Origin of the sequence: Xanthomonas arboricola pv. juglandis, from assembly GCF_001013475.1 — a bacterium.
In the GTDB taxonomy this organism is placed as follows: Bacteria; Pseudomonadota; Gammaproteobacteria; order Xanthomonadales; family Xanthomonadaceae; genus Xanthomonas; species Xanthomonas arboricola.
In genome coordinates this window covers 869,458-984,800 of record NZ_JZEF01000001.1, presented here as the reverse complement: position 1 = coordinate 984,800, position 115,343 = coordinate 869,458, and the positions used below count along the sequence as shown (strand labels likewise).

Here is a 115,343-nt window from a genome sequence, read left to right as displayed (position 1 = left end):
GTCTACCAAGCCGAGACCGACGATCTGGACACCATGGCCGCGCTTGCCCGCGATGCCGGCTTGCACATCCTGCGCGTGGACCTGGCCAGTTGCAGCGACAAGCACAGGTTGCTGATGCGTCTGGCCACCCAACTGGACTTCCCGGCCGGCTTCGGCCGCAACTGGGACGCGCTCTCCGATGCCTTGCGCGATCTGGCGTGGCTGCCGGCGTCGCATGGCTATGCGCTGCTGATCGACGGCGCCGATGCGCTGGCCCGCACTGCGCCGAACGACCGCGACACCTTGCTGGACATCCTCGACGAAGCGGCTACCGCCTGGGCCGCGCGCGGGCTCACGTTTGCGGCATTCGTGGCGCCTGCGAGCGCCTCCGACTAAGCGCTGCCTGCCAGACGCATCCCGCAATCACGGGACACAGCACGATCAACACAGCGTGTTGGTGATCGGTTATCACCGGTGCGTATCCAGCGCGTGTTTTACGCGACGCGCTGCCCCACGGCTGCCACCCCTGTAGTGGGAGGCGTGGTGCCAGTTATCGCTCCACACATCCACAAGGCCGGCACGCAGTCGCGCACCGGCCCGACCGTCAACTATCCAGTTCGCTCCAGCGCGCGAACGCTGCATCCAGCCGAGCCTGCGCATCGCCCAATGCGGCGGTATGCGCGGCCATCGCCGCACTGTCGCGCTGGTAGAAAGCCGGGTCGTTCATCGCCTCGGTCAGTGCCGCAACCTGCTGCTCCAGGGTTTCGATCAAGGCCGGCAATTGCTCCAGCTCACGCGCGTCCTTGTAGCTGAGCTTGCGCTTGGGCGCGGCATCGGCCGGCAGCGCAGCCGCCACCGACGTAGTCGCCGCCGCCGTCGCCGATGCCTTGGCGACCGCCATCGCGTTGGGCGCCGGGGTGCGACGCTGACGCAACGAATCGCTGTACCCGCCGACGTAATCGCCGATCAGGCCCTCGCCCTCCATCACCAGCGTGGAGGTCACCACGTTGTCGAGGAAGTCGCGGTCATGGCTGACCAGCAACAAGGTGCCGGTGTACTCGCCCAGCAGCTCTTCCAGCAGCTCCAGCGTTTCCACGTCCAGATCGTTGGTCGGTTCGTCCATCACCAGCAGGTTGGACGGCTGCGCGAACAGGCGGGCCAGCAGCAGCCGATTGCGCTCGCCACCGGACAGCCGGGTGATCGGCGCACGTGCGCGCTCGGGGGTGAACAAAAAGTCCTGCAGATACGCATGCACATGCTTGCGCTTGCCGTTGATCTCGATGAAGTCGCGGCCTTCGGCCACGTTCTCGATCGCGCTCCAGTCCTCGCGCAGCGTGGAACGGTACTGATCGAAGTAGGCGATCTGCAGATTGGTGCCGATGCGGATTTCGCCCTGCTGCGCCTGCAGATCACCCAGCAGCAACTTCAGCAAGGTGGTCTTGCCGCTGCCATTGGGGCCGATCAGCCCGATGCGGTCGCCGCGCTGGATGATGGTCGAAAAATCCTTGACCATCGTGCGCGCGCCGAATGCGAAACCGACTTCCTTGGCCTCGATCACCTTCTTGCCAGAGGACTCGCCCTGCGAGACTTCCATGCGCACGTTGCCGGTCAGGTCGCGGCGCTGCACGCGCTCGTTGCGCATCGATTCCAGACGCCGTACGCGGCCTTCGTCGCGGGTACGCCGCGCCTTGATGCCCTGACGGATCCAGATTTCTTCCTGCGCCAGCATCTTGTCGAAGCGCGCGTTTTCCTGCGCCTGCGCATTGAGCCGCTCTTCGCGGCGACGCTCGTAATTGGCCCAGTCGCCCGGCCAGCTGGTGACCTGCCCGCGGTCGATCTCGACGATGCGGGTGGCCAACGCACGCAGGAAGCGCCGGTCATGGGTGACGAACAACACGCTGCCATTCCAGTTCTTCAGGAACGACTCCAGCCAGTCGATGGCTTCGATGTCCAGGTGGTTGGTTGGCTCGTCCAGCAGCAGCACATCCGGCGAGGACACCAGCGAGCGCGCCAGCAGCACGCGCCGCTTCATGCCGCCGGACAACCGCGCAAACTCCGCATCGCCATCCAGTTCCAGCTTGGTCAGCGTCTCGCTGACGCGCTGATCCAGCGCCCAGCCGTCGGCCGCGTCGATCTTGGCCTGCACCTTGCCGAACGCGTCGGCATCGAACACCTCGGCATGACTGAGCTGGTGGAATTCGGCCAGCCAATGACCCAGCTCGCCCAGGCCGTCGGCCACCACATCGAACACGCTGCCGCCGGTGCCCTGCGGCACTTCCTGCTCCAGCCGCGCGATGCGCACGCCCTGTTGCACGCGCACTTCGCCATCGTCGGGCTTGAGCTCGCCGGCAATCAGTTTCATCAAGGTCGATTTGCCGGCGCCGTTGCGGCCGATCAGGGCGATACGCTCGCCCGGCTCGATCGTGAGGTCGGTTTTTTCCAGCAACAAGGGGCCGCCGACGCTGTAGTCGACGCTTTGCAGAGTGATTAAAGGCATGGGCTGATTGTACGGGAATCGGGAATGGTGAATCGGGAATGGAAAAAGCCTCGCCGTCGCGAATCCCCAATCCCCACTGCCCAATCCCGGCTAAAATGCGCCATGAACGAATTCTCCGCGCTGCCGCTGTCGCCGGCCCTGGCCCCCGGCATCGACGCCCTTGGCTACACCGTCCTCACTCCCATCCAGGCACAGAGCCTGCCGCCGATCCTGCAGGGGCTGGACATCATCGCCCAGGCGCCGACCGGCAGCGGCAAGACCGCCGCCTTCGGGCTGGGCCTGCTGCAGAAGCTCGACCCGGCGCTGACCCGCGCGCAGGCGCTGGTGCTGTGCCCCACCCGCGAACTGGCCGATCAGGTCGGCAAGCAGTTGCGCAAGCTGGCTACCGGCATCCCCAACATGAAGCTGGTGGTGCTGACCGGCGGCATGCCGCTCGGCCCGCAGCTGGCCTCGCTGGAAGCGCACGACCCGCAAGTGGTGGTCGGCACGCCCGGCCGCATCCAGGAACTGGCCCGCAAGCGCGCCCTGCATCTGGGCGGCGTGCGCACGCTGGTGCTGGACGAGGCCGACCGCATGCTCGACATGGGCTTTGAAGAACCCATCCGCGAGATCGCCAGCCGCTGCGACAAGCACCGCCAGAGCCTGCTGTTCTCGGCCACCTTCCCGGACATCATCCGCACGCTGGCGCGCGAGATCCTCAAGGACCCGGTCGAAATCACCGTCGAAGGCGCCGACAACGCGCCGGAAATCGACCAGCAGTTTTTCGAGGTCGACCCGACCTACCGGCAGAAGGCCGTCGCCGGCCTACTGCTGCGCTTCAATCCCGAATCCAGCGTGGTGTTCTGCAATACCCGCAAGGAAGTGGACGAGGTGGCCGGCTCGCTGCAGGAGTTCGGCTTCTCCGCGCTCGCCCTGCACGGCGACATGGAGCAGCGCGACCGCGACGAAGTGCTGGTGCGCTTCGTCAACCGCAGCTGCAACGTGCTGGTGGCCAGCGATGTGGCCGCACGCGGGCTCGACGTGGAAGACCTGTCGGCAGTGGTCAATTACGAGCTGCCCACCGATACCGAAACCTACCGCCACCGCATCGGCCGCACCGCGCGCGCCGGCAAGCGTGGATTGGCGCTCAGCCTGGTGGCCTCGCGCGAGACCGGCCGCGCGCAGGCGCTGGAAGCCGAACAGGGCCAGCCACTGAAGTGGTCGCGCGCGCCCCTGGCCACCGCCCGCCCGGCGCAGCTGCCGCAGGCGGCCATGACCACGCTACGCATCGACGGCGGCAAGACCGACAAGCTGCGTGCCGGCGACATCCTCGGCGCACTGACCGGCGAAGCCGGACTGTCGGGCGCGGCGATCGGCAAGATCGCGATCTACCCCACCCGCTCCTATGTCGCCATCGCCCGCGCGCAGGTCGCCAAGGCGCTGGCGCATCTGCATGCGGGCAAGATCAAGGGACGCCGGTTCCGGGTCAGCAAGCTGTAATCAACGCGCGGCAGCGACCCTGCCGACCAACCGATCGAGCGGCTGCGATAGCGCCTGCCGCACGATCCACAGGGATGCGCATGCTTGCGCATTCCTGTTGCCAGAAAGCCTGATCGGCAAGTTGCTCGATCGGCAAGCTGCCTGAGTCAGTAGCTCAAGGTAGCCAGCAACGGCACGTCATTGGCCCACTTCTCGCGGCCCTGCAACGCCAGCAACTCGACCAGCACCGCCGCGCCGACCACTTCCAGCTCCAGCTGTGCGGCCAGACTCAGGGCCGCGCGCAGCGTACCGCCGGTGGCAAGCACGTCGTCGACGATCAACACGCGCGCGCCGCGTGGCAACGCGTCCTCGTGCATTTCGATGCGGTCGGTACCGTATTCCAGCGCATATTCCTGAACCAGCGTACGCCCAGGCAGTTTGCCGGGCTTGCGCACCGGCACAAAGCCGGTGCGCAGTTCGCGCGCCAGCGCCGAGCCCAGGATGAAACCGCGCGCCTCGATGCCCAGCACCGCATCCAGCGGCGTGGTGCGCCAGGGCTGCGCCATTTCATCCAGCGCCGAGGCGAAGTCCGGGCCATCGGACAGCAGCGGCGTGATGTCCTTGAAGACGATGCCCGGCTTGGGAAAATCGGCGATGTCGCGGATCCGTTCGGACCATTGATTGGGTCCGGAAGAATTGGTGCCGGCGCAGCGGGTGCAGTCAGTCATGGTGGTGGTGGCGTCTAGGCCGGTGGGGACCACCCTATTCTAGGCTGCGCGGGCTCACGACGCCGCGTTTACGACATACCTGCATCTGAGCGCGTCAGGAACTGCAGGACAGCATCGAGCAGCCGGCGCGGTCGCGCGCCCAGTCTGGTCGCCGTGCGGCAAACGCCTCGCGGCCCGGCTGCTCGTCATACGGGTGCCGCATGACCTCCAGCAACTCTTCTACGCCGGATGGATCGCCCTGCTCGGCCAGGTCGATCGCCTGCTGCGCCAGATAATTGCGCAGCACGTAACGCGGGTTGGCCAGGCGCATGCGTTCGCGCCGCACCTCCGGCGACAGCGTGTCCTGCTGCAGCCGCTCAGCGTAACGCTGCAGCCAGTCCTGCAGCTGCGCGGCATGCGCGAGGCGCTTGTCCTGGTCGTAGAACGCCTCACGCAACAGCTCAGGATCCGGATGCTCTGGCGCAAATGCGATCAGGCCGCGGAAGGTCAGCGTCATGTCCATTTCCGCGTTGTGCATCAACGCGCGCAGCGCATCGATCAGTTGCAGATCCTCGTCGCGGCAGTCGGCCAGACCCAACTTGGCGGCAGTGTCGCGGCGGTCGCAGGCCAGGTAGGTATCGCGGAAGCGGTCCAGCCCCTGCTGCAGCTGCGCCTGGTCGGCGAACAGCGGCGCCAGCGCCTGCGCCAGGCGCCCCAGATTCCAATAGGCGACCTGGGGCTGGGTGCCGAAGCGGTAGCGACGGCCCTGCGCATCGGTGGTGTTCGGCGTCCAGTCCGGGTCGTAGTCGTCGACCCAGCCGTAGGGGCCGTAATCGATGGTCAGCCCCAGGATCGACATGTTGTCGGTGTTCATCACCCCATGCACAAAGCCCACCCGCATCCAGTGCGCCACCATCACCGCGGTGCGCTCGCAGACCTGCGCGAACCATGCTGCGTAAAGCGCCTCGCCAGCACCTTGCAGCTGCGGGAAATCACGCGCGATGGTGAAGTCCACCCATTGCCGCAGCAGCGCCAGATCGCCGCGCGCACTGGGCAACTCGAAGTTGCCGAAGCGGATGAACGAGGGCGCCACCCGGCATACGATCGCGCCCGGCTCGCGCTGCGGCCGGCCGTCGTAAAACATGTCGCGCACCACCGCATCGCCGGTGGTGACCAGACTCAGCGCACGCGTGGTCGGCACACCCAGATGATGCATCGCTTCGCTGCACAGGAATTCGCGGATCGACGAGCGCAAGACCGCCCGGCCATCGGCACCGCGCGAATAAGGGGTCGGGCCTGCGCCCTTGAGCTGCAGCTCGTAGCGACCGCCATCGACCCCGATTGCCTCGCCCAGCGAAATCGCCCGGCCGTCACCCAACTGGCCGGCCCAATGTCCGAACTGGTGCCCGCCATAATTGACCGCCCACGGCTGCATGCCCGGGTACAGCGCATTGCCGGCGAATACCTCGGCAAACTGCGCGCTGTTGATCTCGGCCTCATCCAGCCCCAGCCGTTGGGCGACATCGGCCGAATACGCCAGCAGGCGCGGCGCGGCCACCGGCGTCGGCATCACCGTCGACCATGCAGCGCGTACCTCGCGGCGGCGTGGACCTTGTTCGGAATCACCGGGCAGCTGCTGGCGCAGGCGGTTGTCAAACTGCAGAGTCGTCATGCATGCCAGCGTAGGCCAACGACAGTGAACTTCGCATGGGCAACCACGCATCCGGCGTTGCGCACGTACCGTATCTTCGAGCAGCTGGCCGCCAGCAAATGGACTCGTCCTGCACACGCAGGCAACAGCCGCCGCGTTATTCCTCCCCGCCCCTCAAACGACATCGCCCATGCCCTCGCGCACTTCCCGCTGGTTTCGCCCCGCCCTGCTGCTGCTCGGCTCGCTGACACTGACCGCCTGCAGCAGCGTGTTCTTTGGCGGCATCAACGCCGCCTCCAGCCGCGACGGCATTGTCGAGCGCCGCGACCAGGTGTTCGATCCGGCGCATGGTCTGGCCCTGGACGTCTACCAGCCGCGCGGCGCGGTGGATGCCCCGGTGGTGGTGTTCTTCTATGGCGGCACCTGGAAGCGCGGGACGCGCGCCAACTATCGCTGGGTCGGCCGCACGCTCGCACGTCAGGGCGTGGTGGCAATGGTGGCCGACTACCGCAAGTATCCGCAGGTCGGCCTGCAGGGCTTCATGTCCGACGCTGCCGGCGCCACCGCCTGGGGCTATCGGCATGCGCATGACTACGGTGGCGACCCGACGCGCTTGGCGGTGATGGGCCACTCCGCGGGCGCGCATATGGCCGCGCTGCTGGGTACCGACGCGCGCTGGCTGCAGGCGCAAGGCCTGCAACCCCGGCAACTGTGCGGGGTGGTGGGTCTGGCCGGGCCCTACGACTTCCTGCCGCTGACCGATCCGGAGCTGATCGAGATCTTCGGCAAGGCACCGGCCGCGCAACAGCAATCGCAGCCGGTGCACTACGTCGGCGGCGACGAACCGCCGATGCTGCTACTGCATGGCAATGCCGATCGCGTGGTCGAGCTGCAGAACAGCACTTCGTTGCAGCACGCCCTGCAACGCAAGGGCGGCACGGCCGAATTGAAGGTCTACCCGGGCATGGGCCATCTCGGCATCGTGCTGGCGCTGCGCAAACCGCCCGAGCGCTCGCCCGTGCTGCGCGACACGCTGCAGTTCCTGCGGCAATGTCGGGCGCCTTGATTGGGCGGTACGGGATTGGGGAGTCGGGATTGGGGATTCGCCAAACCCTGGCAGGACACCGTCGAAGCACGGTGACCTGTAGCTTCCTGGGCGTATCCCGCAACGTCACTCGGCGGGCTTGCGCCCCATCAGCTCGAACGGGCCGCCCTTCTTCAGCGCGGCCAGGTACGCCGGACGCGCTTCGATGCGCGCGAGAAACGCGCGCAGACGCGGATAGCTTTCCAGCCCGCCGCCACGTGCAAAAGCGGCCTGCACCGGGAAGCTCATCTGGATGTCGGCTGCAGTAAAGCGCTCACCGGCAAACCATTCGCTTGCCTGCAGCGACTGCTCCATCCAGTCCAGATGCAGTTTGAGCTGCGGACCGACAAAACCGGACATCGCCTTGTCCACGATGGCACGTGCGATCGGCTTGGCGAAGAACGGCATCGGCGCACTGCGAATCCGCCCGAAGATCAGTGTCATCAGCAGCGGCGGCATTGCCGAGCCTTCGGCGTAATGCATCCAGTAACGGAACTTCAGGCGCTCCGGCGACTCCAGCGGACGCGGTGGCGGCGACAGCGCGCATTCGGTGTCGTAGCGTTCGGTCAGAAACTCCAGGATCGCGCCGGACTCGGCCACGGTCAGATCGCCGTCGACAACCACCGGCGACTTGCCGAGCGGATGGATGGCACGCAATGCCGCCGGCGCCAGCATGGTCTTGGGATCGCGCTCATGCCGCACGATCTGGTACGGCAGCGCCAGTTCCTCCAGCAGCCACAGCACGCGCTGGGAACGGGAATTGTTGAGATGGTGGACAGTGATCATGGAAGAGGCTGCACGCGGAAAGCGCACATGCTACCGATTGGCGTGTCGTCGCTGCGCTCACCTGAGCGGGCCGAACCGCCCGCACTCTCTATTGCACTGATCAAACCGCGCCCAATAAAAAACGCCGGTCGCTTGCGCGACCGGCGTTTTTGGCAACCTTACGGTTGCAGACGGATTAGACCGCTTGCACCTGGTCAGCCTGCATGCCCTTCTGGCCCTGCACGGCGACGAAGGTCACTTTCTGGCCTTCCTGCAGCGACTTGAAGCCGGTGCCCTGGATGGCACGGAAGTGCACGAACAGGTCCGGGCCGCTTTCCGGGGTGATGAAGCCGAAGCCCTTGGCATCGTTGAACCACTTCACGGTACCGCTCTGACGATCTGACATTTACAAACTCCTGAACTATAGATGGATAAATCGCAGCGTCCGAAAAGCCGGAGCTGAGACTGAGTTGCAGGCGTTGGTAAAGCGGAACGATGAAGCGAGATCTGTAACGATCCGGCTGCATCAGGCCACGATTCACGGTGACCCTTGCAAACACAGTGCGTGCACAGTACTCGCGTTCCCAGCAAAAAGCGACACCTTGCGTCAAATTTTTTACTGTCAGGCCGAATCCGACCACCTGTCAGGCCCCTTCCCTCTCGATTTCAACACATGAATACGCCTCCCCTGCCGTCCCGCCCGCATATCTGGGTCGACGCCTATGCCTGCCCGGCAGTCATCCGCGACATCCTTTTCCGCGCCGCCGCACGTACCGGCACCGCGGTGACGCTGGTCGCCAATCATTTCCTGCCCACCCCTCGCCTGGCCCACGTGCGTGCGCTGCAGGTACCTGGAGGCGCGGACGCGGCAGACGACGCCATCGCCGCACGGGTGGCCGCAGGCGACCTGGTCGTCACCCAGGACATTCCGCTGGCCGCTCGCGTACTGGAGGCGGAAGCGGCCGCCGTCAGCCCGCGTGGCGAGCCGTTTACCCGCGACAGCATCAACGAGCGCCTGTCGGTCCGCGGCTTTCTGGAGGAACTGCGCGGCGCCGGCGTGGTCACCGGCGGGCCCGCGGCCCTGCACCCGCGTGACCGCCAGGCATTTGCCGCCCAGTTGGACCGTTGGCTGGCCGAGATGGCGCGGCGCTGACCGCAACACGCCGGCATTGCAACGGGGGCGTATCATAAATGCCCTTTGCAACCGGCATCCTGATGGCCCTTACCGCCACCGTCCGCAGGGCGGAACTCCAGATCAGCGACATGGACCGTGGCTACTACGCCAACCATTCGTTGACCCTGGCCCAGCATCCCTCCGAAACCGACGAGCGCCTGATGGTGCGGCTGCTGGCGTTCGCGCTGTTCGCCGACGACCGCCTGGAATTCGGCCGCGGCCTCAGCAACGAGGACGAACCCGACCTGTGGCGGCGCGACTACACCGGCGACCCGGACCTGTGGATCGACCTCGGCCAGCCGGACGAAAGCCGGGTGCGCAAGGCCTGCAATCGGTCGCGCGAAGCGGTGGTGATCGGCTATGGCGGCCAGGCCACCGAAACCTGGTGGAAGAAGCAGGCCAACGCGCTTAGCCGCCAGCGCAACCTGCGCGTGATCGAGCTGGACTCGCAGGCCACCGAAGCGCTGGGCGCGCTGATCCAGCGCGGCATGCGCTTCGACGTGATCATCCAGGACGGCGAGGTGCAGATGCTGGCCGACCACGGCAGCGTCACCCTGACCCCGATGGTGCGGCAAGCCCCGGCCGAATGAGCATGCGTTGCGACGTGCTGGTCATCGGTGCCGGCGCGGCCGGACTGATGAGCGCCTTCACCGCGGGCCGGCGCGGCCGCCAGGTGCTGGTGATCGACCATGCCAACAAAGTCGGCAAGAAGATCCTGATGTCCGGTGGCGGCCGCTGCAACTTCACCAATACCGGCACCACGCCGGGCAACTTCCTCTCGGCCAACCGCCACTTCTGCAAGTCCGCCCTCGCCCGCTACAGCCCGCTGGATTTCGTGGAGATGGTCGAGCGCCACGGCATCGCCTATCACGAGAAAGAGCTGGGCCAGCTGTTCTGCGACATCTCGTCCAAGCAGATCGTGCGCATGCTGCTGGACGAGTGCGAGGCGGCGGGCGTGCAGGTGCGTACCGACTGCAAGGTGCAATCGGTACAACGCGGCAGCGACGGCTTCAGCGTGGAGACCAGCCAGGGACGCGTGCAGGCGCAGTCGCTGATCGTGGCGACCGGCGGGCTGTCGATTCCGAGCATGGGCGCCAGCGGCTTCGGCTATGCGCTGGCCCAGCAGTTCGGCCACACGCTGTTGCCGACGCGTGCCGGGCTGGTGCCGCTGACCCTGAGCGGCAAGCACCAGGAACGGCTGCAGGACCTGTCCGGGCTGGCGCTACCGGTCCAGGCGCAGTGCAACGGGGTCAGCTTCCGCAACTTCATGCTGGTCACCCACCGCGGCGTCAGCGGCCCGGCCATCCTGCAGATCTCCTCGTACTGGCAGCCCGGCGACGACCTGCGCCTGGACCTGCTGCCCGGCCAGGATGCGGCGGCGTGGCTGCGCGACCAGAAAAATCAGCGTGGCGCCACCGAACTGCGCAACGTGCTGGCCGACGTGCTGCCGCGGCGGTTCGCCCAGCGCCTGTGCGAGGTGTGGTTGCCGGACAAGCCGGTCCGCCAGCTCGACCCACCGCAGCTGCAGGCCGCAGCGGATCTGCTGGCTGCCTTCCCGCTGATCGCCAGTGGAACCGAAGGCTATCGCACCGCTGAAGTAACGCTGGGAGGTGTCGATACCAACCAGGTCTCCAGTGCGAGCATGGAGTCGCGGCTGGTGGCCGGCCTGTACTTCGTCGGCGAGGTACTGGATGTGACCGGCTGGTTGGGCGGCTACAACTTTCAGTGGGCATGGGCATCCGGCCATGCCGCCGGGAGCGTGGCCTGATGTCAGCTCCAACACATGGAAACGTGGCCTGAGTCTCACCCCGGATGCGGCCGTGTCCACAGACATGGACGCAGCCGAGTTCCTTCGTGTATTAAAGCCCGTCGCTAGGGAAACGCGCATGCAAAAAGGCAAAGATCTCACCCTCCGCCTGATGATCGTCGACGACAGCGTCGAAAGCGCGGAGGCGATCGTGACCGCGCTGCGCAACGGCGGCATCGCAGTGCGTCCGTCGCGGCCACAGACACCGGAAGAGCTCGCCAGCATGCTGTCGGGGCAGATCGACCTGGCCCTGCACGGGCAGGCGCTGCAGATCCCGATGAGCGCGTTGCAGCAACAGATCGCCGGCAGCGGCAAGGATATTCCGATCATCCTGCTGGCTGAGCGGATCGAGGAAAACGCGCTGGTCGAGGCCGCGGCACATGGCATTCGCGCCATCGTGCTGCGTCATCGCCCCGAACACCTGCTGGCGCTGGTGCGCTCGGAATGGGCCGACCTGCAGGCACGCCGTGGCCTGCGCCGCATCGAGGCACAGATGCGCGAGACCGAACGGCGCTGCGATGCCCTGATCGCCTCCTCGCGCGACCCGATCGCCTACGTGCACGAAGGCATGCACATCCGCGCCAACGAGGCGTATCTGGACATGTTCGGCTTCGAGTCGTTCGACGATGTTGAAGGCGTGTCGCTGCTGGACATGATCGCCGCCCAGTACGTCGACGATTTCAAGCAACTGCTCAAGGCCATGTCCAAGGGCGAGCCGCCGCCGGCGCAGTACAAGGTCGACGCGCGCCGGCTCGAAGGCGACACCTTTCCGGCGACGATGGAGTTCGCCACCGCGACCTACGAAGGCGAGCCGTGCATCCAGGTGGTGTTCCGCCGTCGCGAGGAATTCGACCCGGAGCTGGCGCGCGAGGTCGAGGATCTGCGCCAGCGCGATCAGGTCACTGGCCTGCTCAACCGCCCCACTTTCATGGTGGCGCTGGAACAGGCGGTGGCGCGCGCCGGCCGCAGCGAAGGCCAGTCCGGCTTCCTGTTGATCGAGCCCGACCACTACGCGCGCCTGCTGCCCGAGATCGGCCTGGATTCGGCTGACGCGCTGATCGCCGCCCTGGCTGCGCACGTGGCCAGCGTGAGCGATGACAGCGTGGTCGCCGCACGTTTCGGCGAGCACAGCTTTGCATTGTTGATGGACGGCAATTACGCGCGCACGCATGCACTGGCGGAGCTGGTACGCGACGCCTTCGCGCAGCACGTCTTCAGCATCGGCGCGCGTTCGGCCACGGTGACGGTGAGCATCGGCGGAGTGCAGATCGGCGAGAAGATCGCCAGCATCGGCCACGTGCTCAACCGCGGCACCGAGGCGGTGCGCACCACCGCCGAGCTCGGCGGCAATGCGGTCAGCATCTACGACCCGGCCGCGGCCGACCGGGCCGAAGAGGAACGCATCGAGCGCTGGGTGCAGCAACTGCGCGAGGCGCTGGTCGGCGACGGCTTCCTGCTGCATTACCAACCGGTGCTCAACCTGCAGGGCGAGCCGCTGGAGCTGTACCAGGCCTTCCTGCGGCTGGAGCGCAACGGCGAGATGATGTCGCCGAACGCCTTCATGGCGATCGCCGAAGAACACGATCTGATCACCGAGATCGACCGCTGGGTGGTGGCGCGCGCGATCCGCCAGCTCGGCGAGCGGCAACGTGCAGGACACAGGACGCACCTGCTGGTACGCATCGGGCCCAACTCGTTCTCCGATCCGCAGATGATCGACATCATCCGCGAGCAGTTGGCCGTGTACGGCGTGCCGGGCGAACGGCTGTGGCTGCAGACGCCGGAATCGAAGGTGTTCACCCATCTGCGCAATGCCCAGCAGTTCCTGGCGGCGGTGTCGGCGATGGGCTGCAAGGTCGGGCTGGAACAGTTCGGCTCGGGCCTGGACTCGTTCCAGTTGCTGGCGCATTTCCAGCCGGCCTTCCTCAAGCTCGATCGCGGCATCACCGGCGAAGTGGCCTCGGCGCGCGAAAGCCAGGAGAAGATCCGCGAGATCACCTCGCGCGCGCAGCCGGCCGGCATCCTCACCGTGGCCGAGTTCGTGGCCGATGCGCAGTCGATGAGCACTTTCTTCAGCGCCGGGGTGGACTATGTGCAAGGCGATTTCGTCGCCCCAACCGGGCCGTTGATGAACTACGAGTTCGGCTGAGACCTGCAGCCGTAGCGCATCACTGCCGCCGCGCTCCAGCCAACAAAAAACCCGCAGGACGCGGGTTTTTTGTTGGCTGGCAGGCATCGGTTGGCGCTACCGTCTTACATCGCCGCACCGTTGGCGGCGCGCAGCGCGGCGATACGCTCGGCCAGCGGCGGGTGGCTCAGGAACAGCCGGCGCAGCCCATCGCCACCACCGCCGGAAATGCCGAACGCCTGCACCTGCGAAGGCAGGCTGTTCTGGCCGTGGTTGAGCGACAGGCGCTCCAACGCGGCGATCATCTTGCTGCGGCCCGCCAGTTGCGCGCCACCGGCATCGGCGCGGAATTCGCGGCGCCGCGAGAACCACATCGCGATCATCGTCGCGAACAGGCCGAACACCATCTCCAGCACGAACACGATGATGTAGTAGGCAAAGCCGCGGCCACCGTCGCGATTGCCCGACATGGCGCTGTCGATGACGCCGCCGACCACGCGCGCCAGCACGATCACGAAGGTATTGAGCACGCCCTGCAGCAAGGCCATGGTGACCATGTCGCCATTGGCGACATGCGCAATTTCATGGCCCAGCACCGCCTCGGCCTCGTCCTGGCTCATGTTCTGCAGCAGCCCGGTGGACACCGCCACCAGCGCGTTGTTGCGGTTGGCGCCAGTGGCGAAGGCATTGATCTCCGGGCCGTCGTAGACCGCCACTTCCGGCATGCCGATGCCGGCCGCCTCGGCCTGACGGCGCACCGTCGCCAGCAACCAGCGCTCGGTTGGCGTGCGCGGCTCGGTGATCACCTGCGCGCCGGTGCTGCGCTTGGCCATGAACTTGGACAGCAGCAACGAGATGAACGAGCCACCGAACCCGAACACGGCCGCCATCACCAGCAAGCCGCTCATCTGCGCGGGATTGACGCCCAGCACCGACATCACGATGCCGGCCAGCACCAGCACCGCAAAATTGGTCAGCAGGAACAGGAAAATGCGGTTGAACATGGTGCGACGACTCCACGCGAGCAAGATGAGCTGCAGCAGATCTGCGGTCGTCAGCGCTTGAAATCAAGCGATCACCTGACCGACGATTCAGCCGATCATGCCAGCTCTCCCCTACCGCGGCCGCTTCGCGCCTTCCCCGACCGGCCCGCTGCACTTCGGCTCCCTGCTGGCGGCATTCGGCAGCTGGCTGCTGGCGCGGCACGCCGGCGGTCAGTGGTGCGTGCGCATCGAAGACATCGATCCGCCGCGCGCCGAAGCCGGCGCCAGCGCGCGCCAGTTGCGCACGCTGGCCGCCTTCGGCCTGCACTCGGACCTGCCGGTGCTGTACCAATCCGGGCGCCACGCACAGTACGAGGCTGCCATCGCCACCTTGCTGGAGGCGGGACTGGCATTCGAATGCAGCTGCAGCCGGGCCGACCTTGCCGGCATGGGCGGCATCCACCACGCCTGCGTGGCGCCGCTGGGCGCCCGCCGTGCAGTGCGCCTGCGGGTGCCGCCACAGCCACCGGTCGGCTTCGACGATGCGCTGCAGGGCCACGTGGAGCAGGACGTGCATACCGAGGTCGGCGACGTGGTGCTGCGCCGCGCCGATGGCTACTGGGCGTACCAGCTGGCGGTGGTGGTCGACGATGCTGCGCAGGCCATCACCGATGTCGTGCGCGGCGCCGACCTGCTCGACTCCACCCCGCGCCAGTTGTTGCTGCAGCGCGCGCTGGGCCTGCCGCAACCGCGCTACCTGCACCTGCCGCTGATCCTGGATCAGGCCGGCCGCAAGCTGTCCAAGTCGCACGCTGCACCTGCGCTGGACGACGCCGATCCGCAACCGGCCCTGCACGCCGCCTGGGCTGTGCTGGGACAGCAGCCGGACGCCTTGCCGCGCCGGGCGGCGCTGGACACCTTGCTGCAGCATGCGGTGCAGCATTTTTCGCCACAGCAGTTGCCCCGGCACCTGCATCTGGACGCGAACGGACGCGCATCACAGCCCCGGCGTGACTAGAATTGCGCCCCAGCACCGGCGTCGGGCCAGGCAGCGCGCCTGTGTCCTGCCCGCCCCCAGTCTTACCTGTCCATTGGAGTCGTCATGACATCTCGCGTCGTATTGGTCACCGGCGGCACCGGCGGTATCGGCACCGCCATCTGCAAGCGCCTGGCCGACCAGGGCCACCGGGTGGCCAGCAACTTCCGCAACGCCGAAAAGGCCCAGGCGTGGCAGCAGCGCATGCAGACCCAGGGCTACGACATCGCCCTGTTCCGCGGCGATGTGGCGTCCTCCGAACATGCGCGCAGCCTGGTCGAGGACGTCCAGGCAGCGCTGGGGCCGATCGAAATACTGGTCAACAACGCCGGCATCACCCGCGACACCACCTTCCATCGCATGACCGCCGAACAATGGCATGACGTCATCAACACCAATCTCAATTCGGTGTTCAACGTCACTCGCCCGGTGATCGAAGGCATGCGCCAGCGCGGCTGGGGACGGGTGATCCAGATCAGTTCGATCAATGGCCTGAAGGGCCAGTACGGGCAGGCCAATTACGCGGCTGCCAAGGCCGGCATGCACGGCTTCACCATCTCGCTGGCGCGGGAAAATGCCGCGTTCGGGGTCACCGTCAATACCGTTTCGCCGGGGTATGTGGCCACCGACATGGTGATGGCGGTGCCGGAAGAGGTGCGCGCCAAGATCGTTGCCGACATCCCCACCGGCCGCCTGGGCCGGCCGGAAGAAATCGCCTATGCGGTGGCATTCCTGGTTGCGGAAGAGGCCGCCTGGATCACCGGCTCCAACCTGGATATCAACGGCGGCCACCACATGGGCTGGTGAACTTTGCTGCAACTTTGCGATGCAGCATAAAAACCCTTGAAAATCATGCTGCGCAACATTTTTTAGGTGTCTACTTAAGAAAATAAGGCCTTGTGGCGGTTGCAAGGGCTGCTGCGGTGCGCCATCCTGCGCGCACTATCGTTGTGAGTGAACGTTCCATGGCCGGACTTCGCATCATCAAGAAGTATCCCAATCGCCGTCTCTACGACACGGAAATTTCCAGCTACATCACCATTGAGGATGTGCGTCAGCTCATCATCGACGGCGAAGAATTCGAGGTACGCGACGCCAAGAGTGGCGAAGACCTCAGCCGCGCGGTCTTGCTGCAGATCATTGCCGACCGCGAACAGGACGGCGAGCCGATGCTGTCGACCCAGTTGCTGAGTCAGATCATCCGTTTCTACGGCGACTCGCTGCAGGGCTTCATGGGCAACTACCTGGAACGCAGCATGCAGGTGTTCCTGGATCAGCAGCAGCAGTTCCGCCAACAGATGGGCAACCTGCTCGGGCAGACCCCGTGGGCGATGATGAACCAGCTGACCGAGCGCAACCTGGAGTTGTGGCAGGAATTCCAGCGCAACTTCGGCGCCGGCTTCGGCCGTCCGGGCGGCCCTGGTACGCCGCCGCCGCCGGGTGGCAGCGGCATGGGCAGCGGCCCAATGGGCACCGGCACGCACGGCACGGCCGGTAGCGCCGGCACCACCGGCAAGGCCCGTAACCGCGGGTAAGACAGGCGCAGCGCCTGGAGCGTGAGCCGCTCCACGGCGCAGCCAATCAGCGGCCGGCCTGCTCCGCGCAGGCCGAGCAGATCCGCTCCACGTGGTAGCCACGCGCGCGCAGACGCTCCACCACGCCATCGCTTCCCAGCAGGTGCAGCGCACCGACCACCACCAGCGTGGTCCCGCTGCCCTTGCCCAGCCGCTGCTCCAGCCGCGGCACCCAGCGCGCATTGCGCTCGACATTGATGTCCTGATACAGCGCCGGGTAGTGCTGCCGCATTTCTTCGGCCATCTGCGTGGACAGGGTGCGCACATCGCCACTGCGCCAGGCCGCGTGCAGCTGACGCAGCTGATCGTTGCCGCCGGCATCGTCCAGCGATTCCTCCAGCAGCTGATGCTGTTCGGTCGGCGACATGCCATCGAGCAAGGCAATCTGCTCCTCGGCACGCTCCAGCCCATCGGCCGGTTTGCCGCTCGCCTGTGCCTGCGCCATCAGGTGATGGTCCAGACCGGCGTTCGGGTCCATGCCTTGCCGGCTCATCTCCGCCAGACTGATCGTCAGCGCCACGAACCAGGGTTCCAGGGTCTGCAAGCTGTCCACCGGCATCCCGTGTTTGCGGGCGTAGGTGGTCAGCGCCTGCCAGGTCTTCGGATCCAGTGCGTCCTGCAGGCGACGCCCGTCGCTGCGCCGCGCCGCCTGCAGCATGCGGCCGGCCAGTTCGGGCGACTGCACATCGGAGGGCGGCAGTTCGAACACCAGGCGGTCGGCCTTGGCGAAGGCCTGCATCACATCCGGCGACAACGGGTAATCACTGGGCTTGAGCACATGGAACGAACCCAGCAGATACAGCGTGCCGCCCTTGCCATCGACCTTCCACAACAGCGGCACCGGTGGACCGGCCGGCGCCTCGTTGCTGGCGCGCGCCCAGGTCGGCGCGACCGCCCCGCTCCATAAAGCCAGAGCAATCACCGCACTGCAGCTCCAGGCTGCGAGCCGGGTGCGCATGCTTGCCTTCACCACGTTGGTCTCCACGTCAGTGCGGCACCTTGTAGGTCTTCTCGCCGGCCGACACCGCCAGGTCGATGCGGTTTTCCGGCGGCGGCAGCGGACAGGTTGCAAAGGGAGTGAACGCGCACGGCGGGTTGTAGGCTCGGTTGAAATCGACGACCACATGCCCGGAGGCGTCGGGCACGTCCAGGTCGAGAAAGCGCCCGGCCGGATAACTGCCGTGCCCACTGGTGCGATCGGCGAACACCACGAACATCGGCCGCCCGGGTTCGCCGATGGTCTCCAGCCGATACGCCTTGCCATCGCGCTCGAAGGTGATTGCCCCGGCGTTGGGTTGTTCGCTGCTGATGCCGACGATGTCCACGATCGGAATGGTCTTACCGACATCGTTGGGCACATAGCGCGCGCTGATGCGCCAGGACGGATCGACCGGCCAGTAATCCAGCCCGGCAAAGTGGCTGCGCGATGGCGCGTCGGCATGCTTGACCCGCAGCGCATTGCGGTCGCCACGATGGATCAGGCTCAACACGCCCTTGCCGCCATCGAAATGGATGAAGGTCGGCTGCGGGTCGCAATCGGACTGGAAGCGGATCCGGCCGGTCAGCGGCCTGCCGTCGACGGTCAATGCTGCGCCGCGCTCGGGCACGAACCAGACCGTATCGGCCTCGGTCGCGACCATGCCCATCTTGGATGGCCCGACCGCCAGCCTGATGCCGCTGTCGGCGCTGCTGCCGATGTAATGCGCCTTCAGCGACAGCCAGTGCAGGCCGACCAGGCTGGTCCAGCCATCGGGCGCGCGCAACTCGGTCAGGCGCGCTTCGCGCCAGGCCGCGTTATCGGCCAGGAAGGCCTTGTCGAGTGCAGCCGGCGCTGCCGGGTGCGGTGCATCCTTGCCGCAGCCGGCCAGCGCCGCACACACCAGCATGCCGAGCAGCCAGCGGTTCCCCTTGTGCAATACAGCCATCAGCGTCCCCTCAGGAACCAGCGATCGATTTCGCCCAGCGTAAACCGTGCCCAGGTCGGTCGGCCATGGTTGCACTGCCCCGAGCGCTCGGTAACTTCCATATCGCGCAGCAGTGCGTTCATTTCCGGCACGGTCAGGCGCCGGTTCGCGCGCACCGCGCCGTGGCACGCCATCGTGGAGAGCAATTCGTCGCGCGCACTGGCAATGCGCCGGCTCTGGCCATGCTCGCGCAGATCGCCGAGCACATCGCGCAACAACGCCTCCGGGTCGGCATTGGCAAGCAGCGCGGGAATGCTGCGCACATGCAGCGACTGCGGGCCGGCGCGGTTGATCTCGAAGCCCAGGCTGGACAGCGTGTCGGCTTCGCGCTCGGCGGTGTCGGCCTCGCGCTCGCCCACCGCCAGCGTCATCGGCACCAGTAGCGGCTGTGCGTGCAGGCCGATGCTGTCGTGCGCGTTCTTGAGCCGCTCGTAGCCGATGCGTTCGTGCGCGGCGTGCATGTCCACCACGATCAGGCCTTCGGCGTTCTCGGCCAGGATGTAGATGCCGTGCAACTGCGCGACGGCATACCCCAGCGGCGGCACACCACTGTCCGCGGCAGTCGCCGGCAGGCCCATCCCGGTGCCCTCCGGCAAGGCGGCAGACTGCTGCTGCGTGCCACTGGACGGCGGCGCATACAGCGCGCTGTAGGCCGCACGCGCCTCGTCCACGCGCAAGCCCAGTGGAGTCTGCGATGGCGTCCACTGACCATAGCCGGCACCGCCGCCACCGCCTCCGTAATTTGGTCGGTCGAGCATGCCGCCCGACGCAGCAACCGTATCGCTGGCGCCGTCCGTGCCGATGCTGTTGGGCATCGCGCCGGCACGCGTATGCGCCAGCGCGTCCTGCAAGGTGCGGTAGACGAAGTCGTGGATCAGCCGCGCCTCACGGAAACGCACCTCGTGCTTGGCCGGATGCACGTTGACGTCCACACGCGCCGGATCCAGTTCCAGGAACAGCACGTAGGCCGGCTGGCGACCATGGAACAGCACATCGCCATAGGCCATCTTGACTGCGTGCGCGACGCTGCGATCGCGCACCGAGCGGCCATTGACGTAGAGATACTGCTGATCGGTACTGGCGCGCGAGTAATGCGGCTGCGCAACCCAGCCATGCAGACGCAGGCCGGCGCCACTGTGATCGACGCGCAAGGCCTGCCGCGCGAAATCCTCGCCCAGGGTTTCGCCCAGCCGCGCATCCGAATACAGATCGCCCGGCTTGTAGCGACGCGACGGTTTGCCGTTGTGCGAGACCCGCAATTCCACATCCGGGCGCGCCAACGCCAACGAGCGCAGCCACTCTTCGATATGCCCCAGCTCGGTGCGCTCGGCACGCAGGAACTTGCGCCGCGCCGGCACGTTGAAGAACAGCTCGCGCACTTCGACCGTGGTGCCGGGCGCATGCGCGCGTGGCATCACCTCGCTCAGGCGCCCGCCGTCGATCTCCAGTGCGGAGCCATGTTCGGCATCGTGGCGACGCGAGATCAGCGTGAAACGGCTGACCGAGGCGATCGACGGCAGGGCTTCGCCGCGGAATCCGAGCGTGGCCACGGTTTCCAGATCGTCCAGCGATGCGATCTTGCTGGTGGCATGCCGCGACACCGCCAGCGGCAGTTCGTCGGGGGTGATGCCGCCACCGTTGTCGCGGATACGGATCAGCCGCACGCCGCCCTCTTCCAGCTCGATATCCACGCGGGTAGCACCGGCATCGAGGGCGTTTTCGACCAGTTCCTTGACCACGGACGCAGGCCGCTCGACGACTTCGCCGGCGGCAATCTGGTTGATCAGGATCTCGGGGAGCTGACGGATCGCCATCAGCACAGGCGCTCGCGCTGGACGCAGACTGCGGAGCGCATCGGGGGTGTAACAGGCAAGACAGACGTCGGCACGGCAATCCGGCGGCGCGCAGGCGCCGTCATCAAGGAATCAGTGCGGAATGATAGCCGAGCGGCTCAGCGGCTGCCGCCGGCCACGGTGCCAGCGCTGGCATCGGCTTCGGCCTGTGCGCGCGCGGCAAATAGGGTGCCCGGCGGCGGCTGGCGGGTGAAGAAGGTATCGATGCCATCCAGCACGGCCGAGGCGATCTTGCGCTGGTAGGCCGGGTCGATCAGCCGGCGCTCTTCGTCCGGATTGGAAATGAAGGCGGTTTCCACCAGCATCGCCGGCATGTCGGAGGTGCGCAGCACCGCAAAGTTGGCGCGTTCCAGCTGCGGCTTGTGATTGTTGCCGATCCGCTTGAGGCCGCCGAGCACGTGCCCTGCCGCATCTTCGGAGGCCTTCATGTGGCCGCTCTGCGCCAGATCCAGCAGCACATTGGCCAGCGTGCTTTCGGTCTGCTGCAGACGCACGCCGCCAACCAGGTCAGCGGCATTTTCCTTGTCGGCCAGCCAGCGCGCGCGCTGCGAGGAGGCGCCCTTGGTCGACAGTACATAAACCGAGGAGCCAGTCGCACTACGGTTTTCGGCAGCGTCGGCGTGGATGGAGATGAAGATGTCGGCCTTGGCGGCGCGTGCCTTCTGCGCGCGCATCGGCAGCGGAATGAACACGTCGGTATCGCGCGTCAGGTAGGCCTTCATGCCGGGCGTGGCATTGATCTGGCGCGCCAGTTCGCGGCCGACTGCCAAGGTGACGTCTTTTTCGCGCTTGCCGGTCGGGCCCATGGCGCCGGGATCCTGGCCGCCGTGTCCGGGATCGATGGCGACAATCAGCGGCCGCATACCCGGTGCCATCTTGATCCGAGAGGCCTCGCTGGGCAGCACCGGACGCGGCGGCAAGTCATCGCTGTCCGCCGCGACGACACTGCCGGCAGCCGCATTCGGCGAGGCGGGCATGGCATTAGCGGATGCAGCACCCAGCGGCGCATTGCCGCCATTCAGGATCGCAGCCGGCGACGCGGCGTTGCCTGGCAGCGCCAAGGCCGACGAGGCACCGGCGACGCGATTCGGGGTAGTGCCGGCGGTGCTGGCTGGCGAGGCCGTGCTGGTCGTCACCGCGGTCGTGGCAGTGCCTGGACGCGGTGTCGGCACGCCGGTGGCGACCGTGGTCGGTACCGGTGCCGGAGTCACGCTGGGCATGGCCGACGCAGGCACATACGGTGCGGGCGCCGGAGCAGGCGGCACCACCGAGGCACGCTGCGCAGACGCCGCCAACGCAGCGGTTGCGCGGGCGGCTTCGGATTGTGCATTGGCCGGGCGCGGCGGCGGCGCGGCAGGCGCGGCGGTGGTGGCCACCGTGCCGGCAGCCGGCGGATCGCCTGGCCACTCGATCACCAACGTCGATGCGCTGCCCAGCGTCTGCATCTGCGGCTTCAACGGCGTCACCGGCGTTGCCAGCTCGAATACCACCCGGAAAGTGCCCGGCACCGGTTGACCGGTACGCACCGACGTCACCAGGCCTGCAGCAGGCGGCAGCTTGAGGCCACGCACACCCGAGGAATCAGGAAAATCCACCACCAGCCGATTGGGGTTGGCCAGTGACAGCGTCTTGAATCCGCCGCTACCGGCGAGCTGGATCTCCGCACGCGTGCCGGTGGCACCGGTGCTGACGCCCACGCCCTTGATTTCGCCGGCCCACGCAGCAAAAACCGCCAGGCTGAGGCTGGCGGTCACGGTGGAAACACAGAACTGGCGGAACCCCGGTGTCATGGCGCTGGATTCAATCACCCAAACGTGTGAATTGCAAGGTGATTTCCCTTAATAATCCACAACCTGGCGTTCATTCTTCCTGTGAGCTGACAAAAAGGGGCTGCAACTCAGGCAGCTCCGATAGCCGCGCCAGCCAGTCGCGGCCGGTTTCGCTGCGGCCCAGCAACGTCACGCTGCGCCCCTCGCCGTCGACTGCCAGTTCCACATCCAGATCCACCGGCGGCAATGCACCAGCGCCACGTTCCGGCCATTCGACCAGCCACAGGCCGGCGCTGCCCTCGTCGAGCCCGAGAAAATCCAGTTCCCCGGCCTGCCCGATGCGGTACAGATCCAGATGCCAGGCCTCGTCGCCAGTGCCGAGCGGATAGCGCTCGACCAGCGTGTAGGTGGGGCTGCGAATCGGCCCGGTGACGCCGAGCGCGCGCAGCAAGGCGCGCGCCAGCGTGGACTTGCCGGCGCCGAGATCGCCGTGCAATTGCACCATCGCGCGGGTGGGCCGCACCGCGGCCAGGGCCTGTCCCAGGGTTTCGGTGGCCTGCGCATCGACCAGGTGTGCGCTGAGTTGGCTCATGCAATGGCTCCGGCATTGGCGAGGCGGCGCAGTTCGGGCAGCAGATCGGTCGGCAACAGGCCGCGCTCGCCCGCGCGCGCCGCCGCATCGCCGGCACAGGCATGCAACAAGGCGCCCAAGCTGGCGGCATCGAACGGCGACCAGCCCTGGCCTAGCAAGGCTGCGATCACACCGGTCAGCAGGTCGCCCATGCCGCCGACCGCCATGCCCGGATTGCCGGCATCGATGATGCGCGGCACTGCGTGCGGCGCGGCGATCACGCTGCCGGCGCCCTTGAGCACCACCACTGCATTGAAACGTTTGGCCAACGCGTCTGCGGCAGCCAGCCGATCCTGCTGAACCTGCCTGGTCGAGATCCCCAGCAGCCAGCCGGCCTCGCCGGGATGCGGGGTCAACACGCGCGGGCCGCGCGCCGGCACCGGGTTGGCGGCCAGCAGATTCAGGCCATCGGCATCGATGACCACGGCGCTGTCCGAGGCCAGCACCGCGCGCCACAACTGCTGCGCCCAGTGGTCCTGCCCCAGGCCCGGACCCAACGCGACCACGTCGGCGGCGTCAGCCAACGCGGCGATGTCCTCGTCAGCCTGCACCGCACGCACCATCGCTTCCGGGCAACGCGCCAGCAGCGGCGCGACATGCTCAACGCGGGTGGCGACCTGCACCAGCCCTGCCCCGCTGCGCAGGGCCGCTTCGGCGGTGAGCATGACCGCGCCGCCGCTGCCGAGGTTGCCGCCGACGCACAGCACGCGGCCGGACTCGCCCTTGTGCGTATTGCGTCGCCGCGGGCGCAACTGCGCGGCCAGGGCGTCGATGTCCCAGCTGTGCGCGGCCGGCGCCAGGCCGTCGAATGCGGCATCCGGCACGTCCAGCGACGCGGTTGCGCGCGTGCCGGCATGCTCCAGCGCATCACCGGTATGGAGCCCCAGGTGCGGCACGATGAACTGCAAGGTGGCCTGCGCGCGCACCGCGGCACCGAAGGCCACGCCATGATCGGCATCGATGCCGCTGGGCACATCCAGTGCGAGCACCGGCACACCGGCGGCGTTGATGGCGTCGATCAAGGCGGTGGTCTCGGCGTCGGGCGCGCGGTTGAGGCCGATGCCGAACAGCGCATCGACGATCACGTCGGCCTGCGCCAGCGGCGAGGGAAACAGCTCGATCGCACCGCCCACGCCCAGATAGTCGGTACAGGCGCGCTGCGCCAGCGACGAGGCCGGGCCGTGCTCGGCAAGATGCACCACCTGCACCTGGCGCCCGGCCCGCTGCGCCAGGCGTGCCAGCACATAGCCATCGCCGCCGTTGTTGCCGGTGCCGCAGACCACCACGATGCGGCGCGCCTGCGGCCAGCGTTCCAGCAGATGCTGCCAGGCGGCCTGCCCGGCGCGCTCCATCAAGATGTAGCCGTCGCCGCCAAGCAGCGTGGTGGCCTGCGTGTCCAGCCTGCGCGCGGCGGCGGTGTCGTAAAGATCGAGCGGTGCGTACATGCCGGGAATTCTATACTTGTCGCCATGTCTGCCGTCCTTGCCCGCCCCGACCCCACCGACGCTGCCGCGCGCATCCGTGCGCTCGCGCGCGAGGCCGGCTTTCAACGCTGCGGCATCACCGGCATCGAGCTCGGCGAAGACGAGGCGCATCTGCGCAGCTGGCTGGAAGAAGGCCTCTACGGAACCATGCACTGGATGGCCCAGCACGGCGACAAGCGTTCGCGCCCGCAGGAGCTGGTGCCGGGCACCTTGCGCGTGCTGTCGGTGGGCATGGACTACGGCCGCAAGGACGACACTGAGGCCTGGAACACCTTGCACGACGGCCGCCGCGCCTATGTGGCGCGCTACGCGCTGGGGCGCGATTACCACAAGCTGATGCGCAACCGGCTGCAGAAACTGGCCGAGCGTATCCAGGGCGAAGTCGGCGCGTTCGGCTATCGGGTCTTCGTGGATTCGGCACCGGTGCTGGAGCGCGCACTGGCGCGCAATGCCGGGCTGGGCTGGATCGGCAAACACACCTGCCTGATCGATCGCAATGGCGGCTCGTGGTTCTTCCTGGGCGAGATCTACCTTGACCTGCCCTTGCCCATTGACACCCCGGCCACCGCGCATTGCGGCACCTGCACGCGGTGCATCGACGTTTGCCCGACCCAGGCCATCATCGCCCCGTACCGGCTGGATGCGCGCCGCTGCATCGCCTATCTCACCATCGAACACGAGGGCGCGATTCCCGAGCAGATGCGCAAGCCGATCGGCAACCGCATCTTCGGTTGCGACGACTGCCAGCTGGTCTGCCCCTGGAACAAGTTCGCCCAGCGCACCGACGAAGCCGATTTCCGCGCCCGCAACGAGCTGGATGTGGCGACGCTGCCGCAGCTGTTCGCCTGGGACGAAGACGAGTTCCTGCGCCGCACCGAAGGCAGCCCGATCCGTCGCAGCGGCCATCAACGCTGGCTTCGCAACATCGCGGTCGGCCTGGGCAATGCGCCCGGTACACCGGAGGTGTTGGCGGCACTGGAAGCGCGCCGCCACGACGCCTCGGAGCTGGTACGCGAACACGTGGGCTGGGCGCTGGCGCAACACGGTTTGTGAGTTCCCGCCCGATGCGCTCACGCATGCACATCGCCGCTGCGGGATAATGCGGCGATGGCCGACCGCAACGAACAGATCCTCACCCCCAGCCAGCTCAATACGCTGGCGCGCGACCTGCTGGAAGGCAGCTTTCCGCTGGTCTGGGTGGAGGCAGAGCTGAGCAGCGTCACGCGCCCGTCCTCGGGCCATCTGTACTTCACGCTCAAGGACGCGCGTGCGCAGATCCGTTGCGCGATGTTCAAGCCCAAGAGCACCTGGCTGAAGTTCCAGCCGCGCGAAGGGCTGCGCGTGCTCGCGCGCGGACGTCTTACGCTGTACGAAGCGCGCGGCGACTACCAGCTGGTACTCGACCACATGGAAGAGGCTGGCGAAGGCGCCCTGCGCCGGGCTTTCGACGAACTGCGTGCGCGCCTGGCCGCCGAGGGCCTGTTCGATGCCGAGCGCAAGCAGCCGTTGCCGGCGCATGCGCGGCGGCTGGCAGTGATCACCTCGCCCAGCGGTGCGGCGGTGCGCGACGTACTCAGCGTCCTGGCGCGCCGCTTTCCGTTGCTGGAAGTGGACCTGCTGCCCTCGCTGGTGCAGGGCGACAGCGCCGCGGCGCAGATCACCTCGTTGCTGCAGCGCGCCGATGCCTCCGGGCGCTACGACGTCATTCTGATCACCCGCGGCGGTGGCTCGCTGGAAGACCTGTGGGCCTTCAACGACGAACGCCTGGCCCGCGCGATTGCCGCCGCGCAGACGCCGGTGGTGTCGGCGGTCGGGCACGAGACCGACTTCAGCCTCAGCGATTTCGTGGCCGACGTACGCGCGCCCACGCCCTCGGTAGCGGCCGAACTGCTGGTGCCCGATCAGCGCGAGCTGGTCGCGCGCGTGCGGCGTGCGCATGCCCGCATGGCCCAGCTGCAGCAGCACGCGCTGGGCAATGCGATGCAGCGCGCCGACCGGCTCGCCCTGCGCCTGCGTGCGCACAGCCCGCAGGCGCGGCTGCAATTGCTGCAACGCCGGCAGCAGGACGCCGGCCGCCAGCTGCGCGCGCGCATGACCCAGGTGTTGGAGCGTCTGCAGGCACGCCTGCAACGGACCCAGGCGCGCCTGCACGCGCATAACCCGCAACGCGATCTGGCCAGGCTGCAGCAACGACTGCGCGCACTGCATCCGCAGGCAGCGATGCAGCGGCGCCTGCAGCATGACCAACTGCGGCTGCGCAGCATGGCACGCTCGCTGGAAGCGGTCAGCCCGCTCGCCACCGTCGCGCGTGGCTATGCCATCGTGACCCGCCCCGCCGATGGCAGCGTGGTGCGCAGCGCCGCCGAGGTCAGCGCCGGCGAGCGCCTGCGTGCGCAGCTGGCCGATGGCAGCATCGAAGTGCGGGTCGAACCAGGCAACGACGACTGACGGCGGCAACCACGCTTGCTGCGTGGTTGCCGCGGGCGATCAGCAAGCGCACACGCATCGCTTTGTCGCGATAACGATGAGCTGCAGGGCGGTCGCCCGAGCAGCGCCGTGGATTTGCACAGAGGGCGCGCCTGGGCGGCGCTATCCGCTTCGCCCAGGCGGGCCAAGCCTGGATCACCCCTTCAACCCGCCGCAGACCGCTCCGCGTGCAGATCAGAGGGCATCACCGGCTCTCTAACCATGAACGGGCGTCTGCGCCGCCTGCTGCCAGCCCTGCATCAGCAGCCCGGCCAGCACCACCGGATCGTGGTCGAAGTGATGCCCGCCCGGACGCGCCAGCACCTGCACGCCACGCGCGCGCAACTCCGGGCACAGCGTGTCCTTTTCCTGATCGCCGTAGATGCATTGCAGGCGATGCGCATCCAGCGACTGGATCGCCGGCTCCACATCGCGCTCGGCATCGTTGTGCCAGCCCAGCCAGCCACCGACACGCACCTTGAAATCGGCTTGATGGGCAAGGCCGAGCAGGCTGACAAACTGCACCGATGCGCGCTGCTGCGGCGCCAGCTCGGGATAGGCAAACGGCAGCACATCGGCGCCGAACGAGTAGCCCACCAGCGCGACATGGTGGATATGCCAACGCTGCTGATAGGTCGCAATCACCCGATCCAGGTCCGCCCCGACCTGCTGCGGCGTGCGACTGGCCCAGAAGTAGCGCAGGCTGTTCCAGCCCACCACCGACACGCCCTGCTGCTGCAATTGCGCGGCAATGCCCTTATCCAGTTCGCGCCAGCCGCCGTCGCCGGACAGCATGACCACCATGCGGTCGCTGCCCGGCGCATGCAGCTCGACCAGCGGCAGATCGCCCATGCCCTGCGCCTGGGCCGTCAGGAAATGGCCCCGGGTGGCCGCGGCGATCTGCATGGGGCTGGCAGCGTCGACCAGGTCGTCGAGGAAGCCTTGATTGGCATCGGGCACGTCGCGCGAGCAGGCCAGGCCACCATCGCTGGCGTCGCCATCGGCGACAACCGCGCCACCCAGCACGTCGGGCGCGGCTGAGGCCAGCGCCTGCCGCGCCAGTACCGCGCCATCGCCCTGCCCCACCAGGACCGGCGGCAGGAACGCGTCGACATGCTCGGCGCGCAGCAACTTCTTGCCCAATCGTTCGGCATCGTCGGCCAGGGAGCTGCAGGCTGCGTGATGCGCGCGCACCCGTTCGCGATAGCTGGCGGTATCGACCACCGCGACCAGCGCGCCGTCGTTGCTCAGCATCTCGGCAAGCCGCTGGCCGTCCTGCGCATGGCCGCTGTCGGGCAACAGCACCACCATGGCCTTCGGCGTACCTTCCGGACGCAGCACCTCCACCGAGCGGTAATGCCCGGCGGTATTTCCGTCCTGCAGATGGCGCGCCACGGCGTAGCCGCTACCGCCAATCAGCAGTACCGCGATGACCCAACGAAACACCTTGATTCCCCAGCCCATCACCGCAATCCTCGCAAGCGCTGGCGCTTGGACCGCGGCCGAGGCGGCCGGTTCCATGGAGATCGCGGGCAGCGTTCGCTGCGGTTAAGCCTGCGCGTCCGGTCTTGCGGCGGGGCCAACCGAGAAACTGCTCGGGTTATCGGGAACGACAAGCACTTCGACATGAGCATGGCATCCGGACAACATGGCGATCGGCGATCAATCGCCGTGCAGCCGCAAACCACGCATGCGCACTGACTTGCAGCTGCGCCCTAGATCCCGCGCGCCACGCGGAAGCCGATCCGTGCGCTGGTGCTGTCCGAATCCTGCGACTGCCGCCAGGCCGCACGCGTCTGCTGCGGCGAGTTGGCCCAGCTGCCGCCACGGATCATGCGCTGCCGGCAGCCGGGGTTGAACCACGCCGCACCGTCGGCCGGCGCGCGTCGGTAGCTGGCATGCCAGCAGTCGGCCACCCATTCGCTCAGGTTGCCGCCCATGTCGTGCAGCCCCCAGGCATTGGCGCGAAAGCTGCCAACCGGCGCCGGGCCCCAGAAGCCGTCGCCGTAGCCGACAAAACCGTTGTTCCAGTGCCGGCCGCTGCGCGAGACATCGTTGCCGCCGGTGAAGTTGCCCGCATCCAGCGGCGGCGAGCCGGCATTGCCCCAGGGATAGCGCCCGGTGGTGCCGGCGCGCACCGCGTATTCGAACTCGGCCTCGCTGGGCACGTGGTAGTGGCGGCCGGTCTGTTCCGACAGCCAGCTCGCATAGGCTTCGGCGTCGCGGATGCTGACGTGCATCACCGGGCTGTTGGGCGCGGCCTGCGCACCGTTGTAGTCGGACTGCCAATCCACCCCGCTGCGGCGGATGAAGTTGCCGCTGCGCTCGTCGTACACCACCGAATGCCCGCGCCGGGTGGCACGCGGGCGCGCGCCGGTCGCCTCGACGAACTGGCGGAACTCGACAACCGTCACTTCGGTGATCGACAACGCAAACCCGCGCGCGAAACGCACGTAATGCGCCGGGCGCTCGTTGTCGGAGGCGCCGGGCTCGGCATCGCCGGCGCCCATCTGGAACGCGCCATGCGGCACCACGATCATCTGCGGGCCACGCCCGCCGACCTTGAGCCCGTCGGTGAATACCTGCCCGGGGCGAAAGCTGCCGTAATGGGTGGCCAGTTCCAGCCGCCGGCGCAGATCGCCGGCCACCGCATCGCCAGGGTCGGCGATGCGCAGCACCTCGGCCAGTGTTTCGCCAGCCGCCTTGAGGCCGCGGGGCGAGGTGAGATCGTGCAGACCGGCGTCGTGCAGGGCGGCGATCTGGGCACGGCGCATGCGCTCGATGCGCGCACGTGCGTCGGCAATGGTCGGTGCGCGCTCACGCACCTGCCCGGCCATCTGCAACCAGTAGCGCGCGCCGATGAAGTCGCTCGCCTCGGCCGCCTGTTCGGCGCGTGCCAGCAGGCCGCTTTCCACCGCAGCCAGCCCCTGGCGCGTGCGCGGGTTGTCCGGATCCAGCTGCGCCGCATCGCGGAAGTTCACCAGCGCCCCGTTGCCGTCCTCGCCCAGGCGGCCGCCACGCAGATCCTCCTCGCCGGCACGGTTGAAGCTCAGCACCCGCTGCGCGGTTTCCACTGCGCGCTGCAGTGCGCGCACTTTCGGGTCCTGCGGAGCGAGCGCCAGCGCCACGATGGCCAGCTCACGCGCCTGTTCCAGCGCGCTGTCCTGACGGTCGGTCTGCGCGATCAGCGCCTGGCCGCGCTCGATCAACCTGCGCCGCGCCTGCTCCAGCCCGCGCCGGCTGGCCGCGTCCTTGCCGTCGGCGCGTTGCTGGATTGCCAGATACAGCGGAATCGCATCGTCCGCGTCGCGATAGAGCCGGTCGTCCTTCAATGCCTGGTCGGCGCGCTTGCGCACCTGCGTCAGCGGCTCATCGCCCAGGTCCACTGGCGGCGGCTGCCATTGCGCCACGGTTTCGGCGGATTCTTCGCCACCGATGGACACATTCGGCTTGCTCGGCACCGCGGCGGCGGCAGCAGGTTGCGGCGCAGCGGCAGGCGCTGGCGTCGGTGTCCGCGAACAGGCGCACACGCTTAGCGCAACCAATGCCCACGCTGCGATCCGGTTACCGCACTCACCCACCACCTGCTCCTTCCAGTGCTCTGCCGCACGACAGGCGATCGCGACGTTAGGCTATTCTGCGCGTTCTGCGCAAACCCTTGCTGTCGACGGAAATCACGTGCCCCATTGGATCACCCACCCCTCCGAGCTGAGCGAACGCCTGCAGGCATCGCGTCCGTCCCGCATTGGCCTGGATACCGAATTCATTCGCGAACGCACCTACTGGCCGCAACTGGCGCTGGTGCAGATGGCCATCGGCGAGGAGATCCTGCTGATCGACCCGCTGATCCCGGGCATGAACGCGGCGCTCAGGGAATGGTTGACCGCCACCGACATCGTCAAGGTGATGCATAGCGCCAGCGAGGACCTGGTCACCTTCAAGTGTGCGTGCGGGGTGTTGCCGCGGCCATTGTTCGATACCCAGATCGCCGCCGCGCTGGCAGGTGTGGGGGGTGGCATGGGCTATCAGAAACTGGTGCAGGAAGTGACCGGCACCTTGCTGACCAAGGGCGAGACGCGCTCGGACTGGATGCGTCGCCCGCTGTCGCCGGCGCAGCTGGAATACGCCGCCGACGATGTGCGTTACCTGTTCGCCATCCACGACGAACTCACCCGCCGCCTGACCGAGCAGGATCGCCTGGGCTGGCTGGCCGAGGACGCCGAGCGCCTGCTCGCCACGGTGGAGCACGACGATGGCGAGCGCTGGCCGCATGTGAGCCTGCGCACCGCGCAGTTCCTGGAGCCTGCGGCGCAGCGCCGCCTGTTGCGCCTGTTGCGCTGGCGCGACCTGCAGGCGCGCCAGAGCGATCGCCCGCGCAGCTGGATCCTGGACAACGAACTGGCCAGCCAGCTGGCGCGGTTTCCGCCCGCCGATCTGGATGCCTTGCTGCGCCAGTTCGACAAGTTTCCCAAGGCGCCGCGCAAGCTCGCCGCCGCAGTGTGGGAAGCGCTCAACACGCCGCTGCCCGACGAGGACCATGCACCGCTGGCGCAGACGGCCACCGACGGCAACAAGGCCGTGCTCAAGCGCCTGCAGGATGCGGTGGCCCAGCGCAGCCGCGAGCTGGGATTGCCCGACGGCATCCTGGCCTCGCGCCGGCACCTGGAAACCCTGATCGAACAACGCAGTTGGCCCGCACCGCTGGGGCAATGGCGCCGCGACGCGCTGGAAGCGCAGCTGACGCCGCTGCTGGAAGACGCTGCAGCGCAGTGAGGTGATGCAGTGGTCGCTAGGCCACGCATCCACGCGGCCGTGGCGATGCGGGCAAGGCGCAGGTAACCGTACGCCAGCTGCGTCTGTACATCGCCGGTCATGGATCAGATCAGAAATTCGAGCAGCATCCTCTTTCATTGCCGCATCTGCCCTTGCACAGCGCGCCATCGAAGCTCGCGCAGTCCATCGGGACAGGGTTGGCCATCATGCAGTCAATCTCTGGCCGGCGCTGCACGGAGATGTCATCCCGCCTGGCCTGCTGCTGTATCGTTACGGCCGGGGTCGCCGCCTGCGCAAGCATGCTCGGCGACCTCGCCAGGACACTGCGAACCCGCGACCAGACCCTGTGAATAGCCTGCTCGCGTCATGTGCAGGTGCAGGCACACGCAACGGCCGCCCCCGGGCCACATGCCATAATGACGCGTGCCCATCGGGCAACGTCTCCACCCCCTTATTCCGAGGCCATACCTCTGTGAGCAATACCACTTCCAAACTGGATTCCATCGCACAAGCCAAAGCCAAGCTGCTGGACGAGCTGCAGAAGCTGGAAGAACAGGAAAAGACCGAGCGCGCGAGCGAGGCATCCTCTGCGCATGCCACCATCGTCTCGCTGCTTGAGCAGTTTGCCGGCCACTTCAACACCAAGCAGCGCAACGATATTGCCGCTTACCTGGGCACCACCGCTGCACGCAAGGAAGTGGTCAAGAGCGGCCGCAGCGAAGTCAAGCCGAAGTACGAACTGCCGCACACCGGCGAGACCTGGTCCGGCCGCGGCCGCACGCCCAAGGCCTTCGCCGCCTGGGAAGGCTCGGTGTCGTACAAGGAATGGAAGGCCAAGAACCCGGACCTCAAGTTTCCGCTGGTTCGCGAGTGATTGCCGCAGGATCGCGCCCCCGGGCGGCGATCCAGGCCGCCGGACTGCTTGGCGAATCGCGCGACATGTGGTTAGAATCCAGGCACGTGGGGCGGTAGCTCAGCTGGGAGAGCGTCGCGTTCGCATCGCGAAGGTCGAGGGTTCGATCCCCTTCCGCTCCACCATTGCTTCAATCGTAAGGGCCTCGGAAACGCCATGTTTCCGGGGCTTTTCCGTTCTGGGCCCCTGCATCGGCAGCGCGTCGGCCTGGTGCATGCCACGCCCCGGTACGGCCATGTCGCCAGGATCACATCGAGCGCGCTAACGTCCATTTCATCATCACGCCGGACGCAAGCCATGAGCAACAAGCAGAGCCAGCCCGACAAGGCCGCCGACAATCAGCACGGTGTTTCGGAGAGCCAGCAGGGTCGCAAACAGGATGAGGCCGCCAAGCAGCGTCCCGGGCAGAAGGACATGCAGATCCACGACGAACAGACCCGCCGCCCCAAGGGCAACGACGGCCAGGGCGAATGAGACGCCAGGCAGGGCAACTCTGCGGCGCGTCAGAACGGAGTCGCTGACCCTGACCTGCCCTGCCCGATGTGGCAAGATCGGTGACGGGCGTCATCTGCTGGGGTGGATGAGGTCTGCGCCAACCAACGCGTGCGATGGGCCTAGACACGGCATCGCCACGCGCATATCCATCGCCTGACGGCGCCTTGTTCCGGTGGTCAATCCATGCAGATTTCTGACGCGTCCGCGTTGCACCTCTTCCACGCGACGCTGCTGCCGGGCGACACCGCCGTTGCAGCGCAGCTGCCGGCGAACGAAGACGAACGTCTGGCCGCATTGCAGGACTACCAGCTGCTGGACACTGCACCGGAGCCGGTCTACGACGCCTTCACCTCGAGCGCGGCCGAGCTCTGCGGGACGCCGATGGCCCTGATTTCGCTGATCGACACGCAGCGCCAGTGGTTCAAGTCGAAGCTGGGCATGGCGCCACGCGAAACCCCGCGCGAACTGTCGTTCTGTGCGCACGCGATCCTCGAACCCGACCAAGTGATGGAGGTGGGCGACACCCACCAGGATGCGCGCTTCGTGGGCAATGCGCTGGTCACCGGCGAGCCGCAGATCCGCTTCTATGCCGGCGCCCCGCTGCTGACCTCCGATGGGATCGCGCTGGGCACGCTATGCGTGCTGGATCGCACACCCCGGCGCCTGTCGGTGGCCGAGCGCGACGCACTGCAGGCGCTGGCACGGCAGGTCGTCGACACCATCGAGCTGCGGCGTGCTGCCAAGCTGGTCGAGCTGGACGCGCTGCGCGACGCGCTCACCGGCGTGTGGAACCGCGCCGGTCTGGAGCATGCGCTGCAGACGCACGCACAGAGCTCACCCACTGCCGCCACGCCATCGCTCGCCCTGGCGCTGATCGAGCTGGATGGCTTCAAACGGCTGAGATTGCAGGCGGGCGCCGCGGCAGCGGATGCAACGCTGATCCAGGCTGCCAGGGTGATCGAAGCACAGTTGCCGGATGCCGCCACGGTAGCGCGCCTGAACCGTGATCACCTCTCTGTCGCCTTGCCGGAGACAGCGGCGACCAAGGCAATGGAGCTGATCGAGGCTGTGCGCAAGGCGATCGAAACGGCCAGCTGGCCAGCCGGCGCACTGACGATCAGCGCAGGGCTGGTCGAAGTGGCAGCGGGTGCCTCGCTCGACAGCAACGCCTTGCTGGCGCGCGCACGGCACGCCCTGCAGGGCGCGATCGGCAATGGACGCAACTGCGTGCAGCGCTTCAATGGCTGGCATCGGCAGGACTGAGTGGCAGACCACGCGCGGGTCTGGCGAGGCAGGCCAGTAGGGCGCTGATCGACACGACCCAGCCTCAGGTAGCTAGGTCGATGCCGGTGTAGGGCTGCAGTCTTTCCAATTACGAACGCAGTGTGCACACACCCGCCAGCGCGCCTGTCTGGGCGGCTGACGCGTGTAGCGATCAGCGGTCAGGCGGCGCAGCCGTATCGCCAGCTGCGCTTGGCCAGACTCAGGCTGCCAGCGCATCGGTGTTGCCGGCGATTTCGTCCACCTGCAGCACCTGCTCCATCTCCAGCAGCACCACGAAGCGCTCGCCCACCTTGCCCATGCCGCGCAGCAGGTCGCGGCGGATATGCGTGCCGAACGATGGCGCCGCTTCGATGTCCTGATCGGCCAGTTCGATCACCGCGTTGACCGCATCGACCAGCACCCCGATCACCTGCGGTCCCTGGGCCTGCTCGGTGGCCAGGATCACGATGCAGCTGCGCTTGCCGATCGCGCTGTCGGCACGCCCCAGCCGCGATTGCAGATCCACCACCGGCACCACCGCACCGCGCAGGTTGATCACCCCGCGCACGCAGGCCGGCATCGACGGCACCGGCGTGGGTGCGCGGTACTGGATGATTTCGCGGATGCCAAGAATGCTGATGGCGAAGGTTTCGCCATCCAGCTGGAAGGTCAGGTACTGGGCCGCCGCATCGGCGTCGCCAGGCATCACATCGGGGGTCTGTGCAGTCATCGATCGGTCTCTCAGAAGCGAGCGAACTGGCCTTCGTCCGGGCCCTCGGACATCGCATAGGCAGGTGCCGCGGCGCTGCGCCAGCCGCGCGTACCGGGCGCACGTGCCGGGCGTGCGGCCGCCACCTTGCCGCGCTTGGGCGGCGTGCTCGCCGGCACCTGCCCGCCCAGGCGGAAGAACGCCATGCTCTGCTGCAACTGCTCGGCCTGCGCGCTCATTTCCTCGGCAGTGGCGGCCAGTTCTTCGGATGCACTGGCGTTCTGCTGGGTGGTCTGGCTCAGCTGCACCACCGCCGAATTGATCTGGCTGACGCCGGAGGATTGCTCTTCGGAGGCCGCGGAAATCTCCTGCACCAGGTCCGAGGTGCGCTTGATGCTGGGCACGATGGTGTCGAGCAGACGTCCGGCGCGATCGGCCAGTTCGACGCTGGAACTGGCCACCTCGCCGATCTCCTGCGCGGCCACCTGGCTGCGTTCGGCAAGCTTGCGCACCTCGGCGGCCACCACGGCAAAGCCCTTGCCGTGTTCGCCGGCGCGCGCCGCTTCGATCGCCGCATTGAGCGCGAGCAGATTGGTCTGATACGCGATGTCGTCGATGATGCCGATCTTCTGTGCGATCTGCTTCATCGCCTGGGTGGTGGCGACCACCGCTTCGCCGCCTTCGATGGTCTCCTTCGCGGCCTGCGTGGCCATGCCATCGGTGATGCGGGCGTTTTCGGTGTTCTGGCTGATCGATGCGGTCATCTGCTCCAGCGAGGCGCTGGTTTCCTCCACACCGGCAGCCTGTTCGCTGGCGGCCTGCGACAACGACTGTGCGGTGGCGCTGACTTCTTCCGACGCGCTGGCCAGGGTTTCGGCACTGGTGTTGACCTCGCCGACCACCTGCGACAGCTTCTGCACCATCGTGCGCATTGCTTCGAGCAGCTGCGCGGTTTCGTCGCGGCCATGCACGTCGATGCGCATGGTCAGATCGCCTTCGGACAGCCCGTTGGCCACCGTCACCGCGCGGCGGATCGGGCCGGTGACGCTGCGGCTGATCACCACGCCGAGAACCGCGCCGAGCAGCACGCCGCCGCAGATGATGGCCATCAGCAGCTTCGAGCTACGCGCATGGATGCTGCCGGCTTCGGCATTGGCCGAGGCAGCGCTGCGCTCGCGCAGGCCGCTCAGATCGGTCATCAAGGTGTCGACTTCATCCGAGCTGGCACGCACCGCACGCGAGAGTTCGGCCAGTTCCGGGTTGGCGTCGCGCAAGGCTTCGCGGTTGGCGGCGTCGATGAAGCGGCCGCGCTCTTCCAGGTATTTCTGCCAGGCGCGGTCGAACTGCGCCAGCTTGTTCCTGCCTTCCTCGGTCTGGAAGCTGGAACGCGCGCGCGTCATGTAATCGACCACCTTGGCAGTGTACTTGTCGATGTTCTGCACATGCGACTGGCGCTCTTCGGCGCTGCTGGCCAGCAACAGGTTGGCGCGTGCGCGGCCGGCGTAGATCAGATTGATGTTGGCCTCCTTGACGTTCGACAAGCCAAGCAGCTCGCGCTCGTAAAGCGAGGTCGACAGGTCGCTGATCCGACCGGAGTTGGAATAACCCACCCACCCGATGCATGCGCCGATCGCCGAGACGATCAGGAACGCCACGATCAGCCTGGTTCCGATTCTGAAGTTGCCTAACATTGGGGAGTTCTCTTGAAGGTGGTGCATGCGCGACCTGCGTCGCAGGGTCGCCCGGTGGCCTGGTGCGGGTGCCGCTCACTGTGTGCGGCTTGTCTAACCAATCGCTAATGGCTATCGGCGAGGCCAAAACGCGCTTGAGACGCAAACGGCACTTAACCGCGTATTCACACCATCGGATATGCGCTTTTGTGACCGGTCACGCGCTCGTACGGTCCGCGTTCGGAAAATTCCTACCCCTGGTTCCTGCCGTGTCCGGAACAGTCCGCTGGGACATCACGACTGCGCGGTTAGGCTGGGCGCATGTCGTCACAAGCACTTCCACGCAGCTTCTATGCGCACGATGCCCGCCAGGTCGCGCCGCGCTTGCTCAACAAGGTATTGGTCAGCGCAGACGGACGCCGCGGCCGCATCACCGAGGTCGAGGCGTATTGCGGCAGCGAAGATCCGGCCGCGCATTCGTTTCGCGGCATGACCCCGCGCACGCAGGTGATGTTCGGCGCACCGGGGCATCTGTATGTGTATTTCATCTACGGCATGCACTGGGCGATCAACGCGGTGTGCGGTGGTGCGCCCGGGCACGCGGTGCTGATCCGCGCGCTCGAACCGCTGGCCGGGATCGCCACCATGCAGGCCGCGCGCAACGCCGCCCCGCTCAAGACCTTGACCACCGGTCCCGGTCGCCTGGCCCAGGCGTTCGGGGTGAGCGCGACGGACAACGGGCTGGACCTGACCGACGCAGGCGCACGCCTGTGGATCGAGGACGACGGCCTGCCGCCGCCCTCCGCAGCGCTGGCGACGCCGCGCATCGGCATCCGCAAGGCGGTGGATGCGCCGTGGCGCTGGGTGGTCCGGACAATCCCTATCTGTCGCGTCCGCTGCCGCGTGCGACCGGCGCACGCGCGGTGCTGCCGGGCGACTGAGCCAGCCATTGCTCCATCGGCGTCTGCTCGGCGGCGCCCGGCCCACGCTGCAGCAGGCGCAAGGCCTGCTCGGCCTGTTCGTCGCTCAGGTCCTGCAGCGGCTGGAAGCGATCTGCCGCCCACACCGCCATCGGCAGGCCATCGAGATACGCCACACGGTTGCCCGGCACGCGCGCCACGCGCTCGCCCGGCAGGACGCTGCCCAACAGATTGCTCGGGTCGCTCGCACTGACGCATACCCACTGCTGCGGCAAGGCCTGTGCACGCACGCGGCGCAGCGCCGCGATCGCATCCGGCAACGCGAACTGCTCGCCGGACAGCCCGGCGATGAAACGCCCGCCACGGATCTCGCCACGCGCTTCCAGCCGCTGATACATGCGCAGCAACTCGCGCCACGGCGGCAGCCACGCCGCCTCGCGCTCCAGCAGCCGCCAGCAGACCACGCCGTAGCGCCGCAACAAGGTATGCGCCACATGTTCGAGCATGTCCTGGTGGCGCTCGCCGGCTTCGGCCAGCGGCAGCTCTGGCAGCGCGCGCACCGGCGCCCAGCGTCCGGCATCGCGGATGCCCAGCGCACTGGCGCGGCGCCGGTGGCGCGACAGCGCCGAGGGCCGCTTGGAGGCCGGCACCAGCAGCGCGCGCAGCCCGGCGTAGCTGTCGCAATGCGCACGCCCACGCATCACCAGTTCGCTCAGGGCATCTTCCAGCTCGGTACTCATCAGGCGGGCCGCATCGGCAATCTCGTCGAAGAACAAGGCGCCCTGCTGCTGCAACACCTCCGCCACCCGTTGCGCGCGCGAGCCCAGCGGCGCGTCGTCGGCATCGCGTGCCAGGCTGCTCCAGCGCTGCGCCTCGCGACGCGGCAGCAACACGATCGGCGTGCTGCGCAACGCGGCACCGCTGCGGCCACCACCGGGCCGCAGCCGCGCCCACACGGTGCGCCCGGCGGTGCACAGCTCGTCCAGCCAGGCCGGTTGATAGTCGCGCACGCGTGCCGGCAGCAGCTCGCTCTCCCACAGCACCGCAGGCGCCTCGAAGCCTTCCAGCTGCCCGACCACGCCGGCCAATGCGTCCGGCCCCGCCACCCGGCTGGCACTGTCGAGGTGCTGCCACTCGAACAGGAACCGCGCGTAGTCGCGTTGCGCCACCGGCTCGATCTCGCGGCGCAAGCGTCCCAGGGTATAGCGATGGATGCGCGCCAGCAGATGACGTTCGCACCATTCTTCCGACGGCGCCTGCGCGCTGAAATGGCCGGCCATGACATAGCCCTCGCGCTGCAGGGCGGCCAGGGCAAGCACGATCTCGGACTCGGGCAGGTGTAAGGCGCCGGCCAGGGCCGGCACCTGCGCCGGGCCGACCGCAGACAGGCGACCGCGCAGCAGCTCGCGCGCGGCCCACTCGCGCTGCCAGTCGGCAACGCGGCAATCTGCCGGCGCCCGTAGCGGCGGTAGCGCAACGGCGTGCGGATACAGCGGCACAAACCAGTCGATGCGCTCGGCACTGATCCACAGCGCGGGCACACCGTCGAACGCAAGACAACTGGCACGCCCATCGCCTGCGAGCGCAGCCAGCCAGGCCTGCCATTGCGCGTCGCTCGCTTCGCCGACGGGAAGCACGCCGAGCCCGACCAATGCTTCGTGCATTTCTTCGGCATCGCGCGGCTGCGGCCAGGCCTGCTCGCGCACCGAGGCGATGGCCTCGGGATCGAGCTGCCCCAGGTCGTCGCTGCTCTGCGGGGTGTAGCGACGGCTTTGCACGGCCTGGGTGCGGCGCTCTTCCAGCGGTGCGTCGTCCAGGAATGCATACGGCCGCGCATTCAAGGCTTCGGCCGCCAGCGGCGACGGTGCCGCCAGATCGCGCGCCACCAACGTGATCGCCCCCGACTCCAGCCCGCGCAGCACCTGCAGCCAGCCCTCGCTGTCCATGGACTGATGCAGGCAGTCTTCCAGCGTCTGCGCCACCAACGGATGGTCCGGCACCTCGCGCTCGCCGACCAGGTTCTCCGCACAGGCGACCTGATCGGGGAACACGGTCGCCAGCAGATCCTCCGATTTCATCCGTTGCAGTTGCGGCGCGACCTTGTTGCCACCGGCAAAGCGCGGCAGCGCCATCGCATTGGTCGCATTCCAGCGCCAGCGCACGCCGAACAGCGGCGCATCCAGCAAGGCCTGGATCAATACCTGCTCGGCCGATGACGAGTGCAGATAGCGCGCCACCTCCGCCAGGGCAAAACTATGACTGGTGGACAGCGACAACACGATCGCATCCTCGGTCGCGGCGGCCTGCAGTTCGAAGTTGAAGGTGCGGCAGAAGCGCTTGCGCAACGCCAGTCCCCAGGCGCGGTTGATGCGGCTGCCGTAGGGCGAGTGGATCACCAGCTGGGTGCCGCCGCTGGCATCGAAGAAGCGCTCCATCACCAGGCATTGCTGGGTGGGCATCGCGCCCAGCGCGGTGCAGGCATGGGCGAGATAATCGACAAGCTGGCGTGCCGCTTCCACCGAGAGATCCAGCACGGTGTGCAGCCAGTCGCAGGCGGCCTGATGGGGCGGGCTGTCCAGCCGCACCGCAATCTCGCCGCGCAGACGCGACACCGCCGCCGACAATTCGTCGCTGCGGCCGGGCGCCTCGCCCAGCCAGAACGGGATGTTCGGCGGCGCGCCCTTGGCGTCTTCCACGCGCACCCGCCCGGCATCCACGCGCAGGATGCGGTAGCTGGCATTGCCGAGCTGAAACACGTCGCCGGTAAGACTTTCGACCGCAAAATCCTCGTTCACCGTGCCGATCTTTTCGGCCTGCGGCTCCAGCACCACGCTGTAGTCGCCGGTTTCGGGAATGGTGCCGCCGGAGGTCAGCGCAGTCATGCGTGCGCCGCGGCGCGCATGCAGGCGCCGATGCACCGCATCGCGATGCAGGTAGCCTGCACGCGGCCCGAGCCGTGTGCTGAAGCCGTCGCACAACATGCGCACCACGTCATCGAAGCTCGCGCGGCTCAGCTGCGCGAACGGCCAGGCGCGACGCACCAAGGCGAACAGCGCGTCTTCGTCCCAGTCCTCGCACGCGGCCTCGGCCACGATCTGTTGTGCAAGCACATCGATCGGCGCCAGCGGAATACGCAAGGCGTCCAGCTCACCGCGGCGCACGCTGTCCAGCAAGGCGGCGCATTCGACCAGCTCGTCGCGGGTCTGCGGAAACAAGCGCGCCTTCGGCGTGCCGCCGACCGCATGCCCGGACCGTCCGGCACGCTGCAGGAAGGTGGCGATCGAACGCGGCGAACCGAGCTGGCAGACCAGGTCCACATCGCCGATATCCAGGCCGAGTTCCAGCGATGCGGTGGCCACCAGCACAGTGAGGTCGCCGGCCTTGAGTCGCTGCTCGGCCAGCAGACGCGTTTCGCGCGAGAGGCTGCCGTGGTGCGCGGCGACGCTCTGCTTGCCGAGCAGATCGCCAAGATGGCGTGCAGCGCGCTCGGCCATGCGCCGGGTGTTGACGAACACCAACGTGGTGCGGTGCTGCTGCGCGAGCGTGGCGACATCGGCATACACCTGCAGCCACTGATCGTTGGACATCACCACGCTCAGCGGCGTCGGCGGCAAGGCCAGTGCCAGATCGCGCCTGCGGGTGTAGCCGATATCGACGATCTCGCAATGTGGCGGCCGGCCGGCATCGCCCGCCCCGACCAGGAACTGCGCCACGGTCTCGATCGGCTTCTGCGTGGCCGACAGCCCGACGCGGGTGATCGGGCGCTCGGCCAGCCGCTGCAATCGCTCCAGGGTCAGCGCCAGATGACTACCGCGCTTGTCCGCGGCCACCGCATGGATCTCATCGACGATGACGGTGCGCACATGCCGCAACGCATTGCGCCCGGAGGCCGAGCCCAACAGCACATACAGCGACTCCGGCGTGGTGACCAGGATATGCGGCGGCGTGCGGCGCGCCTGTGCGCGCTCGCGTTGCGGGGTGTCGCCGGTACGCACCGCCGTGCGCACCGCCACATCCGGCAGACCGCTCGCGACCAGCGCCGTGCGGATGCCCTGCAGCGGCGCATCCAGATTGAGGTGGATATCGTTGGACAACGCCTTCAGCGGCGACACGTAGACCACCCGGGTTTCGTCCGGCAGCGCGCCGCCATTGGCCAGGCCATCGCGGATCAACGCATCGATGGCCGCGAAGAACGCGGTCAGCGTCTTGCCCGAGCCGGTCGGCGCAGCCACCAGCGTGTGGCGTCCGGCCTGGATCGCCGGCCACGCGGCAATCTGCGCCGGCGTAGGCGCAGCGAAGGTCTGCGCGAACCACGCAGCCACGACAGGATGGAACTGCTGCAGGACAGGATGCATAGGCGATGCCGCAGGCCGCGATGCCTGGCCAGGAGCGGCGTGTGGATTCAACGGGGCGAAGCCCAATGGATGGGGTTACGCTGCGCCCGACACAAGCCGAGCGCGGGAATGGCGGTGAATGGTTAAAGCAGCTGTCGGCCTAACCGCGCAGCGGCCAAACTGACGCGTCCGCTGCACCGATTCCACCTGCTGCAACTTTCCCGTCAGCTCCAGTCCGACCGCGCGCGATGCCGAGCACTCGCGCGACGTGACGACAGCCATTGCTGGTGCAGCGAAGGGATGCCTGCACAAGCGGTAAACACCGGCCGGCGCATCGGGTCACCAGCCATCAACGCAACGCTGCGGCCCGGCGCGACGATTGTCGATCGGGCGCAGGCCATGGCACATTGACGCCATGCCAAGCCTTATCCTCTTCATGATTGCCGGCGCCGCGCTGTACGCGTTCTGGAACTGCTCGCGCGCGGCGGCCGAACGTGCCGATATCCTCGGCCGCAATGCCTGCCGCGCCGCCGATGTGCAATGGCTGGACCAGAGCGTGCATTCCACCAACATCCGCATCTGCCGCAAGCCCAATGGCTGGCTGGGCTTCGAGCGGACGTTCCGGTTCGAGTATTCCTACGACGGCATCGACCGTCATAGCGGCCGCCTGGTGCTGCGCGGCGATCAATTGATCGCCTTCACCGGACCGCAAGTGGCCACGGTGACGCCGTTGAGCCCGGACCATCAGCGCCTGAACTGACCGCGATTGGGTCGATATATGCGTCTGCAGGCACCTGGCCTGCATGCAGTGCCGCGCGACTGAAGATCAGCGTTGCTGCCGCCTATCCGCAACGCCGATGCACACATGCAACGGCGTGCTCTGGTGGAAAAATGCGCGTGCGATGCAAGCCGCACGCGTACATGGCGCAACATGGCACGAACGCGCGATGCGCGTCCGTGCGTGCAGTTACTTGACCACGCGCAGATGCGGACGCTTGCCCGCGCTCGGCGGCTCGTCCGGCGTGGGCGCGCTTGGCGGCGGTGCACCTGGATCCGGCGGCTCGGTACTGGTGCCGGGGATATCGTCCGGCAAGGCCATGCCCTGCCCGGTCTCGCGTGCATACACCGCCAGGACCGCGGCCATCGGCACCATCACCGGATAACTGACGCCGCCAAAGCGCGCGGTGAACTGCACGCTTTCGTTGTCGACCTGCAGCCCGACCACGGCGCGCTCGGCGATGTTCAGCACCACGCGGCCGTCCTTGACGGCACTGGCAGGCACCTGCACGCCAGGCAGCCCGGCGTCCACCAGGACGTGCGGGGTCATGCCGTTGTCGTTGATCCATTCGACCAAGGCCCGCAGCAGGTACGGGCGATGGCTGGTCATGCGGGGGAAATCTTCGCTCATGACGTCATTTTACCCGCACACGGCCCGCAGCGGCGGCTGCGCGATGGGGCGTCGGTCTGTTGGCATACAGCCGTCGCATCAGCCCGGCAGGTCGCGCAGTTTCTTTTCCTGATCGGTCAGGCTGCGGATGAAGCCCGGATTGCGGAAGATCCGGTTGCCGTAGTCTTCGATCGCCTTGCCGTCCTTGGGCAGACCGATCTCCAACGCGTCCAGTCGCCAGATGATCGGCGCCATCGCGCAATCGGCCAGACTCATTTCCGGATTGAGGAAGAACTTGCTGGCCTTGAACAGCGGCACCGACGCGGTGAGCAGTTCCTTCAGGCGCTTGCGGCCGGCCTCGGCCTGGGTCTTGTTGCCGAGCTGGATGGCCTGCACCTGCGGCACCCAGTCGTGCTCGATCCGCAGCATCGCCAGACGCAGACGTGCGCGCGAGAGCGGATCGACCGGCATCAACGGCGGATGCGGGTAGCGCTCGTCCAGGTATTCGCTGACCACCGATGCCGCGTACAGCACCAGGTCGCGTTCGACCAGGGTCGGGACCGAATGGTAGGGATTGAGATCGATCAGATCTTCCGGGGGATTTTGCGGGTCGACCGGCACCAGGTCGTAGGTCACCCCTTTCGCCGCCAGGACCAGACGGACCCGGTGGCACAACACGTCGTCGTTGGACGAAAACAAAGTCAAGGTATTCCGCATACGCACACTCGTCGCCATTCAAGGCTCTCCGACGACCGGAATCCGCCGGCCGCATCGGCGCGGCCGGCCCAACGCCGACCGTCACCACGGTCCTTCGAGTGTGCAATCACGTCACGCAAAAGCCAAGAGTGATAGGGCCGATTAATGCCCGGACAGGCCGCTTATTGCGCCGAGATGCAGCTTCCGGTCACGTGCGCGTGTCGCAACGGGGCGACTGCCGGTGCACGACATCGGATGCGGCAGAGGTGATGCGTCGTCAACCGACGCAGTGATTGCTTGCCGACCCTCACCGCACCCCTCTCCCGCAGGGAGAGGGGCTCAGCGGTCGGTTTGCTGCAGCTGTTGCATGGTTTGCACATGCATGGCCGATGCGCTCTGCAGCCGATGACCGGCCTGCAGACCGGTCAGTGCACGTCCTTCCAGTATTCCTTCTTCAGCAGGTAGGCCATGAAGGTGAGCAAGGCCAGGAACAGGATCACCCACACGCCCATGCTCTGCCGCTTCAAGGCCGCCGGTTCGCCGGCGTATTCGAGGAAGTTGGCGATATCGCGCACGGTCTGATCAAACTCGACCGGCGTCTGTCGCCCTGGCTGACCGAGTTTGAGCGCCTGCACCGGCTTGTCGCCGGTCGCCTTGTCGGGCGGGCCGAACTGCGCCTGCTGCAGGCCCTGCAGCTCCCACAGCGGGTTGGGCATGGAGGCATTCGGAAACAGCTGGTTGTTCCAGCCCAGCGGGCGGGTCTGATCCAGGTAGAACGACTTGAGGTAGGTATAGACCCAGTCGGTGCCACGCACGCGGGCGATCAAGGTCAGATCCGGCGGCGCCTTGCCGAACCACTTGGTCGCCGCATCGTGCGGCATGGTGCCTTCGATGTGTTCGCCGATCTTGGCGCCGGTGAAGTTGAGGTTGGTCATGACCTCTTCCTCGCTCAGTCCCAGATCGCTGGCCATGCGCGAATAGCGCAGATACTTCAGCGAGTGGCAGCCGGAGCAGTAGTTCATGAACAACTGCGCGCCACGCTGTAGCGAGGCACGGTCGCTCAGGTCGTTGCCGGCCTGCTGCACCTTCCCGCCTTCGGCTGCCAGCGCCCCTGCGGCCAGGGTCAGCCCGCACAGCAGGGCGACCACGCGCGACGTCCATGACTTCACGTTGGAATTAGTCATGGGTGGTCACCCGCTCCGGCACCGGCCTGGTCTTGTCCAGCCGCGTCCACACCGGCATGGTGATGAAGAAGGCGAAGTACAGGAAGGTCAGCACGCGCCCGACATAGGTTTCGTGTGCGTCGGTGCCAGGACCGGAGCCGATCACGCCCAGCCACACGAAGCACACCACCAGCACGCCGAGCGCGACCTTGGAGATCCAGCCGCGGTAGCGGATCGAGCGCACCTTGGCCCGATCCAGCCATGGCACCAGAAACAGGATCGCGATCGCCGAGAACATCACCAGCACGCCGCCGAGCTTGTTGGGGACCACCCGCAACATTGCGTAGTACGGCGTGTAGTACCAGACCGGTTTGATGTGCTCCGGGGTCACCAGGCGATTGGCCTCGGTGAAGTTGTCGTGCTCGAGGAACAGGCCGCCGAACGCCGGCGCGAAGAAGATGATGAAGGCCGCGATCAGCAGCAAGAAGCCGACCCCGACCAGATCCTTGACCGTGTAATACGGATGGAACGGGATGCCGTCGGCCGGCTTGTGCGCGTCCCAGCGGTTGCCCTTGGGCCCCTTCTTGATCTCCACGCCGTCGGGATTGTTGGAGCCCACTTCGTGCAGCGCGCCGATGTGCAGCACGATCAGCAGCAACAGCACCAGCGGCAGTGCGATCACGTGCAGCGCGAAGAAGCGGTTGAGCGTGGCATCGCCGGGCAGATAGTCGCCCATGATCCATTCGGTCAGCCCGTTGCCGATCACCGGGATGGCACCGAACAGCGAGATGATCACCTTCGCGCCCCAGAACGACATCTGCCCCCACGGCAGCACGTAGCCCATGAAGGCTTCGGCCATCAGCACCAGGTAGATCAGCATGCCGAGAATCCACACCAGCTCGCGCGGCTTCTGGTAGCTGCCGTACATCAGCCCGCGGAACATGTGCAGATACACCACGATGAAGAACAGCGAAGCGCCGGTGCTGTGCATGTAGCGGATCAGCCAGCCCCACTCCACGTCGCGCATGATGTATTCGATCGAGGCGAACGCATCGGCGGCGCTGGTCTTGTAGTGCATCGTCAGGAAGATGCCGGTGACGATCTGGTTGACCAGCACCACGATGGCCAGCGAGCCGAAGTAGTACCAGAGGTTGAAGTTCTTCGGCGCGTAGTACTCGCTGACGTGCTTGCGGTACATGGGCATCAGCCCGGGCGCGCGTTCGTTGACCCAATCGAACACACCGTTGGCGGTACGGACCAGGATATTGCTCATTCAGGCAGCCCCCGTGCTGTTGGCCGACGTACCGGCACCGTCGGGATCGACGCCGATCACCAGGGTGTTGTCGTCCACATAGTGGTGTGGGGGCACCAGCAGATTGATCGGTGCCGGCACACCGTCGAAGACGCGGCCGGACATGTCGAAGCGCGACTTGTGGCAGGGGCAGAAATAGCCGCCCTTCCACTGCGGGTCGTAGGGCTCGGGGCGGATCTCGGCGACCATTTCCGGCGAGCAGCCCAGATGCGTGCACAGCCCGACCAGCACTGAGATGTCGGACTTGATCGAGCGGTACTCGGGGTTCTTCAGCACGTAGTCGGGCTGCTGGTCCTTGTTCTCGGACTTGGGATCCTTGAGCCGGTCATCCAGCGATGGCAGTGCGTCGAGCATCGCCTTGGAGCGCTTGACGATCCAGATGGGCTGACCGCGCCATTCCAGAACCAGCCGTTGCCCTTCCTGCAAGGCGCTGATGTCGGCGGTCACCGGGGCACCGGCCAACTTGGCGCGTGCGCTGGGATTCCACGACTTCAGGAACGGAACCGCGACAAATCCTGCTCCGACCGCACCGACCACGGCCGTTGTCGCGGTCAAGAACCGACGACGCCCGATATCAGCAGGTGCGTTAACCCCATCGTTGGCCATCCGGCTCTCCGATCTTGATTAGGTAGCGTGAGGCTGCCAACGGCTGGCGGGGGGTCCAGCCGCGATGAATCGACCGCAGTGTAGCGGAACGCTTAATGCACAGACAACGCAATGTACGCAGTCGAACCGGCGCAGTGCAAACACTGGATGCAGGCACGCGTCGACCGCATCAGGCGCCAGCCCTGCACAAGGCGGACAGCTGTGACCCAGTGCTGACAAAAAAGACCGCGCCAGTTGCAGACATGCTGCGCGTTGGCTGCACTATTGCGCCGGTGCGATGGCCGCATGACATCTGTCTCGGCTGGTGACGGTCAAAGCAGGCCGCAGCGCGCGCAAGTGCGTGCAAAGCACACGGCTCAGTTGGCCGCCGTGGTCTGCCCACGATAGCGCCCGGCCAGCACGCCGACGCGTTGGACGTAGCGCTGGGTCTCGCTGTAAGGCGGCACGCCGCCATAGCGATCCACCGCGCCCTCGCCGGCGTTGTAGCCCGCAGCGGCGAGCGTGAGATCGCCGTTGAATCGCTTCAGCAACCACGAAAGATATTGCACGCCACCGCGAATATTTTGCGTTGCATCATAGGCATCGCTGACGCCGAAGCGGCGCGCGGTGCCGGGCATCAACTGCATCAGACCCTGCGCGCCGGCCCGACTCAGTGCCAGCGGGTTGTAGGCCGACTCGGCATGGATGATCGCGCGCACGATCGCTTCCTCGACCCCGAACTCGCGCGCGGCCGCGGTGATTTCCTGCTGATAGGCATTGGTATTGAGCCGGATCGCGCCGAAATTGACGCCGGGCTTGGCCGCGCAGGCGTAGCAGGTTTCGATGAAGCTGTAATGGATGGTGCGCAGGCCTTCGATGCTGGCGACCTGACGCGGGCGCGCACTGGTGTAGTGACGCACGCCGTCCTTCATATACGAATAGACCTGCCCGCTGACCACCCGGCGCGAATTGACCACGGTGGCGGGTGCCTGCACGACCGAGGTCTCCGACACCGGCAGCGCGCGCGGCGTCACCGCCGAGGCGACCTCGGCAGCGCGGCGTGGCGCCTGGCCAACCGGCTGACTGATGATGGTGGCTGGCGCGCCGCTGTCGATCGAGGTGCTGGCGCGCGCCGGGCCGGCGGCCATGCCCTGCGCCGGGCGAGCCATGGCCGGCGGCGCGCGGCGCGCGGATCGCTCCGGGGTGTAGCTGCTGATGACGCTGCAGGTCGCGCCGCTCTGGCGCTTGCTCAGGTAGCTGGTGATTCCGTCGCCGCTGACACACTTGTACAAGGTGCCCGCGCAGACCGGCGCTGCCGGCAACGTGACGAGTAACAGCCCCAGCAATCTTGACATCCCCTTCATGCGGCGGAGTGTCCCAGCTTGGCCCGGGCTTGCCAAGTGGCCCAAACGGTTATCCGGGCAGTGGCTCCAGCCGCGCCCGCAACGCGTTCAGCGCCTCGGCCAGCGGCACGCGCACGGCATCCGGGCAGATCGCATCGAACGGCAGGTCGAGCAGCAGCAGGTTGGCCGCCAGCGCCGGCATGCTCGGCGCGCCCAGGCCCAGCCAGCAATGCGCCGGCCCGTCGGCTTCCAGCGCGCCCAGCCAGGGCGGGATGCGCGCTGCCAGTGCCTCCAGCGTGCCGTGCAGGCGCACCCGTGCCCGGCACGGGAACGGCGACTCGCCGATCGCCTTGCGCAGGAGTTGCAGTGGCTCCTCGGGCAGTGCGCGAGCGGCGAATTGCGCGCCGGTCGTCTCGGCCCGGTCGATGCGGTCGGCGCGCAAGGTGCGCCAGTCCTGGCGCTCGCAATCCCAGGCCAGCAGATACCAGCGCCGCCCGTAATTCACCAGCAGGGCCGGCTCGACGCAACGCGTAATCGGGGCACCGGAGTGGCGGCGATAGTCCAGCCGCAGCGTGACCAGGTCGCGGCAGGCGCTGGCAAGTTGCGCCAGCAGCGCCGCATCCACCAGGGCACCCGTCTCCCCGGTGACCGGCAAACTGGCGGTGGCCGCGTGCGCGGCACTGGCACGCTGGCCGCTGCGCCGCGGCAACAGCGGATCGAGCTTGCGCAGCACCCGCGCCGCCGCCGCATCCATGCCGCGTATCGCCGGAGCCGCTGCGCGCAGCGCGATCGCCACCGTCAGCGCCTCGTCCTCCTCGAACAACAGTGGCAGGGCGGCTGCACCCTGCCCCAGCCGATAGCCGCCACCGGCACCGGGCACGGCATGCACCGGATAACCCAACTCGCGCAGGCGCTCGATCGCGCGCCGCACGCTGCGCGGATGCAGTTCCAGCCGCTCGGCCAGCGCCACGCCGGACCAGCTACGGCCGCCCTGCAGCAGCGCAAGCAGACGCAACAAGCGGGCAGCGGTCGAGGCCATCGCATTACCGTATTGCGGACGGAAACTGTCCGCAATAGCTGCGTAGGATTGCCTGGCACCTCGTTCTCTATGCCTTCCGCATCCACCAAGGAAACCGCAATGTCCGACCAGCGCCACATCACCCTGTTCCACAATCCCCGTTCGCGTTCGCGCGGCGTGCTGGTGCTGCTGGAAGAGCTCGGCGCCAGTTACGACCTGCAGATCGTCAACCTGGAAAAAGGCGAGCAACTCGCGCCCGCGTACTTGGCGATCAACCCCATGGGCAAGATTCCGGCGATCCGGCATGGCGACAGCGTGGTCACCGAGCAGGGCGCGATCTACCAGTATCTGGCCGAGCTGTATCCGGAAGCCGGGCTGTCGCCGGCGCCGGGCGATGCCGATCGCGGCGCCTACCTGCGCTGGCTGGCCTTCTACGGCTCGGCGTTCGAGCCGGCGATCATCGACCGCGCGATGAAGCGCGATGCGCCGCCGCGCTCGATCTCGCCCTATGCCGACTGCGCCACGGTGCTGCAGGTGATCGATGCGCAGCTCGCCAAGGGCGACTATCTACTGGGCCAGCGCTGCAGCGCGGCCGATGTGCTGTGGGGCGGCGCGCTGGGCTGGATGGTCGATTTCGGCCTGATCGACCCGCCTGCCAGCACCCGCGCCTACATCGCCCGCATGGCCGACCGGCCGGCGTTCGCGCGCGCCGAGGCCACCAACGCCAAGGCCTGACCAAGCGGACGGGCCCGGCGCAAGCGGGTAAACTGTGCGGCTATCTTCTACCCGCCTGGAATAAGCGCCATGCCCGGGACATCCGTTTCCGACCTGTCCGCGGCCACCGCCGTGGACGCACCCGCCCTGTTGCCGCTGCCGGTGGCCCGCCCGTCGGCGCCTGCCGTGGTGCGCGGCAAGCTCTACATCAAGACCCACGGGTGCCAGATGAACGAGTACGACTCGGCCAAGATGGCCGACGTGCTCGCCGCCTCCGAAGGCCTGGAGCTGACCGACAACCCCGAAGACGCCGACGTGGTGCTGGTCAACACCTGCTCCATCCGCGAGAAGGCGCAGGAAAAGGTGTTCAGCCAGCTGGGCCGCTGGAAGGCGCTGAAGGCCGGCGGCAAGCCGGTGATCATCGGCGTGGGCGGCTGCGTGGCCTCGCAGGAAGGCGAGGCCATCGTCAAGCGCGCGCCCTACGTGGATCTGGTGTTCGGCCCGCAGACCCTGCATCGCCTGCCGGAGCTGATCCGCGCGCGGCGCGAGTCGGGCAAGTCGCAGGTGGATATCAGCTTTCCGGAGATCGAGAAGTTCGATCGGCTGCCCGAGCCGCGCGCCGAGGGCCCGTCGGCCTTCGTGTCGATCATGGAAGGCTGCTCCAAGTACTGCTCGTTCTGCGTGGTGCCCTATACCCGTGGCGAAGAAGTCAGCCGGCCGTTCGAGGACGTGCTGGTGGAGGTGGCGCAGCTGGCCGCGCAAGGCGTGCGCGAGATCAATCTGCTCGGCCAGAACGTCAATGCGTATCGCGGTGCGTACGGCGCCGATGCCGGCGACGCGGCGCAATACGCCGATCTGGGCCTGTTGATCCGCACCATCGCGCAGATCGAGGGCATCGGCCGTATCCGTTTCACCACCTCGCATCCGCTGGAATTTTCCGACTCGCTGGTGGATGCGTACCGCGACGTGCCGCAGCTGGCCAATTACCTGCATCTGCCGGTGCAGGCCGGCAGCGACCGCATCCTGTCGGCAATGAAGCGCGGCTACACCGCGCTGGAATTCAAGTCCAAGATCCGCAAGCTGCGCGCGGTGCGTCCGGATATCTCGATCAGCTCGGACTTCATCGTCGGTTTTCCCGGCGAGACCGAAGCGGATTTCGAAAAGACCATGAAGCTGATCGAGGACGTGGGCTTCGACCAGAGTTTCTCGTTCGTGTATTCGCGGCGTCCCGGCACGCCGGCTTCGGACCTGCAGGACGACACGCCGGAAACCGTCAAGCAGGCACGGCTTGCGCGTCTGCAGGCGCAGATCAACACGCACGCCACGCGCATTTCGCAGTCCATGGTCGGCAGCATGCAACGGGTGCTGGTGGAAGGCCCGTCGCGGCGCGATCCGAATGAATTGACCGGCAAGAGCGAGAACATGCGCCCGGTGAATTTCCCCGGTAACCCGCGCCTGATCGGGCAGTTCGTCGATGTCCTGATCACCGAGGCGATGAGCAATTCGCTGCGTGGTCTTATCCAGGTGGACGACAGCGAAAGCTGATGCCGCATAGGTGCCGGGGCGCGGGGCGCCACGGCATGCATCGCGTCGTGCTGACTGGAAGGTGCGCGTTGGTTGGTCACTACTTCCGTAGTGCTGCGGCCGGCTACGCGATGCTGCGTCTGCCTGCGATTGTTGTTGCGTTGCGTTGCGCAGCTGCGTGCGTGCAACACGCTGGCAATTGCGTTGAGGTCACGCGCGTCGTGCCTCGCACCTCGATCTTCGGCAAGCACGCAGCTTGCATGCTTGCCGCACTGCATTCGCCGATCGGCGCTCCAGCATCTGCGCGCTACTAAGCCGTAGTCGGTCTAGGTCGACAACGGCGTGCACTGCTCGCATACGCCAGGCATGGTCGTGATCGCGCACAGCAACGACACCGACGTCCCTGGTCACACGGCACGCAAGGCAAGTGATCAAAATTTCACCACCTGTCTGCGACGCCTTGCGGCACAAGGCGTGCGAGCACTTACCCACAGGCTTTGCCGAATTCGATCCACACCGCTTGTGGACAACCGCCATCGCAGTGGTGATTTTTTCACCATATCCCTGCCGCACCTTGTGCGAGTAGGCGCCACGATTTTTATCCACAGGTTAGTGATGCGTGACTCCACAGCGATTGTGGAAAACCCGCGCGCACCGCCGGGGACCGGCCAGACCATGCGCTTGCAGTGGCCTGGCGTGTTGGTGGGATCACACGCTGCGCGCTACCCTCGTCTGCCGCCCAACCGACCAGCGCATGCGTGCGCGGTCCGATCCGACCATGAATTCACCTGCACATCGCGACTTCACCCTGGAACCCGACGACACCGAGCGCCTGGCCAACCTGGCCGGCCCGTTCGACGCGCACCTGCGCCAGATCGAACTCAAGCTGGGCGTGGAGATCGCCAACCGCGGCAACGTCTTTCGCGTCACCGGCCCCGAGCCGGCGATCACCGCCGCACAGACGCTGCTGACCGCCCTGTACGAGGAAGCCGCCTCCACCACCTTCGACAATCACGCCATCCACCTGCGCCTGAACGATGCCAACGTCGAGCAGGTGGTCGATCGTTCCTATGTGGCCCAGGACGTGGCGATCAAGGTCAAACGCGGCACCGTGCGTGGCCGCGGCGCCAACCAGGCCAAGTACCTGCATGCGATCGCCACGCACGACATCAATTTCGGCATTGGCCCGGCCGGTACCGGCAAGACCTTCCTGGCGGTGGCCAGCGCAGTGGAAGCCTTGAACGAGTCGCGCGTACAGCGCCTGATCCTGGTGCGCCCGGCAGTGGAAGCCGGCGAGAAGCTGGGCTTCCTGCCCGGCGATCTCAGCCAGAAGGTGGACCCGTATCTGCGCCCGCTCTACGACGCGCTTTACGAAATGCTGGGCGTGGAAAAAGTGGTCAAGCTGCTGGAAAAGAACGTCATCGAGATCGCGCCGCTGGCCTATATGCGCGGCCGCACGCTCAACGATGCCTACGTGATCCTGGACGAGGCACAGAACACCACCATCGAGCAGATGAAGATGTTCCTGACCCGGCTGGGCTTCGGCTCCACCGCGGTGGTCACCGGCGACCTGACCCAGATCGACCTGCCCAAGCACGTCAAGTCCGGCCTGCGCGACGCGATCGAGGTGCTGCGCGATGTGGACGGCGCCAGCTTCACCTTCTTCGAAGCACGCGACGTGGTGCGCCACCCGCTGGTGCAGCGCATCGTCACGGCCTATGAAAAGCGCGATCAGCAGGACGCTGCGATCAAGAACAACGCTGAATGAGGCTATTCCTTGCCTGCTTGACGTTGGCAAGCGGATTGGTCGCGGCGGCATCGCTCGGGGCCACCGAAGCGCCGCTGCTTCCGGGAATCCCGATCGTGGATCGCGATGTGATCCCGGCGACACAGGTGGCGCCCCCCTGTGTGTCGCTGGCCGCCGAACAAACCAGCATCAGCATCCCAACCGCGCACTTGGAGAGGCTGGCGGAACAGGGGCGCGGCGATCTGCCGGCAGGGAACGATCGCGTACGACGCAGGGCTTGGCAGCAAGGTCGCAGCGCGCGCTGGCTGCTCGATTTACCGGGAACGGTCACGGATGCACGCGGCTGCGAAAGCTCACCGATCCAGCACGCGCATCGCTCAAGCCAGTCGCTGGTTGGCGGACTCCTGGAAAGCGGTATCGCTGCGGTCTGGCTGCATGACCAGCCAGGATTCGTTTCAAGCTTGCGGGTGCGGGATTACAATCGCGGCTGCGGGCGCGGCCCGATCGGCAGTTCGAGCTACCGCGTGGCCAATGGGCCTGCGCTGATACTGCTGATCACCTGCACGCGCTGACCCTCTGCCCAGGAAACTCTCGCCATGACCCGTGGACCTGTCCGCCTCGACGTCGCTGTCAGTTATGCGCTGCCGCGCGCCGGTCTTCCATCGGCGGTGAGTTTTCGCAAGTGGGTGGCCGCTGCACTGAAGGGACGCATCCGCGAGGCCGACCTGGCGGTGCGGATTGTCGATGAAAAGGAAGGCTGCTCGCTCAACCATCATTACCGTGGCAAGGATTACGCCACCAATGTGCTGAGTTTCCCGGCCGATTTACCCGAGGGCCTGCCCAAGGGCATCAAGATGCCGCTGCTCGGCGATCTGGTGATCTGCGCGCCGGTGGTCGCGCGCGAGGCGGCCGAACAAGGCAAGTCGCTGGCCGCGCATTACGCCCATCTGACCGTGCACGGCACGCTGCATCTGCTCGGCTGGGACCACGAAGACGACAAGGAAGCCGATGCGATGGAGCAACTCGAACGCGAGATCCTGGCCGATCTCGGCATCGACGACCCGTACGCGGGAGAGCGCTGATGCGGGCCTGCCTCGCCACCGCGTCGCTGTTGCTGGCCTGCTCCAGTGCCTGGGCGCAGGCCGCGCCGGCACGCCCCGACCTGCCGGCCCTGATCGAATGCCGCCAGCGCATCGGCGACTTCAACGCGCTGGCACCGGTGCTGGCCGACCCGCTCAAGGCGGTGGCGCTGGGCTGGACGCCGCTGGACCAGGCCAACCTGTTCATGACCGAGTACACGCTCAACACGCCGATCAGCGTGTTCGGCCACAGCACCACCCACATCGCGTTCTCCGGCGCCAGCGTCATGGCGCTGCTGGACCTGCCCGACCCGCGCCCGCTGGCCAAACAGCTGAACCTGGAACTGGGCGTGGATAACGCCGACAAGGTCATGTACGGCCGCGAGCTGGTCAGCGAAGACACCACCAACCCCAAGACCGGCGAGGCGATGATCGAATCGATCGTGCTCAGCGTCTCCAACGTGAAGTCGCATCCGGGCAAGACCGTGGTCGGCTGCGGTTACAGCCTGGACCTGCCCTGAAGCGCAGCGCCCACCCCGGCCCCGTCCACAGCGCCTTAGCGGCTTCCTGTTAGACTGACGGCTATCGCCTGGTTTGCCGGGTGCCGTCCCACGTCACGATGTCCGAAGACGACAGTAGCCAATCCCAAGAAACACCCGAAAAACGCCGTAGCTGGCTCGAGCGCCTGAGCGCTGCCTTCTCTGGCGAACCCCATACCCGCGACGAACTGGTCGCGCTGCTGCGGACCGCCGAACAGGACGGTCTCATCGCTGCAGACACCTTGCGCATGATGGAAGGCGCGATCTCCGTGTCCGAGCTCACCGTGGGCGACGTGATGATCTCGCGCTCGCAGATGGTCTCGCTGCCGGTGGAGGCGCGCTTCATCGACCTGATGAAGCAGGTGGTGGAATCCGGCCATTCGCGCTTCCCAGTGCACGGCGAGAACAAGGACGAAGTACTCGGCATCCTGCTGGCCAAGGACTTGTTGCGCGGCGTGGTTGCCGACAACGGCCCCGGCAACGTGCGCGAACTGCTGCGCCCGGCGGTGCTGATCCCCGAGTCCAAGAAGCTCAACGTGCTGCTGAAGGAATTCCGGCTGTCGCGCAACCACATGGCGATCGTAGTGGACGAGTACGGCGGCGTCGCCGGGCTGGTCACCATCGAAGACGTGCTGGAGCAGATCGTCGGCCAGATCGACGATGAGCACGACGATGCCGAGGAAGAGAATTCGCTGATCGCGATCCAGGCCGACGGCCGCTATGTGGTCGATGCGCTGACGCCGATCGAAGACTTCAACGAGCGCTTTGGTGCCGACTTCCCCGATGACGAGTACGACACCGTCGGCGGCCTGGTCACCGATGCGATCGGCCACCTGCCGGAAACCGGCGAAGAGCTGACGCTGGGGCGGTTTGCCTTCCGTGTGGCCAAGGCCGATGCGCGGCGCGTGCACGCCTTCCACGTGACCATTCTGCCGCCAGACCCGCAGGACGACGCTTGAACCGTTGGTACCGCGTCACTGCTGCAGCGCCAGCCCGCGGCAGCATCCGGCGCTGCGCGGCGGCGTGTCTGCTGCTGTTGCTGGCGTGGTTGGTGGCACCTGCCGCCATGGCCCAGGCCACCGGGCAGGCGCCTACCCAGCCCAATGTGCCGGCACCGCGGGTCGGCGTGGTCACCATGCAGCCGGGCGAAGTGTTCTTCGAGCGCTTCGGCCACGATGCCATCGTGGTGGTCGATCCCGTCAGCGGGCAGGCCACCTCGTACAACTTCGGCTTCTTCGACCCCGGCGAGCCGGATTTCGTCCCGCGCTTTGCGCGCGGCGAGATGATGTATTACCTGGTCGCGTTGCCGCTGGAAGAAGACCTGCAGCAATACCGCGCGGTCGGCCGCGGCGTCAGCATCCAGTGGCTGGACCTGCCACCGGACCAGGCGCGCGCGTTGGCTGACGGGCTGGCCATCCGCAGCCAGCCCGAGAACGCGCGCTACCACTACGATTACTTCGTGGCCAACTGCGCCACCATGGTCCGCGACACGCTGGACCGCGCCATGGGTGGCGCGTTGAAATCGCAACTGGCCGGGCGCTCGCGCGGCAACACCTTCCGCAGCGAAGCGGTGCGTCTGGCCTCGCCTGCCCCGTGGATGTGGCTGGGCTTCGACCTGGGCCTGGGGCCGTATGCGGACCGCCCGCTGTCGCGCTGGGAAGAAGCCTTCGTGCCGATGCGCCTGGCCGACAGCCTGACCCAGGTGCACAACAGCGCCGGCCGCCCGTTGGTGCAGTCCACCCAGGTCCTGCTGCCGCATCGCATCGCACCGGAGCCGGCCGAACAGCAGCGCCACTGGTGGCCATGGCTGCTGACCGGGCTGATCGTCGCTGCCGGCGTGCTGGCACTCGGTCGCCGGCAACGCGTGCTGGCCGCCTTCGCCCTGCCGTACTGGCTGCTGTGCGCGATCGGCGGCGGCTTGCTGGTGTATCTGTGGGGCTTCACCGCGCATCAGTCGGCCTGGGCCAATCGCAACCTATTGCTGGTCAACCCGCTGTGCGTGCTGCTGTTGATCGGCGGCATCGCCGTGCTGCGCGGGCGCCGGCCCGGGCGCTGGTTCGATGTGCTGCGCTGGGTGGTCGCCGCCGCGGCATTGCTGGCCCTGCTGATCCACTGGCTGTCGTTCCAGGCGCAGGACAACCTGCAGTGGGTGCTGCTGCTGTTGCCGATCCACGCCGCGCTCGCCATCGCATTGCGGCGGCGTGACTTGTCCGCCCGCACCCGCTGATCCAGGATGCGCCCATGAACCACCACGGCCGCCATCCGGACAACCCCTCCTGCGTCATCACCTGCGCCTATTACGACGGCCAGGGCGAGCGCCACGACATCAGCCTGGAGCAGATCAGCGACGTGCTGCAGCGCCCGGATGGCTTTGTCTGGGTCGGCCTGTACGAGCCGCAGGAATCGGTGCTGCACAAACTGCAGGATGAGTTCGGCCTGCACGATCTGGCCATCGAGGATGCGCTCAAGGCGCACCAACGTCCCAAGGCCGAGAGCTACGGCAACTCCTTGTTCGTGGTGGTCAACACCGCACAACTGGTCAACGAGCGCATCCGCTACGGCGAGACGCACGCGTTTCTGGGCGCGCGCTTTCTGTTGACGGTGCGCCATGGTGCATCGCTGTCGTACACGCCGGTGCGGCACCGGGTCGAACGCGAACCGGCGATGCTGCGCATGGGCGCCTCGTTCTGCCTGTATGGCGTGCTCGACTTCGTGGTCGACAACTACCTGCCGATCATGGACGAGTTCCGCGACACGCTGGAAGGCCTGGAAAAGGACATCTTCGCCGACAATTACAAGCGCGAAACCGTGGTGCGCCTGTACGAGCTCAAGCGCGAACTCAACAAGATGCGGTTGGTGGTGGCGCCATTGCAGGACGTGCTCTCGCACCTCAAGCGCAACCCCGGCTCGCTGATCCACGACGAGGTCGGCATCTACCTGCGCGACGTACTCGACCACGCCGTACGCATCAACGACGCCATCGACACCTTGCGCGAAATGCTGGGCACCGCGTTGAGCGTCAACCTGTCGATGGTGACACTGGCCCAGGGCGAAACCGTCAAACGCCTGGGTGCCTGGGCCGCGCTGCTGGCCGCCCCGACCCTGATCACCAGCTGGTACGGCATGAATTTCACCCACATGCCCGAACTGGACAAACCTTACGCCTACCCACTGCTGGTAGCCGGCGTGGTCGCCTCGTGCCTGGTGCTCTATCGCCTGTTCAAGCGAGCGCGGTGGCTTTAGGCCGCTTTGCGGCCGGGATTTGGGAGTGGGGATTGGGGATTGGTTGGAGCTGGACGTGTGGCTGTGGCGCGCGTACTGCACGTACCCTCATCCGCCCTTCGGGCACCTTCTCCCGAGGGGGAGAAGGAAGGCTGCCTTCTTTTACGAATCCCCAATCCCGAATCCCCAATCCCCGCACTCAAGCCACATAGATCGTCTTGATGTTCATGAACTCGTGGATGCCGTGCTCGGCCAGCTCGCGGCCGAAGCCCGAGCGCTTGATGCCACCGAACGGTAGACGCACGTCGCTCTTGACCACCGAATTGACGAACGCCGCACCGCACTGCAATTGCTGCGCTTGGCATCGGAGGTCCACACGCTGCCGCCCAGGCCGAAGCTGGTGTCGTTGGCCACGCCTACCGCCTCGGCTTCATCCCGCACGCGAATCACCGATGCGACCGGGCCAAAGAACTCCTCCTCGTAGGCCGGCATGCCCGGGGCGACATGATCGAGGATGGTGGCCGGGTAGCCTGCATGCGAACCGGGCACCGGTTCGCCGCCCAGCAGCACCTTGGCGCCCTTTTCCACGCTGTGTTGCACCTGCTTGTGCAGCTCGTCGCGCAGATCCGCGCGGGCCATGGGCGCCAGTGTGGTGCCCTCCTGCTGCGGGTCGCCGAGCACGCGCTGGGAGGCAGCGGCAACGAAGCGTTCAATGAACTGATCGGCGATGGCGTCCACCACGATGAAGCGCTTGGCGGCGATGCAGGTCTGCCCGCTGTTGTCGAACCGCGACTGCACGGCGGAGGCGACGGTGTGCTCCAGGTCGGCGTCTTCCAGCACCACGAACGCGTCGCTGCCGCCGAGTTCCATCACGCACTTCTTCAACTGGTCGCCCGCATTTGCAGCCAGCGAACGTCCGGCGCGCTCGCTGCCGGTCAGTGTCACCGCGGCAATGCGATCGTCACGCAACACATCTGCGGCCTGGTCGTTGTCGATATGCAGCACATCGAACACGCCGGGCGGAATGCCGGCGGCATCCAGCACCTCCTTCATCGCATCGGCGCAGCGCGGCACATTGCTGGCGTGCTTGAGCAGCGCGACATTGCCGGCCATCAGACCCGGGGCCAGGAAACGGAACGCCTGCCACAAGGGAAAATTCCATGGCATCACCGCAAACACGCAGCCCAGTGGCTCGTAGCGCACATAGCTGGATTGCGCCTCGGTCGGGATATCGCGCGGTGCCAGGTAGTCGGCTGCATGTTCGGCGTAATAGGCGCAGCCCTGCGCGCACTTGTCCACCTCGGCCAGCGCCTCGTGGCGCAGCTTGCCCATCTCGGCGGTCATGATGCGTTGCAGGTCGTCGCGCCGCCGGGTCAGCTCTTCGCCGACCCGGCGCAGCAGCGCGCCGCGCTCGGCCAGCGGCAGTGCCGCCCACTGCGGAAACGCCTTGGCGGAAGCAGCCAGACGCGCCTCGATGGCGGCGGCGTCCAGGGTGTGCTGGGTGTGTTCGACCTGGCCATTGGCCGGGTTGACGGTGTCGTAGGACATGACGGTCTCCTGTTACAGGCCCGCCATGCTAGTCGCCGGCAAGTTGCAGCCGCGTCACAACCGCAGCAAATCGCTGCAACGCTGTGTTTACCCACGCCGCGACGCAATGCCGCACCTTTATCGCACCGCTCGTGGATCACTGGCAGCTGGGATAACGCTCCCAGCCACGCTGAGGAAAGCGGCCCTGCCCTGTCCCGACCGTCCCACCGCACAAAAATGCTCTAGCATTCGGCACTTGGCAGCTTTATCCATTCACGGAAGACCACCACGATGCGCCGGGATCTGATTGTTCTAGTTGTACTTGTCATCGGCGCCTGCCTGCCGGGATGCGCCGTCCTGCAGGACATGCTGCACGGCCCGCGCCCCGGCCCGAACGGATTTGTCACCGTGAGCTGCAACAACGCGCTGCCCAATCCCAGCCAACCCTGCGAGGAAGAGGCACTGCGTGCCTGCTCGGACACCGCCATCCGCCAATTCGTCACCGCGCACTCGTCGCCGAACATGGTCACGATCTATCCGAGCAAGCAGAAATCCAAGGACGACGGCGACAAGAACGGCAAGAACAGGGACAAGGATCGCGCCGACGAACAACCCAGAGTCGAGCAACAGGGCTACGACATCAGCGCCGAGTATCAGTGCTACCTGACCAAGCCGCAGCCCTGGGACAGCGGGTACACGCCTCCGGCCAGGTAACAGCGGCCCAACCAACTGCCGTGCCCGGCGTCCGGTGGCCGCCGCAGGCGTCCGCAATCGGCTTGCAGCCATCGTGGATGTCGGTGGCGTCGGCGTTCGCAGCCGTCTGGCCGCCGCTGGTGGCGATGCATTCGCCACACCCATGTTGGTGCCTGCTCAGGAAGCAGCTTGCAGCGCCAGTTGCGCATCGCGCTGGCGGCGTCTTTCGCTGCGCGCCAGCAGCCACCAGCCAATCACTGCGGCGATCGACACCGCCAGCACCATCAGCGTGGCAAGTGCGTTGATCTTGGGGCTGATGCCCAGCCGCACCGACGCAAACACCTTGATCGGCAAGGTGGTCGAACTGGGCCCGGCCAGGAAGCTGGCGATCACCACGTCGTCCAGCGATAGCGTGAATGCGAGCAGCCAGCCCGATGCCAATGCCGGAGCGATGATCGGCAAGGTGATCAGGAAGAACACCTTCAGCGGTGTCGCGCCCAGATCCATCGCCGCCTCTTCCAGCGAGCGATCCAGTTCCTGCAGGCGCGAGGAAATCACCACCGTGACGAATGAGACGGTGAAGGTGACATGCGCCGCCCAGATTGCCACCGCGCCACGCGGTGCGATCCCGAGGACACCGCCCATCGAAACCAGCAACAACAGGATCGACAGGCCGATGATCACTTCCGGCATCACCAGCGGTGCGGTGATCAATGCACCGAACAGGGTCTTGCCGGGAAAACGCCGCATGCGCACCATCGCCAGCGCCGCCATCGTCCCCAGCACCGTCGATGCACAGGCGGTCCAGAACGCGACTTGCAGACTGACCCAGGCCGCCTCCAGCAACTGGCGATCGCGCAGCAATTCGCCATACCAGCGCGTGGAAAAGCCGCCCCACACCATCGCCAGCCGCGAGGCGTTGAACGAGTAGACCATCAGCAACAGGATCGGCAGATACAGAAAGCCGAAGCCCAGCGCGAGCACGCCAGCGCCCAGCAGGCGCGTGCCGGGAGAGGCGCGCATCATGTCAGCCGCCCTTCCAGCTCACGCTGCTGATAACGGTGGAACAGCACGATCGGCACCAGCAACAGCAGCAACATCACCGTGGCCACCGCAGCGGCCACCGGCCAGTCGCGATTATTGAAGAACTCGCCCCACAGCACGCGGCCGATCATCAAGGTGTCCGGCCCGCCCAGCATTTCCGGAATCACGAATTCGCCCACCGCCGGGATCATCACCAGCATGCAGCCGGCCACGATCCCGTTGCGCGACAGCGGCAAGGTGATGCGCACGAAGGCCTGCCACGGCCGTGCGCCCAAGTCGTAGGCGGCTTCGAGCAATCGCTGGTCGTGCTTGACCAGATTGGCGTACAACGGCAGCACCATGAACGGCAGATAGCAGTACACGATGCCGATGTAGGCGGCCAGCGGCGTGTACAGCAACTGCAAGGGCTGGCGGATCACCCCCAGCGCCAGCAGCGCCTGATTGAGCAAGCCGTTGCCGTCGAGGATGCCGATCCAGGCGTAGACGCGGATCAGGAACGAGGTCCACGACGGCAGCACCACCAGCATCATCGCCACATTGCGCGTGGCCAGCGGCAGACGCGCAATGACATAGGCCATCGGGTAGCCGATCAACAGCGCAAACACGGTCGACAGCGCCGCGATCCTGATCGAACTCGCATACGCCGCCAGGTACTGGCTGTCGCGCAGCATGACCAGATAATTTCCAAGATGCAGCTTGAGGCTCACCGCCCCATCGGCCGCAACGGCGAACAGCGGCGTGTACGGCGGCATCGCGGTGGCGCGCTCAGCGAAGGAGATCTTCAGCACGATCAGGAACGGGATGGCGAAGAACACCAGCAGCCACAGATACGGTGCGGCGATCACGCCCCAGCGCGCGCCCGGCAATGCGCGGATCAGGCGCCTCATGCGGTGAGTACCACGCCGTCGTCCTCGCCCCAGCTCAGCCAGACGGCGTCGCCCCAGGTCAGCGCTTCGCTGGCCCAGCGCTGACGGTTGGCGAAGTTGGCCATCAGCTTGAAACCGCCAGGCAGGCGCACGTGATAGACCGAATGGCTGCCGAAATAGGCGATGTCCTCGATCACGCCCTGCGCCTTGTTGCAGGCTTGGGCCGGTTCGTCCTTGCCGATGACGAGTTTTTCCGGGCGCAGCGCGAACGCCACCGCCTGCCCTTCGAAACCGGTGATGCCGTGGCCGATCCGGATATTGGCGTCGAAGGCCGACGCCTTCAGGCCGACGTAATCCGGTTTGTCCTCGACGATCACCGCATCGATCAGATTGACCGAGCCGATGAATTCGGCAGCGAACCGGTTGGCCGGTTGTTCGTAGATTTCGTCCGGGGTGCCGACCTGCTGGATCCAGCCCTGGTCCATCAACGCGATGCGGGTGGCCATGCTCATGGCCTCTTCCTGATCATGGGTGACCATGACGCAGGTGACGCCGGAGGTCTCGATGATGTTGACCAGTTCCAGCTGCATCTGCGCGCGCAGCTTCTTGTCCAGCGCGCCCATCGGTTCGTCCAGCAGCAGCAGCTTGGGCCGCTTGGCCAGCGAGCGCGCCAACGCCACGCGTTGCTGCTGCCCGCCGGACAATTGATGCGGCTTGCGCCTGGCCAGGTTGCCAAGCTGCACCAGCTCCAGCATTTCGCCCACGCGCGCCGCGATCGCCGGCTTGGACAGCGCTTCCTGCTTCAGCCCAAAGGCGATGTTCTGCTCCACGCTCATGTGCGGAAACAGCGCATACGACTGGAACATCATGTTGATCGGGCGCTCGTACGGCGGCAACGCGTCGATCGGCTGGCCATCGAGCACGATGCGGCCTTTGGTCGGCCGCTCGAAACCGGCCAGGCAGCGCAGCAGGGTGGACTTGCCGCTGCCCGAGCCGCCCAGCAGCGCGAAGATCTCGCCCTTGCGGATCTGCAGGCTGACCTCGTCGACCGCGACGACGCCATCGAATTCCTTGCGGACCTCGCTGATGCTCAGATAGGCGTCGTCGCCAGGGGAAAGCGGCGCCGCTGCGGCCTCGGTAACTGCCATGGATCCTCTCGATTGCGAAGCGTGGCCCGGCACCGACTGTGCACCTCAGGACGCCGGCGCCGCCAGTGCTTGGTGCGACATCAGCGCTCGTCCGTCTGCGCCCAGGCGTATGTCTGCAGCGAGCAGACAACGAACTGCTACATCTATCTGGTGACCGCCTGCCGGCGCGGGCGCTGCAGCAACACCGTGTCTGCGATGGCAGAGCGACACCCTAGCGCGACCAGAGCGCCGACGCCCGCCGCGACGGGCATCGATCAGCGTGGCTCCGGCACCGGCGCGCTCCAGCCCAGACCCAGACTCTTCTGCAGCGCGACGTAGTTCACCAGCAACTGCACCTGTGCCTGTGCGGCGGCGTCCTGCGCGGACAGCTGCTGGCGCTGCACGTCGAGCAGATCGATCGACGAGGTGGCACCGGCATCGCGCCGTTGCTGCATCAAGCCGGCCGAACGCGTGGCCGAGGCTTCGGCCTGCCGCGCCACCACCAGTTGCTTGCGCGCCGAGCCGAAGCGCGCCAATGCCGAATTGGCATCCTGCAACGCAGCCAGCACCGCGCCCTCGTACGCCGCCTCGCGGCCGGCGTTGCCGGCACGCGCCTGCTCCACCTGTGCCTTGGTGCGGCCAAAGTCGAAGATCGACCAGCGCAGCATCGGCACCGCCAGCGTGGTCAAGGCATCGGAATTGAAATCGCTGGGCGAGCCGGCGACCCAGCTCAGGCCGCCCAGCAGGCTCACCTGCGGAAAATACCCGTTCAACGCCTCGCCGATCTGCGCGCTGGAGGCAGCCAGTTCGCGCTCGGCCTTGCGCACATCGGGGCGGCGACGGATCAGGGCGCCGGCATCGTCCACGCGCACCTGGGTGGGCAGCATCGGCAACGGCTGCGGCGCGCTCAACTGCGCGTCCAGCGCGCCGGGCTCGCGCCCCACCATCAACGCCAGCTGGTCCAGCGCTTCCTGCGATTGCATCTCCAACGGCAGGCGCTGCGCCTGTTGCTGCTGCACTTGCGTGGCGATCTGTTCGACCTGCAGGTCCGAGGCCGCGCCGCGCTCGCGGCGCTGCTGGGTCAGGCGCAGGGTCTGCCCGATCTTGTCCAGGTTCGCATCGGCGATCGCCAGCCGCGCCTGCAAGCCGCGGTAGTTGAGGTACACCTGCCCCACTTCGGCTGCCAGCTGCACCTGCGCATCGGCCAGCTCGGCTTCCGAGGCCTGCGCCTGTGCCAGCGCGCCTTCGGCGGCGCGACGGCGGCGGCCGAAGAAATCCAGCTCCCAGCTGGCGTCGAAACCGGCGCTGTAGATCTGGGTCTTTTCCAGATCCAGCGCCTCGCTGCCCTGTGCCGGTGGCTGGCCGTTCTGGCCATTCTGCAAGCCGCCCAGCGTATCGACGATGGTCTGCGGCGGCTCGGCATACGCATACACCGCGCTGGCGTTGAGCTTGGGCAGGCGCTCGGCACGGCGCTGGCTGGCCAGTGCACGGCTGGCACGCAGCCGCGCCTGCGCCGCACGCAGGTTGGGACTGTCAGCCAGGGCCTGGGTGACCAGCTGGGTGAGGGTCGGGTCCTGCAGCTCCTCCCACCAATGATTCAACGGCGCGGCAGCGACCACCTCGGCGCCAGCGGCGCGATGCAGGGCCGGCGCCTGCACCGCCGTGTCGGCCACTGCCGGGGGCTTGGTGTAGTTGGGGCCGAGCATGCAGCCGCCGAGCAAAACCACGCTCAACGCCGCAGCCAGGGGCACGCGGATCAGGCGCATGGAATCAGTGCATTGCAAGGTGCGCCCCCTTGGGTAACGGCTTGAGCAAAAAGGCCAGCGGAATCGTGCAGACCACGATCACGCCGAAGATCCAGAACAGATCGCTATAGGTCATCACCAGCGCCTGCTGCTGCACCAGGCGCGCCAGCTGCGCGACCGAGCGAATGGCCGCCTCTCCGCCGGCGCTGCCCTGCATCTGCGCAGTCAGCCCGGAAAGAAAGTCCTGCGCGCGCGAGGAATTGGCGGTGATCGCGCTGCCGATGGTTTCGGTATGGAAGGTCATGCGGCGCTCCTGGAAGGTGGAGATCAGCGCAAGCCCCACCGAGCCGCCCAGGTTGCGGCCGGCGTTGAACAGGCCGGACGCATCGCCGGCCAGTTCGGGCGGCACCGACGAAATGGCCGCCTGGTTTAACGACATCATCGCCAGCGCCAGGCCGCAGCCCTGCAACAACTGGCCGGCGACAAAATGCATGCCCACGGTGTCGGCGGTCAGCGACAGATTGGCGAAGCAGGCCGCGGCAAAGCAGATCAGCCCGGCGATCACCAGGATGCGCACGTCCACCACCTCCAGCAGCTTGGGCATCATCGGCATCAGCAGCACGGTCGGCAGGCCTGACAGCAGCAGCACGTAGCCGGCCTGCTCGGTGTTGTAGCCGGAGATCACCGCCAGGAACTGAGGAATCATGTACATGACGCCGAACAGGATCATGCCCACCGCCATGATCATGACGAACACCGCGCCGAAACTGCGATGCAGCAGCAGCGACAGGTGGATCACCGGCGGCCGCTTGCGGAACTGGCCCACGACCAGTGCAGCGAATCCGCTGAGCGCGATCACGCTCAGCGCATTGATCTCGCTGGATTCGAACCAGCGCTCGCGCTGGCCCTCTTCCAGCACCACGGTGAGCCCGCCCAGGCCGGCGGTCAGGCCGTAGATGCCCAGCCAGTCGGCATTGAGCAGGCCGGCCCAGTCGCCTTTTTCATGCTTGAGGCCAAGCAGCAGCAAGGCCACCAGGCCGACGCAGATCGGCACGTTGATGAAGAAGGCGTAGTGCCAGCTGACGTTCTCGGTGAGCCAGCCGCCGAGCAGCGGGCCGATCACCGGGCCCATGATCACGGTCATGCCGAACAGCGCGGTGCCCATGGTCTGCTGGCTCGGCGGCAGGCGCGTGGCGACGATGGTCAGCGCGGTGGGAATCAGCGCACCACCGGCCAGGCCCTGCCCCACGCGGCCGATGATCATCATCGTCAACGAGGTCGACAGCCCGCACACCACCGAAAACGCGGTGAACATCACCGCGCAGATCAGCAGGAAGTTGCGCAGGCCCAGCGTGCGCACGAACCAGCCGGTCAGCGGGATCATGATGATCTCGGCAACCAGATACGCGGTGGAGATCCAGGTGCCTTCGGTGCCGCTGGCGCCGACCTCGCCCTGGATGGTGGGCAGCGCCGCGTTGACGATAGAGATATCCAGCGTCGCCATGAACGAGCCGATGGTGCCGGCCAGCACCGCCAGCCAGGCGCCCGGCTCGGCCTTCTCGCGCTGCGCGCTGCCGCCGGCACGCGGGCCGGTGGCTGCCGTTGCATTCATCGCGCGCGCTCCTGCGCCTGCACGCGATCGGATTCCTCCTCGGCCCGTTGCTTGGCATCCTTGGCCGAGCGCGTGTCCACGGTGACCTCGACCGACATGCCCGGCACCAGCACCTTGCGCGCCTCGTCGCCGGCCAGCACGCGGATGCGCACCGGCACGCGCTGCACCACCTTGGTGAAGTTGCCGGTGGCATTTTCCGGCGGCAGCAATGCGAATTGCGAGCCGGTACCCGGCGACAGGCTCTCGACCTTGCCGTGCAGCTTGACGCCCGACAAGGCATCGACCTCGATCTCGGCCGGCTGGCCGGGACGCATCAGGCCGACCTGGGTTTCCTTGAAATTGGCGATCAGGTACAGCGATTCCTGCGGCACGATGGTCATGGTGCGGGTGCCGGCCCCGAGGAACTGGCCGACCTGCACGGTCTTGTCGCCGACGCGGCCGTGGATGCGGCTGGTCAGCAAGGTGTCTTCCACCGCCACGCGGGCCTGGTCGGCATCGGCGCTGGCCTGCTTGAGGCCGGCCTGGGCCTGCTCCAGCTGCGCGTTGCTGGCCAGGATCTGGCTCTGCGCGCCCTTGGCCTGTGCCTGCGCGGCCTCGTACTGGGCACGTGCGCGTTGTAGTTCGTGCTGCAGGCTTTCCTGGTGTTCGTGGGTGTCGGCGCCGGAGGCGGCCAGCGGGGCGAAGCGCTTCACTTCGGCCTGGGCGAAGCTCAGGCTTGCCGCTGCCGAGGTCACCTGGCTACGCGCCTGCACCAGCGCCGACTCCTGCCCGGACACATTGGCGGTGGCCGCGGCGATATCGGCCTGGCGCGCCGCGATCGCGGCTTCGGCCTGCTGCAGGGTCGCCTGGTAGGTGCGGTCATCGATCTGCAGCAGCGGCTGGCCGGCTTCCACGATCTGGTTGTCGCCCACCATCACCTTGGTCACGTAGCCGCTGACCCGCGGCGCCACGGCCACCGAATCGGCCTGCAGGTAGGCATTGTTGGTGTCCTGCATGTAGCGGCCCTTGATCAGGTAGTAGGCCAGCCAGATCACCAGCAGCACCAGCACCAGCACCCCGATCACGATCAGCGTCCATTTGACCTTGGGATTCTTCAACGGCGAGGGCTTGGGCGGCTCCTGCTCGTCGTGCGCGCCGGTGGCTTGCGCATCCGTGCCCGAAGGCTGGCCGTCGTTGGACTGCTGGTCGTGGTTGCTCAAGGTGAGGCGTCCTGTGTCGTGGGCGAGGCGCGCGCGACGACGTGCCGCATCAGCGGCCCGGCGAAGGCGGCACAACCATACAATTATTTGAACCGTCCGGTACAGATTGCGTGACGACCGCAGTCAGCGTGCGCTATGACGAAGAGCGGCTGACAACACCTAGCGAGCAGTCGTCAGGGGTGCAGACGGCGCGCTCAGAACCGGAGTACGAGTGGGACATGCCGATCCGGGCACCGGCCGCGCGCGCCTGGCGGCTGCGCAGTGGTCTTGTTAGGCGCTCTTATGAGCGGGCGCCTGGCAGGCGCCCGTACAGGGCTGCAGGAACAACTGCGGCCGTCAGCGACCGGTCTTGATCTCGGTCCACAGCCGCGTATACAGGCGATCCACCTCCGGCGGATTGATCGCATAGGTGAACATCTTGGCGGTCACCTCCGGCGGCGGGTAGATAGTGGGGTCGTTGCGGATCGCCGCGTCCACCAGCGGCGTGGCGGTGCGCACCGGGTTGGCGTAGTGGATGAAGTTGCTGTTGGCCGCGGCCACGTCCGGCTTCAACAGATAATTGATGAAGGCGTAGGCGTTGTCGGGGTGCTTGGCGTCCTTGGGAATGGCCAGCATGTCGAACCACTGCGGCGCACCTTCCCTGGGGATCGCATAGGCCACCTTGATGCCGTTGCCGGCTTCCAACGCACGGTCGCGCGCCTGGATGATGTCGCCCGACCAGCCCACCGCCAGACAGGTGTTGCCATTGGCCAGCGAGGTCACGTACTGGCTGGAATGAAAGTTCTGCACATACGGGCGGATCGTCTTGATCAGCGCGGCAGCCTGCTCGATCTCGGCCGGCACGCTGCTGTGCGGATCCAGGCCCAGATAATTGAGCGCGATCGGAATCAGGTCCGAGGGCGTGTCCAGCAGGGTCACGCCACAGTCCTTCAACCTGGACAGGTTTTCCGGCTTGAACACCAGGTCCCAGCTGTTGGCGACCTCGGTGTTGCCAAAGATCGCCTTGAGCTTGTCCACGTTGTAGCCGATGCCGGTGGTGCCGATCATGTACGGCACGCCATAGGCGTTGCCCGGGTCCTGCGCGGCAATGCGCCGCATGATGTCCGGGTCCAGATTGGCCAGATTGGGGATCTTGGCCTTGTCCAGCGGCAGGAACACGCCGGCCTGGATCTGCCGGCCGAAGAAGTTCAGCGTGGGCACCACCACATCGTAATCGCTGCCACCGGCGAGCAGCTTGGTTTCCACCATCTCGTCGCTATCGAACACGTCGTAGGTGACCTTGATACCGGTGCTCTTCTCGAACGCGGGAATGGTGTCTTCGGCGATGTAGTCCGAGTAGTTGTAGACGTTGAGCACCTTGGCCTGCGCCTCGGCACCGCCGGGTGCATTGCTGCCACCGCAGGCGGCCAGCAAGGTGGTGGACAGCGTCAGGGCGAGCAGTCGCAGCGTCATGCGGGTCTCCAGGGCAGCACGATCAGGGCAGGCCGGGATGCGGCCGGTCGAAGGACCAGCCTACCCATGGTGGTTGTGTTTGCACAGCGCGGCGTGGCGGATACCAACCGTGCCACCCGCTTGCCGGCGCGGCCGGTGCTGCAAGCGCCTCTGCCGGCCACCCTGGCGGTTGCGCGCGACCGGCAAAGCTTGACGTGCGCCGGCAGGCTTACGCCGCACCGATGCCCAGCACCTGCGCAGTATCGTCCAGCGCCGCCCAGGCCTTGTCGAACAGCTCATCGACCTGTTCGCAGGTGATGATCAATGGCGGCGACAGCAGCATCGCGTCGTAGGTGGCACGCAGGATCAGCCCGCGCCGCAGCGCGAAATCGCGGCACAGCGCACCGACCCGACCGCGTTCGGGGAAATAGACCCCGCGCCGGCGTTTGTCCGGCACCAGTTCCAGGGCCCCGACCAAGCCGGCGATACGCGCCTCGCCGACCAGCCGGTGCTCGCCCAGCTCGGCCCAGCGTTGTGCCAGATACGGCGCGATCCGGGTACGCGCAGTGTCCACGATGCCTTCGTCCTGCAGCAGGCGCAGGTTCTCCAGCGCCACCGCCGCGCAGACCGGATGCCCCGCATAGGTGCCGCCGTGCGCGAGCTCGCCGCCCTGCGCCTTGAGCACGCCGGCCACGCGATCGTTGAACATCGCCACCGCCAACGGGATATAGCCGGAGGTGATGCCCTTGGCCAGCGTCATCACGTCGGGCTGGAAGCCGAAATAATCCGCACCGAACCAGGCGCCGGTACGCCCGAACCCGCAGATCACCTCGTCGGCCACCAGCAGCACGTCGTAGCGCTTGCAGATGCGCTCGATTTCCGGCCAGTAGCTGCGCGGCGGGATGTACACCCCGATCGCGCCCATGATCGGTTCACCGATGAAGGCCGCCACGTTCTCTGGGCCGAGTTGCAGAATCTTGTCTTCCAATCGCTTGGCCGCCAGCAAGCCATACTCCTCTGGATCCATCTCCCCGCCATCGCCGAAGTGATACGGCGGTGCGATGTGGTGGATATCCGGAATCGGCAGGCCACCCTGCCTGTGCATGCCGCGCATGCCGCCCAGGCTGGCACCGGCCATGGTGGTGCCGTGATAGCCGTCATGACGGCCGATGAAGATGCGTTTTTCCGGCTGCCCCTGCACCGCCCAGAAATGCCGCACCAGCCGCAGGATGGTGTCGTTGGCCTCCGACCCGGAGTTGGCGAAGAACGCATGGTTCAGATCGCCCGGCGTCAGCTCCGCCAGCTTGGCAGCCAGATGGATGGTGGGCTCGGTGGTGCACTGGAAGAAGCTGTTGTAGTACGCCAGCTGTTCCATCTGCCGCGCCGCCGCCTGTGCCAGCTCCTTGCGCCCGTAGCCGACGTTCACGCACCACAAGCCACCGAACGCATCCAGCAACTTGTTGCCCTGCGCGTCCCAGACATACACGCCCTCGCCGCGGGTCAGGATGCGCGTACCCTTTTCGGCCAGTGCCGCGTTGTCGTTGAACGGATGCAGGTGATGGGCGGCATCGAGTTGCTGCAAGGTTTCCAACACAGTGGGGTGCACGGCTTGCTCCGGAAGGTCGCTCACGCCAGTGGCGCGAATGCAGTGGCGTTACGAAAGGCAGCTAGCTCAAAACGCATCGGACGCCTGCAGTAAACGTGGGCCTGGACCATGGCCAGACGACGTACCCTCATCCGCCCTTCGGGCACCTTCTCCCGAGGGGAGAAGGGAGCGGCGCGGCACGCTGCGCCGAGCGCAGACGCCTCACACATTCAACAACAGGAACTCCCGCTCCCACGAACTGATCACGCGGAAGAACGTCTCGTACTCCTTGCGCTTGACCGAGATGTAGGCGCGCACGAAGCGCCGCCCCAGCATTTCCTGCAAGGCCTCGCAGCCCTCCAGCCCATCCAGCGCCTCGCCCAACGAGCGCGGCAGATCGTAGCCCTGCTCCTTGCCGTTGCTGCTGATCGGCGCGGTCGGTTCGAGCTTTTCGCGGATGCCGAGCAACCCGCAGGCCAGGGTCGCCGCCATCGCCAGGTACGGATTGGCGTCGGAGCCGGCAAAGCGGCTTTCCACCCGCATGTTCTGCGGCACATCGATCGGCACCCGCAGCCCGCAGGTGCGATTGTCGAAGCCCCACAGCACATTGCTCGGCGACACCTCGCCGAACATCAGCCGCCGGTAGGAATTGACGTTGGGTGCCAGCAGCCCCATCGCCATCGGAATGTATTTCTGCAGGCCACCGAGATAGTGCGCAAAGGTGTCGCTGAAGCCGCCTTCGCGTTTGCCGCTGAACACGTTCTTGCCGGTGCCGGCATGCAGCAAGCTCTGATGGATATGCATCGCACTGCCCGGCTCGGTCTCCATCGGCTTGGCCAGAAACGTCGCATACACGCCATGCCGCAACGCGGCCTCGCGCATGGTGCGCTTGAACAGGAACACCTGATCGGCGCGCGAGAGCGCATCGGCGTGGGTGAAGTTGACCTCCAACTGCGCGGCGCCGGACTCGTGGATCAGCGTATCCACGTCCAGTTCCATCGCATCGCAATAGTCGTACATCAGGTCCAGGATCGGGTCGAACTCGTTGACCGCATCGATCGAATACGACTGCCGCGCAGTCTCCGGCCGACCCGAGCGCCCGGCCGGCGGCAACAACGGGAAGTCCGGGTCGGTGTTCTTCTGCACCAGGAAGAATTCCAGCTCCGGCGCCACCACCGTTTGCAGCTTGGCTTCGGCATAGGCGTCGAGCACGCGCCGCAGCACATTGCGCGGGGCAAGCTCATGCGGCTGGCCGTCCTTGGTATAGCAATCGTGGATGACCTGCGCGGTGGGATCGGCCGCCCACGGCACCATGCGCACGGTGGATGCGTCCGGGCGCAGATGCATGTCCGAATCCGATGGCGAGGTCAGCTCGTAGTAATCGTCCGGGAAATCGCCGGTGACGGTGGTGGCGAAGATGCCTTCCGGCAGCCGGGTGCCGTAGTCGTGCGAAAACTTGTCCGCCGGAATGATCTTGCCGCGTGCGTTGCCGGTGATGTCCGGCACCAGGCACTCGACCTCGGTGATGTGGCGGTCCTTGAGCCAGCGGCGCAGCGCGCTCTCGGGCTGCTTGGGCGTGGATGTGCGCGAACGGGTGCGGATCGACATGCAACCTCACTGACCGCGTCGAGCGGCGTATTGGCGACAGGCCTCGCCGAAGGCCTGGAAGATGGCACGGTAGAACGGATGCTGTGTGACACGCCACTCCGGATGCCACTGCACCGCGAGCAGAAAGCCCGGCCCGGGGCCGCGAAAGGCTTCGATCAGGCCACCCGGCGCGGTCGCCTCGATCAGCAGGCCGTCGGCCAGGCGTGCAATGCCCTGCCCGTGCAGCGAGTTCACCGCGACCTGCGCGCTGTCGCTCATGCCGGCCAGCAGGCCGCCAGGATGCAGCTGCACCGGATGCGCCGGGCCGTACTGCGTGTCCAGCGGCATGGCACGGTCTTCGCGGTGATCAAGCAGGCCGGGCACGTCATGCACGCGTTGGTGCAGGCGCCCGCCCAGCGCCACATTGACCTCCTGCAGCCCGCGGCAGATCGCCAGCACCGGCAGGCCACGCGCCAGTGCCTGCGGGATCAGCCCCAGGCTGGTGGCATCGCGCGCCGGGTCGTGCGGATTGCCCTCCCAGCTCGGCTCGTCGCTGTAGTGATGCGGCTCGACATTGCTCACCGCACCGGTCAGCAACAGGCCATCCAGGCGATCCAGCCACGCGCGCGCATCCAGCGTGGGCTGCAGGCTCGGCAACAGCACCGGCATCGCCCCGGCCGCGTCCACCACCGCGCGGATGTACTTCTCGCCGGTGGCCAGAAACGGATGCGGCCCTTGCTGGATGCGATCGGTCGGCAACCCGACCAGTGGAACGACAGCCATGCGGATCTCCCGGTTGAACGCGGCTGCATCACGCGTGCGAGCGCCATCAGGCAGGCGCTGGCACTGTACAGGGCACATGTGGCGCGCAGCTGTCGGCACACATCACCTGCATCCCCCCCGACTGCGACGACTTGTCAGCGAGTGGTCGCTATGGGTTGATGGGCTGCGTTGCCGATGCCTGCGAACTTACCGTGCGGCCACCTGCATTGCCAGGGTCCACACGCGCACAGTTGCGAACGATCACATGCGCTTTGCTAGTCTGAGCGGCGACCTTGCAGGTGGTGCCCATGGTTTCCGAGAACTCCGTCGCGTGCTTGCCCGCCATCGATGCCGCCACGCTGGCGCGGATCGATGGCTGCGAAGCGGTCGATCTGCTGTTGCCCGACACCAATGGCGTGCTGCGTGGCAAACGTGTGACAGCCGAAGTCCTGGACAAGGTCTATCGCGATGGCGTGTGCCTGCCAATGTCGCTGATCGCCACCGACATCACCGGCAATACCGTCGAGGAAACCGGGCTGGGCTACGCCATCGGCGATGCCGATCGCATCTGCCGGCCCATCGCCGGCTCGCTGCGCCCGGTGCCGTGGGCACCGCGGCCGATGGCGCAGCTGCTGCTGGCGATGCATCAGCCGGACGGCAGCCTGTTCGAGGTCGCACCGCGTGCGGTCTTGCAGCGCGTGCTGCACGGTTTTGCTGCGCTCGGCCTGACCCCGGTCATTGCGGTGGAACTGGAGTTCTACCTGTTCGATGCGGTGCCCGATGCGCAGGGACGCCCGCAGACGCCACGCGACCCGCAGACCGGTGCGCGCAGCGACAGCACCCAGGTGTATTCCTTGCAGGACCTGGACGACCAGCGCACCTTCACCGACGCGGTGACTGACGCCTGTCGCCAGCAAGGCATCCCGGCCGACACCGCCGTGGCCGAGTACGCACCCGGCCAGTTCGAAATCAACCTGCAGCATCGCGCCGATGCGGTGGCCGCCTGCGACGAGGCGATCCTGCTCAAGCGCACCATCAAGGCGATTGCGCAACAGCAGGGCAAGCTTGCCAGCTTCATGGCCAAGCCGTTTCCCGGCCAGGCCGGCAGCGGCCTGCACCTGCATGTGAGCCTGCTCGATGCCGACGGGCACAACGTGTTTGCCGGCAACGTCGATGCGCCCGCCGACCGCCTGCGCCATGCCATCGCCGGCCTGCAGCGGCACGCCGATGCCTCGCTGCTGATGTTCGCGCCGCACGCCAACAGTTACCGCAGGTTCGTCAGCAATGCCTTCGTGCCGCTGGATGCGAGCTGGGGCTTCAACAACCGCACCGTGGCGCTGCGCATCCCGCATAGCGATGCACGCAACACCCGCATCGAGCATCGCATCGCCGGCGCCGATGCCAACCCGTACCTGGCTGCCGCCGCCGTGCTGGCCGCCATGCTGGACGGCCTGCAACATCCCGGCGAGCCCAGCGCGCCAGTCACCGGCAATGCCTATGCGCAAGCGGTCTTTCGGCCGCGCACCTGGCAAGCCGCGGTGGATGCATTCGGCGCCAGCGACTTTGTCGGCGCGCAGTTCGGCAGCCAGTTCCAGCACGTATTTGGCCAGCAGAAACAGCGCGAGCTGCTCGACTACCAGGCGCAGGTGCCGGATCTGGATTACGCCCGGTACCTGCGGATCGTCTGATGAACGGCCCGGCCACAACGCTGCCGCCTGCCAATCCGCCGGGTAACGGCTATCCCGACAGCTGGTACGCCCGCAGCGCGCCGGTCTTGCCGGAGCAGCCATGCCTGCAGGGCGTGCAACGTGCCGATGTCTGCATCCTCGGCGCCGGCTACACCGGCCTCACCGCCGCGCTCGCCCTGGCCGAGGCCGGCTACAAGGTCATCGTGCTGGAAGCCAGGCGCATCGGCTGGGGCGCCTCCGGGCGCAACGGCGGCCAGGCCATCGTCGGCTACGGCTGCGAGCAGGAAACCCTGGAAGCGCTGGTCGGCGATGCCGACGCGCGGCGGCTGTTCGACTTCTCGCGCGACGGCATGCGCCTGCTACGCGCGCGCATCGAACGCCACGCCATCGCCTGCGACTGGCGCGACGGCCACGCCCACGTGCCGCTGAAGCCGCGCCAGGTGCAGGCCTTGCAGCACGGCATCATGCGCATGGCCGAGCGCTACGACTACCCGCTGGAATGGTGGGACCGCGCGCGTACGCGGCAGGTGCTGGACAGCCCGCTCTACCTGGGCGCGATGTTCGACCCGGCCAGCGGCCATCTGCATCCGCTGGCCTATGCGCTGGGCCTGGCGCGCGCGGCGCTGGCGGCCGGCGTGCGCATCCACGAGGCTTCGCCGGTCTCCCGGCTGGAGCACGGCACGCGCGTGACCATGCAGACCGACCAGGGCAGCGTCAGCGCCGAGTTCGGCGTGATCGCCGGCAATGCCCTGCTGCAGGGCATTTCCACAGCGCTAGAGCGCCACATCATGCCGGTGGGCACCTATGTCGGTGCGACGCCGCCGCTGGGCCAGGCCCGCGCGCGCGCGTTGATCGCCAACGACATGGCGGTCGCCGATACCAACTGGGCACTGGACTACTACCGGCTCAGCGCCGACCACCGGCTGCTGTTCGGCGGACGCGCCAGCTACTCCTCGCGCCCGCCGCCCGGCCTGGATCGGTTGATGACACGGCGCATGCACACGGTCTTCCCGCAGCTGCACGACGTGCCGCTGCAAACCCTTTGGGGCGGCTACGTGGACATCTCGCGCAATCGCGCCCCGCACTGGGGACGGCTGGGGCCCAACGTGTATTTTGCGCAGGGATTCTCCGGGCATGGCGTCGCCGCCACCGGCCTGGCCGGCCAGGTCATCGCCGAGGCCATCGCCGGCCAGAGCCGACGGCTGGATGTGTTTGCGCGCATTCCGCATCGGCCCTTTCCCGGGGGGCGCCTGCTGCGCACGCCGCTGCTGGTGGCAGCGATGAGTTGGTACCGGCTGCGCGATGCGTTGTGGTGAATAGGGCGCCGTCTTGGGCACTTTGAGACGCGGCGCTCAAGTTTTGGCGAGCAGGGCCGTTAGCTGGTATGACGGTTCGATCCGCACGGCCAGCCGATGTCCCCAGGTACCCTACATCGCAATAGTGAAAGCGCAGTCCTGCCGCAACGCGTGTTGCTGGTGGAGAACTCGCGCACTTTCACCAGCATGCTGCGCGAGGCCATCGAGCAACGTGTGGAGCTGCCGGTCACGGTCGTATCGACGCTGGCGGAAGCCGCCCGTGTACTGGACGAAGAAGACGGCTGGTTTCTGGTCCTGACCGGCCTGGTGTTGGTGGACGGCGACCGCGACAAGGTCGTGGAATTTTTCCTCTCGCGCAAGCTGCCCACCGTGGTGGTCAGCGGCGTCTACGACGAGGATCTGCGCCAGCGTGTGCTGCAGCAGCAGATCATCGATTACGTGCTCAAGAACGCGCCCGGCAGCATCGAATATCTGGCCTGGCTGGTGCAACGCCTGGAGCGCAATCGCCGCATCGCGGCGCTGGTGGTGGACGATTCCCTGTCCGCACGGACCTATGCGGCCGCGTTGCTGTCGATGTACGGCTACCGCGTGGTGCTGGCGGCCGACGGTGCGGCCGGCCTGCAGGCGATCGAGCGCGACCCCGGCATCCGCCTGACCATCGTCGACCAGGAAATGCCCGGCATGGAAGGGGTGGAATTCACCCGCCGGCTGCGCGCGATCCGTTCACGCGACAAGGTCGCGGTGATCGGCATCTCCGGCAATAACGACTCGTCGCTGATCCCGCGTTTCCTCAAGAACGGTGCCAACGATTTCCTGCGCAAGCCGTTCTCGCGCGAAGAGTTCTTCTGCCGCGTGTCGCAGAACGTGGACCAGCTGGAATTGATCGGCACGCTGCAGGATCTGGCTACCCGCGACTTCCTCACCGGCCTGCCCAACCGGCGCTATTTCCTGGAACAAAGCCAGCGGGTAATCCCCACCCTGCTGTCGCAGGAGCAGACGGTCACCGCGGCGATGCTGGACATCGACCACTTCAAGCACATCAACGACACCTGGGGCCACGAAGCCGGCGACCAGGCGCTACGCGCGGTGGCCGCGTCGGTCTCCAGTCATGCGCGGCCGCAGGATCTGGTGGCGCGTTTCGGCGGCGAAGAATTCTGCCTGCTGGTACCGGGGCTGGATGCCGCCAACGCCACCAGCTACTTCGAAACCCTGCGCGAACGCATCAGCGCACTGCGCGTGCGGATCGGCGACGAAACCCTCAGCATGACGGTGAGCATCGGTGTCTGCATCGCCACCGAAGACGGCCAGTCGCTGCACCATCTGCTGGGCGAAGCGGACAAGTACCTCTATCTGGCCAAGGCCGGCGGCCGCAACCAGGTGCGCCTCGCCAGCTGAGCGGCGCAGGTTCGTGCGCTGCACGGCCGGCGGCGCGCCCGACCCGGCGGTATCGCCGGCACACAGAATCGCCCCGCAGCACGCACGCCGCCCGCGCGCCGTGACTGGATTTGATCCAGATCAACGCGTTGGCGATCACGTGCGCCTATCGTGCCCTCACCGTATGGAACAAGGGCGAACGATGGCTTTGCTGGTCTGGCAGGACGACCTCAACACCGGGATCGAGGTCATCGATCACCAACACGGGCGCATCGTGGAAATGATCAATCAGTTGCATGCCGCGCACACCAGCCTGCAACGCCTGGCAGTGGCCGAGGTGATCGACGAATTGATCGACTACACGCTGTCGCACTTTGCCTTCGAGGAAGAACTGATGGAGGAAGCCGGCTACCCCTTCAGCCTGGCGCACAAACGCGTGCACGAGGTCTTCGGCAAACGTGTCGGCGAGTACCGGCTGCGGTTCCAGGCCGGCGAAGACGTCTGCGACGAACTCCGCAGCATGCTCTCGCGCTGGTTGTTCAACCATATCCGCGGCGACGATCAGGCCTATGCGCCGCAGGTGATCGCACATCTGGACCAGTTCGCGCGCAGCCACCAGCACGGCAACTGGCTGGGACGCACGCTCAAGCGCCTGTTCCGCTAGCAATCGCTCCGGCGCAGGCGCGTGCTCGCGCGCAACAGGGCGGTGCCGGGAATGCCGCATCGCGCAAGCGCGTTCCCGAGGATCGGCAGGCCAGCACCACGGTGCAGCAATGTACGCAATACCTAGACCATTGGCCCGAAGACTTCATTTCGCGCAGAAGCAGCCAGCTTCGGAGAAGTGCACCTGGGCGGGACCTGCCTCAACGATGACGCCGACTCGCGTACGCCTTCAAACGCCAACCGGGCGACGCGATCTGCGGGCCACGATCAACGCCAGCAGGCTCAACACCGCCGCGGCGCCCAGATACTGCCCGACCGCCTGCACGCCATAGCGTGCGGCCAGTTGCGTGGCCACGTACGGCGCCGGTGCCGCCCCCAGGATGCTGGCCAGGTTGAACGACAGCGAGGCTCCGGTGTAGCGCACCTCGGTGGGATACAGCTCGGCCAGCAGCGTGCCGCAGGGGCCGTAGGTCAGGCCCATGAAGAAGAAGCCCAGTGCAAGAAACGCGAGCACCTGCAACGGGTGATTGGCCTGGAACAGTGGCGCGAACGCCAAACCGAACGCGATGATCGCCACACTGGCCAGCATCATCGCCAACGGCGCGCCATGCCGGTCGCCGAACCTGGCCGACATCGGGATGCCGATCGCGAAAAACACGATACCGGCCATCTGCAACAGCAGGAATTGCTCCTTGTCGTAGCCCAGGGTCTTGGTCCCGTAGCCCAGCGCGAACACGGTCATCAGATAGAACAGCACGAAGGTGGCGAATGCGCCCAGCGTGCCGATGATCAGCGCCGGCCAGTGCTGCGAGATCACCGTCCCCAAGGGCAGGCGCACGCGCGTCTTGCGGTCCAGGGTCTTCTGGAAGTCCGGCGTCTCGGTGATGCTCAGGCGCACCCACAGGCCGGTCAGCACCAGCAATGCGCTGGCCAGAAACGGCACCCGCCAGCCCCATTGCATGAACTGCGCATCGTCGAGCACCGCGCCCATGCCGAGAAAGGTGCCGGTGGACAGCAGAAAGCCCAGCGGCGCACCCAGCTGCGGAAACATGCCGTACCACACGCGCTTGCCGGGCGGCGCATTTTCGGTGGCAAGCAGCACGGCCCCGCCCCACTCGCCGCCCAGGCCCAGGCCCTGGCCAAAGCGGCACAGCGCCAGCAACGCAGGTGCGAACACGCCGATCTGGGCATAGCTGGGCAGCAAGCCGATCGCCACGGTGGACAGGCCCATCGTCAGCAGCGCCGCCACCAAGGTGGCCTTGCGCCCAATCCGGTCGCCGAAATGGCCGAACACCGCCGAGCCCACCGGCCGTGCGATAAAGGCCACCGCAAACGTCGCCAGCGACTGCAGCATCGCCGCACTGCCATCGCCCGCCGGAAAAAACAGCGTCGGGAACACCAGCACCGCGGCGGTGGCGTAGATATAGAAATCGAAGAACTCGATGGTGGTGCCGATCAGACTGGCGAACAGCACGCGCGCAGGCGAATTGATGGGAGCGGCAAGCGGCGCAGCAGCAGTCATCGTTGATCGGCATCCAGATAAGACAAGTCGGCCGATTCTGGCAGATTGCAGCATCGGTTTGCGCAGACCAACCTGCGTGCAAAAAGTTTCAGCCGTGACTGCCTGCCTTTCGGGCAGTGGCAGCCTGATGTCTTTCGGAATCTCGGTTGCGTTGGAGTCGCCGGGCAGTGTTGATAGATGCTTGTTAGAGCGACTGCTCTGTGGCCTTGTTGCAGGGCCCTTGCCCGCCCACCATCGCAGGACACGCCGCAAGTACGTCCCTGTAGGCTCTTCCGCGGCATCCATGCCGCGTAAGGTCCCGCGACGGTGAGCGGACAAGGACCAGTCAAGATGGTCGGTGTGCGCAGTTAAAAGCAGTGCGTGATGCGCGTTGTTCGGATCGCGTTGCACCCGATCAGCTCCCGACGCAGGCCGAGCAACAGGCTTTCAACACGCGACTTACAAACGTCTCATCTTCCCACCGCAAGCCGAGAAATAAGCTTTGAGGAAAGCAGCCAACCAACTCTCTGGTGCGGTGTCCTTGCCGGTTGCGGGATCCTCGGCGGCATGGATGCCGCCGAGGAGCCTCCACGGATGGATTCACGGCGTGTCCCGCAAGCGGTGAGGGCACCGCGCGCTCGATCAACCAGGCTTTTGACCCAAGTCTTCGACTGCATCCATAACGGCGCCACCATTGAAGAGCTCGGTGGGTCTTGGAGTGGTCGGATAGTGCTGATAGATCGCTTGCAGAGCGTCGGGTCTGCGACTTAGCTGCAGGGCCCTTGCCCGCCCACCATCGCAGGACACGCCGCAAGTACGTCCCTGTAGGCTCTTCCGCGGCATCCATGCCGCGTAAGGTCCCGCGACGGTGAGCGGACAAGGACCTGTCGAGGTGGTCGGTGTGTTTGGTTGCAAGCAAAGCGTGGCCTGCGTTATTTGGATCACGGTGCGTCCGACCAGCTTCCGGTGCAAGTGAAGCAGCCGGGAAGAACCAGCAAGTTGCTCAGTCGCCCTGCTGCGTTTGCGTTATTGCACGTTGCGCATGCGCTGCCAGCCCGAGATCGGTCAGCACTGCGAACTGGCGCTCGCCGCGGTCTTCTACCTGGATCCAGCCCGGACCGGGTTGACCATCCAGGCTGGCAGTGCCCAACCACGCCAGGGTGCGCAGCAGCACGCTCATGCGCACGCCCAGTTGCTTGCACAGGCGCGCCAGCGACACGCCCTCGGGCGTGTCGGCCAACGTGTCAAGCAGCAGCGCGGTGAGTTGTGGATCAGCGGACAAGCACCGCTCCGATGTCGCGCGGCGCCGCATCGGCGGTTTCGGCGCGGTGCGGCAGCACGATCACCGGAATCGACTTGGAAGTGGGCGTGCGCGCTTCGTCGGCGAAGCTCGACAGCGGCACCAGCGCGTTGGTTTCCGGGTAATACGCCGCCAGGCAGCCGCGCGGAATGTTGTAGTCCACCAGCAGGAAGCGACGCGCCTCGCGGTGCACACCGTCCTCGCACAGGCTCTCCAGGTCCACCCAGTCGCCGGCCTTCATGTTCAACGCGGCGATATCCGCGCCATTGATGAAGAGCACGCGGCGCTCGCCGAACACGCCGCGGTAGCGATCGTCCAGCCCGTAGATGGTGGTGTTGTATTGATCGTGCGAGCGCGTGGTGGCCAGCGTAAACACCATCTGCTCGGTGTGGCTGCGGCGTGCGCGATGGATCGGGTTGTCGGTCGGCACCGCGTGCGGCTTGAACACCGCACGCTTCTCGGGCGTCACCCACTGGCGATCGCGCGCGGTGTTGGACAAGCGGAAGCCGCCCGGCACCCGCACACGCTGGTTGAAGTCGGCAAAATCAGGGAACACCTGGGCAATCAGGTCGCGAATGCGGTCGTAGTCGCCCACCAGCCAACGCCAGCGGATCGCGCTGCGCGCACCCAGCGTCGCCTCGGCCAGCCGCGCCACGATCGCCGGCTCGGACAACAGCTCCGGCGAGGCCGGCGGATTGATGCCGGCCGACAGGTGCACCATGCTCATCGAATCTTCCACCGTCACGCCTTGCGAGCCGGCGTCCTGGATGTCGATTTCGGTACGGCCCAGGCATGGCAAGATCAGCGCATCGCGCCCATGCACCAGGTGGCTGCGATTGAGCTTGGTGGTGACATGCACAGTCAATTCGCAATTGCGCAGCGCGCGATGCGTGGCGTCGGTATCGGGCGTGGCGGCGGCAAAATTGCCACCCATGGCGAAGAACACCCTGCCGCGCCCGTCCAGCATCGCCTCGATCGCACCGACGGTGTCGAAACCGTCTTCGCGCGGCGGCGCGAACCCGAACAGCGTCTGCAACTTGTCCAGGAACGCGGCCGGCGGTTTTTCGTAGATCATCATCGTGCGGTCGCCCTGCACGTTGCTGTGCCCGCGCACCGGGCACACGCCCGCGCCCGGCCGGCCCAGATGGCCGCGCAGCAACAGCAGGTTGGTGATCATGTGGATGGTGGCCACCGAATGCTTGTGCTGGGTGATGCCCATGCCCCAGCAGGCGATCACACGCTCGGCATTGAGATAGAGTTCGCCGGCCTTGCGCAGCGCCGCTTCGTCCAGCCCGGACTCTTCGACGATGGTGTCCCAGGATTCGCCATGCACCTCGGCAGCGAAGGCGTCGAAGTTGGCGGTGTGGGCGTCGATGAATTCCAGATCCAGCAGGCGTGGCATGCCCTCGCGCTGGGCCTGTGCGTCGCGCTCAAGCACGTGCTTGATGATGCCCTTGACTGCGGCCAGATCGCCGCCGATCTTGAGCTGGAAATAATCCGAGGCGATGCGGGTGGAGCCGTTGTGCAGCATCTCCAGCTTGTCCTGCGGGTCGGCGAACTTCTCCAGCCCGCGCTCGCGCAGAGGATTGAATGCCGCAATCGCCGCGCCGCGCTTGGAAGCCTGACGCAACTCGCCAAGCATGCGCGGGTGATTGGTGCCCGGGTTCTGGCCGAAGATGAGAATCGCATCGGCCAGTTCGAAATCGTGCAGCGACACCGTGCCCTTGCCCACGCCGATCTGCGAACGCAGCGCGGTGCCGGACGGCTCGTGGCACATGTTGGAGCAGTCGGGGAAATTGTTGGTGCCGAACTCGCGCACGAACAACTGATACAGGAAGGCCGCCTCGTTGCTGGTACGCCCGGAGGTGTAGAAGATCGCCTCGTCGGGCGATGCCAGCCCGTTGAGGTGCCCGGCGATCTGCGCAAACGCCTCGTCCCAGCTCACCGGCACGTAGTGATCGGTGGCCGCGTCGTAACGCATCGGCTGGGTCAGCCGGCCCTGCCCTTCCAGCCAGTAATCGCTGTACTGCGACAGCAGGCTGACGCTGTGCGAGGCGAACAGCTCCGGCCCGGCGCGGCGCGCCGTGGACTCTGCCGCGACGGCCTTGGCGCCGTTCTCGCAGAACTCGAAGGTGGAGGTGTGATCGCGGTCGGGCCAGGCGCAGCCGGGGCAGTCGAAACCGTCCGGCTGGTTGGCGTGCAGCAGCGTCTTGGCGCCCTGCACCGCGATGTCCTGTTCCATCAGGTGCTTGGCAACCGAGCGCAATGCGCCCCAGCCGCCGGCGGGATTGTCGTATTGCTGGATGGTCTTCTTGCTCATGCGGGCTCTCCCACGCCAACGCCCAGATTCAGGCGCTGCGGATGGCTGTAAACGACACAATCGTGATCGCGGGCAAACCCGATCAGGGTCAGTCCCGCACTGTCGGCCAGGCTGATCGCCAGCGCGGTCGGTGCCGAAATCGCTGCGAGCAGCGGGATCCGGGCCTGCGCGGCTTTCATGGCCATTTCGTAACTGGCGCGGCTGGTCACCACCGCAAACCCTTGCGATGCATCGACGCGCTCCCGCGCCAGCGCACCGATCAACTTGTCGAGCGCGTTATGCCGGCCGACGTCTTCGCGCACGTAGCGCACCACACCGTGCACATCGGCCCAACCGGCGGCATGCACCGCGCCGGTCTGTGCGGCGATCGGCTGCTGCGCGTGCAGCGCTTCCAGCGCACGCGCCAATGCCTGCGCATCGATCTGCAACGCCGACTGCAGCAGCGGCGGCACACGCAGCACCGCTTCGATCGATTCGTTGCCGCACACCCCGCAACCGCTGCGGCCATCCAGATTGCGCCGCCGCCGGTCCAGCGCGGCGGCACGTTCGGGCGGGATCTCGATCTGCAGCGAAGCGCCTTCCAGAAACGTCTCCACCGCCACCACCCGCAGATCCTGCGGCTGGTCGACGATGCCCTCGCTCAGCGAGAACCCGAAGGCGAAATCCTCCAGGTCTTCCGGCGTGGCCATCATCACCGCGAACGGCACGCCGTTGTAGTGGAACGCGACCGGCATTTCGGCCGCCACCATGTCCTGCACCGTGGCGTTGCGGCCGCCGCGGTGGCGGACAACCGTGCGCACCACACTGCCGGCGCGCACGGAACGGGAAGACGGAAGTGTCATCTCATCTCAATGAAACAGCACGAAGGCTTTCTGCAGCGTGACCCAGATGCCCCAGGACATCGGCACACCCACCGCCAGCCAGGCCAGCGCGACCAGGGCGGGGTTGCCGCCATGCCCGATGCGAGCCATCTGCTCCGGCGGCAGCATCGCCTTGCCGCTGCGGTCCACCTTCTCGTGCGCCAGCTGCTTCTCGCGCGCCAGTTCTTCCGGCGTCATGAAATGACGCGCGGCCACCGGGCGCACCAACAGGTTGCAGATCAGACCGAGCACCAACATGCCGGCGAGGATGTACATGGTGGTGTTGTAGACCTGTGACGGCGGGCTGCCGTGGGCCAGCTGGTACTCGCGCATGTAGCCGACCACCACCGGACCGAGGATGCCGGCGGTGGCCCAGGCGGTCAGCAGGCGGCCGTGGATGGCGCCGACCATCTGGGTGCCGAACAGGTCGGCCAGATATGCCGGGATGGTGGCGAAGCCGCCGCCGTACATCGACAGGATGATGCAGAAGATGCCCGCAAACAGCGCGATGCCACCCACGCCGCCGGCCGACGGCGCAGCCGCGTACAGGCAGATGCCCAGCACGAAGAACAGCGTGTAGGTATTCTTGCGGCCGAGCTTGTCGGACATGCTGGCCCAGAAGAAGCGCCCGCCGATGTTGAACAGGCTGAGCAGGCCGGTGAAGCCGGCCGCGATGGCCGCGATGCTGGCCAGCTGCGCCGTGTCCAGGCTGCCGAAGCCGACGTCCACCCCGATCAACCGGCCGCCGAACACTTCCTGCAGCATCGGCGAGGACATGCCGATCACGCCGATGCCGGCCGACACGTTCAGGCACAGCACGCCCCACAGCAGCCAGAACTGCGGGATGCCCCAGACCTTGCTCACGTGCACGTGGTTGGCAGTGATCATGGCGTTGTTGCTGGCCACCGGCGCGGTCCAGCCGGCGGGGGTCCAGCCGCTCGGCGGCACGCGATAGCCGAACGCGCCGGCCATCATGAAGACGAAGTACAGCGCCGCCATCACCAGGAAGGTTTCCATCACGCCCACCGAAGTCGGCGTGGCGAAGTGGCGCATCAGCGCATCGGCCAGCGGGCTGCCGATCATCGCGCCGCCACCGAAGCCCATGATCGCCATGCCGGTCGCCATGCCGCGACGGTCCGGGAACCACTTGATCAGCGTCGACACCGGCGAGATGTAACCCAGGCCCAGACCAATGCCGCCGATCACGCCCGAGCCCAGCCACAGCATCCAGATCTGATGGAAGTGGATGCCGGCCGCCGAAATCACCAGCCCGCCGCACCAGCACAGCGCCGAGACCACACCGGCCTTGCGCGGGCCGGCACGTTCCAGCCAGCCGCCCCAGATCGCCGCCGAGCAGCCCAGCAGCACGAAGAACAGCGTGTACATCCACTGCAGCTCGCTGATCTTCCAGTCGCAGGTGGTGGCGACCATGCGCGCGAACAGGCCCATGTCGGCCGGACACGCGATCGCCTCGGTGATGCCCAGCGCCTTGGACAGCGGCAGCCAGAACACGCTGAAGCCATAGGCCATGCCGATACACAGGTGGATCGCCAGTGCCGCCGGCGGTACCAACCAACGATTGAAGCCCGGACGCGCAACGATGCGCTCCTTGGACAGCAGGCCGGCGTCTGCGCCGTTGGCGCTCGCCACGGTGGACCCTTGTGTCATTCCCGTTCCCCTAAAAAGTGCGATGAAGTGTGTCCGGAGCGCCCGACAGGACGGCTGCGCGCAGGCGGTGTCAGTGGCTCCGAAAACGATTGATGGCTGCGATCGATTGACGTATTGCGATAAGGGCAGCGGCGACTACCAGGCCCAACTGGCACTCGTCTGGCGCATCATCGGCGATCGTTGAATCTTTGCAATGCTTCGGCGCGCCCCGCAGCCGGTCAAAAACCCGTCATGGCCTGCACCACAAGGCGTTCCCACAGCTTAGCGGCCGACGTTGCGACTAATTGACTAGTCCATGCGGATCGGCGCATGCGGGTCTGCAAATCGTGCTCGCCGTCGCGCTCGGCCGGGGTGACGGCCGACGCGCGGTGGCCGTACAGTCGGACGCTCCCCAGCGACAGAGTCCGCCATGCACGACCACCCTCCGCGCGATGGCGCGCACGCGCTGCAGGTACCGGCGCACCTGGACGCGTTCTGGATGCCGTTCACCGCCAACCGCCAGTTCAAGGCGCGCCCGCGCCTGCTGGCCTCCGCTGCCGGCATGTACTACCGCGATGTCGACGGCCGCCAGATCCTGGACGGCACCGCCGGGCTGTGGTGCTGCAATGCCGGCCACGCCCGCGAGCGCATCGTGGCGGCGATCCGTGAGCAGGCCGGCACGCTGGATTTCGCGCCGACCTTCCAGATGGGTTCACCGCTGCCGTTCGTGCTGGCGCAGCGGCTGGCCGCGATCGCACCGCCGGGCCTGGGCCATGTGTTCTTCACCAACTCCGGCTCAGAGGCGGTCGACAGCGCGATGAAGATCGTGCTGGCCTACCATCGCCTGCGCGGCGAGGGCCAGCGCACCCGCTTCATCGGGCGCGAAAAGGCCTATCACGGGGTCGGCTTCGGCGGCATGTCGATCGGCGGGCTGCCCAACAACCGCAAATGGTTCGGCCCCCTGCTGGCCGGCACCGACCATCTGCGGCATACGCTGGATCTGCAACGCAATGCCTACGCGCGCGGGCTGCCGGCGCACGGCGCCGAGCTGGCCGACGATCTGGAACGCCTGATCACCCTGCACGATGCCTCGACCATTGCGGCGGTCTTCGTCGAGCCGGTATCCGGCTCGGCCGGGGTGATCCTGCCGCCGGAAGGCTATCTGCAGCGGCTGCGCGCCATCTGCGACCGCCACGGCATCGTGCTGGTGTTCGACGAGGTCATCACCGGCTTCGGCCGGGTCGGCGAGGCATTCGCGGCGCAACGCTTCGGCGTCACGCCGGACCTGATCACCGCCGCCAAGGGGTTGACCAGCGGCAGCGTGCCGATGGGCGCGGTGCTTGTGGCCGATGCGATCCACGCGGCCTTCATGCAGGGGCCGCAGAACGCGATCGAGCTCTTCCACGGCTACACCTATTCCGGCCATCCGCTGGCCTGCGCCGCGGCGATCGCCACGCTGGACACCTACGCCGAAGAACACCTGTTCGACCGCGCGATCACGCTGGGCCCGCAATGGGAAGACGCGCTGCACAGCCTGCGCGGGCTGCCGCACGTCATCGACATCCGCAACATCGGCCTGATCGGCGCGATCGAGCTGGCGCCACGCGACGGCGCGCCGGGCGCACGCGGCTACGAGGTGTTCGAGCGTTGCTTCCACGACGGCGGCCTGCTGGTGCGCGTCACCGGCGATGTCATCGCGCTGTCACCACCGCTGATCGTCACGCCCGAGCAGATCGGGCAGATGGTCGAAACGCTGGCGAAGATCCTGCGCAGCACCGCCTGACGACCAGGACACAGGCGCCCGCGCGTAACGCCGGCACGCGGCGCGGTCAAGCGCGCAAAGCCGGGGCAGGCTCACTACAATGCCGGCCCCGCACTTCCCCGCAGTTGCCGCATGAACATCGTTGTCAAAGAAGAACTCAAGGCCTACATCGACCCGCTGACGCCCGACGAGCACGAGGCGCTGGAGCGCAGCCTGCTGGCCGAGGGCTGCCGCGATGCGCTGGTGCTGTGGGGCGATGTGCTGGTGGATGGCCACAACCGCTACGGCATCTGCCAGAAGCACGACCTGCCGTTCCAGACCGTGCAGAACCCGCGCTTCCAGTCGATGCAGGACGTGCAGCTGTGGATGATCGAGCAGCACCTGGGCCGGCGCAGCGTGTCGGACTTCCAGCGTGGCGTGCTGGCGCTGCGCAAGCGCGAGATCCTGGCCGCGCGCCAGCGCAGCCAGCGCGACGCCGACGCCGCTGCCGAAGCGCCGGCGGTTGCCGACCCTGAGCAGCCGGCCACCGGCATCGACCACGACGCCACGCCGGCGGCCGCGGACAGCGACAGCCCACCGTGGGAAGAAACCTCCACCCCGGTCAGCCGCGCCGAGCTGGCGCGCGAGGCCCGCCTGAGCAATAACCAGGTGGTGATGATCGAGCGCATCCACAAGCAGGCCGCCCCGGAAGTGGTGCAGGCGGTCAAGGCCGGCGAGATTTCGATCAGCGCCGCCGCTGCCGTGGCCACCTTGTCCGAGGACGAGCAACGCGCCGCCGCGCAGGCCGGCAAGGCCGAGCTCAAACAGGCTGCCAAGCGCGTACGCGACGCCAAGCGCAAACCCAAGCCCGACGAGGCCGAAGGCGGCGAAGCCGAACGCCGCGACATGAAAGCCCTGCAACGCCGCGTCACCGAACTGGAAAACGAAAACGCCGCGCTGCAGGCCAAGGTGACCGCGCTGCAATCGCAGCTGGAGCGCCTGCGCGGCTAAGTGCCAGACGGTGCATCACCGTAGGAGCGCACCCGGGCGCGGCGTGGCTGTCCCGGTAACGCCATCGCGCTCAGGCGCGCTCCTACAGAACCGATCAGCCGCCACCGCAAATGGCAACCGCGATCACCGCAAACACCCGTAGGAGCGCACCCGGGCGCGACGCGGCGTTCCCGGTAACCCCGTCGCGCTCAGGCGCGCTCCTACAGAACCGATCAGCTGCCACCGCGAACGGCCACCGCGATCGCTGCAACCACTCGTAGGAGCGCACCCGGGCGCGACGCGGCGTTCCTGGTAACCCCGTCGCGCTCAGGCGCGCTCCTACAGAACCGATCAGCCGCCACCGCGATCGGCAGCCGCGATCACTGCAACGACTCGTAGGAGCGCACCCGGGCGCGATGTGGCTGTCCCGGTGACCCGTCGCGCTCGGGCGCGCTCCTACCGGGCCATCACGCCCCGGCCGTGGACATGCCCTGCTCCGGCGACTGGGTACACTGCGCAGATGGAACCAAGCGTTAGCACTCCCCGCCCCGTCGATCCCCGTCGTGCCCAGCTGCAGCGCATGAAGCTGTTGGCTGTGGCCCTGCTGCTGGCCATGTTCGCCGGCTTCGTCGTCAGCCACCTGATGGGCGAACAAGGCGTCTGGGCCTGGGTCTCGGCCTTCTGCGAAGCGGCCACGGTCGGCGCACTGGCCGATTGGTTCGCGGTGGTGGCCTTGTTCCGCCGCCCGATGGGCCTGCCGATTCCGCACACCGCCATCCTGCCGCGCGGCAAGGACCGTCTGGCCGACGGCCTGGCGGTGTTCGTGCGCGACCAGTTCCTCGCCCCCGAGGCGTTGATGGACAAACTGCGCGTGTTCGACCCGGCCAGCCGCCTGGGCGAATGGCTGGCCAAACCCGAACAGGCGCGCATGCTCGCGCAGATGGCGCGCAGCTGGATGCTGCAGGCGCTGGAGCTGCTGGACGAGGCCGCGGTGCGCCGCGCGATCCAGCGCTTCGTGGTCGACCGTCTGCGCAAATGGAATGCTGCCGCCACCGTCGGCGATGTGATGGCGCTGCTGACCACCGATGGCCGGCATCAGAAATTGCTGGACGAGGTGCTGCTGCGCCTGGGCGAGTGGCTGGATCAGGAGCAGGTCAAGACGCGCGCCTCGGCCTTGATCGTGCGTTACGCGCGGCGCGAGTGGCCCAAGCTGGTCGGCACGGTGAACTGGGTCAAGCCGATCGAGGAGATCGGCGACAGCCTGGCCGACCGCATGGCGCGTGCGGCGATCGAGGAGTTGCAGGACATCCTCAAGACGCCCGAGCATCCAATCAGGCTCGACTATGAAGCCTGGCTGCAACGCTACATCGCGCGCCTGCGCGACGAGCCGGCAATGGCCGAGCGCGTGGAAGAACTCAAGCAGCGCGCGATCGAACATCCGGCCTTGCAGGACTACGTGCAAGGTCTGTGGGGCGAGATTCGCGATGCACTGCGCAACGACCTGGCGCGTGAGGAATCGTCGATGGCCGCGCATATGGAGCGCTCCATGCAATCGCTCGGCCAGGCCTTGTCGCAGGATCCCTCGCTGCGCGAAGCGCTCAACCAGCACATGTTGCAGGCTGCCGACAAACTCACCACACGCTTGCGCGCATCGGTGACCGACCATATCGCGTCGACGATGAAAAGTTGGGACGAACGTCACCTCGTCGAACAATTGGAATTGGGTGTCGGACGCGATCTGCAATACATTCGGTTCAATGGAACGTTGGTGGGCGGACTGATCGGCCTTGCCCTTCACGCATTATCGATCTGGCTGGCGTTCTGATGCATTGGCAATGACGTTGATCGCCCACCGGACGCACGTGCGGACGCCGGGGAGACTGCACGTAGTCTGATGATCGTCAGGCGCCACCACGAGACCGACTTCGCTGTCGGCCAGCACACCGGGCACGCAACAGGCAAGGCAAGGGAACAGAAATGCCGAATGGCCGCTGGGATCTGCGCAGAAAATACGGGCGCCGTGCATCGATCGGGGCCCTGCTGATTCTCGCCGCAGGTCTGATCGCCGCCATTTCTGCCGGCCTGTCGCTACAGCGACATAACGAGCTCGAGCGCGAGCAGCGTTTCAACTATGTGGTGCGCACGCTGACACGCAACATCAGCGAGCGCATGTATACCTTCGAACACGGGCTGCGCGGCGCGCGTGGCGCGGTGATCGGCGCCGGCAAGGATGTCATCGGTCGCGACCGCTTCACCTTGTACAGCCGCTCGCGCGATTACGCGCGCGAGTTTCCCGGCGTGCTGGGCTACGGCTACATCCATCGCGTCGCGCCCGCAGACGAAGAGGCCTTCCTGCAGGCCGCGCGCGCCGACGGCGCACCGGACATCAAGCGCCGGCCGCTGGAGCCCTGGGACGGCGAGCGTTACATCGTGCTGTATTTCGAACCGGAGTCCTCGGGCAACCGTCCGATCGGCCTGGACATCGCCTCCGAGCCGCGTCGCCGCGCAGCGGCACTGCAGGCCGCACGCAGCGGCGTGCCGATCATGACCTCGCCGATCTCGCTGTCCGGTTATCGCATTCCCAGCGAGAGCGGATTCCTGGTGCTGCTGGCGGTGTATCGCGAAGGCATGCCGCTGCAGACGCCGCAGCAGCGCATGGCCGCGACCAGTGGCTGGGTGTATGCGCCCTTCAGCGTCGAGCAGATGGTGCAAAGCACCCTGGGCGAGCGCGAGGACGTGGCGCTGGATCTGTCCGACCGGAACGAGCCGACCCACAACTTCTTCCGCAGCGGCACGCCATCCAGCGACAGCGCGCGTCGCCCGCCGGTGGTGCAGCAGCTGCAGATCTACGGACGCACCTGGATCATCACCGCCCACCCCACCGCCAGCTTCCTGGCCTCGCTCAACCAGACCTCGCCGTGGCTGATCGGCGGCCTGGTGCTGGGCGTGTCGGCGCTGCTGGCGGCATTGCTGGTGCTGTATTTCAGCAACGGCCTGCGGCGCGAGGAAGTGCTGCGCAAACAGATGGAGCTGGCAGCACTGGTCAGCCATTCCAGCGAGGCCATCGTTGCCGAGACCCCGGACGGACACATCACCCACTGGAATCCCGCTGCCGAAGCGATGTTCGGCTACAGCGCGGACGAGGCGATCGGCCAGAACCTAACGATGCTGCTGTCGCCGCAGCCGTATGCGATCCCCGACATCGAGCATGCCGACGAACGCCATTCGGTCGATACCTCGGCGGCGCTGAGCATGCGTCATCGCGATGGGCATCTGGTCCATGTGCTGGCCAGCAAGGCCCCGATCATCGAACGCGATGCCACCCTGAGCGGGCACTCGCATTTCTTCCGCGACATCTCCGAGCGGGTGCGTGCGCACCAGCGCATCGTCGCGCTGAATGCATCGCTCGAACACCAGGTCGCCGAACGCACCAGCGAGCTGATGAAGTTCTCCGCGCTGCATCGCGCGATCCTGGCGCACGCCGGCTTTGCCATCATCGCCACCGACTCCAGCGGCTTTGTCACGCTGTTCAATCGCGCCGCGGAAAAACTGCTGGGCTACAACGCCGACGAGGTGATCGGCCGCCGCAAGGCCGGCCAGTTCATCGAGCAGGAGGAACTGCAGGAGCGCGCGCACCTGCTCGCCGAGCAGACCGGCGGGCCGGTGGCGCATACGCTGGAGGCGATCGCGGCGCTGACCAGCCTGGGCCGCAGCGACACCAGCGAATGGACCTACGTCAGCCACGAAGGCCGTCGCCTGCCGGTGCTGCTGACCCTGAGCACCCTGCGCGACGATAACGATCAGGTGATCGGTTACCTGGGCATGGCGGTGGACCTGACCGAGCAGAAACTGCACGAGAAGCAGCTGCGCCTGGCGATGGACGCGGCCAAGAGCGCCAACCAGTCCAAGTCCGATTTCCTGGCCAACATGAGCCACGAGATCCGCACGCCGATGAACGCGATCCTGGGCATGCTGTACCTGCTCCAGCGCAGCGAACTGCCCGGTGCGGCGCAGGACATGGTGACCAAGATCGACCGCTCCGCGCGCTCGCTGCTGGAGATCATCAACGACATCCTGGATTTCTCCAAGATCGAGGCCGGGCGCATCGATCTGGAACGCGCACCGTTCGACCTCAATCAACTGTTCGACAACATCGCCGACCTGATGCGTTCCTCGCTCAGCACCAAACCGGTGGAAATGATCGTCGAACCGCTGCCGCGCGATTGCCGCTGGTTGCTCGGCGATGCGCTGCGCATCAACCAGGTGCTGGTCAACCTAGTCGGCAACGCGATCAAGTTCACCGAGCAGGGCGAAGTGGTGCTGTCGGTGCGGCGCTTCCCCAGCGGCGATCCGAACAAGCTCAAGCTGCTGTTCTCGGTGCGCGACACCGGCATCGGCATTTCCAAGGAAAAGCAGAGCCTGATCTTCTCGCCGTTCCTGCAGGCCGACACCTCCACCAGCCGGCGCTACGGCGGTAGCGGCCTGGGCCTGACCATCAGCCGGCGCCTGATCGAATTGATGGGCGGCGAGCTGGAGGTGGAAAGCGTGCCCGGCCGCGGCAGCGAGTTCTATTTCGTGGTGACGCTGGAAAAATCCGCCCCGCCGCTGGCACAGCGCAACCTGCCGGCGCTGCCGCCGGAAGCGATGCCGCGGGTATTGATCGCAGACGACCACGATGCGGCGCTCAACAACCTGGTGCGCATCGCCACCGAACTCGGCTGGCGCGTGGATGCGGTCGCCAGCGGCCAGGCCGCCCTGCAGGCGATCGAACAGGCCAGCGAGCCCTACGACATCTTCCTGCTCGACTGGCGCATGCCCGATATCGACGGCGTGGCGATCGCGCGGCAGATCCGCGCACGCGCCGTGCCCGGCCCGCATCCGGTGATCGTCATGGTCACCGCCTACGAGCGCCGCCTGCTGGAGCAGCATCCCGAGCAACAGGACCTGGATGCGGTGATGACCAAGCCGGTCACCAGCGCGGCGCTGCACCGGCTGGTGGAGCAACTGGTCCACGAACGCCCCGGCGCGCGGCCGGTGGCGCCCACCTTCGTGGCGCGTCGGCTGGAAGGCGCGCATCTGCTGCTGGTGGACGACAGCGAGATCAACTGCGAAGTGGCGCAGCGCATTCTCGAAGGCGAAGGCGCCATGGTCACGGTCGCCCACGATGGCGAGCAGGCCATCAACACGCTAAGGCGCGCGCCGGAGTTGTTCCAGCTGGTGTTGATGGACGTGCAGATGCCGGTGGTCGATGGCTATGAAGCCACGCGGCGGCTGCGGCAGATCCCCGCGCTGGCCAGCCTGCCGGTGATCGCGCTGACTGCCGGCGCCTTTCGCCCACAGCAGGAGAAAGCGCTGGAAGCGGGCATGAACGGTTTCATCGCCAAGCCGTTCAATGTGGAGGAACTGGTCACCGCCATCCGCCACTTCCTGCAGCCGGGTGTACGGCGCATCCCGTCGCTGCCGCACGAGGCCGCTGTGCAGGGCGGCCCCGAGTGGGAACACGCCGACCCGGAGGTGCTGGATGCGGCGCGTGCACGCAGCCTGTGGCGCGAGCGCGAACCGTACGAGCGCTATCTGCTCAAACTGCTGCGCGACAACCCCGACCCGGCCGAGGCCGCAGCCGAGCATCTGCGCCGCAACGAGCTGCCGGCGATCGGTGCGCTGGCGCACAAGCTGCGCGGCGCGGCCGGGTCGCTGGCATTGCCGGCCCTGGCCGGTGCCGCCAGCGACCTGGAAACCCGCATCGAGCAGGGCCACGACATCACCTCGGCACTGCTCGCACTCAAGGACACCATGCAGCGTACCGCCGCCGCGATCCATGCCTTCCTGCAACACGGCGACAGCGACGCGGAAGCAGGCGATGACGATGCCGCGCTGGACGCGGACAGCGTGCAGATCCTGGAAGCGGCCCTGGGCAGCGACGATGCCGACAGGATCGACCACGCGCTGCTGATCTGCGCGCCGCATCTGCCGCGCAACCTGCAGGAAGCACTGCAGCGTGCGGTGGAAGATTTCGACTTCCGTCGCGCCGAGGCCACCTTGCGCGACTGGCAAGCCACTCACCTGCGCTGACCGCTCACCACGCCGGCTGGCAAGGAGCCTCCATGCCGCATCGCCCCCTGCTGTGTGTCGACGATGAATCCAGCAACCTGGCCACCCTGCGCCAGCTGCTGCGCGACGATTTTCCGCTGGTGTTCGCCAAGTCCGGCGGCGAAGCGCTGGAGGCGGTGCTCCGCCACACGCCGGCGTTGATCCTGCTGGATGTCGAGCTGCCCGACATGGACGGCTATGCGGTGGCGCGCACGCTCAAGCAGCAGCCCGCCAGCACGGCCATCCCGATCCTGTTCGTGACCTCGCGCAGCAGCGAGCACGACGAACGCACCGGCCTGGAAGCGGGCGCGGCCGACTACGTCAGCAAGCCCTACTCGCCCGCCCTGCTCAAGGCGCGCATCGCCACCCAGTTGAAGCTGGCCGAAAACGCGCGCCTGGCGCAGCACTACCGCGATGCGATCCATCTGCTCGGGACCGCCGGGCAAGGCCAGGACGCCGACACCGGCGCGCATATCTGGCGCATGGCCGCGTATGCGCAGGTGCTGGCCGAGCAGGTCGGCTGGCCGGCGCAACGGGCGCAGCTGCTGCAGGATGCCGCGCCCCTGCACGACGCCGGCAAGATCGCGGTGCCCGGCAACATCCTGCACAAGCCCGATGCGCTGGACGAACACGAACGCTCGGTGGTGCGCCAGCACCCGCAGGTCGGCCACGACCTGCTGCGGCACGGGCGCGGGCCGGTGTTTCAGCTGGCTGCGGAAATCGCGCTGCATCACCACGAATGCTGGGACGGCAGCGGCTATCCCAACGGCCTGGCCGGCGAGGCCATTCCCGAATCGGCGCGCATCGTGGCGGTGGCCGACGTGTTCGACGCGCTGTGCGGGCGGCGCGCCTACAAGGCGCCATGGACGGTGGACGATGCCATGCGCAAGCTCGACAGCATGGCCGGCAAGCAACTGGAACCGCGCCTGGTGCAGCAGTTTCGCGAGGCGTTGCCGCAGGTCCTGCAGATCATGGATGCCTGGGATAGCGCGGCGCCGGGGCCCTGAAGAGCCGGGAATCGGGAATCGGGAATCGGGATTGGGGAATCGGGACGGGCTGAGCAGTTTGCGGGCCGATCGGGCGAGCATTCGCGCCCGTCTTGCGAGCGTACGGCTCTCTCAGGTGGGCTGGTGGTGTTATCGGCCCTGTGATGCGTACGCAGTGTTGCCTGGCGTGTGCTTGAACACCGCTTCGCACGGGCGGACAATAGCCATGTTGCGCCGCACAACACCGTGCGACGCGGGCCGGTCCGATCGCCATTTGCGCGCCACCGATGCGGCCCCGCAACCGAGAGTCCGATGTCCTCCAGCGTGTCCGAGGCCGGCATCACGCCGCCGCGTTATCCCGATTACCGCATCATCTCGCTGATCCTGGCCTGCGCCATCTTCATGGAGCAGATGGATGCCACTGTGCTGGCGACCGCGCTGCCGACCCTGGCGCGCGATTTCGGCGTTGCCGCGCCGGCGATGAGCATCGCCATGACCAGCTACCTGCTGGCGCTGGCGGTGCTGATCCCGGCCAGCGGCGCGATCGCCGACCGCTTCGGCCTGCGCCGGGTGTTCGGCGCATCGATCTGGGTGTTCGTCGGCGGCTCGATCCTGTGTTCGCTGGCCGACAGCCTGCCCACCATGGTCGCCGCGCGCGTACTGCAAGGCGCCGGCGGCGCGATGATGGCCCCGCTCGGCCGGCTGATCCTGCTGCGCACGGTGGAGCGCCGTCACCTGGTGTCGGCCATGGCCTGGACGCTGGTGCCGGCCTTCATCGGCCCAATGCTCGGCCCGCCGCTGGGCGGATTTTTCGTCTCGTATCTGGACTGGCGCTGGATCTTCTACATCAACGTGCCGATCGGCATTGCCGGCTTTCTGCTGGTACGCCGTTTCATCCCGGAAATTCCCACCGAAACCACACCGGCACGTTTCGACCTGCGCGGTTTCGTGCTGTGCGGCACCGCGTTGGGCTGCCTGCTGTTCGGCCTGGAAATGGTCAGCCAGCAGGACGGCCTCGGCACGGCTAGCTGGCTGCTGGCCATCGGCGGCAGCGCTGCGTTGGGGTATCTGTGGCATGCACGCCACCACCCCGCTCCGCTGCTGGACCTGAGCCTGCTGCGGATCGATTCGTTCCGCTTGTCGGTGATCGGCGGCGCGCTGATGCGCATCACCCAGGGCGCGCATCCGTTCCTGCTGCCGCTGCTGTTCCAGATCGGCTTCGGCATGAGCGCCGCGCACAGCGGGCGCCTGATCCTGGCCACCGCGCTCGGCGCACTGCTGATGCGCAGCATCACCCCGCAGTTGCTGCGCCGCTTCGGCTATCGCAACAGCCTGATCGGCAACGGTGTGCTCGCCAGCCTGGGCTACATGGTGTGTGCGTTGTTCCGGCCCGACTGGCCGCCGGCGCTGATGTTCGGCCTGCTGCTGTGCTGCGGCGCCTTCATGTCGTTCCAGTTCGCTGCCTACAACACCATCGCCTATGAAAACGTACCCGCATCGCGCATGAGCCGCGCCAGCAGCCTGTACACCACCTTGCAGCAACTGATGCTCTCGGTCGGCGTATGCGCCGGCGCAATGATCCTCAAGCTGGCGATGCTGGCCGGCGATCACACCCAACCGGCGCAACGCGATTTTTCGCTGGCGTTCTGCGTGGTCAGCCTGATTTCGCTCAGCGCCACCTGGTGGCATGTGCGATTCGACAAGGATGCCGGGCAGGAAATGAGCGGGCACCGGGCTTCGAGCGGCTGACAGCAGAGATGCGTAGCCGGCGCAGCTACACAGCCGTGACTGGAATCGGCGTGCACCGCCCCGGCAACTGCGTTTTCCATGCGACATCCACATCAGTTGCCAACTGCTCGCACCGCTTGGTTGACCCGTCTTGCAGCGTGTCATGTCCGCCAACTCGCATGACAGCACCCCACAGGCGCCGCCATGCCTGCCATCATCGCGCCTTGTCGTTGTGCCGCGACCCGGCCTCGGCACGCGTCACCAGCAGGAACGCCAGCGGAAAGCCGATCTCGATCGCGACTGCCGCGAAGATGCCGGCGTTGACATGCCCGGCCACCCACTCCGCAACGCCCAGCACTGCCAGCAACAGGCATGCGGTGACAAAGCCCGCAATCACGGCACGGCGCCCTGGCGACGGTGGCGCCGTTCGCACCAGCAGCAGCATGACGCCGATGGCTGCATACAGCGGTGCGGCGCGTCGGCCGAGCACGCCAAGCGCTTCGCTGTCGAAGGCCACGCCCCAGTTGGCCAGCATGGCCGCAGGCGCCAGCAGCCACGCCGCGCCCAGCGCGAAGAACGACAACGCCGACAGCGTGGCCAGGTAGCGAAATGCGCGCGATGCAGTCGGCGCGCTCATGCGTTCACCTCCACGACCGTGCGCCCCTGCACCTTCCGCGCCTCGCCGCCAGAGTGGGGCTGATGCAATCCCCGGCCGCTGGTCAGCACCCGGTCTGCAACCGCAATTCCGGCATCGCGGGACGCTTGGACCACACCGGCAAGATCGACGCCAGGAATCAGCGGAAGATGGCGAATGATCGGGCCACCTCCGCTCACCATCATCGCGTGGTGGTCGTTGCCGGTCGAATACTCGACAGCAACCCTCACCTCGCCCGGCATCAACGCGTCTTCGTTGAACTGGGCCAGCCTGGTAACCACCGGCTCGCTGGTCTGAACGCTAAGCACTGCATTGAAGGTCATTGCCTTCTCCTGTTGGGGGGCAAGGCCGCGCGCTACTGCGTCACCACCGACGCATCGGTAACGGCATGCGCACTGCAGTCGCTGCGGCTCGTTTGTGCAGCGGTGCAACCCGGCGTGGCGCAGCTGAAACCTGTTGCGCTCACCGCCAGGGCCGGCACTTGCAGTGGTTTGTCGGCCGGGCTTATCCGGCGTGGGATGGCGTCGTCGTCTCGGACGGCGTCTTCGCATCGAGCTGCAGGTTCTTGCGAATCAGCGCCTGGAACACGCCTGCCGGCGCAAACCGCCGCAAGAACTGCAGCTGTCCGGCGATCTTGCCCGCGGTGTAGCGCACCTTGGGCTGCTGGGCGCGCGCCGCCTTCACCACCACGTCGGCCACGACGGAGGGCTCGTCTGCGCTTGCCATTGCCTGCGCCACCACCTGGCCCACCTGGGTGCGCACCTGCCGGTAGTTTTCCAGCGGCGCATCCGGGGCGAGAGTGTTCGCCTCGAACTGGGTTTTGGTGTAGGCCGGCTCGATTACCGTGACCCGGATTCCGTAGCTGCGCAGCTCGTGGTCCACCGCTTCGGAGTAACCCTCCACCGCGTGCTTGCTGGCCGCGTACAGCGCCGCATACGGCGTGGGCACCAGCCCGATGATCGAGCCGATGTTGACGATGCGGCCACTGCCCTGGCGGCGCATGTGCGGCACCACTGCGCGCGTCATGCGCACGACACCGAGGAAGTTGGTGTCGAGGATGGCCTTGGCCTGCTCGATCGAGCTTTCCTCCGCAGCGGCAGGAGACACACCGAAACCGGCGTTATTGACCAGCAAGTCGATGCGCCCTTCCCGTCGCAGCAGCTCCTGGATCGCGGCGTCGACCGATTCGTCGCTGGTCACATCCAGCGCCAGCAGCGTGAAGGCGCGCTGTCCGGATTGCGCGCCGCGACGGCTGGTGCCGTACACCGTATAACCGGCGGCAGCCAACGCGTTGGCAGTTGCTTCGCCGATGCCAGAGGAGGCGCCGGTCACCAGCGCAACAGGGGGTTTGCTTGTCATTGGAATTCCTTGAGTGCAGTGAGTGACAGGGCGGCAGTCGGTTGACGATCACGCCGTGACTGGGATGCGATGGCTTGGCTAAAAACGCAGTTCTATTGGTGAAACCTCGGCCACGTGTGTGGCGGATGCACGCCTGTCGGTTAGTTGGATGCCTGCAACGACGACAGGATCTGGTCGCGACACACCGCGATGATTTCGTCGGCCAGCGGCGAATCGTTCGGGCACGACCGCGACAGCACGATGGCGCCGATGGCGTGCGCCATCATGTCCAGGTTGCTGGCGCGCTCCGCTGCTGCCTCGGCGGTACCGGGCGCAGCGCCGCTGCGGTCGAGCGAGGCCAACAGGTTTTCGACCCCGGCGGCGAACGCCTCGCGCACTTCCTCCGGCTGGCGCGCGGCATCGGCGCCCAGCGCAGCCATCGTGCAGCCGGTGGCAAGGCTGTCGCGATGTCCGCGCGACAGATAGAAGTTCACGAAATCCGCCTTGTCCACGTGCTCGGTCTGCGCGGCGATGTTGGCCAGGCCGCAGGCCGCCGATTCGGCCATCAGATCCGCCTTGGAGCGGAACTGCTTGTAGAAGCCGCCGTGGGTGAACCCTGCGGCGGCCATCAGATCGGCGATGCCGATCCCTTCGTAACCGCGCTCGCGAAACAGCACCGAGGCGGTCTCGACGACGTGCGCCCGGTTTGCCTGCGCCTGTGCCTTGGTCACTTTCATCGTTGGGACACTCCGTGCTTGTGCGGGACTGGTGAGAGCGGCAGCTTACTTTGATGTCATTCGTCATCAAAGTGTTGACACTTTAGATTTTGATCGTAATCTTTGTCAACCACTGATTCCGAGCACCGCCAATGACCCACCCTTCGCTGTTCGAACCCTATGCACTGGGCGCGCTGACCCTGGCCAACCGCATCGTGATGGCCCCGCTGACCCGCAACCGTGCGGGCGCCGGCCTGGTGCCGAGCGCTCTGGCGGCCACCTATTACGCCCAGCGCGCCTCGGCCGGCCTGCTGATCACCGAGGCCACCCAGATCTCGCCCCAGGCCCAGGGCTATCAGGACACCCCTGGCCTGTACACGCCCGAGCAGATCGCCGGCTGGCGTGCGGTCACCGACGCCGTGCATGCCAAGGGCGGGCGCATCTTCGTGCAGCTGTGGCATGTGGGCCGGGTGTCGCATGTCGACCTGCAACCGGGCGGCGCCGCACCGGTCGCGCCGTCGGCGATCCGCGCAGCGACCAAGGTGTTCGTCAACAACGGCGTTGCCGATGTCTCCGAACCACGCGCGCTTGAGCTGCACGAACTGCCGGGCATCGTCGACGACTTCCGCCAGGCAGCGGCCAATGCGATTGCCGCCGGCTTCGATGGTGTCGAAATCCACGGCGCCAACGGCTACCTGCTGGAGCAGTTCATCAAGGACGGCGCCAACCAGCGTACCGATGCCTACGGCGGCTCGATCGAGAACCGCGCACGCCTGTTGCTGGAGGTGGTCGCTGCAGTGAGCAAGCAGATCGGCGCCGATCGCACCGGCGTGCGCATCTCGCCGGTGTCGCCGGCAAGCGGCATTTCCGGCAGCGAACCGCAGCCGCAATACGACTACATCGCCGAGCAGCTCGATGCGCTGGGCATCGTGTACCTGCACGTGGTCGAAGGTGCGACCGGCGGCCCGCGCGATGCGGCCCCGTTCGACTATGCCGCGCTGCGCAGCAAGTTCACCCGTACCTATCTGGCCAACAACGGCTACGACCTGGAACTGGCCAACGCCCAGTTGCGCGCAGGCAACGTCGACCTGGTGGCCTTCGGCCGCCCGTTCATCAGCAACCCCGATCTTGTCGAACGTCTGCACACCGGCGCAGCGCTGGCGCCGTTGAATCCGGCCACGCTCTACGGCGGTGGCGCCGAAGGTTATATCGACTACCCGTCCCTCGCCGGCTGAGGCTGTCTCGCCTGGCGTCTTTCATCCACTGTCATCAAGGAATTCTGCATGTCCACACTTCCCGCTGTCCTCATCACTGGCGCCTCCACCGGTATCGGCGCCGTCTACGCCGAGCGCTTTGCGCAACGCGGCCACAACCTGGTGCTGGTGGCACGCGACAAGGCCCGCTTGGATGCGCTGGCGGCGCGTCTGCACGCTGCACATGGCGTCAGCGTCGACGTGCTGCAGGCCGACCTGACCCAGCCCGCCGACCTGACCGCAGTGGAAGCTCGCCTGCGCGACGACGCGCAGATCGGCATCCTGATCAACAACGCCGGCATGGCGCAGTCTGGCGGCATCCTGCAGCAGAACGCCGAGGCAATCGACCGCCTGCTGGCGCTCAATGTCACCGCGTTGACGCGCCTGTCTGCCGCGGTTGCGCCGCGCTTTGCGCAGTCCGGCAGCGGCGCGATCGTCAACCTCGGCTCGGTGGTGGGCTTCGCTCCCGAATTCGGCATGAGCGTCTATGGCGCCACCAAGGCCTTCGTGCTGTTCCTGTCGCAGGGGCTGCACCTGGAGCTGGGAGCCAAGGGTGTGTATGTGCAGGCCGTGCTGCCGGCCGGTACGCGCACCGAGATCTGGGGGCGTGCCGGTATCGACGTCAATACGCTCAGCGACCTGATGGACGTGGGCGAACTGGTCGATGCCGCGCTGGTCGGCTTCGATCGCCGCGAACTGGTCACCATCCCGCCGCTGCACGTGGCCGAACGTTGGGACGCACTGGATGGCGCGCGCCAGGGGCTGCTGTCTGACATCCGTCAGGCCACCGCCGCCGAGCGCTATCAGCCGGCGGCCTGACCGGGCCGGCGGCGCACCCGCCCGCAGCGCTTGCCACGGTGAGCGCTGCGGGCCTGCGCTGAGGCGTCGCGCATTCGCGCTGCTACACGGATGCGTCGATTCAAACCGCCAACATGGCGATCAGGCGGCAGGCACGCAGTTGCCAGCGCAAAGGTGAAGGCGGCCGGGGCCCACATCGCGCCCGGCCACGCATCCAGACAACGACAGCATTGGACCCGAACCAGATGAAAGCACTCACCTTCAAACGCTATGGCAAATCTCCCGATATCGGCTTCAGCGAGCGCGCCCGCCCGACGCTGCAGCCCGACGAACTGCTGGTCGAGGTGCACGCGGCAGGCGTGAATCCGATCGACAACATGATTCCCACCGGCATCTTCAAACCCGTGGTGAAGTTCGAGCTGCCCGCCACGTTGGGCAGCGACGTGGCGGGGATCGTCATCGACGTCGGCAGCCGCGTCACCCGCTTCAAGCGGGGCGATGCGATTTTTGCCAGCGTGTTCGATCTTGGCCGCGGCACCATCGCCGAGTATGTCGCGGTACCGGAAAGCGCCGCAGCGCTGAAGCCGGCCAATCTGGATTTCGTGCAGGCGGCATCGCTGCCGATGGTCGCGCTCACGTCCTGGCAGGCCCTGAAGGAACGTGCCGACCTGCAGCCCGGCCAGAAGGTGTTCATTCCTGCCGGTTCCGGCGGTATCGGCACCATCGCGATCCAGTTGGCAAAAAACCTCGGCGCCACCGTCGGCACCACCACCAGCACCGGCAATGTCGCGCTGGTGAACAGCCTTGGCGCAGACGAGGTGGTCGACTACAGGCAACAGGACTTCGAGACCGTGCTGCGCGGCTACGACATCGCGCTTGGCACGATGCGGGGCGATACGATCGAAAAGTCGCTCGCCATCCTCAAGCCCGGCGGCAGGATCGTGTCGCTGGTCGGGCCGCTGGATGCGGCTTTCGCACGCGCGCGCCGGTTGAATGTCGTGCTGCAATTCGTCTTCGCCATGATGAGCCGCAAGATCATCCGTCTAGCGAACAAGCACAACGTCGCCTACTCGTTCCTGTTCGTACGCCCCAACGGCACGCAACTGGCCAGGATCGGTGAACTGCTCGAAGCCGAACGCCTCCGCCCGGTCATCGACAAGGTGTTTGCGTTCGACCAGGCAAAGCAGGCGCTGGAGTATCTGGCGCAAGGCCGCGCCAAGGGCAAGGTGGTCGTCAAGATCAAGTAAGAAGCCGGATACAGATCCGTGGGCCAGGCTGCGATACAAGAAGACCGCACAGCGCGAACCATGCCGTCGTACTGTTTCAACGATAGTGCGCAACACATGTACATGGTTGTAGATGCGAACTGGAAATGTGCAATCCGGTTGCAGGGCACCCAATCTGCGGCTTATTTGGAGGTCCTTGCCCGCCCACCGTCGCGGGACACGCCGCAAGTACATTCCCGTTAGGCTCTTATGCGGCATCCATGTCGCGTAAGGTCCTGCCACGGTGGGCGGACAAGGACCCGTCGAGATGGTTGGTGTCCATGCCTTTCATAAAGCAACCAGCAGAATCTTTGCTGCGGTGTCATCGCTGATTGCGTGATCCGTGGCGGCATGGATGCCGCCACGGAGCGTCCACGGACGAATTCACGGCGTGTCCCACGTGCGGTGAGGGCACCGCACGCTCGACTCACCAGCAAGCATCGTTCGAGGTGAACAGCATCAAGCCCAAACGCTGCTCTTTGGTGCAAGACAACGACGTTGCCCACTCACTACAACGAGGATGATGACGAAGCACTCGCTCCGCCATCACCTCGCTGCACACGCTTACATCCCGTGTGCCGCCAGCTGCCCGAGACGCTGCACCGCGACCGACACGGTCGGGTAGTCCAGGGTCTTCTGCTCGGCCACATCGGCGAGCATCGCCAGGGTGAAGCGCAGGCTGGAGTCGTCGCGTGCCAGCCAGTTGGCCACCTTGTCCTCGGCACTGCTGCCGGGCAGGGTCAGCACCTGCGCCACCAGCGCGCGCTGATGTGCGGCCAGCTCGTCGCGCAGCACGCCACGTGCCACCGCATGCCAGCGGCCGTTGACCTCCAGCGCGTCGATCTGCTCGAACAACCACGGCAGGCGCAGCGCTTCGCCCAGGCGGAAATGCACCTTGGACACGTCCACCGGCTTGAGCTTGCGGGTGCGTGCGGTTTCGATGATGTCGAAGGCCGGTTCCAGATAGCGTAGCTCGGACAACTGCTGCGCCAGCTGCGGCGGTAGGCCCTTTTCCTGCCATTCCTGCACGCTGCCTTCGTACTGCGGGCGCTGCGTATCGGAGAGCACACCGGAGGCGACACGGATGTCGTTGAACGGGCCGTGGTAACGCTCCACCGCCGCGGTGATGCCCGGCATCTGGCCCGGACGCAACAGCAGCCAACGCACGAACGAGCGCTGCAGGCGCCAGATCACTTCCAGCGCATCGATCTGCACCGACTCGGGTACCTTGCCGTCCAATGCGTCGATCTGCGTCCACAGCGCGCGTGCATCCAGCGTCTCGCGGCTGATGGTGTAGGCCTTGGCGACCTCGGCGATGCTGCGGCCGGTGTCTTCCTGCATGCGCATCAGGAAGGTGGCGCCCATGCGGTTGATGGTGGTGTTGGTCACCGCGGTGGCGATGATCTCGCGCTTGAGGCGGTGACGCTCCATCGCATCGGCGTACTTTTTCTGCAGCGGCTGCGGGAAGTAGCGCTGCAATTCCTTGGACAGATACGGGTCTTCCGGAATATCCGATTCCAGCAGCTGCTGGAACGCCACCAGCTTGGAGTACGACAACAGCACCGATAGCTCCGGGCGCGACAAGCCCTGCCCGCGCGCCTTGCGTGCGGACAGTTCGGCATCGGAGGGCAGGAACTCGATCTGCCGATCGAGCAGACCCTGCAATTCCAATGTGCGGATGAAGTGCTGCTTGGAGCCGAGACGCTTGACGCTCATCCGCTCCATCAGGCTGATCGCCTGGTTCTGGCGGTAGTTGTCCCACAACACCAGGTCGGCCACTTCGTCGGTCATCGAGGCGAGCAGCGTGTTGCGCGCGTCGTAGGTGAGCTTCTTGGCCTGCACCATGTCGTTGAGCAGGATCTTGATGTTCACCTCGTGATCGGAGGTGTCCACGCCGGCCGAGTTGTCGATGAAGTCGGTATTGAGCAGCACCCCGGCCTGCGCGGCCTCGATGCGGCCGAGCTGGGTCAGGCCCAGGTTGCCGCCCTCGCCCACCACCTTGCAGCGCAGCTCGCCACCGTTGACGCGCAGGCCGTTGTTGGCGCGGTCGCCCACATCGGCATGCGACTCGCTGGACGCCTTGACGTAGGTGCCGATGCCGCCATTCCAGAACAGGTCCACCGGCGCCTTGAGGATGGCGTTCATCAGCTCATTGGGCGAGAGCTGCTTGACGCTGATTTCCAAGCCCAGGACCTCGCGCACCGGCGCGCTGATGTCGATGGACTTGAGCGTGCGCGGATAGATGCCACCGCCGGCGCTGATCAGCTTGGCCTCGTAGTCGGCCCAGCTGGAACGCGGCAGCTTGAACAGGCGCTCGCGCTCGGCGAACGAGGCAGCGGCATCCGGATTGGGATCCAGGAAGATATGCCGGTGATCGAACGCGGCCAGCAGGCGGATATGCCGCGACAACAGCATGCCGTTGCCGAACACGTCGCCGGACATGTCACCGATGCCGACCACGCTGAAATCCTGGCTCTGGCAGTCACGCCCCATCGCACGGAAGTGACGCTTGACCGACTCCCACGCACCGCGCGCAGTGATGCCCATGCCCTTGTGGTCGTAACCGACCGAACCGCCGGAAGCGAACGCATCGCCCAGCCAGAAGCCGTGGTCCAGCGCCAGCCCGTTGGCAATGTCGGAGAACGTGGCGGTGCCCTTGTCGGCCGCGACCACCAGGTACGGATCATCCTGGTCGTGACGCACCACCTGCGGCGGCGGCACGATCTTGCCGCCGACGATGTTGTCGGTGATGTCGAGCAGGCTCTGGATGAACAGCTTGTAGCAGGCAATGCCTTCAGCCTGGATCGCATCGCGGTCGCCGCCGACCGGCGAGCGCTTGACATAGAAACCGCCCTTGGCCCCGACCGGCACGATGACGGTGTTCTTGACCATCTGCGCCTTGACCAGGCCCAGCACCTCGGTGCGGAAATCCTCGCGCCGGTCCGACCAGCGCAGGCCGCCGCGCGCCACTGCGCCAAAGCGCAGGTGCACGCCTTCCACCCGCGGGCTGTAGACGAAGATCTCGCGGTACGGACGCGGCTTAGGCAGGTCCGGCACGATCGAAGAATCCAGCTTGAAGCTGATGCAGTGGCCGTGCTTGCCGCTCTTGTCGGTCTGGTAATAGTTGGTGCGCAGCGTGGCGTCGATCACGCCGATGAAGCTGCGCAGGATGCGGTCCTCGTCCAGGCTGGAGACGCGATCCATCAGCTTCAGCAGCGTGGCGCGGGTGGCTTCCTGCTGCGCATCGCGGTCGCTGCCGCGCGCCTGCAGTACCGGCTCCAGCGCCTTGAGCGTGGCCTCGTCGTCACCGGCCAGCACCGACAGTTCTTCGCGCAGGCGTTCCTGCCCGGCGAAGATCTGCGCCTTGGTCTCGCTGCCGGTGGCCGGATCGAAGCGCGCTTCGAACAGTTCCACCAGCAGGCGCGCCAGCAGCGGGTAACGGGTGAACGTCGCCTCGACATACGCCTGCGAGAACGGCACCGCGGTCTGCAGCAGATACTTGCAGTAGCCGCGCAGCAGCGCGACCTGGCGCCAGTGCAGGCCGGCGGCCAGGATCAGGCGGTTGAAGCCGTCGTTTTCAGCATCGCCGCTCCAAATCCGCTCGAAGGCTTCGCCGAAACCGGCGTCGGCATTGGCTGCGTTGATCTTGCCGGAGGTCGACTCGACCTCGAAATCCTGGATGTAGACCGGCGTCTCGCCGACCTGCAGCCGGTACGGCCGCTCGGAGATCACCCGCAGGCCCATGTTCTCCATCATCGGCATCGCATCGGACAACGGGATGTCGTCGAGCTGGCGATACAGCTTCAGGCGCAGGCCCTCGCCGGCGTCCAGCCGCACGCCGTCGTCGCGACGGATCTCCTGCAGGCTTAGATGCAGATCATCCGGGCCGTCCAGTGCGGCCAGATGCTCGACGTCGGACACCGCCGATTCGATCGACGAGTCCTCGATATAGCCGGCCGGCAGCGCACGCCCGAAGTTGGCAGCCATGCGCAGGCCATTGACCTCGCCATGCCGCGCCACCAGCGCCTCGCGCAGGGCATCGCGCCAGTTGCGCAGCAGATGCGCCAGCCGCGACTCGAGTTCGGTGGTGTTGAATTCCAGCGCCTCGCCACTCTTGGGCCGCACGATCAGGTGCAGCTGCGCCAGCGGCGACTCGCCCAGCACCACGCTGGAATCGATGTATTCGCCGTGCAGCGCATCCTTGAGCAAGGCTTCGATGCGCAGCCGCACATCGGTGTTGAAGCGTTCGCGCGGGATGTACACCAGCGCGGAGATGAAGCGGCTGTACTTGTCGCGGCGCAGGAACATGCGGCTGCGCACGCGCTCCTGCAGGCCGAGGATGCCGATCGCGGTGCGATACAGCTCTTCCTCGTTGGACTGGAACAGCTCCTCGCGCGGCAGCGTCTCGAGAATGTGCCGCAACGCCTTGCCGCTGTGGCTGCTCGGGGTCAGCCCGGACTTGCTCATCACGTATTCGTGGCGCTGGCGCACCAGCGGGATTTCCCACGGGCGGCGGTTGTAGGCGCTGGAGGTGAACAGGCCCAGGAAACGCTGCTCGCCGACGATGCGGCCCTTGGCATCGAATTCCAGGATGCCGATGTAATCCATGTAGCCGACCCGATGCACGCGCGAGCGCGCATTGGTCTTGGTCAGGATCAACGCGTCCTTGAGCTTGGCCGAGGTGTTCAGGCCATGCGCCGCCAGCGTGGTCACCGGGCGCGCCGGCGAGGTGTCGCGGCCGCGCATCAGGCCCAGGCCGGTTTCTTCCACCGGCGCCAGCACGTCCTGGCCGTCCTGCTTCTCCACGCGGTACTCGCGATAGCCGAAGAAGGTGAAGTGATCGGCCGCCGCCCAACGCAGGAACTCCTGCGCCTCGTGGCGACTGATGTCGTCCATCGGCAGGCGGCGGGTGGCCAGGTCGTCGGCCAGCATCACCATCTTTTCGCGCATCGACGCCCAGTCGTGCACGATCGCGCGCACCTCGCCCAGCACCTTGCGCACCGCCGCTTCCACCTTGGGCATGTCCTCGGCGGGCTGGCGGTCGATCTCCAGCACCATCAGCGACTCGCTCTTGCCCTCGCCCACCGCGCTCAGCTTGCCGGCCTTGTCGCGCGCGATGCGCAGCACCGGGTGGCCGAGCACGTGCACGCCGATGCCCAGGTCCGACAGCGTCATGCTCACCGAGTCCACCAGGAACGGCATGTCGTCGTTGACGATCTGCAGCAGCGTGTGCGGCGACTCGTAGCCCTGGCTCTTCAGGGTCGGGTTGAACACCCTCACGTTGACCGTGCCGGCCTTGCGCGTGCGCGCAAATTCCAGCATGTCCGCCGCCAGGGCCGCCCACTGCTCGGGCGGGTGGTTGGGGAACTCGTCCTCCTCCATGCGCCGGTAGAAGTCGGCTGCGAACAGCTGCACCTCGGACTGGCGGGCGGCCGGGTAGCGCTTGCGCAACGCGGCAAACACCGGCTCCAGGGTGACCGCCTGCGGCGCGGTGGCAAGCACGGGGACGGCATGGTCGGCGACCGGTTTGACCGACGTCGTGGACGATTTCGAAGCAGCTTTCTTGGCTGTCATGAGAGCGCTGGGATGCTCGGTGGAAAACCTGAATTGTACCGGCGCCGGATGAAGACGCCTTGCTGCATAGCGCAAAATCCTGGTCGGACGCCCACCCCCGGCGCGGCGCAAAAGCACTACCCGACTGTAATTCCTGCAGCGGCGCCGGATTGGCGCCTGCATGGCCACCCGCCAGACCGCCACAACCGGCAAAGTCCGGCCGGGCGCTTGGGCCACAAGGCGTTGCGCAGACAGAACTGCGACCGTCAAGCCTATTTAAAAACTAAACTGGACGGTATAGTCTACCGCCATGACCCCCCGTTCCCACCGTGCTGCCCGGCGCTCGGACTGCGATCGCCGCATCCATGCGGCTGTGCATACGCTACTTGCCGAGCGCGGCATGCGGCTGAGCATGGACGCGGTGGCCGAGCGCGCCGGCTGCTCCAAGCAGACGCTCTACAGTTATTACGGCTGTAAAGAAAACCTGCTGCGCGATGTCCTCCAGGACCATGTGCACCTGGCCACGGTGCCGCTGGGCACCGCCTCGGGCGAGTTGCGCGAGGATCTGCTGGCCTTCGCGCTGGCCCACCTTGACCGCCTGAACCGCCCGGATGTGTTACAGACCTGCCGGTTGGTGGAAGCCGAATCGCACCGGTTCCCCGATCAGTCGCAACAGATCTTCCAGGACGGGGTCGTCGGCATGCAGCAGCGCCTGGCGCAGCGCTTCGAGCAGGCGATGCAGGCCGGCCAGCTGCGCCATGACGATCCGCACTGTATGGCCGAACTGCTGTTGAGCATGATCGTCGGTCTGGATTTCGACCGGCAACGCTTTCAGGTTCCCCACCGCGCCGGCCTTCCCGCCAGGCAGCAGTGGGCGCAATTCGCTGTCGACACCTTCCTGCGCGCATTTGCCGCGGTCGCTGCCACGCCTTCGCTGTCCCCGCTTTCCTTTCTCACTTCAAGACCCTAACGGAGTTCCTCCTGATGATCGCCCCGCTCCGCACATTCGGCCTGGCCTGTGCCATCACCCTGGCGCTGGCTGCCTGCAGCAAGCCCGAACAACAGCAGGCGCCGCCGCCGCCGGAAGTGTCGGTGCTGGAAATGAAGCCGCAGACCCTGCCGCTGGAACGCGACCTGGTCGGCCGGCTGTCGGCGTTCCGCTCGGCCGACGTGCGCGCGCGCGTGGACGGCGTGCTGCTCAAGCGCCTGTACACCGAAGGCACCGACGTCAAGGAAGGCCAGCCGCTGTTCGAGATCGACCCGGCGCCGCTGAAGGCCACGCTGCTGCAGGCGCAAGGCCAGCTGGCCGCCGCCGAGGCGACCTACGCCAATGCCCAGGTCGCCGCCAAGCGCGCGCGCAGCCTGGCCCCGCAGCAGTACGTGTCGCGTGCCGACATCGACAATGCCGAAGCCACCGAGCGCTCCTCCAGCGCCAACGTGCAGCAGGCACGCGGCCAGGTCCAGTCCGCCCGCATCCAGCTCGGCTTTGCCAGCGTCACCTCGCCGATCACCGGCCGCGCCGGCATCCAGCGCGTGACCGAGGGTGCGCTGGTGGGCTCGGGTGAGGCGACCCTGTTGACCACGGTCGACCAGATCGACCCGCTGTACGTGAACTTTGCGATGAGCAGCGAAGAGCTCGCCGCCCTGCGCCAGGCCCAGAGCAGCGGCAACGTGCAGCTCAGCGGCGACGGCAAGTCCACCATCAACGTGGAACTGGGCAACGGCACGCAGTACCCGCACCCGGGTACGCTGGATGTGTCGGCGGTGACGGTGGACCCGAGCACCGGTGCGGTGTCGCTGCGCGCGACCCTGCCCAATCCGGAGCTGGCGCTGCTGCCGGGCGCGTTCGTGACCTTCAAGGCCAGCCTGGGCCAGCGCAACAATGCCTACCTGCTGCCGCAGCAGGCCGTGCAGCGCGATGCCACCGGCGCCTATGCGCTGGTGCTGGGCAAGGACGGCAAGGTGGCGCGCAAGAATCTCACCGTCGATGGCCAGCAGAAGGGCCAGTGGATCGTCACCGCGGGCATGACCCCGGGCGACCAGGTGATCGTCGATGGCGTGCAGAAGGCGAAGGAAGGCCAGCCGGCCAAGGGCGTGCCGTGGGATCCGAACAAGCCGGCGCAGGGTGGGCAGCCGGGTGCACCGGGCGCGGCTCCCGCCGCCGCCCAGGGTGGCGGCGCACAGGCCGCACCGGCAGCCGACAAGGCCGATGCAGCGGCACCGGCCGCGCAGGAACAGTCCAAGCCGGACGCTGCGGCGCAGCCGGCCGACTCCCAGTCCAAGCAGCAGTAACGGAACCCGGACATGCCTAAGTTTTTCATCGAACACCCGATCTTTGCCTGGGTGGTGGCGATCCTGATCTCGCTTGCGGGCGTGATCTCGATCCTGAATCTGGGTATCGAGTCGTACCCGACGATCGCCCCGCCGCAGGTCACCGTTACCGCCAACTTCCCCGGCGCCAGCGCCGATACCGCCGAAAAAGCGGTGACCCAGGTCATCGAGCAGCAGCTCACCGGTATCGACCACCTGCTGTACTTCAACTCGTCCTCGGCCGCCAACGGCCGCGTGACCATTACGCTGACCTTCGAAACCGGCACCGACGCGGATATCGCGCAGGTGCAGGTGCAGAACAAGGTGTCGCTGGCCACGCCGCGCCTGCCCTCGGAAGTCACCCAGCAGGGTGTGGTGGTGGCCAAGGCCAACGCCGGCTTCCTGATGGTGGCCGCGTTGCGCTCGGACAACCCGTCGATCAACCGCGACGCGCTCAACGACATCGTCGGCTCGCGCGTGCTCGAGCAGATCTCGCGCGTGCCCGGCGTGGGCAGCACCAACCAGTTCGGCGCCGAGTACGCGATGAACATCTGGCTGAACCCGGAGAAGCTGCAGGGCTACAACCTGTCGGCAACCCAGGTGCTGACCGCGGTGCGTAACCAGAACGTGCAGTTCGCGGCCGGTTCGGTGGGCGCCGACCCGACCCCGGAAGGCATCAGCTTCACCGCCACGGTCTCGGCCGAGGGCCGCTTCAGCTCGCCGGACCAGTTCGAGAACATCATCCTGCGCACCGACAACAACGGCGCCACGGTGCGGTTGAAGGATGTCGCACGGGTCACCGTGGGGCCGAGCAACTACGGCTTCGACACCCAGTACAACGGCAAGCCCACCGGTGCCTTCGGTATCCAGCTGTTGCCGGGTGCCAACGCCCTGAACGTGTCCGAGGCGGTCGGTGCCAAGCTAGACGAACTGCAGCCGACCTTCCCGCAGGGCGTGACCTGGTTTGCGCCGTACGAATCGACCACCTTCGTGCGCATCTCCATCGAGGAAGTGATCCACACGCTGGTGGAAGCCATCGTGCTGGTGTTCCTGGTGATGCTGCTGTTCCTGCAGAACTTCCGCGCCACCGTGATCCCCACGCTGGTGATTCCGGTCGCGCTGCTGGGCACGTTCTTCGGCATGTACATGATCGGCTTCACCATCAACCAGCTGACGCTGTTTGCGATGGTGCTGGCGATCGGCATCGTGGTCGACGACGCGATCGTGGTGATCGAGAACGTCGAACGCATCATGAGCGAGGAACACCTGGAGCCGAAGGCGGCCACGCAGAAGGCGATGACCCAGATCACCGGCGCGGTGGTGGCCATCACCGTGGTGCTGGCGGCGGTGTTCATCCCCTCCTCGCTGCAACCGGGCGCTTCGGGCGCGATCTACAAGCAGTTCGCACTGACCATCGCCATGTCGATGGGGTTCTCCGCGTTCCTGGCGTTGAGCTTCACCCCGGCGCTGTGCGGCGCGTTCCTCAAGTCGACCCATTCGACCAAGAAGAACTGGGTCTACCGCACCTTCGACAAGTACTACGACAAGCTGGCGCATCGCTATGTCGGCGTGGTCGGCCACACCCTCAAGCGCTCGCCGCCGTGGATGATCGTGTTCGTGGTGCTGGTGGTGCTGTGCGGCTTCCTGTTCACCCGCATGCCGGGCAGCTTCCTGCCGGAAGAGGACCAGGGCTTTGCGGTGGCCATCGTGCAGCTGCCGCCGGGCGCGACCAAGATCCGCACCAACGAGGCCTTCGCGCAGATGCGTGCGGTGCTGGAGAAGCAGCCGGCCGTGGAAGGCATGCTGCAGATCGCCGGCTTCAGCTTCCTGGGCTCGGGCGAAAACGTCGGCATGGGCTTCATCCGGCTCAAGCCGTGGGAAGAGCGTGACGTTACTGCCGAGCAGTTGATCCAGCAGCTCAACGGTGCCTTCTACGGCATCAAGGGCGCGCAGATCTTCGTGGTCAACCTGCCCACCGTGCAGGGCCTGGGCCAGTTCGGCGGCTTCGACATGTGGCTGCAGGACCGCTCTGGCGCAGGCCAGCAAGCCCTGACCCAGGCGCGCAACATCGTGCTGGGCAAGGCGGCGGAAAAGCAGGACACCATGGTGGGCGTGCGCCCGAACGGGCTGGAAGACGCGCCGCAGCTGCAACTGCACGTGGACCGTGTGCAGGCGCAGTCGATGGGCCTGGACGTCAGCGACATCTACAGCTCGATCCAGCTGATGCTGGCGCCTGTCTACGTCAACGACTACTTCTCCGAAGGCCGCATCAAGCGCGTCAACATCCGTGCCGACGACCAGTTCCGTACCGGTCCCGAGTCGCTGCGCAGCTTCTTCAGCCCCAGCGCCACGGCCACCGGTGCCGATGGTCAGCCGGGGATGATTCCGCTGAGCAATGTGGTCAAGGCCGACTGGACCTACGCCTCGCCGGCACTGAACCGCTACAACGGCTATTCGGCGGTGAACATCGTCGGCAACCCGGCCCCGGGCGGCAGCTCCGGCCAGGCGATGACCGCGATGGAGGAGATCGTCAACAACGATCTGCCCCCGGGCTTCGGTTTTGACTGGAGCGGCATGTCGTACCAGGAAATCATTGCCGGTAATGCGGCCACGCTGTTGCTGGCGTTGTCGGTGGTGGTGGTGTTCCTGTGCCTGGCCGCGCTCTACGAGAGCTGGTCGATTCCGGTGGCGGTGCTGATGGTGGTGCCGATCGGTGTGCTGGGTGCGATCACCTTCTCGATGCTGCGCGGCCTGCCGAACGATCTGTACTTCAAGATCGGCATGATCACGGTGATCGGCCTGGCGGCCAAGAACGCGATCCTGATCGTGGAGTTCGCAGTGGAGCAGCGTGCGGCAGGCAAGACGCTGCGCGAGGCGACGCTGGAAGCGGCACATCTGCGCTTCCGCCCGATCCTGATGACCTCGTTCGCCTTCATCCTGGGCGTGCTGCCGCTGGCCATCTCCACCGGTGCCGGCGCCAACTCGCGTCACTCCATCGGTACCGGCGTGATCGGCGGCATGGTGTTCGCCACCGTGCTCGGCGTGATCTTCATTCCGCTGTTCTTCGTGGTGGTGCGCCGCATGCTGGGCGACAAGCTGGACGAGCAGTCCAAGGAATACCTGCTCGCGCAGAACGACTCTGGCCCGCATCGTCCGGATCGCTGATCCCGGATACGGCGCAGAACGAAAAGCCCCGGCAGTGCCGGTAATGCTGTTCACTTAAGCGGAGCAGCCTTCCGATCTACCGGATAGCGGGTCTTCGAGATCTTCACCGTCCTTGGCCGGGTAGGCCTTGGACGGTGATCGAGGAACAGGCTCGCGATGCCTGAGCGAAGCTGGGATAAGCGTCTTCCTGTGGCGGAAGCTGGATTGGCTGCGGCCATCACGATGAGTTGCACTGCGATGTACTGGCAAACCGGTTTGAATCGGATGTCCGAAGGCGTTTTGCCAAACGCCTCCGCTGCCTGACCGGCTTCACGTCGAATGATGTTGTAAGCCAGCAGCAACCCCCAGACCTCCTGGTACACCAAGTCGATCTTCTTGCTACGTAAGGTCGTCGCGTTGTGCTGCATCGAGCTTTTGATGTCGCGCAAACTCAGTTCGATTTCCCATCGCTCCTGGTAAAGCAGTGCGACAGACTTGGTGCTGTAAGTGGTG

The 115,343-nt window shown here is 66.6% G+C and carries 87 protein-coding genes, 1 tRNA gene, 1 other RNA gene and 3 pseudogenes (1 of these 92 running past the window's edge); 45 read left to right on the top strand and 47 right to left on the bottom strand.

What is annotated here, in order from left to right; genetic code table 11:
- A protein-coding gene (locus XARJCFBP2528_RS03895) for a barstar family protein (protein ID WP_016904849.1) crosses the window boundary here: on the top strand, window positions 1-375 show its 3' portion. It extends 51 nt beyond the left edge of the window; 375 of the gene's 426 nt are visible here — the last part of the coding sequence; its start codon lies off the left edge, out of view; it ends in the stop codon at window positions 373-375.
- Between the two features lie 208 nt (window positions 376-583).
- Here the strand turns inward: XARJCFBP2528_RS03895 and XARJCFBP2528_RS03890 are convergent, their stop codons facing one another.
- On the bottom strand, window positions 584-2,476 hold the full coding sequence (locus XARJCFBP2528_RS03890) for an ATP-binding cassette domain-containing protein (protein ID WP_016904850.1): 1,893 nt from the start codon (window positions 2,474-2,476) through the stop codon (window positions 584-586).
- Between the two features lie 102 nt (window positions 2,477-2,578).
- Here XARJCFBP2528_RS03890 and dbpA point away from each other — a divergent pair, with 102 nt between their 5' ends.
- Window positions 2,579-3,955 (top strand): ATP-dependent RNA helicase DbpA, encoded by a 1,377-nt coding sequence (dbpA, locus tag XARJCFBP2528_RS03885; protein WP_047124334.1) that lies wholly within the window; start codon window positions 2,579-2,581, stop codon window positions 3,953-3,955.
- Between the two features lie 146 nt (window positions 3,956-4,101).
- On the opposite strand, the gene XARJCFBP2528_RS03880 is transcribed toward dbpA, so the two are convergent.
- Both XARJCFBP2528_RS03880 and XARJCFBP2528_RS03875 read right to left on the bottom strand, forming a co-directional pair.
- A complete protein-coding gene (locus XARJCFBP2528_RS03880) occupies window positions 4,102-4,662 on the bottom strand; it encodes an adenine phosphoribosyltransferase (RefSeq protein ID WP_024939306.1) in 561 nt (186 codons plus the stop codon).
- Window positions 4,663-4,756: 94 nt separating this feature from the next.
- Window positions 4,757-6,313: a protein adenylyltransferase SelO gene (locus XARJCFBP2528_RS03875; RefSeq protein WP_047124333.1), complete on the bottom strand. Its 1,557-nt coding sequence runs from the start codon at window positions 6,311-6,313 to the stop codon at window positions 4,757-4,759.
- A gap of 169 nt (window positions 6,314-6,482) precedes the next feature.
- Here XARJCFBP2528_RS03875 and XARJCFBP2528_RS03870 point away from each other — a divergent pair, with 169 nt between their 5' ends.
- On the top strand, window positions 6,483-7,358 hold the full coding sequence (locus XARJCFBP2528_RS03870) for an alpha/beta hydrolase (RefSeq protein ID WP_016904535.1): 876 nt from the start codon (window positions 6,483-6,485) through the stop codon (window positions 7,356-7,358).
- 105 nt (window positions 7,359-7,463) lie between these two features.
- Here XARJCFBP2528_RS03870 and XARJCFBP2528_RS03865 read toward each other — a convergent pair whose 3' ends face one another.
- Entirely contained in the window at window positions 7,464-8,162 is a 699-nt protein-coding gene (locus tag XARJCFBP2528_RS03865) for a glutathione S-transferase (protein WP_016904534.1), read from the bottom strand.
- Window positions 8,163-8,337: 175 nt separating this feature from the next.
- A complete protein-coding gene (locus XARJCFBP2528_RS03860) occupies window positions 8,338-8,547 on the bottom strand; it encodes a cold-shock protein (RefSeq protein ID WP_006451993.1) in 210 nt (69 codons plus the stop codon).
- A 267-nt stretch (window positions 8,548-8,814) separates the two neighbouring features.
- Between XARJCFBP2528_RS03860 and XARJCFBP2528_RS03855 the strand changes: the two genes are divergently transcribed.
- The 4 genes from XARJCFBP2528_RS03855 to XARJCFBP2528_RS03840 all read left to right on the top strand — a co-directional run bounded on the left by XARJCFBP2528_RS03855 (window position 8,815) and on the right by XARJCFBP2528_RS03840 (window position 13,271).
- The gene (locus XARJCFBP2528_RS03855) at window positions 8,815-9,294 is read left to right on the top strand and encodes a YaiI/YqxD family protein (RefSeq protein WP_016904533.1); all 480 of its coding nucleotides are present in this window, start codon (window positions 8,815-8,817) and stop codon (window positions 9,292-9,294) included.
- A 62-nt stretch (window positions 9,295-9,356) separates the two neighbouring features.
- Window positions 9,357-9,905: a YaeQ family protein gene (locus tag XARJCFBP2528_RS03850; RefSeq protein WP_024939301.1), complete on the top strand. Its 549-nt coding sequence runs from the start codon at window positions 9,357-9,359 to the stop codon at window positions 9,903-9,905.
- Entirely contained in the window at window positions 9,902-11,083 is a 1,182-nt protein-coding gene (locus XARJCFBP2528_RS03845) for a BaiN/RdsA family NAD(P)/FAD-dependent oxidoreductase (RefSeq protein ID WP_016904531.1), read from the top strand. Before XARJCFBP2528_RS03850 ends, XARJCFBP2528_RS03845 begins: the two co-directional genes overlap by 4 nt.
- Before the next feature lie 118 nt (window positions 11,084-11,201).
- Entirely contained in the window at window positions 11,202-13,271 is a 2,070-nt protein-coding gene (locus tag XARJCFBP2528_RS03840; RefSeq protein WP_016904530.1) for a GGDEF/EAL domain-containing response regulator, read from the top strand.
- 104 nt (window positions 13,272-13,375) lie between these two features.
- Here XARJCFBP2528_RS03840 and htpX read toward each other — a convergent pair whose 3' ends face one another.
- Window positions 13,376-14,254, bottom strand: a complete 879-nt coding sequence (htpX, locus tag XARJCFBP2528_RS03835; protein WP_016904479.1) for a protease HtpX — start codon at window positions 14,252-14,254, stop codon at window positions 13,376-13,378.
- A 97-nt stretch (window positions 14,255-14,351) separates the two neighbouring features.
- Between htpX and gluQRS the strand changes: the two genes are divergently transcribed.
- The 3 genes from gluQRS to phaR all read left to right on the top strand — a co-directional run bounded on the left by gluQRS (window position 14,352) and on the right by phaR (window position 16,804).
- The gene (gene gluQRS / locus XARJCFBP2528_RS03830) at window positions 14,352-15,251 is read left to right on the top strand and encodes a tRNA glutamyl-Q(34) synthetase GluQRS (protein ID WP_016904480.1); all 900 of its coding nucleotides are present in this window, start codon (window positions 14,352-14,354) and stop codon (window positions 15,249-15,251) included.
- Between the two features lie 84 nt (window positions 15,252-15,335).
- Entirely contained in the window at window positions 15,336-16,076 is a 741-nt protein-coding gene (gene phbB, locus XARJCFBP2528_RS03825) for a beta-ketoacyl-ACP reductase (protein WP_024939297.1), read from the top strand.
- Between the two features lie 158 nt (window positions 16,077-16,234).
- Complete coding sequence (gene phaR / locus XARJCFBP2528_RS03820) at window positions 16,235-16,804, top strand: polyhydroxyalkanoate synthesis repressor PhaR (RefSeq protein ID WP_016904482.1); 570 nt, start codon at window positions 16,235-16,237, stop codon at window positions 16,802-16,804.
- A gap of 46 nt (window positions 16,805-16,850) precedes the next feature.
- Here the strand turns inward: phaR and XARJCFBP2528_RS03815 are convergent, their stop codons facing one another.
- The 6 genes from XARJCFBP2528_RS03815 to XARJCFBP2528_RS03790 form a co-directional block, all read right to left on the bottom strand.
- Window positions 16,851-17,801 (bottom strand): TraB/GumN family protein, encoded by a 951-nt coding sequence (locus XARJCFBP2528_RS03815; protein ID WP_026064816.1) that lies wholly within the window; start codon window positions 17,799-17,801, stop codon window positions 16,851-16,853.
- Window positions 17,802-17,829: 28 nt separating this feature from the next.
- A complete protein-coding gene (locus XARJCFBP2528_RS03810; protein ID WP_016904484.1) occupies window positions 17,830-18,768 on the bottom strand; it encodes a DUF1684 domain-containing protein in 939 nt (312 codons plus the stop codon).
- The gene (gene mutL / locus XARJCFBP2528_RS03805; protein ID WP_026064817.1) at window positions 18,768-20,621 is read right to left on the bottom strand and encodes a DNA mismatch repair endonuclease MutL; all 1,854 of its coding nucleotides are present in this window, start codon (window positions 20,619-20,621) and stop codon (window positions 18,768-18,770) included. The genes XARJCFBP2528_RS03810 and mutL overlap by 1 nt, the downstream gene beginning before the upstream one ends.
- A 137-nt stretch (window positions 20,622-20,758) precedes the next feature.
- Window positions 20,759-22,450 carry an N-acetylmuramoyl-L-alanine amidase gene (locus XARJCFBP2528_RS03800; RefSeq protein ID WP_026064818.1) on the bottom strand — a complete coding sequence of 564 codons (1,692 nt, stop codon included), beginning with the start codon at window positions 22,448-22,450 and terminating at the stop codon, window positions 20,759-20,761.
- Window positions 22,451-22,520: 70 nt separating this feature from the next.
- The gene (gene tsaE / locus XARJCFBP2528_RS03795) at window positions 22,521-23,021 is read right to left on the bottom strand and encodes a tRNA (adenosine(37)-N6)-threonylcarbamoyltransferase complex ATPase subunit type 1 TsaE (RefSeq protein ID WP_016904487.1); all 501 of its coding nucleotides are present in this window, start codon (window positions 23,019-23,021) and stop codon (window positions 22,521-22,523) included.
- Window positions 23,018-24,505: a bifunctional ADP-dependent NAD(P)H-hydrate dehydratase/NAD(P)H-hydrate epimerase gene (locus XARJCFBP2528_RS03790; RefSeq protein WP_047124331.1), complete on the bottom strand. Its 1,488-nt coding sequence runs from the start codon at window positions 24,503-24,505 to the stop codon at window positions 23,018-23,020. Before XARJCFBP2528_RS03790 ends, tsaE begins: the two co-directional genes overlap by 4 nt.
- Window positions 24,506-24,529: 24 nt before the next feature.
- Here XARJCFBP2528_RS03790 and queG point away from each other — a divergent pair, with 24 nt between their 5' ends.
- Both queG and xseA read left to right on the top strand, forming a co-directional pair.
- Complete coding sequence (gene queG / locus XARJCFBP2528_RS03785) at window positions 24,530-25,597, top strand: tRNA epoxyqueuosine(34) reductase QueG (protein ID WP_047124330.1); 1,068 nt, start codon at window positions 24,530-24,532, stop codon at window positions 25,595-25,597.
- Window positions 25,598-25,651: 54 nt separating this feature from the next.
- Window positions 25,652-26,992, top strand: coding sequence for an exodeoxyribonuclease VII large subunit (gene xseA / locus XARJCFBP2528_RS03780; RefSeq protein WP_047124329.1), 1,341 nt, complete (start codon window positions 25,652-25,654; stop codon window positions 26,990-26,992).
- A 234-nt stretch (window positions 26,993-27,226) separates the two neighbouring features.
- Here the strand turns inward: xseA and XARJCFBP2528_RS03775 are convergent, their stop codons facing one another.
- Both XARJCFBP2528_RS03775 and XARJCFBP2528_RS03770 read right to left on the bottom strand, forming a co-directional pair.
- The gene (locus tag XARJCFBP2528_RS03775; protein ID WP_039813782.1) at window positions 27,227-28,474 is read right to left on the bottom strand and encodes a virulence factor; all 1,248 of its coding nucleotides are present in this window, start codon (window positions 28,472-28,474) and stop codon (window positions 27,227-27,229) included.
- Window positions 28,475-28,725: 251 nt separating this feature from the next.
- Window positions 28,726-30,591 (bottom strand): formylglycine-generating enzyme family protein, encoded by a 1,866-nt coding sequence (locus tag XARJCFBP2528_RS03770; RefSeq protein WP_047124472.1) that lies wholly within the window; start codon window positions 30,589-30,591, stop codon window positions 28,726-28,728.
- Window positions 30,592-30,688: 97 nt separating this feature from the next.
- Here XARJCFBP2528_RS03770 and rnd point away from each other — a divergent pair, with 97 nt between their 5' ends.
- From rnd to XARJCFBP2528_RS03745, 5 genes are all read left to right on the top strand, one after another.
- A complete protein-coding gene (gene rnd, locus XARJCFBP2528_RS03765; RefSeq protein ID WP_047124328.1) occupies window positions 30,689-31,783 on the top strand; it encodes a ribonuclease D in 1,095 nt (364 codons plus the stop codon).
- A gap of 472 nt (window positions 31,784-32,255) precedes the next feature.
- Entirely contained in the window at window positions 32,256-32,657 is a 402-nt protein-coding gene (locus XARJCFBP2528_RS03755) for an H-NS histone family protein (protein ID WP_039516171.1), read from the top strand.
- Window positions 32,658-32,745: 88 nt separating this feature from the next.
- A tRNA-Ala gene (locus XARJCFBP2528_RS03750) sits at window positions 32,746-32,821 on the top strand.
- Between the two features lie 172 nt (window positions 32,822-32,993).
- On the top strand, window positions 32,994-33,170 hold the full coding sequence (locus tag XARJCFBP2528_RS23805) for a hypothetical protein (protein ID WP_016901604.1): 177 nt from the start codon (window positions 32,994-32,996) through the stop codon (window positions 33,168-33,170).
- 204 nt (window positions 33,171-33,374) lie between these two features.
- A complete protein-coding gene (locus XARJCFBP2528_RS03745; protein WP_016901605.1) occupies window positions 33,375-34,454 on the top strand; it encodes a sensor domain-containing diguanylate cyclase in 1,080 nt (359 codons plus the stop codon).
- A 220-nt stretch (window positions 34,455-34,674) separates the two neighbouring features.
- Here the strand turns inward: XARJCFBP2528_RS03745 and XARJCFBP2528_RS03740 are convergent, their stop codons facing one another.
- Both XARJCFBP2528_RS03740 and XARJCFBP2528_RS03735 read right to left on the bottom strand, forming a co-directional pair.
- Window positions 34,675-35,184, bottom strand: a complete 510-nt coding sequence (locus XARJCFBP2528_RS03740; RefSeq protein ID WP_016901606.1) for a chemotaxis protein CheW — start codon at window positions 35,182-35,184, stop codon at window positions 34,675-34,677.
- Window positions 35,185-35,195: 11 nt separating this feature from the next.
- Complete coding sequence (locus tag XARJCFBP2528_RS03735; protein WP_016901607.1) at window positions 35,196-36,854, bottom strand: methyl-accepting chemotaxis protein; 1,659 nt, start codon at window positions 36,852-36,854, stop codon at window positions 35,196-35,198.
- Between the two features lie 300 nt (window positions 36,855-37,154).
- Between XARJCFBP2528_RS03735 and XARJCFBP2528_RS03730 the strand changes: the two are divergent.
- Window positions 37,155-37,774: pseudogene (locus tag XARJCFBP2528_RS03730) on the top strand (DNA-3-methyladenine glycosylase).
- Here XARJCFBP2528_RS03730 and XARJCFBP2528_RS03725 read toward each other — a convergent pair.
- A complete protein-coding gene (locus XARJCFBP2528_RS03725; protein WP_047124327.1) occupies window positions 37,714-42,108 on the bottom strand; it encodes a DEAD/DEAH box helicase in 4,395 nt (1,464 codons plus the stop codon). The pseudogene XARJCFBP2528_RS03730 and the gene XARJCFBP2528_RS03725 overlap by 61 nt on opposite strands.
- A 358-nt stretch (window positions 42,109-42,466) precedes the next feature.
- Between XARJCFBP2528_RS03725 and XARJCFBP2528_RS03720 the strand changes: the two genes are divergently transcribed.
- Window positions 42,467-42,847 (top strand): DUF3301 domain-containing protein, encoded by a 381-nt coding sequence (locus tag XARJCFBP2528_RS03720; protein ID WP_026064124.1) that lies wholly within the window; start codon window positions 42,467-42,469, stop codon window positions 42,845-42,847.
- A 207-nt stretch (window positions 42,848-43,054) separates the two neighbouring features.
- Here the strand turns inward: XARJCFBP2528_RS03720 and XARJCFBP2528_RS03715 are convergent, their stop codons facing one another.
- The 7 genes from XARJCFBP2528_RS03715 to XARJCFBP2528_RS03685 form a co-directional block, all read right to left on the bottom strand.
- Complete coding sequence (locus XARJCFBP2528_RS03715; protein WP_016901612.1) at window positions 43,055-43,495, bottom strand: ClpXP protease specificity-enhancing factor; 441 nt, start codon at window positions 43,493-43,495, stop codon at window positions 43,055-43,057.
- 78 nt (window positions 43,496-43,573) lie between these two features.
- Window positions 43,574-44,209: a glutathione S-transferase N-terminal domain-containing protein gene (locus XARJCFBP2528_RS03710; protein ID WP_024939278.1), complete on the bottom strand. Its 636-nt coding sequence runs from the start codon at window positions 44,207-44,209 to the stop codon at window positions 43,574-43,576.
- A gap of 386 nt (window positions 44,210-44,595) precedes the next feature.
- Complete coding sequence (locus XARJCFBP2528_RS03705; RefSeq protein ID WP_026064125.1) at window positions 44,596-45,354, bottom strand: cytochrome c1; 759 nt, start codon at window positions 45,352-45,354, stop codon at window positions 44,596-44,598.
- Window positions 45,347-46,606, bottom strand: coding sequence for a cytochrome b (locus tag XARJCFBP2528_RS03700; RefSeq protein WP_016901614.1), 1,260 nt, complete (start codon window positions 46,604-46,606; stop codon window positions 45,347-45,349). Before XARJCFBP2528_RS03700 ends, XARJCFBP2528_RS03705 begins: the two co-directional genes overlap by 8 nt.
- A complete protein-coding gene (petA, locus tag XARJCFBP2528_RS03695; RefSeq protein ID WP_047124325.1) occupies window positions 46,607-47,251 on the bottom strand; it encodes a ubiquinol-cytochrome c reductase iron-sulfur subunit in 645 nt (214 codons plus the stop codon).
- A 356-nt stretch (window positions 47,252-47,607) separates the two neighbouring features.
- The gene (locus XARJCFBP2528_RS03690) at window positions 47,608-48,594 is read right to left on the bottom strand and encodes a lytic transglycosylase domain-containing protein (protein WP_047124324.1); all 987 of its coding nucleotides are present in this window, start codon (window positions 48,592-48,594) and stop codon (window positions 47,608-47,610) included.
- Window positions 48,595-48,643: 49 nt separating this feature from the next.
- Window positions 48,644-49,612, bottom strand: a complete 969-nt coding sequence (locus XARJCFBP2528_RS03685; RefSeq protein WP_047124323.1) for a helix-turn-helix transcriptional regulator — start codon at window positions 49,610-49,612, stop codon at window positions 48,644-48,646.
- 156 nt (window positions 49,613-49,768) lie between these two features.
- Here XARJCFBP2528_RS03685 and XARJCFBP2528_RS03680 point away from each other — a divergent pair.
- From XARJCFBP2528_RS03680 to XARJCFBP2528_RS03640, 9 genes and pseudogenes are all read left to right on the top strand, one after another.
- Window positions 49,769-50,357: pseudogene (locus XARJCFBP2528_RS03680) on the top strand (glutathione S-transferase family protein).
- Window positions 50,358-50,395: 38 nt separating this feature from the next.
- On the top strand, window positions 50,396-51,850 hold the full coding sequence (gene miaB, locus XARJCFBP2528_RS03675) for a tRNA (N6-isopentenyl adenosine(37)-C2)-methylthiotransferase MiaB (RefSeq protein ID WP_039813753.1): 1,455 nt from the start codon (window positions 50,396-50,398) through the stop codon (window positions 51,848-51,850).
- Between the two features lie 757 nt (window positions 51,851-52,607).
- A complete protein-coding gene (locus XARJCFBP2528_RS03670) occupies window positions 52,608-53,597 on the top strand; it encodes a PhoH family protein (protein ID WP_039813785.1) in 990 nt (329 codons plus the stop codon).
- Window positions 53,594-54,148 carry a hypothetical protein gene (locus tag XARJCFBP2528_RS03665; RefSeq protein ID WP_039813756.1) on the top strand — a complete coding sequence of 185 codons (555 nt, stop codon included), beginning with the start codon at window positions 53,594-53,596 and terminating at the stop codon, window positions 54,146-54,148. Before XARJCFBP2528_RS03670 ends, XARJCFBP2528_RS03665 begins: the two co-directional genes overlap by 4 nt.
- A gap of 24 nt (window positions 54,149-54,172) precedes the next feature.
- Window positions 54,173-54,658 (top strand): rRNA maturation RNase YbeY, encoded by a 486-nt coding sequence (gene ybeY / locus XARJCFBP2528_RS03660; RefSeq protein WP_039512024.1) that lies wholly within the window; start codon window positions 54,173-54,175, stop codon window positions 54,656-54,658.
- A complete protein-coding gene (locus XARJCFBP2528_RS03655) occupies window positions 54,658-55,176 on the top strand; it encodes a hypothetical protein (RefSeq protein ID WP_039512026.1) in 519 nt (172 codons plus the stop codon). Before ybeY ends, XARJCFBP2528_RS03655 begins: the two co-directional genes overlap by 1 nt.
- 98 nt (window positions 55,177-55,274) lie before the next feature.
- Window positions 55,275-56,153: a CorC family transporter gene (locus tag XARJCFBP2528_RS03650; protein WP_016901625.1), complete on the top strand. Its 879-nt coding sequence runs from the start codon at window positions 55,275-55,277 to the stop codon at window positions 56,151-56,153.
- Window positions 56,150-57,421: a lipoprotein N-acyltransferase Lnb domain-containing protein gene (locus tag XARJCFBP2528_RS03645; protein ID WP_047124322.1), complete on the top strand. Its 1,272-nt coding sequence runs from the start codon at window positions 56,150-56,152 to the stop codon at window positions 57,419-57,421. The genes XARJCFBP2528_RS03650 and XARJCFBP2528_RS03645 overlap by 4 nt, the downstream gene beginning before the upstream one ends.
- A 14-nt stretch (window positions 57,422-57,435) precedes the next feature.
- Window positions 57,436-58,437 carry a magnesium and cobalt transport protein CorA gene (locus XARJCFBP2528_RS03640; RefSeq protein WP_016901627.1) on the top strand — a complete coding sequence of 334 codons (1,002 nt, stop codon included), beginning with the start codon at window positions 57,436-57,438 and terminating at the stop codon, window positions 58,435-58,437.
- A 178-nt stretch (window positions 58,438-58,615) separates the two neighbouring features.
- Here the strand turns inward: XARJCFBP2528_RS03640 and XARJCFBP2528_RS03635 are convergent.
- Window positions 58,616-59,964: pseudogene (locus tag XARJCFBP2528_RS03635) on the bottom strand (NAD-dependent succinate-semialdehyde dehydrogenase).
- Between the two features lie 270 nt (window positions 59,965-60,234).
- On the opposite strand from XARJCFBP2528_RS03635, the gene XARJCFBP2528_RS03630 reads away from it, so the two are divergent.
- Entirely contained in the window at window positions 60,235-60,657 is a 423-nt protein-coding gene (locus XARJCFBP2528_RS03630) for a hypothetical protein (protein WP_026064130.1), read from the top strand.
- Between the two features lie 156 nt (window positions 60,658-60,813).
- Here the strand turns inward: XARJCFBP2528_RS03630 and XARJCFBP2528_RS03625 are convergent, their stop codons facing one another.
- The 11 genes from XARJCFBP2528_RS03625 to XARJCFBP2528_RS03580 form a co-directional block, all read right to left on the bottom strand.
- Window positions 60,814-61,662, bottom strand: coding sequence for an ABC transporter permease subunit (locus XARJCFBP2528_RS03625; protein ID WP_026064131.1), 849 nt, complete (start codon window positions 61,660-61,662; stop codon window positions 60,814-60,816).
- Window positions 61,659-62,567 carry an ABC transporter permease subunit gene (locus XARJCFBP2528_RS03620; protein ID WP_016901630.1) on the bottom strand — a complete coding sequence of 303 codons (909 nt, stop codon included), beginning with the start codon at window positions 62,565-62,567 and terminating at the stop codon, window positions 61,659-61,661. The genes XARJCFBP2528_RS03625 and XARJCFBP2528_RS03620 overlap by 4 nt, the downstream gene beginning before the upstream one ends.
- Window positions 62,564-63,694 (bottom strand): ABC transporter ATP-binding protein, encoded by a 1,131-nt coding sequence (locus XARJCFBP2528_RS03615; RefSeq protein ID WP_016901631.1) that lies wholly within the window; start codon window positions 63,692-63,694, stop codon window positions 62,564-62,566. The genes XARJCFBP2528_RS03620 and XARJCFBP2528_RS03615 overlap by 4 nt, the downstream gene beginning before the upstream one ends.
- Before the next feature lie 254 nt (window positions 63,695-63,948).
- Complete coding sequence (locus tag XARJCFBP2528_RS03610; protein ID WP_016901632.1) at window positions 63,949-65,439, bottom strand: efflux transporter outer membrane subunit; 1,491 nt, start codon at window positions 65,437-65,439, stop codon at window positions 63,949-63,951.
- Window positions 65,440-65,443: 4 nt separating this feature from the next.
- A complete protein-coding gene (locus XARJCFBP2528_RS03605) occupies window positions 65,444-67,030 on the bottom strand; it encodes an MDR family MFS transporter (protein WP_016901633.1) in 1,587 nt (528 codons plus the stop codon).
- Window positions 67,027-68,229 carry an HlyD family secretion protein gene (locus tag XARJCFBP2528_RS03600; protein WP_047124321.1) on the bottom strand — a complete coding sequence of 401 codons (1,203 nt, stop codon included), beginning with the start codon at window positions 68,227-68,229 and terminating at the stop codon, window positions 67,027-67,029. The genes XARJCFBP2528_RS03605 and XARJCFBP2528_RS03600 overlap by 4 nt, the downstream gene beginning before the upstream one ends.
- 147 nt (window positions 68,230-68,376) lie before the next feature.
- A non-coding RNA gene (locus XARJCFBP2528_RS22000) (sX9 sRNA) lies at window positions 68,377-68,449 on the bottom strand.
- 116 nt (window positions 68,450-68,565) lie between these two features.
- Window positions 68,566-69,681, bottom strand: coding sequence for a polyamine ABC transporter substrate-binding protein (locus XARJCFBP2528_RS03595; RefSeq protein ID WP_016901635.1), 1,116 nt, complete (start codon window positions 69,679-69,681; stop codon window positions 68,566-68,568).
- Window positions 69,682-69,889: 208 nt separating this feature from the next.
- On the bottom strand, window positions 69,890-71,266 hold the full coding sequence (locus XARJCFBP2528_RS03590) for an aspartate aminotransferase family protein (protein WP_039529867.1): 1,377 nt from the start codon (window positions 71,264-71,266) through the stop codon (window positions 69,890-69,892).
- Between the two features lie 201 nt (window positions 71,267-71,467).
- On the bottom strand, window positions 71,468-72,853 hold the full coding sequence (locus tag XARJCFBP2528_RS03585) for a glutamine synthetase family protein (protein ID WP_047124320.1): 1,386 nt from the start codon (window positions 72,851-72,853) through the stop codon (window positions 71,468-71,470).
- A gap of 6 nt (window positions 72,854-72,859) precedes the next feature.
- Window positions 72,860-73,615 (bottom strand): gamma-glutamyl-gamma-aminobutyrate hydrolase family protein, encoded by a 756-nt coding sequence (locus XARJCFBP2528_RS03580; RefSeq protein ID WP_039526819.1) that lies wholly within the window; start codon window positions 73,613-73,615, stop codon window positions 72,860-72,862.
- A gap of 287 nt (window positions 73,616-73,902) precedes the next feature.
- Here XARJCFBP2528_RS03580 and XARJCFBP2528_RS03575 point away from each other — a divergent pair, with 287 nt between their 5' ends.
- The 4 genes from XARJCFBP2528_RS03575 (at window position 73,903) to XARJCFBP2528_RS03560 (ending at window position 78,636) form a co-directional block, all read left to right on the top strand.
- Window positions 73,903-75,282 (top strand): glutamine synthetase family protein, encoded by a 1,380-nt coding sequence (locus tag XARJCFBP2528_RS03575; protein ID WP_039529865.1) that lies wholly within the window; start codon window positions 73,903-73,905, stop codon window positions 75,280-75,282.
- Entirely contained in the window at window positions 75,282-76,598 is a 1,317-nt protein-coding gene (locus XARJCFBP2528_RS03570; protein ID WP_047124319.1) for an NAD(P)/FAD-dependent oxidoreductase, read from the top strand. The genes XARJCFBP2528_RS03575 and XARJCFBP2528_RS03570 overlap by 1 nt, the downstream gene beginning before the upstream one ends.
- Before the next feature lie 96 nt (window positions 76,599-76,694).
- Window positions 76,695-77,993, top strand: a complete 1,299-nt coding sequence (locus XARJCFBP2528_RS03565; protein WP_024940515.1) for a diguanylate cyclase — start codon at window positions 76,695-76,697, stop codon at window positions 77,991-77,993.
- A gap of 181 nt (window positions 77,994-78,174) precedes the next feature.
- Window positions 78,175-78,636, top strand: a complete 462-nt coding sequence (locus tag XARJCFBP2528_RS03560) for a bacteriohemerythrin (RefSeq protein ID WP_016901642.1) — start codon at window positions 78,175-78,177, stop codon at window positions 78,634-78,636.
- A gap of 228 nt (window positions 78,637-78,864) precedes the next feature.
- Here the strand turns inward: XARJCFBP2528_RS03560 and XARJCFBP2528_RS03555 are convergent, their stop codons facing one another.
- The 5 genes from XARJCFBP2528_RS03555 to XARJCFBP2528_RS03535 all read right to left on the bottom strand — a co-directional run bounded on the left by XARJCFBP2528_RS03555 (window position 78,865) and on the right by XARJCFBP2528_RS03535 (window position 86,284).
- Window positions 78,865-80,157 (bottom strand): MFS transporter, encoded by a 1,293-nt coding sequence (locus XARJCFBP2528_RS03555; protein ID WP_016901643.1) that lies wholly within the window; start codon window positions 80,155-80,157, stop codon window positions 78,865-78,867.
- 982 nt (window positions 80,158-81,139) lie between these two features.
- The gene (locus XARJCFBP2528_RS03550; protein ID WP_016904906.1) at window positions 81,140-81,418 is read right to left on the bottom strand and encodes a hypothetical protein; all 279 of its coding nucleotides are present in this window, start codon (window positions 81,416-81,418) and stop codon (window positions 81,140-81,142) included.
- The gene (locus XARJCFBP2528_RS03545) at window positions 81,408-83,756 is read right to left on the bottom strand and encodes an FdhF/YdeP family oxidoreductase (RefSeq protein ID WP_016904907.1); all 2,349 of its coding nucleotides are present in this window, start codon (window positions 83,754-83,756) and stop codon (window positions 81,408-81,410) included. Before XARJCFBP2528_RS03545 ends, XARJCFBP2528_RS03550 begins: the two co-directional genes overlap by 11 nt.
- A complete protein-coding gene (fdhD, locus tag XARJCFBP2528_RS03540) occupies window positions 83,753-84,598 on the bottom strand; it encodes a formate dehydrogenase accessory sulfurtransferase FdhD (RefSeq protein ID WP_024940201.1) in 846 nt (281 codons plus the stop codon). Before fdhD ends, XARJCFBP2528_RS03545 begins: the two co-directional genes overlap by 4 nt.
- A 6-nt stretch (window positions 84,599-84,604) precedes the next feature.
- Window positions 84,605-86,284, bottom strand: coding sequence for an OFA family MFS transporter (locus tag XARJCFBP2528_RS03535; RefSeq protein ID WP_047124318.1), 1,680 nt, complete (start codon window positions 86,282-86,284; stop codon window positions 84,605-84,607).
- A 409-nt stretch (window positions 86,285-86,693) separates the two neighbouring features.
- Between XARJCFBP2528_RS03535 and aptA the strand changes: the two genes are divergently transcribed.
- From aptA to XARJCFBP2528_RS03505, 6 genes are all read left to right on the top strand, one after another.
- Entirely contained in the window at window positions 86,694-88,046 is a 1,353-nt protein-coding gene (aptA, locus tag XARJCFBP2528_RS03530; RefSeq protein ID WP_047124317.1) for an omega-aminotransferase AptA, read from the top strand.
- A gap of 111 nt (window positions 88,047-88,157) precedes the next feature.
- Complete coding sequence (locus XARJCFBP2528_RS03525) at window positions 88,158-89,015, top strand: hypothetical protein (protein WP_016904988.1); 858 nt, start codon at window positions 88,158-88,160, stop codon at window positions 89,013-89,015.
- Window positions 89,016-89,514: 499 nt separating this feature from the next.
- Window positions 89,515-90,819 carry a DUF445 domain-containing protein gene (locus XARJCFBP2528_RS03520; protein WP_039526797.1) on the top strand — a complete coding sequence of 435 codons (1,305 nt, stop codon included), beginning with the start codon at window positions 89,515-89,517 and terminating at the stop codon, window positions 90,817-90,819.
- Window positions 90,820-90,971: 152 nt separating this feature from the next.
- The gene (locus XARJCFBP2528_RS03515; protein WP_047124316.1) at window positions 90,972-95,066 is read left to right on the top strand and encodes a CHASE domain-containing hybrid sensor histidine kinase/response regulator; all 4,095 of its coding nucleotides are present in this window, start codon (window positions 90,972-90,974) and stop codon (window positions 95,064-95,066) included.
- A 32-nt stretch (window positions 95,067-95,098) separates the two neighbouring features.
- A complete protein-coding gene (locus XARJCFBP2528_RS03510; RefSeq protein ID WP_016904431.1) occupies window positions 95,099-96,091 on the top strand; it encodes an HD-GYP domain-containing protein in 993 nt (330 codons plus the stop codon).
- A 291-nt stretch (window positions 96,092-96,382) separates the two neighbouring features.
- Window positions 96,383-97,819, top strand: a complete 1,437-nt coding sequence (locus XARJCFBP2528_RS03505; protein ID WP_016904432.1) for a DHA2 family efflux MFS transporter permease subunit — start codon at window positions 96,383-96,385, stop codon at window positions 97,817-97,819.
- 193 nt (window positions 97,820-98,012) lie between these two features.
- On the opposite strand, the gene XARJCFBP2528_RS03500 is transcribed toward XARJCFBP2528_RS03505, so the two are convergent.
- The 4 genes from XARJCFBP2528_RS03500 to XARJCFBP2528_RS03485 form a co-directional block, all read right to left on the bottom strand.
- Complete coding sequence (locus XARJCFBP2528_RS03500; RefSeq protein WP_016904433.1) at window positions 98,013-98,435, bottom strand: hypothetical protein; 423 nt, start codon at window positions 98,433-98,435, stop codon at window positions 98,013-98,015.
- Window positions 98,432-98,776, bottom strand: coding sequence for an alcohol dehydrogenase catalytic domain-containing protein (locus XARJCFBP2528_RS03495; protein ID WP_047124471.1), 345 nt, complete (start codon window positions 98,774-98,776; stop codon window positions 98,432-98,434). Before XARJCFBP2528_RS03495 ends, XARJCFBP2528_RS03500 begins: the two co-directional genes overlap by 4 nt.
- Before the next feature lie 181 nt (window positions 98,777-98,957).
- Window positions 98,958-99,812 (bottom strand): oxidoreductase, encoded by an 855-nt coding sequence (locus tag XARJCFBP2528_RS03490; RefSeq protein WP_047124315.1) that lies wholly within the window; start codon window positions 99,810-99,812, stop codon window positions 98,958-98,960.
- A gap of 140 nt (window positions 99,813-99,952) precedes the next feature.
- On the bottom strand, window positions 99,953-100,528 hold the full coding sequence (locus XARJCFBP2528_RS03485) for a TetR/AcrR family transcriptional regulator (RefSeq protein ID WP_016904436.1): 576 nt from the start codon (window positions 100,526-100,528) through the stop codon (window positions 99,953-99,955).
- A 131-nt stretch (window positions 100,529-100,659) separates the two neighbouring features.
- On the opposite strand from XARJCFBP2528_RS03485, the gene XARJCFBP2528_RS03480 reads away from it, so the two are divergent.
- From XARJCFBP2528_RS03480 to XARJCFBP2528_RS03470, 3 genes are all read left to right on the top strand, one after another.
- The gene (locus XARJCFBP2528_RS03480) at window positions 100,660-101,742 is read left to right on the top strand and encodes an alkene reductase (RefSeq protein ID WP_047124314.1); all 1,083 of its coding nucleotides are present in this window, start codon (window positions 100,660-100,662) and stop codon (window positions 101,740-101,742) included.
- 48 nt (window positions 101,743-101,790) lie between these two features.
- On the top strand, window positions 101,791-102,579 hold the full coding sequence (locus XARJCFBP2528_RS03475; RefSeq protein WP_039522015.1) for an SDR family NAD(P)-dependent oxidoreductase: 789 nt from the start codon (window positions 101,791-101,793) through the stop codon (window positions 102,577-102,579).
- 224 nt (window positions 102,580-102,803) lie between these two features.
- Window positions 102,804-103,805: an NADP-dependent oxidoreductase gene (locus tag XARJCFBP2528_RS03470; RefSeq protein ID WP_047124313.1), complete on the top strand. Its 1,002-nt coding sequence runs from the start codon at window positions 102,804-102,806 to the stop codon at window positions 103,803-103,805.
- 582 nt (window positions 103,806-104,387) lie between these two features.
- On the opposite strand, the gene XARJCFBP2528_RS03465 is transcribed toward XARJCFBP2528_RS03470, so the two are convergent.
- On the bottom strand, window positions 104,388-109,397 hold the full coding sequence (locus XARJCFBP2528_RS03465; protein ID WP_016904416.1) for an NAD-glutamate dehydrogenase: 5,010 nt from the start codon (window positions 109,395-109,397) through the stop codon (window positions 104,388-104,390).
- Between the two features lie 289 nt (window positions 109,398-109,686).
- Here XARJCFBP2528_RS03465 and XARJCFBP2528_RS03460 point away from each other — a divergent pair, with 289 nt between their 5' ends.
- Genes XARJCFBP2528_RS03460 through XARJCFBP2528_RS03450 form a run of 3 tightly spaced genes read left to right on the top strand, consistent with a single transcriptional unit; the run spans window position 109,687 to window position 114,851 of the window.
- Window positions 109,687-110,346, top strand: a complete 660-nt coding sequence (locus tag XARJCFBP2528_RS03460; protein WP_024940186.1) for a TetR/AcrR family transcriptional regulator — start codon at window positions 109,687-109,689, stop codon at window positions 110,344-110,346.
- 14 nt (window positions 110,347-110,360) lie between these two features.
- Window positions 110,361-111,668 (top strand): efflux RND transporter periplasmic adaptor subunit, encoded by a 1,308-nt coding sequence (locus XARJCFBP2528_RS03455; RefSeq protein WP_016904418.1) that lies wholly within the window; start codon window positions 110,361-110,363, stop codon window positions 111,666-111,668.
- A gap of 12 nt (window positions 111,669-111,680) precedes the next feature.
- Window positions 111,681-114,851, top strand: coding sequence for a multidrug efflux RND transporter permease subunit (locus XARJCFBP2528_RS03450; protein ID WP_016904419.1), 3,171 nt, complete (start codon window positions 111,681-111,683; stop codon window positions 114,849-114,851).
- A 50-nt stretch (window positions 114,852-114,901) separates the two neighbouring features.
- On the opposite strand, the gene XARJCFBP2528_RS03445 is transcribed toward XARJCFBP2528_RS03450, so the two are convergent.
- A partial coding sequence (locus XARJCFBP2528_RS03445) for a transposase (RefSeq protein ID WP_155410703.1) occupies window positions 114,902-115,343 on the bottom strand: 442 nt, incomplete at its 5' end.

Excerpts from the sequence above, each read along its gene's own strand:
- queG (WP_047124330.1), top strand. The coding sequence starts at position 24,530 with ATGTCTGCCGTCCTTGCCCGCCCCGACCCCACCGACGCTGCCGCGCGC.
- XARJCFBP2528_RS03700 (WP_016901614.1), bottom strand. The coding sequence starts at position 46,606 with ATGAGCAATATCCTGGTCCGTACCGCCAACGGTGTGTTCGATTGGGTC.
- XARJCFBP2528_RS03800 (WP_026064818.1), bottom strand. The coding sequence starts at position 22,450 with ATGACACCGGGGTTCCGCCAGTTCTGTGTTTCCACCGTGACCGCCAGC.
- XARJCFBP2528_RS03555 (WP_016901643.1), bottom strand. The coding sequence starts at position 80,157 with ATGACTGCTGCTGCGCCGCTTGCCGCTCCCATCAATTCGCCTGCGCGC.
- XARJCFBP2528_RS03705 (WP_026064125.1), bottom strand. The coding sequence starts at position 45,354 with ATGACTAATTCCAACGTGAAGTCATGGACGTCGCGCGTGGTCGCCCTG.
- XARJCFBP2528_RS03580 (WP_039526819.1), bottom strand. The coding sequence starts at position 73,615 with ATGGCTGTCGTTCCACTGGTCGGGTTGCCGACCGATCGCATCCAGCAA.
- XARJCFBP2528_RS23805 (WP_016901604.1), top strand. The coding sequence starts at position 32,994 with ATGAGCAACAAGCAGAGCCAGCCCGACAAGGCCGCCGACAATCAGCAC.
- XARJCFBP2528_RS03775 (WP_039813782.1), bottom strand. The coding sequence starts at position 28,474 with ATGGGCTGGGGAATCAAGGTGTTTCGTTGGGTCATCGCGGTACTGCTG.
- XARJCFBP2528_RS03870 (WP_016904535.1), top strand. The coding sequence starts at position 6,483 with ATGCCCTCGCGCACTTCCCGCTGGTTTCGCCCCGCCCTGCTGCTGCTC.
- XARJCFBP2528_RS03685 (WP_047124323.1), bottom strand. The coding sequence starts at position 49,612 with ATGGCCTCGACCGCTGCCCGCTTGTTGCGTCTGCTTGCGCTGCTGCAG.
- XARJCFBP2528_RS03505 (WP_016904432.1), top strand. The coding sequence starts at position 96,383 with ATGTCCTCCAGCGTGTCCGAGGCCGGCATCACGCCGCCGCGTTATCCC.
- phaR (WP_016904482.1), top strand. The coding sequence starts at position 16,235 with ATGGCCGGACTTCGCATCATCAAGAAGTATCCCAATCGCCGTCTCTAC.
- XARJCFBP2528_RS03650 (WP_016901625.1), top strand. The coding sequence starts at position 55,275 with ATGTCCGAAGACGACAGTAGCCAATCCCAAGAAACACCCGAAAAACGC.
- XARJCFBP2528_RS03745 (WP_016901605.1), top strand. The coding sequence starts at position 33,375 with ATGCAGATTTCTGACGCGTCCGCGTTGCACCTCTTCCACGCGACGCTG.
- XARJCFBP2528_RS03565 (WP_024940515.1), top strand. The coding sequence starts at position 76,695 with ATGTCCCCAGGTACCCTACATCGCAATAGTGAAAGCGCAGTCCTGCCG.
- XARJCFBP2528_RS03620 (WP_016901630.1), bottom strand. The coding sequence starts at position 62,567 with ATGAGGCGCCTGATCCGCGCATTGCCGGGCGCGCGCTGGGGCGTGATC.
- XARJCFBP2528_RS03460 (WP_024940186.1), top strand. The coding sequence starts at position 109,687 with ATGACCCCCCGTTCCCACCGTGCTGCCCGGCGCTCGGACTGCGATCGC.
- XARJCFBP2528_RS03665 (WP_039813756.1), top strand. The coding sequence starts at position 53,594 with ATGAGGCTATTCCTTGCCTGCTTGACGTTGGCAAGCGGATTGGTCGCG.
- XARJCFBP2528_RS03810 (WP_016904484.1), bottom strand. The coding sequence starts at position 18,768 with ATGGCTGTATTGCACAAGGGGAACCGCTGGCTGCTCGGCATGCTGGTG.
- aptA (WP_047124317.1), top strand. The coding sequence starts at position 86,694 with ATGCACGACCACCCTCCGCGCGATGGCGCGCACGCGCTGCAGGTACCG.
- XARJCFBP2528_RS03815 (WP_026064816.1), bottom strand. The coding sequence starts at position 17,801 with ATGCGCACCCGGCTCGCAGCCTGGAGCTGCAGTGCGGTGATTGCTCTG.
- XARJCFBP2528_RS03740 (WP_016901606.1), bottom strand. The coding sequence starts at position 35,184 with ATGACTGCACAGACCCCCGATGTGATGCCTGGCGACGCCGATGCGGCG.
- XARJCFBP2528_RS03625 (WP_026064131.1), bottom strand. The coding sequence starts at position 61,662 with ATGATGCGCGCCTCTCCCGGCACGCGCCTGCTGGGCGCTGGCGTGCTC.
- XARJCFBP2528_RS03845 (WP_016904531.1), top strand. The coding sequence starts at position 9,902 with ATGAGCATGCGTTGCGACGTGCTGGTCATCGGTGCCGGCGCGGCCGGA.
- XARJCFBP2528_RS03860 (WP_006451993.1), bottom strand. The coding sequence starts at position 8,547 with ATGTCAGATCGTCAGAGCGGTACCGTGAAGTGGTTCAACGATGCCAAG.
- XARJCFBP2528_RS03510 (WP_016904431.1), top strand. The coding sequence starts at position 95,099 with ATGCCGCATCGCCCCCTGCTGTGTGTCGACGATGAATCCAGCAACCTG.
- XARJCFBP2528_RS03840 (WP_016904530.1), top strand. The coding sequence starts at position 11,202 with ATGCAAAAAGGCAAAGATCTCACCCTCCGCCTGATGATCGTCGACGAC.
- XARJCFBP2528_RS03855 (WP_016904533.1), top strand. The coding sequence starts at position 8,815 with ATGAATACGCCTCCCCTGCCGTCCCGCCCGCATATCTGGGTCGACGCC.
- XARJCFBP2528_RS03520 (WP_039526797.1), top strand. The coding sequence starts at position 89,515 with ATGGAACCAAGCGTTAGCACTCCCCGCCCCGTCGATCCCCGTCGTGCC.
- XARJCFBP2528_RS03470 (WP_047124313.1), top strand. The coding sequence starts at position 102,804 with ATGAAAGCACTCACCTTCAAACGCTATGGCAAATCTCCCGATATCGGC.
- XARJCFBP2528_RS03710 (WP_024939278.1), bottom strand. The coding sequence starts at position 44,209 with ATGGCGACGAGTGTGCGTATGCGGAATACCTTGACTTTGTTTTCGTCC.
- xseA (WP_047124329.1), top strand. The coding sequence starts at position 25,652 with ATGGCCGACCGCAACGAACAGATCCTCACCCCCAGCCAGCTCAATACG.
- ybeY (WP_039512024.1), top strand. The coding sequence starts at position 54,173 with ATGACCCGTGGACCTGTCCGCCTCGACGTCGCTGTCAGTTATGCGCTG.
- XARJCFBP2528_RS03575 (WP_039529865.1), top strand. The coding sequence starts at position 73,903 with ATGGTTTCCGAGAACTCCGTCGCGTGCTTGCCCGCCATCGATGCCGCC.
- XARJCFBP2528_RS03690 (WP_047124324.1), bottom strand. The coding sequence starts at position 48,594 with ATGAAGGGGATGTCAAGATTGCTGGGGCTGTTACTCGTCACGTTGCCG.
- mutL (WP_026064817.1), bottom strand. The coding sequence starts at position 20,621 with ATGGCGATCCGTCAGCTCCCCGAGATCCTGATCAACCAGATTGCCGCC.
- XARJCFBP2528_RS03535 (WP_047124318.1), bottom strand. The coding sequence starts at position 86,284 with ATGACACAAGGGTCCACCGTGGCGAGCGCCAACGGCGCAGACGCCGGC.
- XARJCFBP2528_RS03570 (WP_047124319.1), top strand. The coding sequence starts at position 75,282 with ATGAACGGCCCGGCCACAACGCTGCCGCCTGCCAATCCGCCGGGTAAC.
- tsaE (WP_016904487.1), bottom strand. The coding sequence starts at position 23,021 with ATGAGCCAACTCAGCGCACACCTGGTCGATGCGCAGGCCACCGAAACC.
- XARJCFBP2528_RS03560 (WP_016901642.1), top strand. The coding sequence starts at position 78,175 with ATGGCTTTGCTGGTCTGGCAGGACGACCTCAACACCGGGATCGAGGTC.
- XARJCFBP2528_RS03880 (WP_024939306.1), bottom strand. The coding sequence starts at position 4,662 with ATGACTGACTGCACCCGCTGCGCCGGCACCAATTCTTCCGGACCCAAT.
- XARJCFBP2528_RS03515 (WP_047124316.1), top strand. The coding sequence starts at position 90,972 with ATGCCGAATGGCCGCTGGGATCTGCGCAGAAAATACGGGCGCCGTGCA.
- dbpA (WP_047124334.1), top strand. The coding sequence starts at position 2,579 with ATGAACGAATTCTCCGCGCTGCCGCTGTCGCCGGCCCTGGCCCCCGGC.
- XARJCFBP2528_RS03595 (WP_016901635.1), bottom strand. The coding sequence starts at position 69,681 with ATGACGCTGCGACTGCTCGCCCTGACGCTGTCCACCACCTTGCTGGCC.
- XARJCFBP2528_RS03725 (WP_047124327.1), bottom strand. The coding sequence starts at position 42,108 with ATGCATCCTGTCCTGCAGCAGTTCCATCCTGTCGTGGCTGCGTGGTTC.
- XARJCFBP2528_RS03525 (WP_016904988.1), top strand. The coding sequence starts at position 88,158 with ATGAACATCGTTGTCAAAGAAGAACTCAAGGCCTACATCGACCCGCTG.
- XARJCFBP2528_RS03630 (WP_026064130.1), top strand. The coding sequence starts at position 60,235 with ATGCGCCGGGATCTGATTGTTCTAGTTGTACTTGTCATCGGCGCCTGC.
- XARJCFBP2528_RS03615 (WP_016901631.1), bottom strand. The coding sequence starts at position 63,694 with ATGGCAGTTACCGAGGCCGCAGCGGCGCCGCTTTCCCCTGGCGACGAC.
- XARJCFBP2528_RS03495 (WP_047124471.1), bottom strand. The coding sequence starts at position 98,776 with ATGACCTTCAATGCAGTGCTTAGCGTTCAGACCAGCGAGCCGGTGGTT.
- fdhD (WP_024940201.1), bottom strand. The coding sequence starts at position 84,598 with ATGACACTTCCGTCTTCCCGTTCCGTGCGCGCCGGCAGTGTGGTGCGC.
- gluQRS (WP_016904480.1), top strand. The coding sequence starts at position 14,352 with ATGCCAGCTCTCCCCTACCGCGGCCGCTTCGCGCCTTCCCCGACCGGC.
- XARJCFBP2528_RS03585 (WP_047124320.1), bottom strand. The coding sequence starts at position 72,853 with ATGTCGATCCGCACCCGTTCGCGCACATCCACGCCCAAGCAGCCCGAG.
- XARJCFBP2528_RS03875 (WP_047124333.1), bottom strand. The coding sequence starts at position 6,313 with ATGACGACTCTGCAGTTTGACAACCGCCTGCGCCAGCAGCTGCCCGGT.
- XARJCFBP2528_RS03890 (WP_016904850.1), bottom strand. The coding sequence starts at position 2,476 with ATGCCTTTAATCACTCTGCAAAGCGTCGACTACAGCGTCGGCGGCCCC.
- XARJCFBP2528_RS03485 (WP_016904436.1), bottom strand. The coding sequence starts at position 100,528 with ATGAAAGTGACCAAGGCACAGGCGCAGGCAAACCGGGCGCACGTCGTC.
- XARJCFBP2528_RS03605 (WP_016901633.1), bottom strand. The coding sequence starts at position 67,030 with ATGAATGCAACGGCAGCCACCGGCCCGCGTGCCGGCGGCAGCGCGCAG.
- XARJCFBP2528_RS03465 (WP_016904416.1), bottom strand. The coding sequence starts at position 109,397 with ATGACAGCCAAGAAAGCTGCTTCGAAATCGTCCACGACGTCGGTCAAA.
- XARJCFBP2528_RS03475 (WP_039522015.1), top strand. The coding sequence starts at position 101,791 with ATGTCCACACTTCCCGCTGTCCTCATCACTGGCGCCTCCACCGGTATC.
- XARJCFBP2528_RS03610 (WP_016901632.1), bottom strand. The coding sequence starts at position 65,439 with ATGCGCCTGATCCGCGTGCCCCTGGCTGCGGCGTTGAGCGTGGTTTTG.
- XARJCFBP2528_RS03450 (WP_016904419.1), top strand. The coding sequence starts at position 111,681 with ATGCCTAAGTTTTTCATCGAACACCCGATCTTTGCCTGGGTGGTGGCG.
- XARJCFBP2528_RS03655 (WP_039512026.1), top strand. The coding sequence starts at position 54,658 with ATGCGGGCCTGCCTCGCCACCGCGTCGCTGTTGCTGGCCTGCTCCAGT.
- phbB (WP_024939297.1), top strand. The coding sequence starts at position 15,336 with ATGACATCTCGCGTCGTATTGGTCACCGGCGGCACCGGCGGTATCGGC.
- XARJCFBP2528_RS03670 (WP_039813785.1), top strand. The coding sequence starts at position 52,608 with ATGAATTCACCTGCACATCGCGACTTCACCCTGGAACCCGACGACACC.
- XARJCFBP2528_RS03865 (WP_016904534.1), bottom strand. The coding sequence starts at position 8,162 with ATGATCACTGTCCACCATCTCAACAATTCCCGTTCCCAGCGCGTGCTG.
- XARJCFBP2528_RS03640 (WP_016901627.1), top strand. The coding sequence starts at position 57,436 with ATGAACCACCACGGCCGCCATCCGGACAACCCCTCCTGCGTCATCACC.
- XARJCFBP2528_RS03850 (WP_024939301.1), top strand. The coding sequence starts at position 9,357 with ATGGCCCTTACCGCCACCGTCCGCAGGGCGGAACTCCAGATCAGCGAC.
- XARJCFBP2528_RS03735 (WP_016901607.1), bottom strand. The coding sequence starts at position 36,854 with ATGTTAGGCAACTTCAGAATCGGAACCAGGCTGATCGTGGCGTTCCTG.
- XARJCFBP2528_RS03545 (WP_016904907.1), bottom strand. The coding sequence starts at position 83,756 with ATGAGCAAGAAGACCATCCAGCAATACGACAATCCCGCCGGCGGCTGG.
- XARJCFBP2528_RS03500 (WP_016904433.1), bottom strand. The coding sequence starts at position 98,435 with ATGAGCGCGCCGACTGCATCGCGCGCATTTCGCTACCTGGCCACGCTG.
- XARJCFBP2528_RS03480 (WP_047124314.1), top strand. The coding sequence starts at position 100,660 with ATGACCCACCCTTCGCTGTTCGAACCCTATGCACTGGGCGCGCTGACC.
- XARJCFBP2528_RS03490 (WP_047124315.1), bottom strand. The coding sequence starts at position 99,812 with ATGACAAGCAAACCCCCTGTTGCGCTGGTGACCGGCGCCTCCTCTGGC.
- XARJCFBP2528_RS03790 (WP_047124331.1), bottom strand. The coding sequence starts at position 24,505 with ATGTACGCACCGCTCGATCTTTACGACACCGCCGCCGCGCGCAGGCTG.
- XARJCFBP2528_RS03715 (WP_016901612.1), bottom strand. The coding sequence starts at position 43,495 with ATGAGCGAAGATTTCCCCCGCATGACCAGCCATCGCCCGTACCTGCTG.
- miaB (WP_039813753.1), top strand. The coding sequence starts at position 50,396 with ATGCCCGGGACATCCGTTTCCGACCTGTCCGCGGCCACCGCCGTGGAC.
- htpX (WP_016904479.1), bottom strand. The coding sequence starts at position 14,254 with ATGTTCAACCGCATTTTCCTGTTCCTGCTGACCAATTTTGCGGTGCTG.
- petA (WP_047124325.1), bottom strand. The coding sequence starts at position 47,251 with ATGGCCAACGATGGGGTTAACGCACCTGCTGATATCGGGCGTCGTCGG.
- XARJCFBP2528_RS03455 (WP_016904418.1), top strand. The coding sequence starts at position 110,361 with ATGATCGCCCCGCTCCGCACATTCGGCCTGGCCTGTGCCATCACCCTG.